Raw genomic sequence first — 115,343 nt, forward strand, 5'->3', positions numbered from 1 at the left:
AGTTCACCGATAGCACCGGCAACGTGCTTGAGGCCGAGCGCCACGGCGACCACTACCTGGTGGCGGCCACGACGAAGGCCCTGGGCGAGAGCGGGTTGACCTTCAAGCCGGGCGACCTGGCCCCCGAGGCGGACACGCCGGTGGCGACGTCAAGCGTCGACTTCGGTCACTACCGCCTGCAGTGGAACGCCGCCGGCCAGCTCACCAGCATTTACGACCGCGACAACACGCGCGAGGTGCTGGCAGCCGACGCCCGCGGCAACGTGCTGACCGTGTACGAGGATCGGCCGACCTCCTTTGACAACTGGAACATCGACGCCGACTACCCGGAAAAGGCGATCGTGCTTGAGGCCGACGCCATCACGGTGCACCCGGCCGGCGCGCTGTCGCAGCGGATCGACTTCCACTACACCTTCCAAAAGTCCACGGTTGAGCAAACGGTGATCTTGTACGCCGATTCACGGCGCATCGACTTCACCACCCACGCCGACTGGCACGAGCACCAGTTCCTGCTGCGCACCGCCTTTGACACCGCGATCCTGTCCGATCACGCGATGTTCGACGTGCAGTACGGCAACGTGGCGCGCTCGACGGCCGACAACACCTCGTGGGACACCGCGAAGTTCGAGACCGTCGGCCACAAGTGGGCCGACCTCGCCCAGCGCGACTACGGTGTGGCGCTGCTCAACGACGCCAAGTACGGCTACCGCGTCAAGGGCAGCCAGCTTTCCCTGTCGTTGATCAAGTCCGGTATCGAGCCAGATACCGAGGCCGACCAGGGCGCACACGACTTCACCTACAGCCTGCTGCCGCACCGCGGTGACTTCGTTGAGGGCCAGGTCGAAAAGACCGCCATGGCGCTGAACCACGGCCTGACGGTCACCGCCGGCGCCGCGCGCGAGAACGCGAAGTCGCTGTTTGACTTTGACGCCGCGCAGCCGGTGATGGTCGACGCGATCAAGCACAGCGAAGACGGCGATCAGGTGATCCTGCGCTTCCACGAGTACACCGGGGAGAACACGGTGGTCGCGGTGACGCCGGGCTTTGCCTTCAGCGCGGTCAGCCAGGTGCGCCTGGACGAGACCCAGCCGACCGCGCTTGCAGCAGCGGACGGCACGGTCAAGGTTGCGCTGCGGCCTTACCAGGTTGTGACGCTAGCATTCGCCAAGTAAAAAAAGGTTGCCGAAGACGCCGGGCCGGTTGGCGCGGCGTTTTTGGCGCAGGAGGACACGGTTTGACTGAAGCGACTTTGGCACAACAGGTGGCGGCAGAGCTTCTCGACTACGAGGCGCGGCTGGACCCCTCGAACTTCAACGTCGGCGTGATCACCGACATGCACTTCGATGAGGCGCCCGACCTGACCGCGTGGGGCGCGTACCCGCAAAGCCCGCGGGCCTTGGCCCACCTCGACTGGGTCGCGCCGCTGGGCAACCACGTCGACGCGATGATTGCGGGCGGGGACCAGACCAACGGCTTTGAGGCCGGCGTGGCCCAGACCACCGCTGCGTACACGCGGGTGATGACCCACTTTTTCGACCAGCCGACCACGGCGGACAAGTTCGCCATCATCGGCAACCATGACGACGGCAGCCCGCAGGCGTACGGGCGCGGCTACACCACGCCGGCGCTGGTCATGCCTCCCGCGGCGATTCAAGCGGCCAACCGCACGACGCGCTGCCGGTTCGGTGAGCAGCGCGACGCCGGCAGCCTGTACTGGGTCAAGGACTACCCGCAAAAGCGCATCCGCCTGATCGGGCTGGACACCGAGGACGTGGACTACGGGGTGGTGGATGCGCTTGGACACAGCCGCTACAACCGCTGGCTCTGGCACGTCTATCGCCAGCGTCAGCTGGACTGGCTGTGCAAGACGCTGGCCGGGGTGCCCGCCGGCTACCACGTGCTGGTGGTCGGGCACTGCCCGCTGTACTACGGCTGGGAGGACACAGGCGCCCACCAGCTCAACCATGACGTGGTGCGCGACATCCTGACGGCGTACGCGCTTGGTTCGGCCTTCAGCCGGACCGTGGCGGACGCGGACGTCGGTGTCGGGCTCGGCGTGCGGGTGGCCTGCGACTTTCGGGCGGCCGGCCCGCGGCCCTTGATCGGGTTCATCGCCGGCCACACCCACGAGGAGGCCATCGTGGACCTGGGCGCCTTCAAGGTGGCCCACCTGGAAAACGACGTCTGCACGGCGCCTTCGGACGTCGGCACGCTGCGCGAGCTGGCCGTCACCACGGTGTCGGTGGACACCGAAAACCGCCGCGTCGACCTGCTCGGCTTCGGCCGGGCCAGCGACCGGCAATTCACTTACTGAGGGGAAGACCATGGACTTTGAGACTGCTGCAACACTGGCGCAGGCCAGCATTGACCATTACTTCGGCGCGCCGGCGCCCCAGGCCTACAACAACGTCTATCCGCTGACGTCGGCGGCGCAAAACCAGACGTTCAACTACTGGTGGATTGCGCACTTGGTGGACGTGCAGTTGGACGCCTACCTGCGCACAGGCGCCCCTGCCGCCAGGGCGTTGGCCGAGGCCACCTACGCGCACAACAAGGCGCAAAACCACGGGACGCTTTTGCACGAGTTCTACGACGACCAGCTGTGGAACGCCCTGGCCGCCTTGCGCCTTTACCGGGCGACCGGGAAGCGCGAGTACCTGGAGGACGCGACGGCCGTGTGCCAAGACATCTTCGCCACCGCGTGGAACGACACCATGGGGGGCGGCTTCGCGTGGCGACGCGCGATGCCGGGCTACAAGAACACGCCGGCCAACGCGCCGGTGATGATCCTGGCGCTGCGCCTGTACCAGCTGACGCTTGATTCGGCGTACCTGACCTGGGCCCAGCGCGACTTGGCCTGGATGCAACAGGTGCTGGTGGACCCCGCGACGCAGTTCGTGACGGACGGCGTCAACCGGCTGGGCGACGGCCGGCCGGACGACGCCTGGCAGTTCTCCTACAACCAGGGCGTCTACATCGGCGCGCTGGTTGAGTTCCACGCCGTGTCGCACGACCCGCAGTACCTGGATTACGCCATCCAGTGCGCGCGCACGACCATCGCGCGGCTGGGGGCGAGCGGCACCATCCAAGACGGCGGCGACGGCGGCGACGAAGGCCTGTTCAAGGGGATTTTCTACCGCTACCTGGCCTTGCTGCTGAAGGTGCGCCCGGACCACGAACTCGCGTCATTCGTCGCGACCAGCTGCAGGCAGCTTTTGGCCGTCGCGGTCGGTGACGATGGCTTCATCTTGGCGCCGCGCGACTGGCGCCGGGCACCAAAACAACCGGTCAACTTGAGCGACCAGCTGAGCGCCGTGATGGCACTTGAGGCGGCCGCTTGCGTGACGGAATCATCGCGCGGCGTACGCGCACAGAAAAATACGAGGTGACAACGTGTTTACTTTGAGAAAGATTCAGCAACAGACGCGCCTGATCAAGGCCTTTTGGGAAAGCGAGCTGACGGATACCTACGCGCTCAGCATCACCCACGATCCGCGACCGACGCACACGACGCTGCCGACCGCCGGCGAGGCGACCCCGTTCACGCCGGGCCAGCAGTTTTCTGGCCGCGATCAGTACTACTGGGTCCAGTTCACGGCGGCGGTGCCGGCGCTTGAAGACGGGCAGCAGTACCAGCTCAACGTGCAGATCCTGAGCAACAACGACAATGGCAACTCGATTCCGGAGGGCCTGGTGTTCGCCGATGGCCTGCCGATTCAGGCGGTCGACGGCAACCACCGCGACATCATGCTGGACGACAGCTTCGCCGCCAAGGACGTGGCCATCGCCATCTGCTTTTGGACCGGGCTGGGGGGTGGCGGTGCCCTGTACAAGGCGCCGACTTACACCTACCACGCGCTTTGCGGCGGGGTGTTCGACAGCACCGGCTACAAGACCTGGCGCTACCTCGACGTGATGGCGCAGACGGTGGTCGAGTTCGATGAAGACGATCCGCTGCGTTACGCGTACCTGAACGTGATGGAGCAAGCCGTCAAGCTGTTCAACTTCGCCGGCCTGGACCACGCGGGCTTTGTTGAGGCGACCACGAAGGCGCTGGCTTTGATCCGCCAGTTCATTGCGGACCACCAGGGGCAAGACAAGCAGTTCAACATCGCGGCGATCGGCCACACCCACATCGACGTGGCCTGGCTGTGGCGCCTGCAGCACACGCGGGAGAAAACGGCCCGCTCATTTTCCACCGAGCTGAGCCTGATGAAGCAGTTTCCGGAGTACGTCTTCATGCACTCGACGCCTCAGGTCTACGACTTTGTGAAGCAGGACTACCCGGAACTGTACAAGCAGATCAAAGCACGCGTGGCGGAGGACCGCTGGGAGCCGGATGGCGCCACCTGGCTTGAGCCGGACATGAACATTCCGTCCGGGGAGTCGATCACGCGCCAGTTCCTGTACGGCAAGGACTTCTTTGAAAAGGAGTTCGGCGCCAAGCAGACGGTGCTGTGGCTGCCGGATGTCTTCGGCTACTCGGCCGCCTTGCCGCAGATCATGCTGGGCTTTGACGTGCAGAACTTCATGACCACAAAGATCTCGTGGAACGACACCAACCACATGCCGCACGACACCTTCGACTGGCAGGGCATCGACGGCAGCAAGGTGTTGACCTACTTCATCACGACGGTCGATCAAGACGACGATTACAAGCACGGCGACGGCTTTTTCGGCAGCTACAACGGGATGCTGACGCCGCACAGCGTGATGGGCAGCTACCACCGCTACCAGGACAAGCGGCAAAACGACGACTTGCTGCTGGCCATGGGCTACGGCGATGGCGGCGGCGGCCCAACGCGCGAGATGGTCGAAAACCAGACCATCATGAACGAGCTGCCGGGGCTGCCAAGTGTCCACCCGACGCGCGTCGACGACTTCTTCAAGCAGCTGCGCGAGAACTTCGCGGCCAGCGGCCACCCGGTTCCGGAATGGAACGGTGAGCTGTACTTCGAGTACCACCGCGGCACCTACACCTCCCAGGCGCGGGTCAAAAAGGAGAACCGCAAGCTCGAATTCGCGCTGCGGGCACTTGAGATTCGCGCGACCCAGGCCCAAGTGTTCAAAGGCGTCGCCTACCCGCAAAAGGCGCTGCGCGAGCTGTGGCAGATCGTGATGCGCAACCAGTTCCACGACATCCTGCCGGGCTCGTCGATCCAGGAAGTCTACACCGATAACGCCGCGGAGTACCAGACGGCCTTTAAGCAGATTGCGGCCCTCAACGCAAGCCTCGATGAGGTGCTGCGCGCGGCGCAGCCCGCGGCCCTGACGCTTCAAAACGACTTGGCCTGGGCCCGTTCGGCTCAGATCACCGTGGCCCAGCCGGCCGCCGGCCACTACGAAGACGCCGCCGGCAACGTGCTGGACAGCCTGCGCGACGGGGACAACCTGATCGTGCAGACGCCGGTTGTGCCCGCCCTGGGCGAGCTGACGGTGACCTTCGTGCCGGGCGTTGACGCCCCGACCGCGCCGGGAGCCCTCGGCAACCGCGTCGAGACGCCGCAGTACCGCGTGGCCTGGAACGACGCCGGCCAGCTGACCGAGATTTTCGACAAGGTCAACGCCCGCAGCGTGCTGGGTTCGGCCCTGGGCAACGTCTTGACGGTGTACGAAGACCGGCCGCTTGATTGGGACAACTGGAACATCGATGAGGACTACGTGGCAAAGGCGACCCCGCTGACCGCCGCCTCGGTTGCCGTCACCGCCCAGTCTGCCTTGCGGACCGTGGTCACCTTCACCTACCGGTACAAGGCCTCGACCATCAAGCAGAATCTGATCTTGGCCGCAGACAACCCGCGGCTGGACTTTGACACGCATGTCGATTGGCACGAGCACCACGAGCTTCTGCGCGTGGCCTTTGACACCACCATCCTGGCCAACGAGGCGACCTTCGACATCCAGTACGGGAACGTCAAGCGGGCGACCCACAAGAACACCTCTTGGGACCGCGCGAAGTTCGAGACCGTGGGCCACAAGTGGGGCGACCTGTCGCAGCCGGATTACGGGGTGGCGCTGCTCAACGAGTCGAAGTACGGCTACAGCATCGAGGGTGCGACGCTTTCGCTGTCTTTGATCAAGTCCGGCCAGTGGCCAGACCCCGACGCCGATCAAGGCGCGCACCACTTCACCTACAGCCTGCTGCCACACCGCGGGGACTTTGTCCAAGGCGACGTCGAAAAGCAGGCCAGCGAGCTGAACGTGCCGCTGCAACAGGTTGCGGGGCAAAGCGCCAGCACCCAGGCGCCGCTGTTCGCCTTTGCCGAAGCGCAGCTGCCGGTGGCCGTTGACGCGATCAAGCAAAGCGAGGACGGCAAGCGGGTGATCTTGCGGCTGCACGATTACAGCGGCGCCACCAGCACCGTGGCGTTCAAGCCGCAGTTCGCGCACCTTGGCGCGCACCTGGTGACCCTGGCCGAGGTTGAGCAGGCGCCGCTTGAGGCCACCGGCGAGTGGTTCAACGTGACGGTCAAGCCTTACCAGATCGTGACGGTGGCGTTCGCGTTGGCATAAGGCACCGCCTAAGGTAAAAAAACATGGACGTGCGACCGGCCAGCAATGCTGGCTGGTTGCGCCCAGCCCGGGTGTTGCGGCACGCGGGTTGGGCGCAACTAGGAAAGTGACGACCACAACAATCGGGAGGCAATCGGATGAACGACTGGGCATTGGGCATTCAGATTAACTGGCAGGCGCGACCGGTGGTGCGCGAACTCGAGCGCATCAGCTGGCAGCCGGATCAACTCGGGGCGGCGCTGACGGTCGCGGCGGGGACGCTGACGATCGAAGACGAACTCGGCCACGCGCTGTTTACCACCGCGTGGCCGCAGGATTCGGCGGCCACCACCGCCGGACCGGCTGCCGCTTCGCCCAACGCCTGGACGGACTTCACCGGCCTGGCGCTGCCAAGCGACCGGCGGCTGACCGCGACCGTGACGCTGACGACCACCGACGGGCAGACGTACCGCGACCGGGCGCCGTTTTTCACCGCCGCCGACTTCTCCGCGGCGCAGTGGGTCACCGGCGCGCCGGACGGGGATGCCGAGGTGCTGCTCAGCGCGGCGGTGACGGCGACCAAGCCGGTGGCCAGCGTCACGCTGTACGCCAGCGCCCGCGGGCTGTACGAGCTGTACGCCGGCGCGACCAAGGTGTCGGCCGATTTGCTGACGCCGGGGTGGACCAGCTACGACCACACGATTCAGTACCAGGCGTACGACCTGACCGCGCTTTTTGGCGCCGCCCCGCACCAGCTGCTCAGCGTGCGGCTGGCGCCCGGCTGGTACCGCGGCCGGCTGACCTGGGACCGCAAGCGGATGTACGGCGACCGGACGGCCTTCATCGCCCACGGCGTGATTCGCTACGTTGACGGCAGCGTCGCGCGCTTCGACACCGCCGAAGACTGGCTGACGGCGCCGGGCCCGATCCGCGCCAGCGACCTTTACGACGGCGAGCAGGTGGATCTTTCGCACGCCCAGGCCGCCTTTCTCAAGACCGGTGACCGCGCCGGCTGGCGGGCCGCGACGGTGCTTGAGCTGGCCAAAACGGTGCTGACGCCGCAGCAGGACGCGCCGTGCCAGGTGACGCAGCGCCTGGCGCCGGTGTCTGCGACCACCGACGCCGCCGGCCGCGTGGTGCTCGACTTCGGCCAGAACCTGGTCGGGCGGGTGCGCGTGGACCTGGCGCGCCTGTTGGGCGGCCAGCCGGTGACCCTGACGCTTCACCATTCCGAGGTCCTCGACGCCTTAGGCACCCCGTACTTCGGCAACCTGCGCACGGCCGCGCAGACCGTCACCATCCACAACGCCACGGCCGCCGCCGGCACGTACGCCGCCCACTTCAGCTTCCAGGGGTTCCGCTACGTCGAGGTGGTTGCCGACCGGCCGCTGGCGATCGATCCGGCCGCGTTTGTGGCCGAGGTGATCCACACGCCGATGACGCGCACCGGGACCTTCACCTGCGACGACCCGCTGCTCAACCGCCTATACGCCAACATCCTGTGGGGCCAGCGCGGCAACTTCGTCGATGTGCCGACCGACTGCCCGCAGCGCGACGAGCGGCTGGGGTGGACCGGCGACACGCAGGTCTTCATCAGCACCGGCCTGTACAACTACGACGGGTACGCCTTTTACCGCAAGTGGCTGCAGGACCTCTCGCACGACCAGCTGCCAGACGGCGGGGTGCCGGCGGTGATTCCCGACGTGGTGTCGCGCCTGGCGCCCGAGACCTCGTCCAGCGCGGCCTGGGGCGACGCGGCGGTGATCTGCCCCTGGACGTTGTACCAGTTCTACGGGGACTTGCGCATCCTGCGCGAGCAGTACGCCAGCATGAAGGCGTGGGTCGCGTTCAACAGCGCGGCCGGAAAGACCCCGTATTCGGGCAACCCCGGGTTCCACTACGGCGACTGGCTGGCGCTTGACGTCGACGGCAGCTGCTTTGGGGCGACGCCGCACGACTACATCGCCTGCTGCTTCCACCGCTACACGGCCGAACTGCTGCGCCGCACCGCGCTGCTTCTCGGCGAAACCGCCGACGCGGCGGCGTACGCGGCGCTGGTCGCCGGCTGCGACGACTTTTTCGCCGCCACCTACCTGAAAGACGACGACCTGAGCGTCGCGACGCAAACCGCGCAGGTGCTGGCGCTGAAAATGATGGGCCTGACGCCGGCGCAGCGCGCCGCCATCGCCGCACGGCTGAACCAGCTGGTGGTGAACAACAACACGCACCTCAACACGGGCTTCGTCGGCACGCCGTACCTGCTGGAGGTGCTGACGGCCAACGGCTACGCGGCCACCGCCGTCGGGCTTTTGATGCAAAAAACGTTCCCGTCCTGGCTCTACGCGGTGACCAAGGGCGCCACCACCATCTGGGAGCACTGGGACGGCCTGCGTCTGGACGGCACCATGTGGGCGGACAGCATGAACTCCTTCAACCACTACGCGTTCGGCGCGGTCGGCAACTGGATTTACCGCTACGTGCTCGGCATCGACCAGGCCCCGACCAGCGCAGGGTTTGAGGACGTGGTGATCGCCCCGTTGATCAAGGCGTCCAAGCGGCGCCACGTCAGCGGCAGCTACCAGTCGGTGCGCGGCAACATCGCGGTGGCGTGGGCCAACCAGGACGGGCGGGTGCAGATTCGCGTCCACGTGCCGGCCGAAACAAGCGGCACGCTGATCCTGCAAGACGCGGTGGCCGGCTCGTACGTCGGGCCCGGCACCTACGAACCCGAGGCGACGCGCTACCGCATTCCGCTGCACGGTGGTTCGACGCTAACCGCCAGCTACCGGCTGGTGTGAGGAGGCAGACATGACTTCAGACTTATTGCCCGGCAACGCCGACCGGTACGCGCCGAAGACCTTGCCGCCGGACCCGGCCTCACCGCTTTTCGGGACCACCATCGGTTTTTTGGGCTCGTCGATCACGATCGGCGCGGCGTCTTTGGGCGACTCGTTCGTCCAGTTCCTAGCGCAAAAGGACGGCGTGGTGCCGGTCGAGTCCGCCATCAGCGGCACCACCCTGGCCGGCACGGCGCCGGACACCTACGTCTCGCGGCTGGCCAGCGATTTTGCCGCCGTGCCGGCGCTTGACGCCTTTGTCCTGCAGCTGTCCACCAACGACAGCCGCCAGAACAAGGCGCTCGGCGCCATCGCGCCCGGGCCTGCCACGGCCGCCCCGGCTGGCGCGGCCAAGACCGCCTACGACGTTGAGACGACGACCGGCGCCATCGAACACGTGCTGGCGACGGTGGCTGCGCGCTGGGGCTGCCCGGTGCTGGTTTACACCTGCCTGCGCGACCCGAGCGACCGCGACTACGCGGCGCTGGTCGCGCGGCTCTACGCGCTGCAGGCCAAATGGCACTTCGCGATCCTCGACCTGTACGCCGACGCGGCACTTCACGCCGCCACGGCGGCTTTGCCCGAGGCGATGGCCGACGACGCGCACCCGACGCGCCTGGGCTACCGCGCGCTTTGGCTGCCGCGCTTTGAGGCGGCGCTTGCACCTTTAATTGGAGGAAAAAAATGACGACCATGACGCTGTCCGCCTTTGCGGACGAGATCAGCCCGGACCTTGGAACCCAGATCCGGGTGCTGCAGGAAAATGACATTCACCACTTGGAGCTGCGGGGAATCGCCGGCCAGTCGGTGAGCGACTTCACGCTTGAGCAGGCGCGCACCTACGCGCAGACGCTGGCCGCGGCCGGCATCGCGGTGTCCAGCATCGGCTCGCCGATCGGCAAGATCGGCATCATCGAGCCCTTCGCCCCGCACCTGGCTAAGCTTGAGCACACGCTGGCGCTGGCGCGGATTTTCGAGGCGCCTTACCTGCGCTGCTTCAGCTTCTACGTGCCGGCGGGGGAGGCGGCCGACTTTCGCCCGCAGGTGATGCAGCGCATGCGGGCGATGCTCGAGGTGGCCAAGGCCTACCCCGAGGTGACCATGCTGCACGAGAACGAAAAGGGGATCTACGGCGACCTGCCGGAGCGCTGCCTGGACCTGGTGACGACGCTGGACAGCCCGCAGCTGCGGCTGGCCTTCGACCCGGCCAACTTCGTGCAGTGCGGCGCAAGCGTCTACCCGGAGGCCTTCGACCTGCTGTCGCCTTACGTCGCGTACGTCCACATCAAGGACGCGCACGCGGCGGACGGCACGGTGACGCCGGCGGGCGAGGGCGACGGGCACGTCGCGGCGGTGCTTGCGGCGCTGCAGCGAAGCGGCTACGCGGGCTTTTTGAGCATCGAGCCGCACCTCAGCCCGTTCCCGGGGTTCCGGGCACTCGAGGCCAAAAGCGCGGTGCACAGCATCGCCGACGCCGCGGCGACTGACGGCACCGCGGCGTCGCGCGGCGACGGCGAGGTGCTGTTCAACCTCGCGGCGGCCGCGCTGCGGGGACTGTTGGCGCCGCTTGATCAGAGGTGGGACTAATGACAGCGTTGAACATCGGCATCATCGGCGTCGGCAACATTGGGTCGCTGCACGCCAGCTACCTGACGGCCGGCGAGATTCCGCACGCGAAGCTGGTCGCAATCGCCGACATCGACCCGGCGCGGCTGACGGCGGCGACCGCGCGCTTTGGCGCCTTGACCTGCTACGACTCGGCGGCCGCGCTGATCGCCGATCCGGCCATCGACGCCGTGATCATCGCGACGCCGCACTATTTTCACCCGCTGATCGCAGCAGAGGCGCTCGCGGCGGGCAAGCACGTGCTGTCGGAAAAACCGGCCGGCGTGTACACGCAGGCGGTGCAGCGGACGCTTGACGTGGCGGCGCAGCACCCGGAGCTGACCTACGCCTTGATGTACAACCAGCGGATGAACCCGGCCTACCAAAAGGCGCGGGCACTGGTGCAGGACGGAACGCTGGGCGAGCTGCGGCGCACCAACTGGATCATCACGGACTGGTACCGCTCGCAGAGCTACTACAACTCGGGCGGCTGGCGCGCGACGTGGGCCGGCGAGGGCGGCGGGGTGCTGCTCAACCAGGACCCGCACCAGCTGGACCTGTGGCAGTGGATCTGCGGGATGCCCAGCCGCGTGATGGGCTTCACGTATAACGGCAAGCGCCGCGACGTCGAGGTCGAAACCGAGGCGACGGCCTACGTCGAGTACGAGAACGGCGCGACCGGCGTGTTCGTCACCACGACGACCGAGACGCCGGGCACCAACCGCTTCGAGATCGTCGGCTCGCGCGGCAAGCTGGTGATTGAGGACCAGCGGCTCAGGCTTTGGCTCAACGCGCAGGACGAGGCCGACTTCAACCGCACCTACCAGGGCGGCTTCGGCCAGCCGGACTGTCGGGAGGTGCCGGTCGACACGGTGTTCGACGGCGACTCCGGTCACCAGAAAATTGTGAAGAATTTCGTTTCACACATTCTGGACGGCGCGCCGCTGATGTCGCCGGCGGCTGAGGGACTGCGCGGCCTGTCCATCAGCAACGCAATCTACCTGTCGTCTTGGGAGCACCGCTGGGTCGACCTGCCGATCGACGGCGCGGCGTTTCTGACCGCTTTGAACCAGCGGCGCGCCACGTCCAAATACGACGCGGCGGCCGGGTTCTCAGGCCAGGTGCTGGACACGAAGGGGAGCTACTGATGACACTGAGGTTTGGCATTATCGGCTGCGGCGCGATCGCCCACGCGCACGCCGCGGCCCAGGGCGCGGGGGCGTTTTACTCGGACTACCGCGAGCTCCTGGCCGGCAACGTGGACGTCGTCACCGTCGCGACGCCGCACTTCCTGCACGCGCCGATCAGCATCGCCGCGCTGCGGGCGGGCAAGGCCGTGCTGTGCGAGAAGCCGCTGGCGATGACGCCGGCGGAGGGGCGCACGGTGCTGGCGGAGGCGGCACAGCATCCGGGGCGCTTCGCCGTGATTTTTCAAAACCGCTTCGCGCCGTCTTTGGTCGCGGCGCGGCAGATGCTGCAAAGCGGCGAGCTCGGGGCGCTCCAGGGCGCCAAGGCGTCGTTGACCTGGCACCGCGACGCGGCCTACTACCAAGCCGCCGCGTGGAAGGGCAAGTGGGCGACGGAAGGCGGCGGGGTGCTGATCAACCAGGCAATCCACACGCTGGACGCGCTGTGCTGGCTGGAAGGCGCCCCGGTGCGGGTGCGCGGCAGCGTGATGACCAGCCTGCTGGCCGGTTCGATCGAGGTGGAAGACACCGCGATGGCCACGGCCATCCTGCCGAGCGGCGCACCGGCGGTGATTTTTGCCACCAACGACTACGCGCGCGACACGCCGCCGCGCCTGACGTTCGCGTGCACCAAGGGCGAGCTTGCGGTGACCGCCACGGGGCTTTGGCTGGACGGCGCCGTGCTGGAATCGCGCACGGCCAGGGTCGCGGCCGATCAGAAGGCGGCCTGGGGCGACGGGCACCAGCGGCTGTTTGCGGCGTTCGCCCACCGGCTGCGCGAAGTCCCCGACCCGCTGGATTGGTGCCTGGCCGATACCGACGCGCTGGCCAGCCTGACGCTTTTGGATGGCATCTACCAAAGCAGCCGGAAAATGGATTGGGTCTCTTTGACGAACTAGGAGGAATAAAATGTTAACGCTTACTGATAACGCGCTGCGCGTGATGCAGCTGACCGATCTGCACCTGGGCCAGACCCCGTTTGAGGCCTCGGACCTTCGCACGCTCGCGAACATGCGCGCCGCCATCGCGGCCGAAACGCCGGACCTGATCGTCCTCTCCGGGGATCTGATCTGGTCGGACGGCGTCGTCAACCCGGCCGCCGGGCTGCGGGCGCTGGTCGCCGCGCTCAACGAATTCGACATCCCCGTCGCCACGACGTATGGCAACCACGACAGCGAGGAAACGCTGGATCGGGCCGACCTGCGCGAGCTGACCGCCGGCCTCACGCACCACGTGGCCAAGGCGCACGCCTTCGTGTCGCCGCGCGGCAAGGAGAGCTACGCCATCGAGATTGGCGAATCCGGGCGCGTGTCGCGGGTGGCGTACGTGTTCGACACCGGCAACGTCGCGCCGGCGCCTCAGTCGGGCTACGACTGGGTGGAGCCTGAGACCATCGACTGGTACGTGCGCACGCAGGCGGCCTACCAGGCCGCGGGCGCGACGCAGGACGTCGCGTTCATGCACATTCCGGTGCCGGAGTACGCGCAGGCGGCAGAGCACATCGTGGCCGGCAAGTGGTGGGAGATGCACCCGCGGATCGCGGCCCCGGAGCTCAACACCGGGCTTTTCACCCGCTTTCTCACGCTCGGCAACCTGAGCCACGTCTTCTGCGGGCACGACCACGACAACAACTTCGACGGGGTCTACCTCGGCGTTCACCTGGTGTACGGCAACGTGTCGGGGTACAACTGCTACGGCGTGCTGCCGCGCGGCTACCGGATGATCACGCTGGCGGCGACCGGCGTGACGACCGAAGCGGTCCTGTACCCGGAGCCCAACGCATGAGCGCGATGCTGACCGAAGCCAACCGCTTCGTGGCCGCGGCCGCGGCGCCCAACCCCCAGTACCGACCGGCGCTGCACTTCGCGGCCCCGGTCGGGTGGCTGAACGATCCCAACGGCTTCGTGTTTTTCCGTGGGCAGTACCACCTGTTCTACCAGGCCAACCCGTTCGATTCCCAGTGGGGCACGGTGTACTGGGGGCACGCGGTCAGTGACGACCTGCTCCACTGGCGCGACCTGCCGCTGGCCCTGGCGCCGGATCAGCCCTACGACGTCGGCGGCTGCTTCTCCGGCACCGCCATCGTGGTCGGCGAGCGCCTTTACGTCATGTACACCGGCAACCTGCCGGGGCGCCAGGTGCAGTGTCTGGCCTACTCCGACGACGGGGTCACTTTCACCAAGGTGGCGCAAAATCCCGTCATCGACACGCCCCAGGTGCCGGCCGGCGTCAGCACCCAAGACTTCCGCGACCCCAAGGTGTTTCGCCGCGGCGACCACTACGGCGTGCTGATCGCCTCCGCGACGGCCGCCGGGCGCGGGGTGGTGCTTTTGTACGAGTCGCCCGACCTGATCCACTGGACGTACCGGTCCCGCTTCTTTGAGGCCGACGCGCGGCAGGGGCGGCTGTTTGAGTGCCCCGACTTCTTCACCCTGGATGGCCATGACGTACTGCTGGTCTCGACGCTGGGCACGGTGCAAGAACCTCACCGCTACCTGGGCCACAACGCGGTGATGGCGCTGGTCGGGCACGTGGACTGGGATGCGGGCCGGTTCGTGGCGGAAACGGAATCGGAGCTTGACGGCGGGTTTGATTTTTACGCGCCGGAAACCGCACCGGACGCAAGCGGCCGGCGCTTCCTGATCGGCTGGGCGCAGCTGCCCGGGCGCTCGATGCCGACCCACGAGCTGGGGCACGGCTGGGCGAGCTGCCTGACGGTGCCGCGGACGCTTTCCGTGGTGGCCGGGCACCTGCGCCAGGCGCCTGCCCCGGCGCTGGCCACCGCGCGCACGCCGCTTGAAGGCACCGGGACGCTGCCCGCCGGCACCGCCACCGCGCGCGTCGCCTGCCCCGCCGGCCAGCCGGCGTGGGTCGCGGTGACGGCCGAAGCCGACCGGCCCTTCAGCCTGACGCTTGCGTTCGGCCCGGGTGAGGCCGTGGTGCTGGCCTACGATCCCGTCGGCCTGTTGACGCTGGACCGCACGGCGGCCGGGGTGCCGATTGTGAGTGCCGACGAGCCGGCGGCCAACCGCCGCACGGTGCGCGTGCTGCCGACCGCAGGCGCGTTGTCGCTTCAGGTCCTGATCGACCGCGCGTGCCTCGAGGTGTACTTCGGCGCGGGCCAGGCGGCCGCGTTGACCTACTACCCGCACACCTTTGGCCCGGCCGCCGCGGTGCTTTCCAGCCCCGACCTGGGTGGGGCGCGGCTTGCGGTCAGCAGGCTTCAGTAGCACGGACGAACGGGGATGCGGCGCTTTCTGCCCGGTGGGCGGGAGGCGCCGCTTTGCGTCGCCGCCCCGCTAAGAGCGCCCCGCTGCACTCTGGTCGTCGAGTTCCGCGGGGCAGCGGCGACGCGTCCAGCTAGGGCAGACACTCGAAGCAAAGTGCGCTTCAAGCGTCCGCCCTACGCTAGCCGGTCGCCTAAGAGCGCCCCGCTGCACTCTGGTCGTCGAGTTCCGCGGGGCAACGCGGGTGCGGCTAGCTACGCACTAGCGTCGAGGCAAAGCCCGCCTCAACGCTAGCGCTAGGCTACCCGACCCGCTAAGTGCGCCCCGCTGCACTCTGGTCGTCGAGTTCCGCGGGGCAACGGCGACGCGTCCAGCTAGGGCAGACACTCGAAGCAAAGTGCGCTTCAAGCGTCCGCCCTACGCTAGCCGGTCGCCTAAGTGCGCCCCGCTGCACGCTGGTCGTCGAGCTCCGCGGGGCAACGCGGGTGCGGCTAGCTACGCACTAGCGTCGAGGCAAAGCCCGCCTCAACGCTAGCGCTAGGCTACCCGCCCCGCTAAGAGCGCCCCGCTGCACTCTGGTCGTCGAGTTCCGCGGGGCAACGCGGGTGCGGCTAGCTACGCACTAGCGTCGAGGCAAAGCCCGCCTCAACGCTAGCGCTAGGCTACCCGCCCCGCTAAGAGCGCCCCGCTGCACTCTGGGGGGTCAATGCGCTATGATTAAATGGTAAGCCACGTTAACGGGCGACCGCCCGGACATTGGAAAGGGGATCAGTTATGTACTCGAAGGAAAAAATCGCGCAGCAGCGCCGCACCCTGAACCGTTACGTTCGCGCCAATTTCCTGCCAATCACCGGCATGGGCATCTGGCACGACGACCGTGAGGACCACCGGGCACTGCCGCCCGCGAGCGCCGTTTTCACCCCGATTGCGCAAGGCGACACCTGGTCGGGGCGCGACGACTACTACTGGCTGCGCTTCACGCTGGCCGTGCCGGCGCTTGAGGAAGGCGAACACTACGTCGCGCACCTGGACCTGGACCGCAACGGCAACAACGGCGCCTTCGAGGGGCTGGTCCACCTGGACGGCCGCGTCGCGCAGGGCCTCGACCGCAACCACAAGGACGTGGTGCTCGACGCGGCCGTGTCCGGCCAAAACGTGGGCGTTGACATCTGCATGTGGACCGGCCACGAAGGCGGCGGCCTGCAGCGCACCCAGCACTACATCCTGCAGGAGGCGACCGCCGGCAAACTGATCGCGCCGATCCGCGACCTGGCGCGCTGGCTGGATGTGATCGACCAGACCAGCCGCGAGCTTGGCCCCGACGAGCCGCTGCTGTACGAGTACCAAAAGCTCCTGGACCGCGTGCTGCGCCGCTTCGTCTGGGGCAACCAGACGCTTGAGGAGATCACCGCCACGGCTTCGCTTGGGCTGGCCGACGTCCAGGCGTTCGTGGCCGCGCACGAAGGGCAGGACAAGCAGTTCAAAATCTCTGCGATCGGGCACGCCCACATCGACGTCGCCTGGCTCTGGCGCCTGCGCCACACGCGCGAGAAGACGGCGCGCACCTTCGCCACCGCGCTGGCGCTGATGAACGAGCACCCGGACTACCTGTTCATGCACTCGACGCCGGCGGTATGGCAGTTCGTCAAGGAGGACCACCCGGCGCTTTACGCCGAGATGAAGCGCCGCGTCGCCGAGGGCCGCTTCGAACCCGAGGGCGCGACCTGGGTGGAGCCGGACACCAACCTGCCGTCCGGCGAGGCGCTGACCCGCCAGTTCCTGTACGGCACACGCTTTTTCCAAAAGGAGTTCGGCGCCAAGCAGCACGTGCTGTGGCTGCCCGACGTGTTCGGCTACTCCTGGGCGCTGCCGCAGATCATGCGGGGCTTTGGCATCACCAACTTCATGACCACCAAGATCTCCTGGAACGAGACCAACCGCATGCCGCACGACACCTTCATGTGGAAGGACATCGACGGCTCGGAGGTGCTGACGCACTTCATCACCACCATCGGCCAGGAGTACGACTACAAGCAGACCGCGGACGGCTACTATTTTTACACCTACAACGGCCTCGTGACGCCGCACACGGTGCTCGGCTCCTACAGCGTGTACGCCGACAAGGCCCTGAACCACGACCTGCTGCTCGCGTACGGCTTCGGCGACGGCGGCGGCGGCCCGCAGCGCGAGATGATCGAAGACATCGCCATGATCAACCAGCTGCCCGGCCTGCCAACCGTCGAAAACACCCGCGTCGACGACTACTTCGCGCGGCTGAACCAGACGATTGCGGACTCCGACCAGCCAATCGCCGAGTGGAACGGCGAGCTGTACCTCGAGTTCCACCGCGGCACCTACACCTCCCACGCGCGGGTGAAAAAGCAAAACCGCCAGCTCGAGTTCGCGATGCGCGACCTGGAGGCCCGCTACGTGGCGGCCGGCGTCCGAGACGGCGTGGCCTACCCGGCGGCGGCCATTCAGGACCTCTGGGAGACGCTGTTGACCAACCAGTTCCACGACATTTTGCCGGGCAGCTCGATCCGCGAGGTATACGAAGACAACAAGGCCGAGTACGCGGGGATGTTCGCCCGCATCGCCGCGCTCAACGCCGCCCTGGACGACGCGGCCACGACGCCGACGCCGGACGCCTACACCGTGCGCAACCTGAACGCGTGGCGCCTGCAGGACCTCGTGACCGTGCCGGAAGCCCGCGACGGGCAGTTCACCGACGCGCGCGGTGAGGTGCTGACCGCCGAGAAGCACGGCGACCACTACCTGGTGGCGGCAGAGGCCCCGGCGTTTGGCGTTAGCGGCCTGACCTTCACCCCGCAGGCCGCGCCGGTCCGGACGGCCGGCACCACCTTCGGCGACACGGTCGAATCCGCCCACTACCGCCTGGCCTGGAACGCCGCCGGCCAGCTGACCGAGATCTACGACAAGGACCACGACCGCGAGCTCTTGGCCGCCGGCAAGCTCGGCAACGTGCTGACCGTCTACGAGGACCGGCCGCTGCAGTACGACGCCTGGAATATCGACGCCGACTACCCGGAAAAGGCAATCACCCTAGCCGCCGATGCGATCACCGTGCATGAGGCCGGGCCGCTGTCGCAGCAGGTCGACTTCCACTACACGTTCCGCGACTCCACGGTTGACCAGACGCTGATCCTGTACAGTCGCTCGCGCCGCATCGATTTTGTGACCCACCTCGACTGGCACGAGCACCAGTTCCTGCTGCGCACCGCCTTTGACACCAGCATCCTGGCCGACCACGCGACCTTTGACGTCCAGTACGGCAACGTCGCGCGCCCGACCAGTAACAACACCTCGTGGGACACCGCGAAGTTCGAGACGGTCGCGCACAAGTGGGCGGATCTTTCCCAGCGCGACTACGGCATCGCGCTGCTCAACGACGCCAAGTACGGCTACAGCGTCAAGGGCGCGCGCCTGTCCATGTCGCTTCTGAAGTCCGGCATCGAGCCGGATCCAGAGGCCGACCAGGGCGCCCACGACTTCACCTACAGCCTGCTGGGCCACCGCGGCGACTTCGTGGCGGGCCAGGTCGAGCCGCTCGCCATGGCGCTGAACCACGGCCTGACCGTCGTGCCGGGCGCAGTGAAAAACCCGGCCGCGCCGCTTTTCACCTTCGAAGCTTCCCAGCCGGTGGTGGTCGACGCCATCAAGCACAGCGAGGACGGCGACGCCGTGATCCTGCGCTTCCACGAGTACGCGGGGGAAAACGCGGTGATCACCGTCACGCCGCACTTCGCCTACCAATCCGCCGCCTTAGTGCGCCTTGACGAAAGCGACCCGCAGCCGCTTGACGCCGTTGCCGGCGCGCTCTCAATCACGGTCACCCCGTACCAGGTCGTGACCCTGGCGTTCACAAGATGACGGGGCCCGGGGTACTGCTGCTCGACTGCGGCGACACGCTGGTCGACGAGGGCAGCCAGGTCTTTGACGCCGGCGGCACCGTGCTGTCCGCGACGCCGCTGCCCCACGCGCTTGCGACGCTGACGGCGCTGCACCGCACCGGCTGGCGCCTCGGTCTGGTCGCGGACGGGCGCGTGCAGTCCTTCGCCAACCTGCTGGCCGTCACCGGCCTGGCCCCGCTGTTTGAGGCCCGCGTGATCTCCGAAACGGTGGGCGTGGAGAAGCCGGCCGCGGCGATGTTTGCCGCCGCGGTTGACGCCATGCACCTGACGCCTTTGGACCTGGCGCGCACCGCGATGGTCGGCAACAACCTGGCCCGCGACGTCCAGGGCGCCAACGCGTTTGGCATCGCCAGCATCTGGTACGACTGGTCGCCGCGCTACGGCCACACGCCAACCGGCCCGCTGCAGCGGCCGACCGCCACCATCACGGCGCTGGATCAGCTGCCGAAGACGCTTGCTTCGCTGTTCGATTAAAAAATGGTTACGCCGGCCGCCGCAGGCTTGCATGCGCTGCCAACCTTCGCCAGACTGGTGATAATCAGTCTGAATGATGGGAGGCGACGGCGATGACATGGCTTGCGGTGGTGGGATGCGCGCTGATTGGCGGCGGGCTGGTGCTTGCGGCGCTGCGTTTTCACCACCCCATGGCGCTTCTGGGCGGGGCCGCGATGGGCGTGCTCGGCGGGCTGATGTGCCTGCTGACGGTCGTGCTGTTCATCAAGCCGCCGGCCGCCACGGAGGTGCTGAACGCGGCGCAGGCGACGCGCTTCGTTCAGACGCTTGAGCGCAAGCTCCCGCGCGGCCGCGTCCGCTTCGCCGTCACCGCGCCCACCCAAAGCGGCGACACGGTCGGCTTTGCCGTCGGTGACAAGCTGGCCGTCAGCCTGCCCAAGAACGAGGCGACGATGAAGCTTGGCACCGGCGACCGGGTGGACGTCCGCGTGCGCCGGGTCGTCGAGGTCTCCGGCCACTGGCTGGTGGAGGCCAAGCTGCTGAGCACGGACTACCGCGCCAGCTTCGGCAGGTGACGGCACAGCAAAAACGGCGTCTCGCGTTGGCGAGGCGCCGTTTTCGTGTGCAGCGGGTGTTGCGGGGACGCGGCGTGCGCTGGCTGGCGGCGCAGATCGCCGGCCGACGGGAGCAAACCGGATCAGGCTTGGTCGCGTGCGGCGATGTCTGCAAGCGCTTCTTGCACCCCGTAATCCCAGACCGCCCATTCGTGGTCGCCGGGAACGCTTTCAAACTGGCAGTCGAAGCCGTGCTGCTGCGCAAGCGCCGCGTAGGCCTGGTTCTCCGGGTACAAGCTGTCCTCGGTCCCGCAGAGCATGCGGATGAACGGCCGGCGCGCGTCCTGCCAGTGGGTGGTGATGAACGGCACGTCCGACACGCTGCCCTGCAGCCGGTCGCGGCTGCCGAAGTTGGCGTCAAACAGCGGCCCGATGGTGGAATCGCCTTCGCGGTCCCAGCGGGTCAGGAGGTCCGGGACGCTGGACATCGCGTAGATGCCGGCGAACTGATCGGGGTTGTTCAGCCCGATCTTGAGCGCACCGTAGCCGCCCATCGACAGGCCGCCGACGAACGTCCGGGCGGGGGCGAGCGCCAGGTTGAACCAGGCCTTGCAGCGGGCCAAAAGCTCGCGGCTGACGAACTCGTAGTAGTGGATGCCGCTGGGCTGGTCGGCGTAGAAGCTGCGGTCCACGCGCGGCATAATCACCACGGTGTTGTGGTCGTCGGCGTACGCGGCCAGCCGCGAGCGCTGCAGCCACGAGTTCTCATCGTCCGAGTGCCCGTGCAACAGCAAAAGCACGCTGGCCGTGGCCGGATTGTCCGGCAGCACGACGTTGACGCGCGTCTGCATGCCCAGGCTTGCGGGCTGGAAGTTCAGGGTACAGATGGTCATGATGTCATCCCTCCAATGATGTGTCACTCTATTATACGCCGTAAACGCTTACGAAAGCTCCGACGACACAAAAACGCCGGCCCCGGGGAGGGGTCGGCGGACCGGCTGTCGGAATGACCGGATTTTCTTAGGGGAGAGCTTGGGGTGGTGCCTAGCCTTGCATTTTGGGGAGAGCGGGTGCCGCTCGGGAATCGGTTTGGGGGAGACGCTTGGGGGAGCGCCCAATCCGTGTCCGCGTGCACAGCACCTATGCTGAATCATACGCGCTTGCACGAAAAAGGATAGGGTCCGCGGCCACAACTTGGCTTGTGGCGATATGCCAGGGCGTACGGCACGCGATAGCCAACCGCGTCAGACGGGCCTTCCAAAATTCGCGCGGCCCGGGTACACCGCGCAAGTGGCCGAATTGGGGCGTGATTTACCCGGAAAATAATCAGTTGGTATACCGAGATGAGCCCGATCGAACCGCGGGGGCATTGACGTTGCGGCCAATTTGCGGCATGATACGGGTAACTTTACGCCGCGCTGTCGCGGCGCACCCGGAGGTAACCACCATGACTGTTCCTAAATTCTGTGCCAACTGCGGGGCCCCGCTGACCCCGAACGCCAAATTCTGTTCGCACTGCGGCGCCCGCGTGGCCGTTGCGCCGGCGGATCAGCCGGCACCCGCGCAGCCGACCCCGGTCGCGGCGCAGCCCGCACAACCGACGCAGCCGACCCCGGCCGCGGCGCAGCCCGCAGCCGCGCAGCCGACTCCGGCCGCGACGCAGCCCGCACAACCGACACAGCCGACCCCGGCCGCGGCACAGCCCGCACAACCGACGCAGCCGACCCCGGCCGCGGCGCAGCCCGCACAACCGACGCAGCCGACTCCGGCCGCGACGCGGCCCGCACCTGCAGCAACGAGCGTCCAGCCGGCCGCGCACGCCGCCCAGTTTTTCCAGGTCATTCGGCACCCGGAGGTCGGCGCGGTGGTGACCGTGCTGCTCGGGCTCGGCTGGTTCGTCGCCGGCAGCTCACTGCACAAGGTGGCGACCGGCGTCAGCACGATCATCAACACGATCGCCTTTGACGCCGGCGTCGCGACACCGGACATCGATCTGACCCGCATGACCGCGGGCCTGGCGCCTCTCGGGGTTTTGATGATGATTATCGCCGCCGCGCTGGCGGTGGTCGGCGTGCTGGCCTGGGTGCGGCCGCACTGGGTCGACGCCACCGGGCTGGCCGCGGCCAACGTGGGCGCCGGCGCGGTCGGGCTGGTGCTGTTCGGCGGCATCAAGGTCCAGCTGAGTCACACGACGCTGCCGAACTCGAGCTACACGATCGGGCAGCTGCTCAAGGCCGCGCAAAGCGGCACCGACTGGCTCCAGTCGGCCCTGGGCAGCGGGCTCAGCAAGTACACGACGCTGATGCAAAACGTGCTGGCGGACTTCCGGTTGGCCCAGTCGCTGCTTTTGATCGTCGCCCTGATCGGCGCGGCGTTCGGCGGCCTGCTGCTGTACGCGAAGGTGCAGGCAAGTCTCGCCGCGGCCTAGGCCGTGACACGCGGCAGACGCTCCGGCACGCCACGCGTTCGCTCACTCACGCACAGGTCTCAAGGTTTGGACAATCAGACACGAAAAAACTCAGCCCTCGTCAGGCTGAGTTTTTGTTTGCCCACGTCACTGCGCCCGCTGCCAGCGCAGCACCCGGCGCTCGACGGCGTTGAGCACCGCAAACAGCGCGAAGGCCACCGCCGCCAGCACCACGATGCCCGCGTACATCAGCGGGTAGTCGAGCCGGTTCCACTCGTCCATGATGAAGTAGCCGAGTCCGTAGTTGGTGCCGTAGACCTCGGTGAAAAACAGGGTGGCGATCGCCGTGCCCAGCGCGATGCGCAGCGCGGTCAGCACCCCGGCGAGGCTCGCCGGCCAGGTCGCGTGGCGAAACAGCGCCCACCGCGTCGCCCCGGCCACGCGCAGCTGCTTGTACAGGGATTCGGGCACCTGCCGCACGGCGTCGCGCACCGAGATGATGATCTGAAACACGGTGATCAGCGCGATCATGATGATTTTGGCCGCGTCGCCCAGGCCCGCCAGGAGCATCACCACCGGCAGCAGCGCGATTTTGGGCAGCGGGTAGGTCAGGTAGATCACCGGATCCAGCCACGCGCCGAACCGCGGCGCCCGCACGATCAGGATGCCCAGCGGCACGCCGATGACGGCGGCCCAGCCGAGGCTCCAGGCCAGGCGGTACAGGGAAAAGTAGAGGTGCCAGCCGATCTGGTGCGACCACAGCTGGGGCAGCGCCGCGTAGACCACGATAGGGTTGGGCAGCACCGGCTTGGCGACCAGCCACGCGGCGATCAGCCACAGCACGTGCAGGCCGACCAGCGCCCCCAGAGTCTTGCTCACTCTTGCCATGTCGTCGCCACCTCCCGGCCCAGCGCCGCCACTTCCTGGTAGTAGCGCGCCGACTCTCGCCGCGCGCCCAGCGGGACGCCGGCCAGCGGATTGGGCCGCACCGCGCCGCCGCCGTCGTGCAGGATCAACAGCGCGTCGCCCAGCGCCAGCGCCTCCTCCAGGTCGTGCGTGATCAACAGCGTGGTCACCGGCCGCGCCTGCCACTGCGCGATGAACAGGCGGTACGCCCGGGCCTTGACCACCGGATCGAGCGCGGAGAACGCCTCGTCCAGCATCAAGAGGTCCGGCGCCTGCGCGAAGGCGCGGGCGAGCGCCACGCGCTGCTTCTGCCCGCCGCTCAGGCTGTTGGGAAACCGCCCGGCGAGCTCGCCGATGCCAAGCGCCGCCATGACGGCCTGCACCGCCGCCTTTTGCGTTGCGTCGAGCTTGCGGTGCTGGCCGATGGTCAGGGGCAGCGCGACGTTTTGGCCGACGGTGTACCAGGGCAAAAGCCCGTAGTCCTGCGGCACGACGGCCAGGTGCTGGCGGTGCGGGTCGATCGCCGCGCCGTCGAGCCGGCAGTCACCGTCGGCCGCCAGCTGGCGGGTCAGCGCGTCGATCAAGGTCGTCTTGCCCGTGCCGCTGGGACCCAGCACCGCCAGGATCCCGCGGTCGGGCACGGTGAAGCTCAGGTCTTGGAGCACCGGGCGGCCGCCGCGCACGACGGTCAGCCCGGCGACGGTCAGCTTCATGGCAACGACACGCTGGCCGGATCCAGCGTTGTTGCCGTGACGCCCTCGGCCTTGGCGTAGGCGAAGGCGTCCTTGAGCACGGACGTCTGGACGGCGTGCGCGTCCGTGTAGTGCACCAGCTTAACGTTCTTGGCCAGCGGGGCCGGGTAGCCGATGTCCTTGGTCAAAATGTCCTGGAAGTCGGCGGCGGTACCGTCATTCAGGGTCTTGACCGCCTGGTTGTAGGCGGCGAGCACGCGCTTGGCCACGCCGGCGTTCTTGGCGAGGCTCGGCGCGATGGCCAGAATGGTGGTCTGGTAGTCGATCGGGTCGCTTTGCGCGATCACGCGGGCGCCCTTGCTCTTGGCGATCGCCATGAACGGGTCGGGCACGATCATCGCGTCGATCTTGCGGTCCAGGCACAGCTGGATGCGGGCCGGAATCTGGGCGACCTCGGAGAGCTTGACGTCTTTTTCACTCATGCCCACCTTTGCAAGCTCCTGATCAAGATAGAAGGTCGGGGTCTGGTGCGGCATCGTCGCGACCGTCTTGCCGCGCAGGTCGGCGACGGTCTTGATGTCCGGCTGGTTGGTCAGGATGCCGAAGGACCCGTTGAGCCCCGTGGCGATGCGCCAGTCGAGCTTGCCGTTCTCGTAGGCGGCCAGGGTCACGACGTCGGTCACGGTGCCGTCGAGCTGCCCGGCGGACACCGCGGCGTCGCGCTCCTTGGGCGACTTGAAGTTTTGCAGCGTCACGTTCAGGTTCTGGTCCTTGAAGTAGCCCTTCTCGGCCGCGACGTACAGCGGAATCGACTCCGGCGCGGACATCGTGCCGATGGTCAGGTCGACCGTTTTGGCCGTCGCCTTCTTGGCGGTCTTCGGCGCGCTTGAAGAGGACTCCTTCAGGCTGCTTTCCTTGGGCGCGCAGGCGACCAGAAGCGTTGCGACGAGCAGGGTCCCGAGCCCCAGCAGTGATTTCTTCATATTAAAAACTCCCCCTAAAGTGATTGCCACAGCGACCAGCCGGCCAGCACCAGCACCTCGGCGCCGACGGTGAACAGCAGGTTGTTGACGGCGGTTTTGAATGTGAGCCGGCGCACTTGCACGGCCATGAAGCGTTGGATGTTCTTGTGAATCAGCGGCCAAAGCAGCAGCACGAAAAGCGTCGGCCACGGCATCAGCCCGAGCGCCACGGCCGCAACGATGGCGAGGTAGGCGGCGACCGGCACCCAGCGGTAGATCGCCAGCGACCGGTCGTGGCCGAGGTACACCGCCAGCGTTGCCCGGTGGTTGGTGATGTCCTCCTCGATGTCGCCGATGTTGTTGGCGAACATGATGTTGGCCTCCAGGATGATGATCGGCGCGGCGACCAGCAGCATCTGGGCAATCACCTCGATGTTGCCGTGCAGGCTGAAGGTCCGCCAAGTCAGGTCGAGCCCGAGCGGCCGGTTCGGCACGTTGACGAAGTAGGCGATGAAAAAGGTTCCGAAGCCCTCGGTCATGCTGGAGACCACCTCGCCGATCGGCAGGCGCGAGATCGGCATCGGCCCGAACGTGTAGAAGATCGCGATGGCAATCGCCGTGGCGCCGATGAACAGCAGCACTAGGTTCGTGCGCACCACGAGAATCAGCCCGGCGACAACGGCGACGCCCAACAGCGTCAGCATCAGCGCCATGATGCGGCGCGGGTCCAGGTGCGCGGTGCCGATGATGTTGCCGTTTTGCCGGTAGTCCTCGTCCTTGGACTTGTGGTAGTCCTGCACATTGTTGAAGCCGGTGACGAAGCAGGCAATGCTCAGCTGACCCACAAAGTAGATCAGCGTGTTCACCCCGTTGAAGCCGCCCTGGTCGTGCCACGCGTACAGGACGCCGAGCGCGAAGGGCATCGCGGAGGCCAGCTTGACCGGCAGCCGGATCAGCTGCAGGAAAAGCGGCCAGGTCAGCTTGTGGTATGGTGTTGATTCCGTCATTCTCATCCTCCCAATTGCCAGCGAAGCGCTGCCAATATGATACTAGTCTACGTTAGCGCGCCGCTTTTGTACACGACCGCACAAAAAAATGAGAGGTTCACCCCCTCATTCTTACGCTTAGTTAATGCTAGAACCGAAACGCCGGGTCGTCGGCGACGGTGTCGCGGGTCAGCACCAGCGTGGTGGCGTCAACCGCCACAAAGTGGTTGGCGGCCAAAAGCGCCCGCGCCGCCGCGTTGGCCGCGGGCAGGTCGGCCGGCGTGGTCGCCTCGGGTTCGGTCGCCGTCTGGTCAGCGGTGGTGGCTGCCGCGTTAGTTGCCGCAGGTTCAGCCGCCGCGGTTTCCGGTGGCAGCACGCTTTGCGCCGCCGCGGTTTCCGGTGGCAGCACCACGCGCAGCCGTTTCAGCCCGAGCTCGAAGAAGGCGAAGCCCGCCACGCGCGGCAGCACTTCCGCCATCACCGCCGCCGGGGTGCGTTCCAGCACCTCAAAGCGCAGCTGGGCTTCGGTCTTTTCGGCGTCGAACTGCCACAGGCAGATGCTGCCGCAAAAGGCGCCGGTCGCGCGATCGCCGATGCCGTACAGAAGCGACCGGTCGCCCATCACCAGCTGCATGGACTGGTTGACGTAGCGCGCGGTGTCCTCGATGGTCGCATCGAGCGCGCGCCCGGACAGCGCGGCCTGCGTGGCGTCGGCGCGCAGGGCGTGGACGTCCTTGAGGCGAAACAGCGTCGGCCAGTCGAGCTGGTAGTGCGCCGACAGCAGCGGGTGGTATTTTTCAAAATGGGCCATGTCGCGCCTCCTAGAAGATGCCGTTGTCCTGCAGGTCGGTGATCGGATCGTTGAAGTTCTTGTGGTAGTAGGTTTCGTCCATCACCTTGTACTTGCCGTTGGCGAACTTGGCAATCAGGTTGCCGGGTGTCGCGATCTGCGCGTCGGAGTTGGGCACGTGCAGCTCGACGGACGGCAGTGGCGTCAGCGCGACGAACTTGGCATCGGCCCCGAAGAAGGCGTCGATGGTCGCGCGGTCGATGTCCTCGCGCACAGGCAGGAAGTACGACATCTTAGCGGTGGAAAACGCGGCGAACTCGCCGCCGGGAAACTTGGATTCAAAGGCAGGCATTGCCGGGACCTCTTTTCAATGGTTTCACTAAGTATATCACGTATAATGGAGAGGGTGGAGCAAGCCGGGCTTAGCGGGTTGAATAGCCTAGCCGCTGCGCTTGGGCCCGCACTTAGGCCCGAGCGCAGCGGCGTAGCTATTCACACCCGCGTTGGCTTGCGGAACCCGTTTATTGAAGGGTGGCGCAAGCCTAGTTTGGCGGGTTGTGGCCGCGGCCTCCGGGCCCCGGGCGGGTTGGGCTGTGCGGCCGGTCTCCGCCCGTTGGGCTCCGACCTAGATTTAGAGCCGGAGCCGCGTTGCGGCTACCCCGTCTCTAAATCTGCCGGGATGAGTGGCGCGAAAGCTCGCCAAGACCGCGAGGCTTTTGAGACGCTCATCCTTTCACGGCCCAACCCGCCCGGGGCCCTCCGGCCGCTACACAGCGGTATCACGCGACGGACCAACCTGCGAAAGGTAGGACATTTATTGCTGCCGTTTATTCGCGTGAGCGTATGCGATTGGACCGTCTGCCGCCGTATTTACTGTTCCAATTTCCCACGCATTTGTGAAAGAAGGCACCTCACATGGACTTATTCGAATCCGCCGGCCAGGCGCTTCAGCCGCTGGCCAGCCGCATGCGGCCGCAGACTTTGGCCGAGTTCGCCGGGCAGGCGCAGCTGGTCGGGCCCGACGCCGTTTTGACCAAGCTGATCACGCAAGACGAGATTCCCTCGCTGATCTTCTGGGGACCGCCGGGCGTGGGCAAAACCACGCTGGCGCAGATCATCGCGCGCCAGACCAAGGCCGCGTTCGTCAACTTCTCCGCCGTCACCAGCGGCATCAAGGAGATCAAGAAGGTGATGGAGGAGGCCGAGGCCAACCGCTTGCTGGGGCAGAAAACCATCGTCTTCGTCGACGAGATTCACCGCTTCAACAAGGCCCAGCAGGACGCCTTTTTGCCCTACGTCGAGCGCGGCTCCATCACGCTGATTGGGGCGACGACGGAGAACCCGTCGTTCGAGGTCAACGCGGCGCTGTTGTCGCGCACCCGGGTGTTCGTGATGAAGCCGCTGGCCACCGCCGACCTGGTCGGACTGCTGCAGCGTGCGCTGCGCGACCCGCGCGGCTACGGGCTGGAAAAAGTGGAGATTGCAGACGAGCTGCTGCAACAGATTGCGACCTTCGCCAACGGGGATGCGCGGATTGCGCTGAACACGCTGGAGATGGCGGTGACCGACGCCGGCGGCCAGTCGGGTGATGTGATTCACGTCACGAAGCAGGCGGTCGGGCAGCTGCTGTCCAAGAAGGCGTTGCTGTACGACAAGAACGGCGAGGAGCATTACAACCTGATCTCGGCCTTGCACAAGTCGATGCGCAACTCTGACGTCGACGCGGCGGTTTACTGGCTGGCGCGGATGCTTGAGGCCGGTGAGGACCCGCTGTACATCGCGCGGCGGCTGGTGCGGTTCGCCTCCGAGGACATCGGCATGGCCGACTCCCGTGCGCTTGAGATCTGCACCAGCGTTTTTCAGGCCTGTCAGTTCATCGGCATGCCGGAGTGCTCGGTCCACCTGACCCACGCGGTGGTGTACCTGAGCCTGGCGCCGAAGAGCAACGCCCTGTACACGGCCTATGAGGCGGCGAAAAAGGATGCGACGGAAACGCTTGCGGAGCCGGTGCCGCTCCAGATTCGCAACGCCGTCACCGACCTGATGGGAGAGGTCGGCTACGGCAAGGGTTATGAATACGCTCACGACACCAAGGACAAGCTGACCACGATGCAGACGATGCCGGACAACCTGGTCGGGCGCCGCTACTACCACCCGACTACGCAGGGCAGCGAGGCCAAAGTGGCGCAGCGGCTGGCACAGATTCAGGCGTGGCACCGGGAGCACGACGGCGAGTCGGAATAATGCTTTAGTCTTGAACATGAAAAAGTAGGACAGGCTACGCCGTTATTTGCGCCGTGCTTGTCCTACTTTTTGATTAGGGCGAATAGTTCCGCTCTGATCTCGTCGAGCTCCGTGCGGCAACGCGGGAGCGGATTGCTACGCACCAGCACTCGGGGCAAGGCCCGCCCCAAGCACTGGCGCTAGGCAATCCGACCCGCTAAGCCCGCCGCACTCTGCTCTGGTTCGTCGAGCTCCAGACCACAACGCGGAAGCGCCTAGCTAGAACAAGCCCTTGAAGCCAAGTACGCTTCAAGGGCTTGTCCTACGCTATGCGTTCCGCTAAATTCGCGGTCTTCCGCTCTGGTATCGTCGAGCTCCGCCGAGCATCGCCGGTGCGTCTAGCTCGGGTCGGACACTGGGCCAAGTTCGGGCCCAATGCCCAACCCTACGCTAGCCGACCGGCTAAACGCTCGGCTCCGCTCTGGGTTGTCGAGCTCCGTGCGGCAACGGCAACTCGTCCAGCTAAGGCCAGCACTCGGGGCAAGGAACGCCCCAAGCACTGGCCTTGCGCTAGACGATTGCCTAAATTCGCCGCACTCCGCTCTGGTTTCGTCGAGCTCCAGCCCGCAACGCGGAAGCGCCTAGCTAGAACAAGCCCTTGAAGCCAAGTGCGCTTCAAGGGCTCGTTCTACGCTATGCGTTCCGCTAAGTGCGCGGTCTTCCGCTCTGGTATCGTCGAGCTCCGCCGAGCATCGCCGGTGCGTCTAGCTCGGGTCGGACACTGGGCCAAGTTCGGGCCCAATGCCCAACCCTACGCTAGCCGACCGGCTAAACGCTCGGCTCCGCTCTGGATTCGTCGAGCTCCGTGCGGCAACGCCCACTCGTCCAGCTAAGGCCAGCACTCGGGGCAAAGAGCGCCCCAAGCACTGGCCTTACGCTGGACGGTGGGCTAAGCCCGCCGCCCTCCGCTGTGGGTTCGTCGAGCTCCAGCCCGCAACGCGGAATCGCCTAGCTAGAACAAGCCCTTGAAGCCAAGTGCGCTTCAAGGGCTTGTTCTACGCTATGCGTTCCGCTAAATTCGCGGTCTTCCGCTCTGGGTTACTTTTCCACTTCCTGCAACTTCTGGTTGTCGTCCAGCTGCGAGACACCCATCAGGTGCTTGCGCTGCAAGTACTGCATGACCAGCCACAGGAGGGCCAGGGAGCCGAGGATAACGCCGATCAGGACGACGACCGCCTGGGCGACCGTGCCCGAGGCGATGCCCGAGGTGATGGCCTGACGGAAGCCCATGATCGAGTAGCTCATCGGCAGAAACGGGTGGATGATGTTGTAGAAGCGGTTGGTGATCTCGAGCGGGAACGTCCCGCCGGCACCGCCCAGCTGCAGCATCAGGAGCACCATCGCGACGAAGCGGCCCGGGTTGTCCAGCCACATGGACAGGAACATGACCAGGTACATGGACGCGAGGGCGAAGAGTTCGGCGAAAAGGTAGAAGAGGCCGACGTGGTCGACGGTCAACCCGGCCGCGATGATGAGCGTGGCCTCGACCAGCGCCATGCCGGTGGCGACCAGGCCGCCGAGCACGATCTTGGAGGCGAACCACTGCGTTGCCGTGCCGTCCTTCTTGGAAACCTTGCGGATCGGGTAGGCGAAGTTGAAGACCAGGGCACCGACGTAAAGCGCCAGGGACAGCACGTAAGGCGCCAGGGCGTGGCCGTAGTTGTCGACCTTGCTGAAGTAGCCGTGGTGCAGCTTGGTCGGGGCGGCGAACATCTTCGCCGTCTTGTCGCTCAACTTGATGCCGTTGACCTGCTTGGCGCCGGCGCCAAGGCTGGTCGACAGGGTTTTGGCGCCGCCTTCGAGCTTACCGGTGCCGTCGGTCAGGTCCTTGGACTTGTCGTCAAGCTGCTTGGTGCCATCGGCCAGCTGCGTAACGCCGGTGGTCAGCTGCGGCAGCTGACCCTTCATCTGGTCGAGGCCGCCTGCAATCTGCTTGGCGCCGCTGGTGAGCTTGCCACCGTTGGCCGCGAGCTGCTGACCGCCGTTGTTGAGCTGGGAGACGCCGGACGTCAGGGCCGGGATCTGGCCGTTCATGGTGTTGAGGCCGCCCGCAAGCTGGCCTGCGCCGTTGTTGAGCTGGGAGACGCCGGCGGTGAGGGTCGGAATCTGGCCGTTCATGGTGTTGAGGCCGCCCGCGAGCTGGCCGGCACCGTTGTTGAGCTTGGTGACGCCGGCAGTCAGGTCAGGGATCTGACCGTTCATGGTGTTGAGGCCGCCTGCGAGCTGGCCTGCACCGTCGTTGAGCTTGGTGACGCCGGCGGTCAGGTCAGGGATCTGGCCGTTCATGGTGTTGAGGCCGCCCGCGACCTGGCTAGCGCCGTCGTTGAGCTTGTCAACGCCGGTAGTCAGGACCGGAATCTGGCCGTTCATCTGGTTGAGGCCGCCGGTCAGGGTGGCCGCGCCGAGCTTGAGCTTCAGGTTGTTGGCGGTGACCTGGGTCACGCCCTGGTCGAGCTGGTCGATGCCGTCCAGCAGGGCGGGCAGGCCCGCGGCGAGCTGCTGGATGCTGTCGTTGAGCTCGTCGGAGCCGTCGGTCAAAGCCGTGCCCTTGGTGGCCAAAAGTTTGGCGCCGTCCTGCAGCTGGGTGAGGCTTGAGGCGAGCTTGGTGATGTCGCCGTCGGTTGCCAGCTGGGTGTCAAGCGCAGCGGACAGGGTCTTGGCGCCGTTTTCCAGCTGGGTCAGGCCGCCCATCAGGGTTTTGGCGTCCGCGGAATCAGCCGCGGTGCCGGTCGCCTGCTCCTGGGTGGAGGCGAAATCCATGAAGTCCGTGTACATCTTGTCCACCGACTTCGCGGCGGTCGAGTCCTTGGCCACGCCGGCCGCGGAAAGCTGGGCCTTGGCGGTCGCGTAGTCGTTCACGACCTTGGTGGCCTTGCTCTTGGCCAGCGCCGTGGTGGCGGTGACCTGGGCCTTGATCGCGGTGACGCCGGCTGCCATCTTGTCGATGTTTTGCTGCAGCGTCTTCATGTTGCTCGGCAGCGTCTGGGCCGCCGCGTTGAGCTTGGTCAGGTTGTCCGACAGCGTGGTGACGCCGGCGACGTACTCACCGGTGCTGGCGTTCAGCGTCGTGCTCCCGTCCGTGAGCTTCTTGAGGCTTGCGGCGGCGAGGCTTGCCGTCTGCGCCTTCATGGCGGAGATGCCCTTGGCGACCTGGGAGACGCCGGCGGTGTAGTCGCCGATGCCGGTGTTCAGGGTCTTGGCGCCGTCCGCAAGCTTCTGGGTGCCGTCTGCAAGCGGGCCGACCTTGGACTTGAGCTCTTTGGTGCCGTCGGATAGATCGTTGGCGCCGTCCGCGAGCTTCTGGGTACCAGCCGCGAGCGGGCCAACCTTGGACTTGAGCTCCTTGGTGCCATCGGAAAGCTGGTTGGCGCCGTCCGCGAGCTTCTTGGTGCCGGCTGCGAGCGGGCCGACCTTGGACTTGAGCTCCTTGGTGCCATCGGAAAGCTGGTTGGCGCCGTCCGCGAGCTTCTTGGTGCCGCTCGCCAGTGGGCCGACCTTCGAGTTGAGCTCGGTGGTGCCGGCCTTGAGCTGGTTGGCGCCGTCCGCGAGCTTTTGGGTGCCTGCCGCCAGTGGGCCAACCTTGCCGGCCAGGGTGTTGATCCCGGCCGCCAGGGTGTCGGCGCCGGTCACGTACTGGTCCAGGCCAGCGTTCAGGGTGTTGGCCCCGTCGTCAAGCTTGGTGACGCCGCTGCTCAGCGGCTTGACCTTGACGCTCAGGGTCTGGACGCCGTCGTTGACCTTGGAGACGCCGACCACGTACTGGGAGACGCCGTCGTCCAGGGTCGCGAGACCGTCGGACAGCTGCGTGGCGCCCTTGGCCGCCTTGTGCATGCCCTTGCCGACCGTTTTGATCTGGTCGAAAACGGCGCTGGCGTAAGCGTTGGTGACGTTGGCGCGAATCTCTTTGTCCAGCGTGTCGACGCCGATGCCGGAGATCACCGAGCTCAGGTAGTTCAGCGAGTCGTTGGTCTGGTAGGTCAACTTCATCTTCTTGGGGTTTTCGTCCAGCACGGTCGCCGCGTTCTTCGAGAAGTTCGAAGGAATGGTGACGACGGTGTAGTACTTGTTATCCTTGAGCCCCTGCTGCGCCTGCTTGGCGGTGACGAAGTGCCAGCCGAGCTGCTTGTTCTTGCGTAGCTTGGCGACCGTCTGCTCGCCGACGTTCATCTTCGTGCCGTTGTAGGTGACGGCGCGGTCGTTGTTGACCACGGCGACGGGCAGGTCCTGCGTGTCGCCGTATGGGTCCCAGACCGACTTCAGGAAGAAGATGCTGTACAGGAACGGGATGATCATGATGACCATCACCGACAGCAGAATCAGCTTGTTGCGCTTGATGAACCCGAATTCATCTTTTATCAATACGTGTAGCCTCCTTATGCGATGACTTCATTGAGGTAGAGGTTGACCAGCTGGGCGTAGTTGCCGTTTTGGCCGTGGGGCATGAAGCCCATGATCTCGAGCACGGAAAACCCGAGGACGCTTGCGATCAGCGCCTGCTCGAAGGCCTGCGGGGACATGTGGCGCAGCTTGGTGTGCGTGATCAGCCGCCGCAAGAGGTCCAGCACCTTCGCCGTCGCGGCGACGAATGGGCTGTCCTGCGGGTAGCGGTGCACGTAGTAGAAAAGCTGCACCAGCGCGCCGTTTTGGTCGAAGAACTGGTGGGCCGTGGCGGTGTAGGCGGCAAGCGCCGAGCGCCCGGACAGGCCGGTCGCGGCCTCCAACAGCTGCGTGTAAAGGTCGGCCATGAAGGTCGCGCCGAGGTCCTCGATCATCGCGTCCACGTTGTCGTAGTAGTTGTACAGCGACTGCGAGCGAATGCCGAGCCGCTTGGCTAGGTGCTGAAAGGTCAGCGCCTGAAACCCTTCCTCGCGCACCAACTGCTGCGCCGCTTCGAGCACCTGCGCGTGATCAAGCCTGCGATGTGTCCCCATGTCTGCCCCTCCTTAGTGGTGTCACCCAATGAATTACAAGGTATAAATATAAAGGGATTCATCGAAGGTCACAACCTACAAAATGTAGATTATGCCCAAAAACGCACAAAAAAAGCCCCGGGTGCGCGGGGCAACCTCGTGGGTTCGCATCACGGGTACGTGGGGCAGACTGTTTGCTTGAGTGATATATTGGATCCCATTGTACGCGCAGCGTATGTTCAAACTGCACCGAAACGTGATATAATCCTGAGTGGAGGTGAGTTGAATGCAAACCAAAAGACAAGAGGCAAGGCTTAACATTAGGCTCGATGCCGAACTCAAGCAGGAGGCAACGGATATTGCGAATGATATGGGAATTGATCTTACCACCGTCATTAAGATGACGCTGACCCAGATGGTGAAAGATCACCGGCTGCCCTTCACACCAACAAGTCTGCCGATTGAGACCATTCAAGCGTTGAAGGAACTCGATCATGCAGAGAATTATCCAACCTATGCGACGGTTGATGAGATGAAGAAGGCTATCGATGCTTAGGCTCCAGCCGATGCCAAGGTTTGTTCGGGATTACAAAAGGTTGACGAGGAAACACTACGACATCAAACAACTGGATACGGTAATTTCAATGATTCAGACCGGTGGCCACGAGGAAGAATTACGCCGACGATATTTTGATCATCCTCTTGAGGGTAGCTGGGAGGGACATCGGGACCTTCATGTTGTTGGCGGTCGTCGCGGTGACTGGTTACTTCTCTATCAGATTGATATCGAAACGAATACGCTTCGGTTGGTACGATCAGGCTCACATCAAGATTTGTTCGGCATATAAAAAACACGTAAGCGTTCAGCGTTGAACGCTTGCGTGTTTTTTTCTTGGTAGATTCACTCGAGTTTACAGCCGGAAGTGCAGGTCCGGGTGCGTGTCGAGCACAACGACGCCAATCATGAGCAGCGCGGTGACGAACGCGGCGACGACGGCGTGCACCGCCAGCAGTGCCGCGAAGGCGAAGGCCGCCACCCCGAGGACGATCCAATCGAATGTGTTTAATGACATAAGACTCACTCCTTCAGAAGCGCGATGTCGGGCGGCCGAGCAGCGTGGCCGCTTGATTCCGCTTTCATTATACCACGTTTCGATTCGTTATTGTGAATGGTTGCGCAATTCAATGGGCGCGAGCCGCAAAGAGGCGCGAGGAGCGGCGAGCGGGTAAAATGGAGGCAGGGCGGCGATGCGACCCGCTTCCAACCGCGACCCGCAGCATAGAGGAGCACTTCTAGACGTCGGACCGGTGAAGTGGGGTGCCATCGCGCTTGACGCCATGGTTGAATCGACCAGTCCCACATGCAGAAGCGGCGGATCACAATGTAGGACGGAGGCTCTGGAGGGTGACGTTGGAGGCGTAGGGCCGAGGCGAGCCAGCGTGAAATTGCTGTTAGTTGGCGGTTTTTGCCAACTTACAGCAAGGGCGGGTCGCAAGACCGGGCTTTGGGCTTGCGGGAGCCCCACGCGTTCCGCAGCCTCGACCCGGAGCCGGAAACGGCACCCGCCAGGGCCGGAGTCCGCGTTTTACCGCCCTCTCTGCTTTTTAAGCAATTTTAAGCGAAACTAAGTGATTTTTCCGTTTTTCGTGGTATACTGGGGTCAACAACTTAGAAAAGGATGGTGTCGTTCATGACGACAGCTGTTGATTATTCTTCCAAGGACTACTTCGACAAGATGACGGCCTACTGGCGCGCGGTCAATTACGTGTCCGTCGGCCAGCTCTACCTTGCCGACAACCCGCTTTTGAAGCGGCCACTGGAGTCCGACGATGTGAAGTTCTACCCGATCGGCCACTGGGGCACGATTGCGGGCCAAAACTACATCTACACGCACCTCAACCGGGTCATCAACAAGTACAACCTGAACATGTTTTACATTGAAGGCCCCGGTCACGGCGGCCAGGTCATGATCTCCAACGCGTACCTGGACGGCACCTACACGGAGACCTACCCGAACATCACCCAGGACGAAAAGGGCATGAAGATCCTCTTCAAGCGCTTCTCCTTCCCGGGCGGCGCGGCGAGCCACGCCAACGCCCAGATTCCGGGCTCCATCCACGAAGGCGGCGAGCTGGGGTACGCCCTGAGCCACGCCACCGGCGCGATCCTCGACAACCCTGACGTGATCGTGGCGGCGGTCACCGGCGACGGCGAAACCGAAACCGGCCCGCTGGCGACCAGCTGGTTCTCCAACACCTTCATCAACCCGATCACCGACGGCGCGGTGCTGCCGATCGTCCACATGAACGGCTTCAAGATTTCCAACCCGACGATCCTGTCCCGCAAGTCCGACGCCGACCTGCGCAAGTACTTCGAGGGCATGGGCTGGGATCCGTACTTCGTCGAAGGCGACGACGCCGACAAGCTCAACCCGATCATGGCCGAGACCATGGACACCGTGATCGAGAAGATCAAGGCGATCCAAAAGCACGCACGCGAAACCGGCGACACCACGATGCCGCACTGGCCGGTGCTGATCGTCCGCACGCCAAAGGGCTGGACCGGCCCGAAGACCTGGGACGGCGAGCCGATCGAAGGCTCCTTCCGTGCCCACCAGATTCCGATTCCGGTCAAGCGCGACGACATGACCCACGCCGACTCCCTGGAGGGCTGGTTGAAGTCCTACAAGCCGGAGGAGCTCTTCGACGACAACGGCGTTTTGAAGCCTGAGCTGAAGGCCCTCACGCCTAAGGGCACGCACCGCATGGCGGCCAACCCGATCACCAACATGGGCTACAACACCAAGCCGCTGGTGCTGCCGGACTTCAAGGACTACGCGCTGGACAACACCAAGCGCGGCCAAAACGTGAAGCAGGACATGATCATCTGGTCCGACTACCTGCGCGACCTGATCAAGCTGAACCCGGACAACTTCCGCGTCTTCGGGCCTGACGAAACCATGAGCAACCGCCTGTACGGCCTGTTCGAGGCCACCGACCGCCAGTGGTTAGAACCAATCGACCAGAAGGGTTGCGACGAGAAGATGGCCCCGAGCGGCCGCATCATCGACTCGCAGCTGTCCGAGCACCAGGCGGAAGGCTTCAACGAAGGCTACACGCTGACCGGTCGCCACGGGCTTTTCACCTCCTACGAGGCGTTCCTGCGCGTCGTGGACTCCATGCTCACCCAGCACTTCAAGTGGATGCGTGAAGCCTCTGAGCAGCCGTGGCACAAGCCGTACCCATCCCTGAACGTGGTTTCCACCTCCACGTCCTTCCAGCAGGATCACAACGGCTACACCCACCAGGATCCGGGCATTTTGACCCACCTGGCGGAGAAAAAGGGCGAATTCATCCGCGAGTACCTGCCGGCCGATGCCAACTCCCTTTTGGCCGTATCGCCTAAGGTCTTCGAAAGCCAGAACACGATCAACCTGCTGATCACCTCCAAGCAGCCGCGGCCGCAGTTCTACTCCATCGAAGAGGCGCAGGTCCTGGCCAACAACGGCCTCAAGCGTATCGACTGGGCCTCTAACGACGACGGCGTCGAACCCGACGTGATCATCGCCGCGGCCGGCACCGAGCCGAACATGGAAAGCCTGGCCGCCATCGACCTGCTGCACGCCAACTTCCCAGACCTGAAGTTCCGCTTCATCAACGTGGTTGACCTTCTGAAGCTGCGCTCGCCTGAGCGCGACCCACGCGGTTTGACCGATGAGGAATTCGACCGCTACTTCACCACCGACAAGCCGGTGTTCTTCCAGTTCCACGGCTTCGAGGACCTGATCCGCGACATCTTCTTCGATCGCCACAACCGCAACGTCTTCGTTCACGGTTACCGCGAGGAAGGCGCGATCACCACGCCGTTCGACATGCGGGTGCTCAACGAGCTCGACCGCTTCCACCTGGCCAAGGACATCATCGCGCACGTCCCGGGTTACGCGGAAAAGGCCGGTGCCTTCATCCAGAAGATGGACGACACCCTGCAGTACCACCACGATTACATTCGCGAGCACGGCGAAGACATCCAGGAAGTCCTCGACTGGACCTGGACCGACATCAAGTAGTGCACATCTGCTCCGGACACGAAACGGCCGGGCACGCCAGAACAAGGCGTGCTCGGCTGTTTTGTACCCAGGGCGCAGCCGGACGATGGCTAGGGCGAAGCTTGTCACACTTAGGTCGGCGTCCGGCGGTTGTGAATTCTGTGAGGGGGGGTACAATGTTCCTGTAAACGATTGCATCAACATGGAGGAATAATGATGAAGAAGCGGTATGGGTGGCTGATGCTCCTGGCAGGGGTGCTGCTGGGGGGCCTGCTGGTGCTGGGCGGCCAGCGCGTGGTGCAGTCTCGAACCGACGCGGGCTTCGAGGTGGTGAGCGCGCCGACCAAGGCGAAGACCGTGATCTACAAGAGCAAGGACGGCGAGATGAGTTTTCCGAACAAGCGCCGGGCCTGGAGCGTGGTGGCGCGACAGCGCAAGGACGGCGCGTGGACCTACGCGCTGTACGAGCTGACCCCGGCGAACCAGTAGCGCTGGGCACGGCGACGGCATTGAAGGAGGCGGCAACTGCGGGCAGCGTGGTCGCCGCTTTTTCGTGTCGTCCGGGGCCGCACCGGGCCGATTCATTGCGCTAGATATTAGCAAGATGATATTCTGGGATTGTGACCTGTTACCGAGGCTCGAAGGGAGAGACTTATATGCCAACTCAGACCGAACAGACCCTGCAACAATTCCTGGCCGCCGCGGACGGCCCGTTCGTGACGCTGTACCTGCCGCTGACCACCCACGACGGAGACAAGCTGCGGCTGAAAATGCGCCACCTGACCGACCATGCCAAGCAGGTGATGGCCGAGACCTGGCCGGACGCCGACTGGGCCGCCTACGCCGATCAGCTCGGCGGGGACCTCGCCGACCCGGCGCAGCTGGCCCGCCTGGACGGGGAGGGCCTGTGCGTGATCGTCGACGCCGAGGCCCGCTACACCCGGACTTTGGCCTTCCCGGTTCAGGAGACGGCGATGGTGACCGCGCTGCCGCAGGTGCTGCCGCTGATTCTTGACGTGCGCCGCCAGTTCGAGTTCGACCTGCTGGTGCTGTCCACCGACCGCATCTCGCTGTACCGCAACGCCGGCGGCCACCTGACCGAAATCGAGCTGCCGGACAACGCGCCGGTGACACTCGAAGAGGCGCTTGGCACCGAGCTGCGCGGCGGCGGCATCAACAGCGTGTCGCGCGGCAGCGGCCACGTCGGCTACCACGGCCACAACGAGAAGGCCGCCGTGGCGGAGGTCGACCGCCGCCGCTACTACCAGGCCGTCGACAGCTACATCGCCGACCATTACTCCAAGCCATTTTCCCGTCGGCTGATCCCGGCCGGCTTGACCCAAAACCTCGCCGTGTTCCGCCAGATCAGCAAAAATCCGCACCTGAGCGGCTCGATGCAGCTGGAGCTCAACGCCGGCGACATGAGCCTGCAGGAGCTCGACGCGGCCTGCGATCCGCTGCGCGCGGAGCACCGCCTGCGCCGCCAGCAAAAAGTACTGGCGGAGATCGACTACGCCCGCGGCAGCGCCCGCTTCAAGGACGACCTGTCCGCCATCGTCGCCGCGGTCAACACCGGTGCCGTGGCGACTCTGGTGATTCGCCAGGGCGCGCGCATCAACGCGCGGCTGAACCCGGACTTCACCCTCGACCGCGAGTCCCCGCGGGCTCAGCACAACAACCTGCTCAACGACCTGGCCGACTACGCCCTGGCGCGCGGCGGCGAGGTGCGCGTGCTGCCGGAGGAAATGATGGAAGAACCCGTGTGCGCGGTGCTTAGGTACTAGAGGGCGGAGAAGCGCGCACTTAGCGGGTCGGCTAGCGTAGGACTGGGGCTTGAAGCGCACTTTGCTTCGAGCCCCAGTTCTAGCTAGACGAACCGGCGTTGCCTTGCGTAGCCCGTTTAGAGAGTGGAACGCGGCGGTCTTAGTGGGTCGAATAGCCTAGCGCTAGCGTTGAGGCGGGCTATGCCTCGGCGCTAGTGCGTAGCTATTCGCACCCGCGTTGCCGCGTGGAACTCGTTTCGATTAGAGAGTGGAGAAGCGCGCACTTAGCGGGTCGGCTGATGCCTGCTTTACGCCTAGAATTTGTCCGTGTTATACTGGATACAGCAAAAGACGACGCCCCGGGTAAGAGCGCCGTCCCGCGCAGACTGCCGCGTTAAGAGCGGTAGCACCCGTCATATTGCAAGCATTACGCCGCCTTCCAACTGTGCAAAGTTAATCGGGCGGCGTTTTTGCTTGCTCATCTCCGGAACTTTCGGAATTCGTGCCTCAGCTTGCGGGCTTCTTTGAGGAAGCCGGTTGCCGTCTTGCAACAACGTGTCGCCACGTAGAGCAAGCCGGCAAGCTCGCCGATGATCACGATGGCCCCTTGTAGTAACGAGGTCATGAGGTCGCGCTGTACTCCTTTCTACCAGATTCCGACAACCAACGGTCATTCCACCATTGGCATCACCCTCTTTCGATTGGGTACCACCGCTCATATCACTTTGTCTGCTGGTTGACAGTGTAACAGGCAGGGCGCTGTTTTGACTAGGCGGCGCGCACGAACCCTTGCGGCAGTAAGAATTGCCACGAAATTTTGGGTAACCGGCGGTTCTGCGCCGAGCGGTAGCACCCGTCATATTGCAAGCATTACGCCGCTATAAAACTCTGCAAAGTTATAACTGGGCGGCGTTTTTGCGTCTCATTTCCGGAACTTGCGGGTCGCGACTCCTGGTCGCGGCCCTTTTCGGCGTGAAATTAAAAATATTATCGGCCCGACTGTCAGATTTGGCGTCCCGAGACCGTATTATAGGGTGAGGAGCATGAAAGGGGTGAGGAGATGGAGGACGAGACATTAGTGGCCGCGCTGCGGCTGCACGACGACCAGGCGATGATGGCCCTGATTGAGACTTACGGCACGTTCGTCCGCCAGGTGGTGTGGCGCAACCTGCCGAGCGCTTACGAGCGCAGCTACACCAACGACATCGAGAACCGCACGTACTACAAGGTGTGGACCAAGATCGGCCAGTTCGACCCGGCCAAGGGCAGCTTCAAGAGCTGGCTTGCGGCCATCGCCCAGAACCAGGCGCGGGACTACCAGCGGGGGCTGGCGGCCAGCTTCCAGTTCCTGGACATCGACCAGGTGTACCTGGCGGAGCCCGCGGCCCCGGAACCGGAGGCCCAGTTGGACACCGACGCGCTGTTCGCCAACCTGTCCGACGTCGAGCGGGCGGTGTTCGAGCGCTTTTTCAACCAGGACCAGACGCCGGCGCAGATCGCCAAGGCGCTGCACATGCGGCGCAGCGCCGTCTACCAGCACCTGTCGCGCGGGCGCAAGAAGTTGCGCCAAGGAGGTGGCCTGAATGCCTATTCTGAGTAACCCGTTCGTCGAGGTCGTCAACGGCATGAACGGGATCAAAACCCGCCCGGTCGGCCTGACCGACTACCTGCAGCAGCGCTACAACGCGCGCAAGGCGTCCTTGTACATCACGATGCAGCAGGTGCTCGCCAAGGTCACCAAGATGCTTGAACCGGGCGAGCAAATCATCAACATGATGCCGATGACCAACGAGGAGAACTCCGCGATGGCGACCGACGGCGTCATGGGGATGTACGCGCCCAAGACCGACGACACCAAGCAGTACCTCAAGGCGCAAGACAGCCTGCGCGGCAACCGCCTGATGGTGTTCACCACCACGCGCATCCTGTTCTTCACCGTCATCGAGTTCCTGGACTCGGACACCGCCTACTTCTCCTACCCCTACGACCACATCAAAAAGCTCCAGCTGGCGGAGCGGTCGATGAACTACCTGACCCAAAAGCCGGTGAACACGCAGCTCAAGATGCCGGGGGCCGCGGGCAAAAAGTCCGGGGTGGGGCCCGCGAAAGCGGCGGGCCAAGCCGCCGCAGCGGATGCCGAGGCGGCGAAGCGCGAGCCGGAACAGGGGCCTGAATCCGAGAAAATCGAGCCAGGCGCGGGCGCGGGTGCGGCCACCCAGTCCGCCGACGCCTCGGCTGCCCCGACCCCGGACGCCCAGTCATCAGCGGCAGCACCAACCCAGGCCACTGCGGCCAAGCCCCGCCGGCGCGGCCTGGTCGACAGCATCGCCCAGGCGACCGGCGCGGCCGATGGTGGGCTGGTCAACGCCCAGAAGACCTGGCAGCGCGAGAACCGCATGTGGTACGTGCTGGATTTTCAGACCAGCGACGGCAACGTGTTCACCGAGAGCCTGACGAAGCTCAACGGTGAGCAGTTCAAGCGCAACCTCCTGACCATCCCGGGGATGCAGGACATCGAAGTGACCGAGCACGTGACCCGCAACAACCGCTTCGAGCACATCGCCAGCAACACCAGCCTCCAGGCGCGGGCGATGATCGGCTGCATGACCGTCCTGATCGTGCCGGTGACCATCTACCTGATCTGGATGTGCATCCAAACCATCCTAGGCAATGCGTGAGCCCTGAGCCGCCGCCCCCGCGACGGCTTTTTGCGTGGCACGGGTTCTCGACCCTGACCAAAAATATATCGAAAAACAATATATTTTCGTTGACGCTCGGTAACGGTCGGCGTACACTCATGGTGTTGAGAGATGGGTATGGGAGAAAGGGAGGCGTGAGATGACAATTTCAAGGCGCGTGATGCACGGCGTGGCCCGGTTCCTGCAGGTGGCGGCACTTGTGGTGCTTGTGGGCCTGGTGATCAGTATGGTGTGGGTGGTGCTCGGGTGGGTAACGCTCGCCAATGTCGAACACCTCGGTCGGGTCATCCACGACAGCACGCTGGCGCGGCCCTACGTCGAAGGCGCGGCGAAATCGGGTCTGGTGGCGACGATTGGGCAGCATTACCTGAACATCACCGGGGGGCCGGTGACGCCTGCGGTACGCGTGGCCATCAGCGCACTTCTGATTCTGGAGACGCTGCCCTACGCCGGCATCGTCTACCTGATGAGTCGGCTGTTCAGAAACATTGCCCAGAACCGCGTGTTCGTGCGAGGCAACGCCCGCATTTTCATCGCCTGCGGCTGCTTGAGTCTGGCCGCAGCGGTTGTCGGGATGGTGGTGTCGCCGGTCACGCAGGCGCTGTTCGAGAGGTTCAGCCAGACCAAGTTCTTCTGGTTCGGCACGGTTCACTTCCTGCCGGCGCTGTTTGAGGTGCTGGTGTGGTTCATCGTCGGCGGGGTGTTCACTTACGGCCTGCAGCTGCAGCAGGACGCCGACGGTCTGGTGTGAGGAGGAAAGAGATGACGAAACGAATTTCAGGCCGTGTCGTGCGCGCTGGCGCGTGTGTGCTCCTCGCGGCAATGGGCGTCGGCGTGCTGAACAGCCTCTTCTCGCTGGTGCTGGTGTGGCTGGGCCGTGTGCCGATCGACACCGTGGTGCACGGCGGGCGGGTGGTCGCGAATAGCACGCTGGCCCAGCCTTACGTCAATTACGCGGCGTCTGCCGACGGCCTGATGGGCCCGCGCGTGGCGGAATCGCTGCACATCACCGGCGCGGTGACGCCTGGGCTAAAAGTGCTGCTCCAAAGCGTGCTGACGGTCCAGCAGCTGCCGGCGATGGTGGTCATGGGGCTTTTGGGTGTGCTGTTTCACAACATCGCTGACGACCGCGTGTTCACTCGCGGCAACGCCAGACTGCTGATCACCAGCGGCTACCTGTGCCTGCTGATGATCGCCCTGCAGCTGTTGCCGCAGCTGGGCGTGGCGCTGTACCAGCAGTTTGCGGCGACGCGGGTTGGCGTGGGCCAGGCCCTCGTGCTTGCAACGCCGTTGATTGGGAGCGGTGTGCTGCTTTTGATGGGTTACGTGCTTGCGTACGGCCTGCAGCTGCGCCAGGAAACGGAGGGGTTGGTATGATTGTGTCGCGTCTGGATCGGCTGATGGCCGACCGTAAAATTCGCCTGAACGAGCTGGCGGCGCGCGTCGGCATCACCGAGGCCAACCTCAGCATCCTCAAGAACGACAAGGCCAAGGCGATGCGCTTCTCGACGCTTGAGGCCCTCTGCAAGGCGCTGGACTGCCAGCCCGGCGATCTGCTGGAGTACCAGCCGGACGACCAGGAGTAAGTAGCCCGTTCAAGCTGCAAAAATCGGCCCCGCCGCAACTGCGACGAGGCCGATTTTTTAGATATTAGTGTGTCTGCTTGTCCTCTTGGTCGGACTCGGCTTTCTTCTTCTTGCTGCGACGCGTGATCAGCCAGAAGCCGAGCAGCGCGAAGCCAACGCCGAATGTCAAGGGGACGGGACGGGGATTGCTGACCCCAGGGCCCGCTGGCGAGTACATGATCAGGTAAAACCCGATGGCCAGGAACAGCAACCCGGCGGAGCCGTAGCTCTGTTTTTTCACTTACTTCTCGACGCCAACTTGGAAGTAGAGGACAGACGCCCAGCGTTGCGCCTTGATCGTCGACTTGGCCAGCTTGGCCGCAGCCTCGAGGTCTTCCATGTTGGTTTCGAACAGCAGCTTCATGCCGGACTTCTTGACGAACTTGAACGTGACGCCGTTTTCGTTGTAAGCGTTGAGGGTTTCGATCATCTTGTCGGCGGAAATAGGTGCGTTAATAAAGATCATGAGATTTGGCTCCTTTGATTATTGGTGGGTACAACTCTATGATAAGCCTTTGCGTGGGGTAAGCGCAACCAGAGGGCGGAGAAGCGCGCACTTAGCGGGTCGGGTAGCCTAGCTAGGGCGGTTGGGCCCGAACTTAGGCCCAAGCGCCCTGGCGTAGCTAGCCGCGCCCGCGTTGCGCTTCGCAGCCCGTTTAGATAGAGGGCGGAGAAGCAGCACTTAGCGGATCGGGATGCCTAGCACCTTGAGCGCTGCCTGCTCACTCAGAGTTGCCCCGGGAACGAACAAACGGCACAACGCCAACGCGTTGTGCCGCTTGCTTTTAGACTAAGCTTAAGCTTCGGTGGATTCTTCCTGAACCTTGCTGGAAGCCAGAACGAATGGCATCCAGATGAAGAATGCGATTACCATGTTGAACAGCGCCAGCAGGGCAGCACGGAAGTCGAAGTTGGTCGCCATGAAGGCGTTCAAGATCGGAGGCGTGATCCACGGAACCGCGATCTGAACTGGGTTTACCCAGCCAGCGACGGTTACGAGGTAAGCGATGACGGTGTTGACAACAGGTGCCACGATGAACGGAATGAAGTAAACGGCGTTCAAAACGATTGGCAGACCGAACATAACAGGCTCGTTGATGTTGAACAGACCAGGGGCAAAGGCAAGCTTTGCGACGGTGCGCTCATCAGCACGCTTGGAGAAGATCAGGATGGCGATCAGCAGAACGATGGTACCACCTGAACCGCCGAACCATACGTAGGCATCGAAGGAACCACGAACCCACTGGAACGGAAGGGCCTGGTGGTTAGCCAAGGCCTGGATGTTCTGGATCTGGGAAGTGCCCCAGATGGATTCCAGAACAGGGCCAAGGACGTTAGGGCCGTGAATCCCGAAGAACCAGAATACTTGAACCAGCAGCGCAACCAGGAAGACCATCCAGCCGCTCTGACCAGCGTGCAGCAGAGGTGCCTGGATCGTGGCGGACAGCCAGTCCCCGAACACTTTGCCGGTAACGGAGGTGAAGAAGAAGTTGACGATGGAAACGAGGTAGAGGGCCGCGATCCCTGGGATCAGGGAAGTGAAGGCCTTAGAAACTGCAGGTGGAACGGTGTCTGGCATCTTGATGGAGATATCCTTCTTCATCAGGAAAATGTAAACAACCAGCGCCAAAGCACCGAAAATCATGGCAGTAAACAGACTTGCAGAACCAAGGTTACCAGTGGAGAACGCACCACCAACGGTGATGGAATTTGCACTGGCGGTAACACCGGCGCCGGTCAGGGTCTTGATTGCGCCAGCAGTAAGTTTGCCGTTAGCAATCGCAACCGAGGTGGTGCCGTTGATGCCCATGAAGAAGGCAGCCAGAGAAATCAAGGTCCCGGCAACACCATCGACATCGTACTGGGTGGACAGGTTGTAACCCCACATAGCCGCAAAGAAGATCGCGAAGATCGTCAGAGATGCGGTACCCACCGTGTTGTCGATCGTGATAATCGGCTGAACCGCCTTAACGAAGCCGTCCCAACCCCATTGAGTTGGGTAGGTTTGAAGAAGCGCGTTCAGCAATGTGGACAGAGAACCAGCCATGGTGATAGGCAGCGTTGCAATAAAGGCATCACGCAGCGCAACCAGCCACCGAATTGAGCCGATTTTCGCCGCAACAGGCACGACGTACTTTTCAAGCCAATTCATAATTGCTTGCATATATCTAACCTCCCTAAGATTTGAGCAAACCCTTGCGTGCCCACCGTCGAATTCATGACATGTCACGCATTGGTGGGGACATGTATGTACTAGTGGGCACAAACAATGATTCGATGAGCTGCATGCAGTCGCGGTGATCACGTCTGATCTGTGCGCCTGACTGGGCCAACCCCCCCGGATAGGACCAGTAGCAGTTCCCGATTTCGGCCGAAATCGATGTGACCCGCACGGCCACAATGCCAAGTGTAACCGGTTGCACCTAAAAAGTATAGGATTTAAGCGTACAAAAAAACAAAAAGTCATTCATAAAACAAATGGTATCATCAGGAACAAGTTCCGAAAGCGGCAGCGGTTTCCCCGCAAATGTTTCCGATTCCAAACCGCCCGATTGCCGCCGCCACGACGCGAAACCGTATTCATGCCGTGAAATATTTCAGCGATTGGTACACCAGGTTTACGCGTTCCGGTCGTCGGATGCGCTGAAACAAATTACTGGCGCCGAAGCCCTTGACAAGGCGGCGGCCGCTCGGGGGTCGCCGCAAAAACAGGCCCGACCGGCGAAGCGGATGTTTCTTCGGTCGGACCTGCGGGTGGTGAATCGGAATTGAAGCGTCGGGCTCCGCAAGGCAACGCGGGAGCGCACAGCTTGCGCCGGCGCTTGGGCCTAAATGCGGGCCCAAGTGCCAGCGCTACGCTATGCGTCCCGCTAAATGCGCGCCGCTTCGCCCTGGTCGTCGGGCTCCGCGGCGCAACGCGTGAGCGGCTAGCTACGCTCGGCAACTTGAAGCGCACTTTGCTTCGAGTTGCCGAGCTACGCTATGTGTCCCGCTAAATGCGCGCCGCTTCGCCCTGGCATCAAAAAAAGCGCCGGGTCTCCCCGACGCTTCCAGGCTATGCCTGATCCGGTGTTGCCTCCTGCACGCGGCTGGAGGCCATGACGAATGGCACCCAGATCGCGAAGGCGATGGCCATGTTGACGACGGCCAACACGGCGGCCCGCCAGTCGAAGTTCGTCGCCATCAAGGCGTTGAGGACTGGTGGGGTGATCCAAGGAACGGCAATCTGCACCGGGTTCACCCAGCCAGCCGCGGTCACGAAGTAGGCGATGGTCACGTTGACCACTGGCGCGACGAGGAACGGGATGAAGTAGATTGCGTTCAGCACGATCGGCAGCCCGAACATCACGGGTTCGTTGATGTTGAACAGGCCTGGCGCAAGCGCCAGTTTGGCCACCGCTTTTTCATCCGCCCGCTTGGAGAAAATCAGGAGGGCAATCAGAAGCACGATGGTCCCGCCGGAGCCGCCGAACCACACGTAGGCGTCGAAGGAGCCACGCACCCACTGGAACGGCAGCTCCTGGTGGTTGGCCAGCGCCTGGATGTTCTGGATCTGGGACGTGCCCCAGATGGATTCCAGCACCGGTGCCAGCACGTTCGGCCCGTGGATCCCGAAGAACCAGAAGACCTGAACCAGAAGCGTCACGAGGATCACCATGCCCGCGCCCTGGCCCGCGTGCAGCAGCGGCGCCTGGATGGTGGCGGACAGCCAGTCGCCGAACACGTGGCCGGTGACGCTGGTGAAAATGTGGTTGACGATGGACACGACGTACAGCGCCGCGATCCCCGGGATCAGGGAGGTGAACGCCTTGGCCACGGCCGGCGGCACGCTATCTGGCATCTTGATGGTGATGTCTTTTTTCATCAGCCAGATGTACACCACCGTCGCCAGCGCGCCGAACAGCATCGCGGTGAACAGGCTGGTGGAGCCGAGGTTCGAGGTGGAAAAGGCGGAGTTGATGGTCAGCGCCTTGTCGCCGACCGCCACACCGGCGTCGGTCAGGATCTTGCTGGCGGCCTTGGACAGGTTGTTGCCGAGCACCACGCTGGCGGTGCCGTTGATGCCCATGAAGAAGGCGGCCAGGGACACCAGGGCGCCGGCCACGCCGTCAACGTCGTACTGGACGGACAGGTGGTAGCCCCACATCGCGGCGAAGAAGACGCCGAAGATGGTCAAGGACGCGGTGCCGATGGTGGAATTCACCGCGATGAACGGCTGCACGGCATCGACGAAGCCGTTCCAACCCCACTGCGCGGGATATGTGCCTAAAATGGCGTTAAAAAGGGTGGCCAGGGAACCGGCCATGGTGATCGGCATGGTGGCGATGAAGGCGTCGCGCAGCGCAACCAGCCAGCGGATGGAGCCAATCTTCGCCGCGACGGGCACGACGTATTTTTCAAGCCAATTCATCAGAGCTTCCATATAGTGTTCCTCCTTACTTATGCGTGCAGAAAGCAACACGCAGCTGGGGCGAACCCCTGGGAGTGGTGCACAGTTGATGATCCTGGCCAGGATCGTGGCTTTCCTGCCACTCATTAAGCGTAACCGATTGCCCCCGGCCGTGACCAGCAATTAGGCAGAGGGGTTAATCATTTGCGTCGCGACGCGCGTTGACCGCTTGGCACCGCCAATATTTCCCGGGCAATATATTCCAATCCTTGGCGCTGAGCGGGCAGTCTCAGGATTCTGGGCTGATGCTGCACGCGGGTGATCAGCGCCAAACCTACGATGAGTGGGTGGCCAAGATGTAGTGGGCGGAGGGCCGGCGGGTGGTCAGGCCGTGAAAGGATTAGGTGATGAGTGACCGCGGTCTTGCGGGCACTCACCGCCTAATCCCGGCAAAATTCGAGACGACCAGGGGAGCCGCAGGCGACGGCTGGCTCGAATTTTAGGTTGGAGCCCGAACAGAGGGCGGAGAAGCGCGGGCTTAGTGGGACGGGTAGCCTAGCCCAAGCGTTGAGGCGGGCCCTGCCTCGGCGCTTGGGCGTAGCTAGCCGCTCCCGCGTTGCGCTTCGCAGCCCGTTTCGGGCGGAAACCGGCCGCACAGCCTGACCACCCGCCGGCCCGGAGCCCGCGGCCCGCACGACAAAAAACCCCTCCGGCACAATCCGGAGGGGCAAAGTCTGGTTAGAGTTGGTCTGCGGCCTGCGCGTCCGCCAGCTTGTGGGCCAGCAGCTCGAGCAGGTAGATGATCGGGACCTGGGTGGTGAGGTTCAGCTCGCCGTGGTGAATCTCTGGCATGTAGTAGGCCAGCACCAGGTCGGACATGTGGGCGAGCGTCGAGTCCGCGCGGTTGGTCAGCGCGATGACGAACACGCCGTTTTGCTGGGCGCGGGAGGCCAGCTCGATCACCTGCTGGGTCTCACCGGACACCGACAGGGCGACCATCACCGTGTCTTGGAGCACGGGGTTTTGCACCGGGAAGGGGTAGTCCGTGTCGGTGATCGCCAGGGCGAACTTGCCGACGTTGGACCAGTAGCGCGCGCCGTACTCGGCGAGCGCCTGGCCCTGGCCGACGCCGCACAAAAGGACCATCGGCGCGGGCTGGATGTGGCCGAGCGCCTGGTCGATCAGCTGCGTGAAGTCCGGCGAGTTGACGCTTTCGAAGAACTCGGCGACGGGAATGGAGATGTCGTAGCCGGTCTGCGGGTTGGCGGCGGCGAGCCGGGCGCGGTGCTGCTTGAGGGCGTAGCGCAGCTCGGAGTAGCCCTCGAAGCCCATCTTGTTGGCGAAGCGCAGAATCGTGGTGGTGCTGACGTGGGCTTTTTCCGCCAGCTCGCGAATGGTCATCTTCTCCACGACGGCTTGGTGCTGGTTGATATAGGTGTAAACGGCCGACTCGAGGCCGTTCAGGGTCCGCAACTTATCATACGGGAACACGCCTTCATCTCCTACCTGACGATTTTTCTCCCACTCATCATACCATAACGCCGGCGTGCGTTTGTGGGAAAAACGGCCGCTTCTGATTTGGCGGCCGTTGTGTCATAATGTATACGGCCCACTATCACGTTAATGGAGGAATCGGTCTGATGAAAATTGCAGTCGTCGGATGCACGCATGCCGGCACCGCGGCCGTGCACCAGATTCTGGCGGCACAGCCGGATGCCCAAGTCGATATCTTCGAGCGCCGCGCGGACATCAGTTTCCTGTCCTGCGGCATCGCGCTGTACCTCGAGGGCATGGTGCCCAAGCTTGAGTCGATGTTCTACGATTCCCCGGAAGGCCTGGCGCAGCTGGGGCCCAACGTCCACGTTCACCTGCAGCACGACGTCACCGCGCTCGACGCGCATTTTCACCGCTTCGAGGTCCAGAACATGGTGACCGGCGAGACCTTCACCCAGGACTACGACAAGCTGATCGTGACCACCGGCTCGTACCCGGTGGTGCCGCCGATTCAGGGCGTCAGCCTGCCGCGCATCCTGCTGTGCAAGAACGCGGACGACGCGCGGGCCATCAAGGAGACGGCTAAGGAGGCCGAGACCATCGCCATCGTCGGCGGCGGCTACATCGGCGTCGAGCTGGCCGAGGCGTACAGCCGCACCGGCCACCACGTGCTGTTCATCAACGGCGTGCACCGGCTGTTGAGCCATTACGTCGACGAGCCGATCGGCAAGCTGATCGAGGCCGAGCTCAACCAGCACGGCGTGGACACGCACCTCAACGAGGTCGCGCTGCAGTTCGACTCCGACGAGTCGCACGCCTACATCCGCACGGACAAAACGGAACACACGGCGGATTTTGCCGTTGTGTGCGTCGGCTTCCAGCCGATGACCGAGCTGGTCGAGGGCCAGATCGCCACCAACCCGGACGGCTCGATTCACGTCAACGATTACATGCAGACCTCGGATCCCGACATCTACGCCGCCGGGGACGCGGTCGCGGTGCACTTCAACCCCACGGGACGTGACGCCTACGCGCCGCTTGCGACCAACGCGGTGCGCCAGGGCAAGCTCGCCGGCATCAACGTGCTGGGCAACCGCGTCAAGTACATGGGCACCCAGTCGACCAGCGCGATGCGCGTCTACAACCACACGCTGGCCTGCACCGGCCTGACGCTGGACCACGCGCTGCGGGCCAAGCTGCCCGCCGCCGCGGTGACGCTCAAGGAGAACTACCGCCCCGAGTTCATGCCGAGCACCGCGCCGATCACCATGCGGCTGGTGTACAACACCGACAACCGCCGGATCCTCGGCGCGCAGCTGTACAGCAAGTACGACATCGTGCAGTCGGCCAACCTGCTGTCGGTGATGATCCAAAACAAGAACACCATCGATGACCTGGCTTACGTGGACATGCTTTTCAACCCGCACTACAATAAGCCTTGGAACTACCTGAACCTGCTGGGACAAGCCGCCGTTGAGCAGGCGGACCGAGCGCAATAGGAGGACTAATATGTGGAACCTGATCGGGGTCGCGGCCTGGGCGCTTGTGATCTGCTACCTGATTGCCATCGTGATGAACATTCGCCGGCGCCACCTGCGCATGCTGGTGCTGCACCGCAAGAACCGCGCCGGCGTGACGCTTCTGATTGACCTGATCGAGGTCGTCGTGCTGATTGCTGCGACCTACGGCATGGCCTGGGTGACCTGGCTGCGGCCAACCGACTACACCGACGCGGCGAGCGTCAAAATCGCGTACACGTACGGCAAGCTGGTGATCCAGCCCGACGCGACGCGCTCCTACTACGTGACGGTCAAAACGGGCACCGGTAAGGACGCCGTGCGCTACTACACCTACTGGACGGAGGGCGCCAAGACCGAGATCACCAGTCGCAACGCCGACATCGCCAGCGGCACCAACGCGCTGACGCTGAAGGCCTCCGCCTACCCGTGGGACACCGCGGAGCTGGCGACGCTCGACCGCACGTCCGAGAAGGCCTGGGTCGCCACCATGCGCGCGACCTACAAGCCGACCTTCCTGAACGGGCTGGGCATGCACGTCGGCCACCAGGCGCAGCGCTTCGACCTGATTCGTGTGCCAAACGAGACCGTGATCAAGGTCCTGCCGCTGGGCGAAGACGAATAGACCAAGTGTGATGAGGGCACGACGCTGCGGGCGGCGTGCCTTTTTGCTTGAATTTGATGTGTCGGCTGACACACGCCAGAAAGGGCTCAGATGCACGGCAGAATGCGCTGGATTTTCTGACGCGCACCGGCACACTTGACGTTGTCGTGCGGCGCATGCCTTTTTTGCGAAAAAATTCTAGCAATACAAGGATACTCACACACCGATACCCATTTGGAGCTTATATGGTGTACATAGGTAACCCAATGTGTTACCATATGGTTGATAAAGAGGTGAAAAGAATGACGGAAAAGGCAAAGGATACTCGGCTTAGCATTCGCATTGATCCAGCGTTAAAGACGGCGGGTCAAGACGTTGCGCAAGATATGGGCCTTGATTTGACGACTGCAGTCAAAATGTTCATCACCGCGATGGTGAAAGAGCACCGCTTGCCATTTGAGCCAACAAGTCTGCCGGCAGAAACAATTCAGGCGTTACGGGAATCGGCGCATCATCAAGACTACAAGGCGTACGATACGCCCGATGAAATGTGGGATGATCTGAATGTATAAGACGATCCCGCTGCCGTCGTTCAGACGTGACCTCAAGCGACTGACTCGTAAGCATTATCAGATGGCCTATTTGAAGGATGTCGTTAGTATCCTTGCTGAGGGCGATCAGCAGGAACTCTTGATGCAGCGTTACGCCGACCACCTACTTTCATCCGACAGCAGTTGGCGCGGCCACCGAGAGCTCCATGTTGCGAGGCGGTATAATGATGACTGGTTGTTAATCTATCGGCTTGATCGTGAAGAGGGCGTACTTGAGTTGGTTAGAACTGGCTCCCATCGACAACTTCTTGGTGTGTGAGGACCAGTGGAAGATAACGAAGCGGCTGGGCCATAAGTCGCACTTGGCCCAGAGTACAAGGCGGTCCCCGCGTGTTTCTCGAACTGAGGAAACACGCGGGGACCGCCTTGTGCGCGTTGATGCTGGCTTATGGCCGGCCCGCTTTGTTGTCAGCCGACCAGCACCGCGTGGTCGACGCCTAGAATGTAGTGGACAGCATCCGCCAGCTGCCGCTCGGAGAAGAAGCGGATGTCCTGATGCTCGCCCAGATTGTCGATCTCGATCACCGGCTCGAAGCCGCCGAATGCGCGCAGCTCGCGGCGCAGCCAGGCGTCCCACACGGCGGTGGTCAGCCCGTTGTTGTTGGCGAGGTTGCGCCGGATAATCACGTTCTTGTTCTCGAAGCGCCGCACCCGCAGCTTGGTGTGCTGCGCGGCGGCCAGGTCGTTGAGGTAGGCGAAATGATCCATGGCTGATCCCTCCCTTATCTTGCTCTAGTTCCATTATACAAACAAATGTTCGCTTACGCAAGTTTAGTGGGCGAAAAATTGGTCTGGGGGTAGTGGGCGGCTTGCCCTGTGCATAGTCGGGCTCCGCCGAGCGACGCGGGAGCGCCTAGCTTGCACCGGTACTTGGGGCCAAGTGCGCCCCAAGTACCAGCGCTACGCTATGCGTCCCGCTAAGCCCGCTCGGCTCCGCCCTGTGATAGTCGGGCTCCGCGGGGCGACGCCGGTTCGTCTAGCTAAGGCCGTCACTTGGGCCAAAGTGCGGCCCAAGCGCCAGCCTTACGCTAGCCGACCGGCTAAGTGCGCCCCCGCTCCGCCCTGTGATAGTCGGGCTCCGCAAGGCAACGGCCACTCGTCCAGCTAAGGCCCGCACTCGAGGCAAAGTGCGCCTCAAGCGCGGGCCTTACGCTGGCCGGTGGCCTAAGTGCGCCTTGCTCCGCCCTGTGCATAGTCGGGCTCCGCGGGGCAACGCAAACGCGGCCAGCTAGGACCGGACACTGACCCAAAGCCCGGGTCAATGCCCAGCCCTACGCTGGCCGGTTTGCTAAGAACGCCCCGCTCCGCCCTGTGCAAATAAACTGCTCTTTTTCCCCAAAGTTCGGTATACTAAAGGGGATACAAATCGAGGAGGTTCAAAAACCGTGAGTGAAAAAGATCAAGTAAGTGCGTTCTCTCAGGAGATCATCGCGTTCCAGCGTAAGAACAACCTGACCGATACTGAAATGGCGCTGAACAGTCACGTGTCCGTCGAGCACATCCACAACATTAAGGCGATGCGCGAGGCACCGGAACCGTCGATCGTGGCGAGTCTCCGCGATTACATGGAACACAAGCCGACAGGCAAATAGGACGACGAAAGGCGCGCGCTGCGGCGCCTTTTTTGCTGCCGCCAGAACTTCTTACAAAAAATAAGCCAAAACCCTTTAACTTATAAAAAGTAAGTGTTATGATGAATCTCGTTAACAACTTGGGAGGGATTCATTATGACAATTGTGAATGGCTATGAACAAAGCGATAACGAACGCGCGCTGAAGATTGTGAACCTGCCGGCACTCGAGCAGGAGGCGCAAAAGATTATCCCTAAGGGTGGCTTCGGCTACATCGTCGGCGGATCCGAGGACGACTGGACGCTGCGCGAGAACACCAAAGCGTTCACCCATGCCCAGATTGTGCCCAAGGCCCTGTCCAACATCGAGCAGCCGTCGACGGCCACCACGGTTTTTGGCCTCGACCTTAAGACGCCGATCATGATGGCGCCGGTCGCCGCCCAGGGCCTCGCCCACGCCAAGGGTGAGGTCGACACGGCGCAGGGCGTCGCCGCGGTCGGCGGCCTGATGAGCCAGAGCACGTACAGCTCCACCTCCATCGCCGCCACCGCCGCGGCCGGCAACGGCGCGCCGCAGTTCTTCCAGCTGTACATGAGCAAGGATTGGACGTTCAACTACGCGCTGTTGGACGAGGCGAAAAAGGCCGGCGTGAAGGCCATCATCCTGACCGTTGACGCCACCGTCGACGGCTATCGCGAGGCCGACATCGTCAACGACTTCCAGTTCCCGATTCCGATGGCCAACCTCCAGAAGTTCTCCGAAGGCGCCGGCAAGGGTCAGGGCATCGGTGAGATTTACGCCGCCGCCGCCCAGAAAATCGGCCCGGATGACGTGCGCCGCATCGCGGCACACACCGACCTGCCGGTGATCGTCAAGGGCATCGAGTCGCCGGAGGACGCCCTGCTGGCCATCGGCGCCGGTGCGGCCGGCATCTACGTCTCCAACCACGGCGGCCGCCAGCTCAACGGTGGCCCGGCCGCGTTCGACGTTCTGCCGGCGATCGCCAAGGCGGTCAACCACCGCGTGCCGATCATCTTCGACTCCGGCGTTCGCCGCGGCAGCCACGTCTTCAAGGCGCTGGCCGCAGGGGCCGACCTGGTCGCCATCGGCCGTCCCGCCGTCTACGGCCTGGCGCTCGGCGGCGCGAAGGGCGTCCAGAGCGTGTTCGAGGCGCTGAACCACGAGCTTGAGATCACCATGCAGCTGGCCGGCACCAAGACCATCGCGGACGTCCACCAGGCACCGCTCACACATTTTAATTACGCAGACTAAACACAGGGCGGAGCCCGACTAAACACAGGGCGGAGCTGGGCGCACTTAGCCGGTTGGCTAGCGTAAGGCTGGCGCTTGGGCCGCACTTTGGCCCGAGTGCCTGCCTTAGCTAGACGAGCCGGCGTTGCCCAGCGGAACCCGACTATGCACAGGGCGGAGCCCGACTAACAAATCCGACCGAAAAAGAATCGCAACTTGCGATTCTTTTTTGTATCAGGCCCGCGCAATCCCGCAACCGGCGCGTGAAAGCTTTTACAACCCGCGCGGGGCCTGTATAATGAGGGGAGAGGTGAACGCGATGAAAGTGTTGATTTTGTACGCATCAATCACAGGCAACGCCAAGGGAATGGCGCGGATTCTGGACCAGTTCTTTAAGCACGTCGGCGCGGAGACGACCGTCGGCACCATGCAGCAGACCGACGCGGCGACGCTGAACGATTACGACGCCGTGATCCTGTCGACCTACACGTGGTCCGGCGGCACCATCCCGGAGGAGTCCGAGGACTTCTTCGCGGACCTTGAGACCGTTGACTTCAGCCAGGGCCCGCTGGTGTTCGGCGTCGTCGGCACCGGCGACCCGTTCTACGGCGCCAACTACAACACCGCGCCGGACCTGTTCACGGCCGCCCTGCGCGCCAGCGGGGCCGTCCGCGGCGCGACGACGGTCAAGATTGAGCAAAACGCGACGGAAGGCGACATGCCGGCATTCGCCCAGTTCACCAAGTCCGTCGTGGCCAAAATCAAGGAAGTCCAGGCGGCCAAGTAAGCGGCCGGTCGGTGTGCCGTGACTGCGGCGCCGACACCCGCGGTGGTGCGGCCGGAATCTGAGACGATGCAGAAAGGGAGCGAGCAGTATGGATGAGATCATTTACTTTAACCCAGGCGATGCGGTGGCGCAGGATCACGATTTTGCGGCGGCGCGGCGCAGCGCGGAGATTTTCAAGGCCAAGTCGGTGAAGGACTTGGGGCTGGTGGTCGGCAAGGACGACGACGGCAAGTTCGCCGTGTTCTACGAGGGCGCGGCCCAGGAGCCGAACCCGGGCGCGGAGCCGGCCACGCGGTACACGATTCTGGCGCACCTGTAAGCGACTGACCTAGGGATACGACAAGACAAAACAGGGCTGCCGCCCATCATCGCAAACGCGGTGACGGGCGGCAGCCCTGTTTTGTGGTTCACGCTGGTTCCCAAATGTCTGGTTCACGGCCGAACCGAGCCGGGTGGTTCGTGTGGTGAATCGTTCGCGGCTCCGGCGCAAGGTTCACGCGGTGACCGTTGCGCGCTGCTCGAGGATCAGCTTGGCGATCGCCCGAGCGATGTTCTCGTTGCGCAGCAGCGGGCCGTGGGAGTAGCTGCCGAAGGTGTTCTTGTAGCGCATGCCCTCGACGCCGTCGTCCGGGTTGTTGCCGTAGCCCTGGACCATTTTGCCCAGCGGCTGCAGCTTGTCGGGGTCGTCGAAGTACGTGCGGCCGCTGTGGTTCTCGAAGGCGCGGACGGTGCCGAACTCGGTCTCGAACTCGGTGTCGCCGATCATGCGGGCGTCGGCCTTGAAAACGGTGTGGAGTGGCAGGATGTCCAGCCCCGGGATCTTGGTGCCGCCGGAGGTCATGTAGTAGCTGCCCAAAAGCTGGTAGCCGCCGCAGATGGCGAGCATCGGCTTGCCGGCCTCGATGTAGTCGGTCAACGTCTCCTTCAGGCGCGGCAGGTCCTTGGCCACGACCGTCTGCTCGTAGTCCTGGCCGCCGCCGAAGAACACGAAGTCGTACTGCGACGCGTCGAACGGCGCGTCCAGGCTGATGTTGTCGACCTCAACCGGGTGGCCCTCACGGTTGAGCCAGTAGCGCAGGATTTTGACGTCGCCGCTGTCGCCGTAAGTGTTCATCAGGTCTTCGTAGAGGTACGCGATGCGAATCGTGTCTGCCATGTGGGTCTTCCTTTCCGTGCGCTGAGTATGCCTGATTCTACCACAGAACCGGCGAAAAATCAGCCGGCGGGGATGCGGGCGGGCTTGGGAACGGGAGGGGGGCAGCGCAGAGATGCAGGTGGGGATGCGCGGCGGGCGGCCGCCCAGCTCAGGCCGCCTAGTTTCGACGGCTGCCTGATGCACGCCACGCGGCAACGCGGCCCGGCGCCTGCGGCCGGCGCGCGCCGACCGAGGCCACCGGGCCGCGGATCGTTCGATTCAGTTAGCGGGGCTCACTGCTCAAGCAGCTTGAGCAGCACCTTTTTCGTCTCGGCCTTGTGCTTGGACGTCATCGAGACGAACAGCACCTGCTTGTCCAGACCGTACTTCTTGAACAGCGGCAGCTGGCCGGCGACGACGCCGGTGGCCTTGCCCTTGCTGTTGAAAAGCAGCTTGGACTTGTACTTCTCGACCTGCGCCGCCGTCAGCGGCAGCACGTCGACGCTGCCCTGCTTCTGGTAGTTGCGGTAGATCTTAGGCTCCACCACGGCCAGGTCAATCTCGCTTGCCGCGATGCCGTCGACCAGCCGCTGCATCGCGGCGGCGCTTGCAGACACCGTGTCCCAGGAGACCGCCAGCGTCTGCTTACGCTTGTCGTAGGTGATCCATTTGTCCAGCTGCTTTTCGATGCCGGGCTGGGCCTTGTCGTTGGCGATATTGGCGAAAATGCTGACGTTGAAGGCCTGACTCTTGGCCGTCACCTGGGTGTAGATGAACGAGCCGACCAGCCCGAGCGCCACGAGGACGGCGACGGCGGCCTTCCAGTAGTAGTGGGCGAGGTACTTGGCCTTCTCCTGGTTGGAGATGTCAGAGTGCAGGACGTTTTTGAGCTGATTGTGAACTTCGTATTTAGGCATGGTGTGCTTCCAATCTGTCTGGATTTGTCTGCGTTCGGTGCTTGCCACCATGTTACCACGAAAGCCACCGCGCCGCGCGGGAAGGTGGGCGGTGTCGCATGTGAATCGGGGCGCCGCGGGGATGCCGGACGGCGGAGGCGTTCAGCACGGCACGGCCCCGACGTCGCACGGAAAAATGTGCGGCTCAGCTCTGCTCCAGCCGCAACACGTCCTGGGCCTCCTCGAAGTTGTTGGTGATCAGCCCGGTCACGTGCGGCAGGCGATTGATTCGGCGCATCTGCCACGGGTCGTCAATCGTCCAGAGGCGCTGCGGCACGGCGAGATCCGCGAAGTAGCGGTCGGGGTGCAGCACGTCGGTGAGCGCCGCCATTCGGCCCCACGCCGGCAGCGCCGCGCCCTCGGTGAGAAGGCACCGCTGCATTTGCGGGGCGAGGTCGTGGATGGTGACCAGACTGTCCGGGTTGAACGAGCAGTAGACGGTGCGATCTGCGACGCCGTACCGTTCGACCAGCCCCTGGATCTGCGCCTCGATGCCCTCGTAGCGGTACCGCGTGGTTTTGAACTCGATGTCCAAAAGTGCGTCGGCGTCGGCGACGGCCGCGAGGAATTCCTGGAACGTCGGAATCGGCTCGCCGTTGGCCAGGTGGAACGTGCGCAGCTGCGCGAGCGAGTAGTCCTTGATGGCGCCGTGCCCGTCGGTGGTGCGGTCGATCCACTCGTCGTGCATGATGACCAGCTCTCCATCGGCGGTGCGGTGGACGTCGGTCTCCACACCGTCGATGCCGTGCGCGACGGCGTACCGGAAGCCGGCGAGACTGTTTTCAGGGAAGCGTGCGGGGTAGCCGCGGTGACCGAAGATCTGAAGTGACATGGGAACCTCCTAATGTGGGTGAGGTGATTGGCTGCCAGAGTGGCGTGCGACCTCGGTGCGGTGGCCGGGTTGAGTCGGGGGTCGCAAGCGCGGGCGGAATGAGAAACCGCTGATGCCGTTATTATAGAAGATGCGCCGACTGAAGACGAGGACAATCGGGTGGCGGTTGGTTGATGCTAAAGGCGGGCTGTGGTCAGGCTTAGACTGCGATGAGGCAGTTATAACACTTTTTGCTATTTATTGGTTACAAATGAGTGGCGTGTGCGGCCGCTGCCACGCGTGTGAAGCCGACACATAATTTTTAATTTAATTTTCGAACCGAATATTTCGCCGATTAGCGGATGTATTTGATCGATAGCTGATTGAAAAACGGACTGAAATTGTCTGAAACCGGAAGAAAAAATTCAATTATAAAATTTGTTCCGACAAATACGTTCCTTATATTTTTTGATGATGTCCCGCTACAATTCTGATCGTGTGCCAGCAAATCAACGTTTTTACGACTAACTAGTTGAAATGGTACTAATTTAGGTGAACAAGTATGGTGGGGGATAACAGCAAAGTTGTGCCGCAATTTTGAATGTGTCCCTCGTTACTTTTACTAATTTTTTTGATGAGATGTCGGCGTTGTACGAATATAACGGCTGTGTTACATTAACATTGCTATAAAAAAGTCTTCGGGGGAACGACTTTTTGGGGATGCAAGTGACTGGCCTACGCAATAGCTGTGTGATCCTACACACCTACTTGATCATCCTCGAAAGCGTCATTCGACAGCGAATGCACGCTTTTTTGTTGTACCCAATTCTGACGAGAAGGAGGAATGCACATGAAATTGAAGAAGCTTCTGGCGAGTCTGGCCCTGCTAGTGATTACAATCGGCGCGATGCCGCTCAACCTAGTGTCTGCGGTTAATGACCTCACCGTGGGGAAGTTCACTCAGGGCGTCATGCGGTACCCAGGCGACGAGTCCGTGCCGGGGCTATACGGCATTATTCTGAGCGGTAATCAGACGATGAATGGTCCGGACACTGAGTCTAACGAGGCCATTTACGGCGATCTGATTGGCGCTAAGGGCGCCTCGGTTCAAGTGGCCGGTAATTATGGCCTTAGCGAAGGCCTAGCAGGGTTGGGAATTGATGATCGACAACGGATTGGTGTTTTACTCAATGGCACATTAGTCGGACACGAGGGCACCTCGTTTGCCTTTGGCCAAGGCCCTGGCCCGGGCTCGGATGTTCCCGGTTACATCGTGCCCAAGGACAGCAATCTGGACAGCCTGCTCAGCGCCAATATTCTTCGGATGATGAACGGGAATGCGACCCCCAATGTTCTGACAATGACGGACGACGAGATGGCAACAACGTTCGACAAGCTGATGAGGAGCGAACGTGCAACGGAGGATACTTTGGCCGAATTGGTTGCTAATCCACTGCCGTACAAGGACGGCAGTGTTGTGGTCGGGGGCCCCATTTATGCAACAGTTCAGGAATCTCAGATTTCTCTGGAGTCAGACGACGAGGAACCCGCCAAAGTTCTCGTGATTGATGTCCCAATCGAAACGTACAACGGTGAGCGAGTTGCAATGGTGCCGCCGGTCGCCGGGATGGACGACTTGATTAAGGACGAAACAATCACTCAGATTGTCTACACTTGCTCCGATCCGTCGGTGACAAAGGCGATTTTCTTCGGCGCCAACATGCACAATGGCGCACAACTTCCGCCGAAAGATCCTTTTATCAACGAAGCGGCCAAGAAGATTACGTACTATCTTCCCAATATGACCCAGGTCATCAACTTCGGGCCGCAGAAGCCAGCCAGCGAAGACGCCTCTCAAACGGTTCCTGACCTGAAGAAGGGGCCGAATGGCGTCATCGACGATAACAATCCGATCTCTAGTACGGGAGAGGATTCGTATAATCTGGATTTCTTTAAGCCTTATACGACACAGGCACAGATATACGGCAGCGTGATTGCGCCCCTGGCCTCGGTCATGGTTGGCAAGGGCGGCAACATCAATGGCTACGTGCGGGCCAAAAACCTTCACCTTCGTGACGGCGGTGAGGTTCACAACTTCTACAACAATCTGTTGACGCCGGTGGAGATGAACTTAAACAAGTTGGATCCTTTTGGCAAGGGACTGCCTGGCGCCATCTTTAAGCTTAAGGATGATAAGACGGGTGAGGTTAATGAAATCAACATGGCCAATGCGGCAAGTGTTGAGGGAATTAGTCTCGAGCACGGGCATAGCTACACCTTGACCGAGTCCCAGGCCCCGAATGGCTATAAGCCGATCGGCGCGCCCATTACAATCAGGGTCAATGCGGCCGGCAAGATTTTTGTCAACGGGAATCAGCTTAAGGAGAGCAATCCGAATGTGGCACCCAATGTTTCGGCCAGCTTAGTCGGTGACGAAAAGGCGACGCTTCAATTCGATATCACCGACGATAAGGACAACCCCCATTTCGCCTTTACGAAGGTTGATAACACGCTCGCAAATGACAGCCAAGCCCTAGAAGGCGCCGTCTTTGCACTGTACACAGATAAAGACGGGAAGCGTGACGCGAAGATCACCAAGGACATCACGTCCAATTCAGCCGGCCTAGTTGCCTTTGATGCTTACCAACAAGATTTGGTGGTAGGGGCAACCTACTGGATTCACGAGGAAACGGCGCCGGCAGGCTATCAGGCAATTGATGATATTGCAGTAACGGTCGCCGACGATGGCACCGGCAAGCTTGTTGTCACCGGGCTGGATGGTGAGCTCAAGGGCAAGCCCATCACCGTGGCGACCAAGATTAACGACCTGAAGGCGCCCGCCAACATTACGGTCACTAAGAAGGGATTGCAAGGAGCGGCCCTGAAAGGTGCGGAATTCACGCTCTACAGGTACGATTCCACCAAGCCTAACGACCGGGGCGAGCAAGTCGGTGAGCCAGTCTTAACGGATAGTGAAGGCAAAGTCGGCTTTGCCGACCTTGACTGGAGCCAAAAGTACGTCGTAGTTGAAACCAAGGCCCCCATTGGTTACAAGCTACCGACGGATGGCTCACAGCAGAAAACCATCGATTTTCAAGATGGCGGTAAGCTGACGCTCTCGGTAGCGGCGGCGTTCACCGACACGCTGAAGCCGATCACCATTCACCTGAACAAGGTGTCGAAGTGGTTGGGCGACCAGCTCGAAGGCGCGGAATTCACGCTGTTCGACAAGGACGGAAAGCAGATTGGTGATCCAATCACGACCGGGAAAGCCGGCGATGACACCTGGAACTTCGCGCTGACCGGACTGGAAGCGGGCCAGTCGTACACCTTGAAGGAGACCAAGGCCCCTGCAGGATACACGGTTGATCACAAGGCCTACACCGTGGTCGTGGCAGAAGATGGCAAGCGTGTCACCGTGACGCCAGTGGATGCCCAGGAGGACGAGAAGGAAGGCCAAACCGTCGACGTGGTACTGAAGGACGGTGAAGAGGAGAACCTCGGTGATGGGGTCGTCAAGATCACCAACACCCCGACCACGATCCTGCCGCACACCGGCGGCAGCGGGTCCGACCACTTCACCCTGGCGTTGGCGGTCACCCTGCTCGGCGCAGCCTTCGCGCTGGGCACCCTGACTTGGCTGAAGCGACGGGAGGTGCGCGATCATGAGTAAGTTCATCAAGCGATTGATTGGCGCGGCCCTCGGCGTGCTCATCCTGATCGGCATCGGCGCGGCCGCGCAGCCCGTTGAAGCGGCGGCCCCCAAGCGCGTCGATGTCGTGCTCCACAAGCTTTTGTTCCAAGATTCACTGCCCGAATCGCAGCTCAACGACGGGCACGCCCAGCCGGACTTCGGCCAGGCCAGCAAGCCGCTCAACGGCGTGACCTTCACGGCCTACGACGTGACCGGCGACTTCTGGCGGCTGGTGGACCAAGGCGCCAGCGTCGAGGACGCGCAGGACCAGGTTGCCGCCGCCGACTTCCAGGTCGCGGCCGGCGCCGAGCTTTCCAGCGTCGTCACGGCGGGGCAGGGACAGGCCGCTTTTGACCAGCTGCCGCTGCGCGAGGGTGGGCGCTACGCCGTCTACCTGTTCAAGGAAACCGCCGCGCCGGACGGCATCACCGCGAGCCAGAACCTCGTGGTGGTGATGCCCGGCAACCTGGAAGGCGGGGTCCAGTCGCGCATCGACCTGTTCCCGAAGAACCAGATGACGCACGGGTACGCCGAGATTGATAAAACGATTGAGAACAATCGCACCAACTTCGGTTACGGCGACCCGATTCCGTACCGCATCGCGGTCAAGGTGCCGGCCAACATCGGCGCCCTGACCAGCTTCAAGCTGACCGACACCGCCGACACCCGCCTCGAGCGGATCGGCGGGCTGACGGTGACCGTCGACGGCAAGGCTGCCGACGACCTGTACACCGTCACCAAGGCGGACAGCCACAGCTTCGCGCTCACCTTCGACGTCGCCAAGCTGACGCCGCTGGCCAACAAGACGATCACGGTCACCTACCAGATGCGCATCCGGCCCGGCACCGTGCCGGACGCGCCGCTGGTCAACCGCACCGTTTTGTACCCCGGCGACTTCGAGCCTGTCACCGACACCGCCGTGGTGATCACGGGCGGCAAGCGGTTCGTCAAGGTCGACGCCGAGCACCACGGCACCAAGCTCCAAGGCGCGGTCTTCGTGGTACGCAACACGGCCGGCGAGTACCTGGTGCAGGAGAAAACGGGCTGGACCTGGCGCCGCGTCGCCGGGGATGTCGTCAAGGCCTACCACCGCGCAGGCCTGCACACCCTGGTTTCGGCCAAGGACGGCCGCTTCGCCATCACCGGCTTGAAGGCCGGCGCCTACACGCTCATCGAGGTGAAGGCGCCGCGCGGATACACGCGCAACGCCAAGGCGATTCCGTTCGCCGTGGTCGCCGGCGAGTACACCCGTGGCCTGGCCGACCCGTACAACGTGATCAACGTGAAGACGCCGGTCACGCCACCGCACAAGCCGGGCGAACCGACCACCCCGGGGCAACCGGGCAAGCCGGGCTTACCGCCCCGCCTACCACTGACAGGCGGGCACTTACCACAGACCGGCGGCGAATGGGCCGCCTGGCTCTCAATTCTGGGTCTCATCCTGATCGGGCTTGTCGCCGCGGTCAGAGTAAAAACCAAAAAAGCATAGGGAAAATAGGGGAGAAATTACAATGACAAAATCATTTCTGAAAAAGGCGATGACCGTTGTCGGTGCCGCACTGCTGGCCCTACCGCTGGCACTGAACGCGAATATCGTGAGCGCTGCGGAAGGCGATACCGCAACGACGCCAACGCAAAATATTACGCTCACTAAGTATGCCTACACAAAGGGGGATACTCATCCTGACAACACTTCCGAAGACATCTTCAAGGGACCGGATGATCCTGATGCCAACAAGCGTCTCTCCGATGTTACGTTCAATGTATACAACGTGACCGATCAGTATTGGGCTGATCCTTCAGCCTTCAAGGATGATGAGGGCAATATCAAAGCTGATGATTTTGCAACTGATGGTCTGACCCCGGTTAAAATGACCACGGACGCTAATGGTCAGGCAACTCACGACTTTGATGTCTTCACCAAGGACAAGACGTCTGTCTACGTGTTCGAAGAAATCGAGGGCACAACCAACAAGGGGTACACGCTTCAGCCTAAGCTTGCAATCAGCCTTCCTCAAGGCGACAAGCAGGCAGACGACACATACCAGAACCTCTATGTGTTCCCAAAGAATACCTCTGAAGACACGCTTGATATTCAGTTCACCAAGATTGATGGCACGACTGAGAAGCCGTTGGCTGGTGCGAAGTTTGCAATCAAGAATGCTGATGGACTGTTTGCCACGTTCTACAAAGATGGTCAGCCGGTTGCAGAAGTAACTGAATGGAGTGCCGACCCGTCCGATGTTGTTTGGACTAAGGACCAACAGACCACATTTGTTTCTGATAGTGAGGGGATTGTCGGCTTCACTTCGTACCTTGAAAGCAAGCAGGGCGCGGACATCCATGGTATTGCTAAGGACGGCAAGTACACTGCCGTTGAAATTGAGGCGCCAAAGGGTTACGAACAGCCAGCCGCAGACGCTGCTGAGACTGTGGTTCCGGAAGACGATAACACTAAGACCGTCAAGAACACCCCAGAAGGCATCCTCCCACACACCGGTGGCGCCGGCATCGTGGCGTTCGTTGTCCTGGGTGCTGCGCTTCTGACCTTCGGCATCGTCGCTTACAACAAGCGCCGCGCCAGCTTCTAAGCGCCCGCGCGGACTGATAGAATAGAGGCGTCCTGGACGTCTCTATTTTTTATATGCGAGGTAATTATGGCCAAAAAGCAAAAGAAGCCGCTGGGCATCATCGACCTGATCATCATGGTGCTGGTGGTCGCGGGCATCGGCGTGCTGGCGTATCCCTTCGTCAGCGACGCCTACGTCTCCCACAAGAACCAGCAGGTGATCGATTCCTACCAGGTGCGCGAGACCAACAAGAATCAGGCCGCACTGAAGAAGGAGTACCGGCGCTACCAGGCGAAAAACCGCGAGCTGGCCGCGGCCAACACCGCGCCCGGCGTCAGCAGCTTCAACGCGGCGGTCAACGACCAGGGCACGGCCAACACCGACGCCAAGCGCAACCAAAAGAAGTTGGCCGGCGACACCATCGCCCAGCTGACGATCCCCAAAATCGGCGCGAGCCTGCCCGTGTTCGACCACACCACCGACTGGCTTCTGCAGTTCGGCGCCTGCCTGCTGGATGGCACCAGCTACCCGACCGGCGGCCCCGGCACCCACGCGGTAATCTCCGGCCATCGCGGCGTGCCCAACGCCGAGCTTTTCACCCGCCTGCCCGAACTCGGCAAGGGCGACAAGTTTTACATCAAAATCGGGAACAAAACGCTGGCGTATCAGGTGTTCAAACGTGAGGTGATCGAGCCGACCGACGTGTCCAAGCTGCGGATCGCGCCGGGCGAAGACCTCGTGACGCTGATGACCTGCACCCCGTACATGATCAACTCGCAGCGCCTGCTGATCACGGGCCGGCGGGTGCCGTACACCAAGGCGGACGCGGCGGCGGCCGAGCGCGCGACCTGGTGGAACAAGGCGAAGCTCTACGTCTGGGCCCTGGCGGCGCTGGCACTGCTGGGCCTGCTGGCGGCGATGCTGCGCGGCCTGGCAATCGGCCGCACCCGCTACGAGCTGCTGCTCCCGGCCGGCTTCGCCTCGGCGACAGTCAGCCGCGGCCGCCGCACCCGCGCCTTCACCCCAGGCGACGACGGCCTGATCCGCGCCGAGCTGCCGGGCAACCGCTACAAGGTCCAGGCGACCGGTGACGGTGCGGTCGTGCGGTACACGGCCTACATCGGGCGGTTGCGGGACAAGCGGTTCACGCTTCGAACCAAAGGGGAGCAGTCATAGCTGCACACTGAGGAGACTCCTGGTTAGCAGGAGTCTCCTTTTGAATGATTCATAGAATAGTGTGAGGACGCATTAACGCTTAATCCTGGTTGGCGAGAGGTAATCTGGACCGCAAGTGACCACTGCTGAAAGGCGTGGCGTGCGGATGGAGGATAAGGCGAGGGACACGGATAGGCAAAAAATGACGATGAACATCCGAGGAAAAACGTCTACGCTGCGTGGGATTTTTGCACAACAGAATCATAATATTCGAAATAATTTTCGTTTAAAAATATGCCCAGCAAGAAATCGTTCCCCTCTCCGCATGGCTTGCCAACGTTGCATATATGCAACTACACTGCTTTTGCGCCGAAGCTGCAACAATTAGCCGATGGTAATCGTCGGATGATCCGAGGCTTATTCACGTCAAAAAAGACAAACTTGTGCCTCGGTTTTCAAACTGGAGCTCCTTACTTTTAACAATTATTTTGATTAAATATCGGCATTGTACCAATTCTAATCGTGTGTTAACTTTAACTTGCTGTAAGAAAGTCTTCGGGGGAACGACTTTTTTGGGGATCCCCAGTTTACAATTCAAGTGCAACACCCTGACGACTAGACCAAAAAGGCCATGAAGACCTATTCTTGTTAGTACTAGCTAAACAAGAAAGCAGGAATCTTCATGACCCACTCTCAGACTAACACCCACAAGCATTACCAACAACTCAGTTTTAGCGACCGTGCTACAATTCAGGCCCTTCGGGCTGCTAGTGACACCGCGACCGTGATTGCACAGAAGCTTCATCGCAGTAAAGCGACAATCTCACGAGAAATCACGCGTGGATCTGTAACTCAGCTCGACTCGAAGCGTCACTCGCATCAAGTCTATCTTGCGGAAACTGCCCAAGCCATGCACGACCGTAAACGCGATAGAACCGGTCACTACGCCTTTCTTAAGACCGGCCGTGCGTTCTTCAAGGCTCTCGCCAGGGAGCTTACTCGTAAGCCGCGCGTACACAGCGTTGATAGCTTCGTACACTTCTATCGCGACCAGGGCAAGGCTTGCCCTTCAACGACAACTGTGTATCGCTACATCGACGCCGGGCTGCTTGAGTTAGACAACATGACACTTCCCAAGAAGCTCCGACGCCGCATCAAAGGCTATAAGAACGCCCACAAGCGCAAGAATAAGAAGATATACGGCGACTCAATCGAGTTGCGTCCTGCGGCCGTGAATGACCGCACAGGCGTGGGACATTGGGAAGGCGACTTGGTCAAAGGTATTCGCTTAGCTGATGAGCCAGCATTAATGACGCTCACAGAACGGTACAGCCGGACTGAGATCATCGTCAAGATTCCTGACTATCATGCGGGCACCTGCCTTAAAGCCTTGCAGGACACGATCGACGACTACGGGGCCAAGGAATTTGAGAGTATCACTTTTGACAATGGTTCCGAGTTTGCCAAGTTATCAGAGATTGTTGGAACCCAGATTTACTTCGCACATCCGTACTCGCCTTGGGAGCGTGGCACAAACGAGAACGCCAATGGACTGCTTAGGGAATTCTTCCCGAAAGGGAAGTCTCTCAGAGCAGTTACCCTGGTTGAAATTCAAGCAGTCCAATCCGCACTGAACCATCGTCCCAGACGTATTCTGAACTATCTTCGCCCATGCGATTACTACCGATGCATGGCGTAACAGCCTAGACCACTATCAAGAATTCGTTATCATCGTTGCACTTGACTTGAAAATTGAGGACTTTTTTGGGGATGTTAGTGACTGGCCTGTGCAATGCCGCACGTCTACTTGAGTGTACGTGTACACCTTTCTAAGCATTCTCGAGAAGCGTCATTCGGAAGCGAATGTCGCTTTTTTGTTACCCCGAGGCTGAGAGGGAGGCGTACGCGGAATCGGAAATCATAATCATAATAATTGTTTCAGCGCATCGTCTTTCAGGTGCCCACGAACTAGGCCGGTTGACGGCTCGGGCACTGCCCATGCGACGTCGAATCGCTTCCGCTTGAGAACCGATGCCACGGCAGACGTTCAAGGAACTTTCGCGTCGAACACTGTGAACCATCATCCTCCGCCGATCGTGCCGAAGCACGATGGCAAGCGCTGACTATGGACTCGCCCCCGCACCGTGCGCGAAGTCTGTAAGAAGGGCGCCGCTTTGTTGGCCCACTGCCGAGAGCATGATCTCGCGGCACGGGACCACAACCTCGAGAGCGGCACTCGGATGCGCAGAAGCTGTCAATCAACGTGTACTAATCCCCTTGGTTAGGCCGATTGTCCAACAATTGGCCGGCCATGGCAGCTTCAGTTATTACCCCAAGGTATTGGAACGCTGCTTCGGGTGGACTGTCCGCGGCACGCGGCTTGCTTTCAGCGAGGCAAGCACGCGAGCCCCAGGGCCAGAGCCCGAGGACGTTCAGTTCCTCAAGGTGGACGCAAGCTTCTATATTAGTAGCAGCGCGCCCATCTCAAAACTGGCGACCTGGTTCTTCAGTCATCGCCACAGCCTTTTGCTTCGCGGCTGCCCGCAATGCGTCGGCGCAGTCCCGAGAGAGGACAACGCTCCACGGAAACACTGTTTCCAGTTGGAAAAGGTACCACTGGGTGTTTTAGCCGGCGACGGTTGACACCCAATCCGTGCGGGAGGCTCCAGCCTCAGCACGATGCTCCATCTCATGTTTGACGAGAGAACGGCGTGCGGTCGCACAGAATCGTGCACGTGCACGTGAGTTTTCGACGACAGAATTTAGGGGGAACTTTTTAATGAAAGATCGTCGTGGTTTAAAACGATTATATAAGTCCAACAAGGGCTGGATGGTTGCTGGCGTAGTCGCTGCCGCATTGGCTGGCGGCGCATTCGTCGCACCTCAGACCTTTGGCGGGCAGGTCAACGTGGTTCAGGCTGCTACTTCCAGTGTGCCGGAGTATCAGTTCGTAGATATTGATACGCTGGAAGAGGCCCTTCAGAACGATGACGCAAGTGCGGGACTCTACTTCATCGAGCACTATTTGGGACTTACAGATCCTAGAGCGGCAGCTGAAGAATATGGGAACACGCATAAGGTTGTTCCTGGTCATGTCAAAGGCGACCTTAGTAAGAGCAATCTTGCTTTGCTGTCCTACCTCATCATCAACAAGGTGCAGCAGGGCGGACTAAAAGACCAGGCTTATTCAAAACTGTTCGATCAACTAGACGCCGCTTTTGAGGCAGTTGATGAAAGTTATGACGCTGGCTATGATGATGCAATGCAGGGCAAGGAACCTGCAGACGTTTCTGGCCTGCCAGAGCGTAACCGGAATGCCTACAATGAAGGCTACAAGAACGCAACTGATAAGCGTAATGCAGACATTGAAGCGGGGACAAACGCAGGCAAGGAAGACGGAGCGGCAGGTAAAGAATCGGCAGATCTGAGCGATAAGTCAAAGGACTACACTGACGCTTACAATGATGCCTACAAGGAAGCAAAGGCAGCTGCCGATAAGGAGAAAGCTCGTGCTAAGGCAGCGGCAGATGCTAAGGCAGCTATTGAAAAGCTGACTCCAGCAGTTCAGGCTGCGGCAGATAAGTCCAACGCTCGCAAGCAGGCAGCGGCAGATGCTAAGGCAGCTATTGAAAAGCTGACTCCAGCAGTTCAGGCTGCGGCAGATAAGTCCAACGCTCGCAAGCAGGCAGCGGCAGATGCTAAAGCAGCTATTGAAAAGCTGACTCCAGCAGTTAAGGCAGCGGCAGATAAGTCCAACGCCCGCAAGCAGGCAGCGGCAGATGCTAAAGCAGCTATTGAAAAGCTGACTCCAGCAGTTAAGGCAGCGGCAGATAAGTCCAACGCCCGCAAGCAGGCAGCGGCAGATGCTAAGGCCGCTATTGAAAAGCTGACTCCAGCAGTTAAGGCAGCGGCAGATAAGTCCAACGCTCGTAAGCAGGCAGCGGCAGATGCTAAGGCAGCTATTGACGAGCTGATCCCAGCAGTTAAGGCAGCGGCAGATAAGTCCAACGCCCGGAAGGCAGCTGAGGCCAAGACGATTGCTACCGTTGCGACCCCTGCAACAAAGGCTGCCGTAACGACGACTGTCGCTAAGACCACCAAGGCTGCCGCAGCAACCAAGGCACTCCCACAGACCGGTGACGACGTGAACGTTGCCGCCTCCGCAATGGGTGTTGTCGCAGTGCTCGGCGCACTGTTCGGCCTGGCTGGTACTTCTCTGAAGAAGCGCGCCTAAGCCACAATTGTTCCACCAAGGAAGTCTGCCTGCTGGCAGGCTTTTTTGGTTTCAGGAGATTTACATTGGCACCTGTAGTCTCAGTGGCCCGGGTGGTTTAGACGGGATGCGACAAATGATGAGTAAGTCAGATTCATGGGCCGATTCAATCGTTTCGGAAGGCCTGGGGGAGTGGATACACCAGGCGGCCGCGAATCAGTCGATGGGTGTGATGCGAAGGTGGAAGGCCACGCCGATGTAATCTGACTCAGGCGTGATATAAGCTCAAAATATTAGGATCATGAGGAAAAATTGAGCGAAAATTTTTTCAGAAACCGCCGCATTCCTATCATAAATAGGAAACAAATAGTCAAAATTATGACGCTAAATTTGTGAACGCAATTGCTGGGGCCGTTAAGCTTTCCTGTTGCATATATGCAAATAAACCGGCTCGATAGCATTGGTCTAACAACTGTACTCAGACAAATAATGGCTGTAACCAGCCATTTCGGGGCCTCCATCGGCATCGGCCTACCTTGATTTTCCAAACGAATTATTCTATTTAGAACAAATATTTTGATGAAGTCCCGATATTGTAAGAATTCGAATACTGTGTTAACTTTATGTTGCTGTAACAAAGTCTTCGGGGGAATGACTTTTGGGATGTAAGCAACTCGGCTGTGCATGGCCACACGTTTGTTTGCGTATCCATGTGCAACATCTGCCTCAGCCTCGAAGCGTCATTCAACAGCGAATGATCGCTTTTTTTGTTCTCCCGAATGTCGACGAAAGAGGAGGCATGCGCCAGAATCGGATGTAATAAGTGCAACAATAACTGTCTGTCAGACGCTCGCGGCCAGATTGCTTTCTGAGCCGGGGCATCGTCATTCGACTTTGAACCACTACCGCTTGAGGACTAACGCCTCGGCAGAGCCCAAGGGCCGTCCGGTCGAACTGTTGAATAATCATCCTCTGCCGCTCGTGCTGAAGCATGAGGCCAGCGCGTTGAGTACGGATCTGCGTCGGCACCGTACGTGATTCGTAAGAAGAAGTCTGTTTTGTCGCCACCCACTAGCGAATGCCCGCGGGGACAATGGCGGCAACCTCGAGAATGGATTTCGGATGCGCGTGAGTGCCTTTGACCACATCTATTCCCCTCGGCAAGGTTCTGGGAGCAACTCGCGCCTTGCCTTGGCCGCTTCAGCAAGAGAGATCGGCAGCAATCATTTTCATCGATGTGTGTGGTACCAGGATTGACGTGAAGTAGGAATGCCGGCTTGACTGGCGTGTTCATCTTCAGCGAGGTGAAGTACGTGAGTTACGCTGCAACTTCGGGGGCCTAAGACCCTGGAGCACGGCATTCCTATCATCGCTTGTCACGGCTACATACGTCTGGCGCGCGGTTCGGTACTTCTGTCCTAAGGCTGACATGCCGAGTGCTTTGGCAGTCGGGAAAACGCCGGGGAAAAAGAAAACTTTGTTACACAGACATTCTTTATCTGAGGAAGACAATGTCGGCAGAAAGACGTTGTGGTGGCAGACGTATGCCGCTCAGCGCCTAGTCCGCGCGGATTGCTCTGCAGCGGTGTAAGTAGTTGATATTCGGAAAGAGGGCTACATGCGTTCAGGGGAGTGAGTGAACGTGGCCTGAAGGCCGCAATGTGTAAGCTTTTGACGAAGGATTTTTAGGGAGGAACTTTTCAATGAAGAATCGTCAAGGATTCAAACGGTTATACAAGTCCAACAAAGGCTGGCTGGTAGCCGGTGTCGTAACTGCAGCTCTGATCGGTGGCGGCGTTGTTGCACCGCAGACTTTCAGCGGTCCAGTTAACGAAGTCCAAGCTAGTGTTTCGAGTGATCAGTTGGCCAACCCTGAAAGCACCAAGGCCGACCTTGAAACTCTGAAGGATGGCATTGAGGACGGCAATCAGGCCTTAATGACTGAATACGCCGAACGCTACCTTGGCATTACGGATATTAATGCCGCTGCTGAAGCCTACCACTTCCAGAACAACAATTCGTTTGTGAAGGACATTTACAATGTCAATCATGGCGCGATTGCACTGGCACTTACCGATCGCTGGCAGGAAGGCAACTCCTTCCCTACTCTGCAGGCCGTATTGTTAGAGCAGATTGGCAGCGATCTTCAGACAGCCGATAAGGCTATCCAGGACGCTAAAGACCAAGCAGCTAAGGACCAGGCTGAAGCTGATTAAAAGGCTAAGGACGCTGCAGACAAGGCTGCCGGCACCAAAGCAGGCTACCAGACGGGTGTCACTGGCGCAGAAGATCCAGATCTGACCGGCAAGTCTGACGCCTACAAGGCTGGCTTCGCCGATGGTAAGACCCAGGGTGAAGCGGGTCGAAAGGCTGTTCTTGATGCGAAGGCAGCGCAAAACAAACAGACGCTGAAGAATGCTGTCGATGAGGCAGCGGAGAAGGCAGCTGGTCGGAAGGCAGGCTACCAGACTGGTGTCACTGGCGCCGAAGATCCAGATTTGACTGGCAAGTCTGATGCCTACAAGGAAGGGTTCGCCGATGGTAAGACCCAGGGTGAAGCGGGCCGCAAGGCTGTACTTGACGCGAAGACAGCACAAAACCTGCAGAAATTACAGGATGCACTCGACAAGGCAGCAGAAGATGGTCAAGATATTGTAGACGGCAAGACGGCGGGTTACCAGACTGGTGTCACTGGCGCTGAAGATCCAGATTTGACCGGCAAGTCTGACGCCTACAAGGCTGGCTTCACCGATGGTAAGACCCAGGGTGAAGCGGGCCGCAAGGCAGTTCTTGACGCGAAGGCAGCACAAAACCTGCAGACGCTGAAGAACGCCATCAATGAGGCAGCGGAGAAGGCAGCTGGTCGGAAGTCCGGCTACCAGACTGGTGCCACTGGCGCAGCAGATCCAGATCTGACCGGCAAGTCCGACGCCTACAAGGATGGCTTCGCTGATGGCAAGACCCAGGGTGAAGCAGCCCGTAATGCGGTANGATCTGACCGGCAAGTCCGACGCCTACAAGGATGGCTTCGCTGATGGCAAGACCCAGGGTGAAGCAGCCCGCAACGCGGTTCTTGACGCAAAGGCAGCACAAAACCTGCAGACGCTGAAGAACGCCATCAATGATGCAGCGGACAAGGCAGCAGGTCGGAAGTCCGGTTACCAGACCGGTGCCACTGGCGCAGAGGATCCAGATCTGACTGGCAAGTCCGATGCCTACAAGGATGGCTTCGCCGATGGTAAGACCCAGGGTGAAGCAGCCCGCACGGCAGTTCTTGACGCGAAGGCAGCACAAAACCTGCAGACGCTGAAGAACGCCATCAATTCGGCCGCGGACACGGCAGCGGGTCGGAAGTCTGGTTACCAGACTGGTGTCACTGGCGCCGAAGATCCAGATCTGACTGGCAAGTCTGATGCCTACAAGGCAGGCTTCGACGATGGTAAGACCCAGGGTGAAGCAGCCCGCAAGGCGGTTCTTGATGCGAAGGCAGCACAAAACCTGCAGACGCTGAAGAACGCCATCAACGCGGCTGCGGACACGGCCGCGGGCCGGAAGTCCGGTTACCAGACTGGTGTCACTGGCGCGAAAGATCCAGATCTGACCGGCAAGTCCGACGCCTACAAGGCAGGCTTCGCCGATGGTAAGGCCCAGGGTGAAGCAGCCCGCAAGGCAATTCTCGAGGCGAAAGCAGCGCAAGATCTGCAGACGCAAAAGGACGCCAACAAGGGCAATAAGGACAACAACGGCAATAAGGGTAACAAGGCTAACAACGGCAACAAGGGCGCCAAGACGACCGCTACCGTTGCGACCCCTGCAACCAAGGCTGTCGTAACGACGACTGCCGCTAAGACCACCAAGGCTGCCGCAGCAACCAAGGCACTCCCACAGACCGGCGACGACGTGAACGTCACCGCCTCCGCTCTGGGTGTTGTCGCCGTTGTCGGCGCACTGTTCGGCCTGGCCGGCACTTCCCTGAAGAAGCGCGCCTAAGCCAACCAGTTCCAACAAGGAAGTCTACCTGTGAAGGTAGGCTTTTTTTGGCTCTGCGTCAACTGGTGTTGAAGAATAATTTGATATTTTCTGGGAGTTCCTCTTTGGAGGGGCTCTTTTGTTATTTATGCGATAATCTGGTAGATCCGCTCGAAGAAGTGAGCTTGGTCTCTGAATCCATAGCACGATCGCTTGAGCGCTTTGATCTTGCGATTAATCCCTTCAAGTGGACCGTTGGAACGCCAACTGTCCGCTGCCGCCAGAATTCCAGCCTGGTTCGATTTGAGCGTGCGGATTGCGGTGTCCATTTCGGTTCCGGTTGACTCGTAGTGTTCAAGTAACTGCCACAACCGCCGCGGATTGTGGCCCATCAAGGCATCGTGAAGCGCTTGGTAGGTTTCGCATACTGTGGCCAACCGAGGGTTGGCGGTGAACGCCACATCTAGGGCGCCCTGTTCCGTGATATGCTCGTTCAGCCCACGCATGTATTTGGTGTGTATCGCGTCCGGTGCGGCCTTGTGGAAGAGCCGCCACTGATGTTTAAGAATACGGTAGACTCGGCTCGTTTTGTCGTCGAGCTGCTTAAGCGTTGCGACGCGCACAGTGTCCACCGCGTGACCGAGCAACTGAACGATATGGAAGCGATCGATGATGAGCTGGGCATTGGGGAAAACTTGGTGGATAAAAGCTTGGTAGGAGGCGTTCATGTCCATTGTGATGGTCTGAACGGCGGCGCGTTCTGCCGTGGAGTAGTTGGCAAGAAAGAAGTCCTTGATAGTCTTATTCAGACGGTCGCCAAGAAGCTTCACCAATCGATGGGTATCGCCATCAATACAGATGAAGGACATCATATTCTGAGTTGATCGAAACTCGTCAAAACATAGGTTGGTCGGCAACTCCGGGCGACTGCGATGGTGGAGATGGGACTTGAGTTCTCGTCGAACTGTCGCTGCAGAGATACCCGTATTTTTGGCAATCACTGCTTCGGGGAGGGACTGCCTGGCAAGCTGTAGGACTGTTTGCTTGATTGAGTGGGCAATCGTGTCATTGTAGGCCACAAGCGGTGTCTCTGCGGAACAGGTACGATGGCAGGCCGAGCAGAGCCAGCGCTGTTTGGAAAGCTCAAGAAGCGTTGGAAGTTGACTGAGTGATTGAATGCGGATGTGTGTCGCCTTATGACCGTTAGGTCGCAACGCGTCTTCACCACAGTGAGGACAAGTATCGCGGTGGTAAGTGAGATCACACGCAATGACGTGGTACTGAAGGCGCCGCTTGCCCCGGCCTCGGTAGCCGTCGTAAACTGCGGTTACATGAATGTTCTCGTATGGCAATCCCAGGACAGAGAGCGTAGAATCAAGGTTGGACATCACTAATACCTCGCTTTGTTTTAGGTTTGGTCGCTTGGAGCGAAGAACGGGTGCTAGATGGTGCCCTTTTATTTTGCGCTGTTATTGAAAAAAGGTCTACACTCTCGGCGTTGGAATTCTCCAACACCAGAAAGTGTAGACCCCTTTTTTTGTCTCATCGTCATCTACCGATGGTCGGCCAGATCCGCGGTGGTGTTAAAAACCTTTTTGAATCCTGATTTCTGAATCAAATTCCCTGAACGTGTGAATTGAATTAGCACACGCTGAGAATATAGTTATGGAGCTTTCATTTTTCGTGTGATATTATATTGGCTATAGCCACGGGTGGAGGCAGTTTCTCGACTCGGCGTTCATATACGCATCGGCACAATCACGCAAATCTAGGGGGATACTTGAAATGAAGGATCGTCGAGGAGACAAGAAGTTGTACAAGTCACGCAAGGGCTGGGTGGTTGCCGGCGTCGCTGCCGCGACGTTGTTCACCGCTGGCCTGACCGCGCAGAACACGGTCGGGGCGGCTACGGACCAAGACCAAGTGTCGACTTAAGTGAACGATACAAAGAAGTATGAGGCGCCAGGTCAGTTGGCCGGTTACATTGATTCTGGTGACGTTGCTGCCGTTGAGTACGCGCGCGCAACGCCTAAGGACTGGAACAAGGTCAAGGATGATGTTCTTGACTTTTACACAAGCGCAATCAAGAGCGGCAACAAAGACGCGGCTCAATTCGCGTTAGATAACCTGCTTGACCTGCTTCCTGAACTCCAGACTGTAATTGATCAGGCGTTCCCTGATGGGTTGGACGACGATGCAGGTGAGACGACAGATCCGACAGATGAAACAAGTCCAACCGATGAATCGGAATCTACGGCAGACAAACTAGCAAAGCTCAAGGAAGCTGTTGACAAGGCCGCTGAAAAGGGCAACGAAATCATTGCGGCGCGTGAAGCCGAGGAAGAAGCCAAGGCAGCCGAAGCAGCGAAAAAGGAAGAAACTGCCAAGAAACTAGCGGAGCTGAAGGATGCCTTTGATAAGGCCGCGGAGAAGGGCAAGGAAGCCATTGCCGCGCGTGAAGCCGAGGAAGAAGCCAAGGCAGCCGAAGCAGCGAAAAAGGCAGAAACAACAAAGAAGCTGGCGGAGCTGAAGGACGCGGTTGATAAGGCCGCAGTGAAGGGCAATGAAATCATTGCCGCGCGTGAAGCCGAAGCAGCGAAAAAGGCAGAGACAGCAAAGAAGCTGGCGGAGCTGAAGGACGCGGTTGATAAGGCCGCAGTGAAGGGCAATGAAATCATTGCCGCGCGTGAAGCCGAAGCAGCGAAAAAGGTAGAGACGGCAAAGAAACTGGCAGAGCTGAAGGATGCCTTTGACAAGGCCGCGGAGAAGGGCAAGGAAGCCATTGCCGCGCGTGAAGCCGAAGCAGCGAAGAAGGCAGAGACGGCAAAGAAACTGGCAGAGCTGAAGGATGCCTTTGACAAGGCTGCCGAGAAGGGCAAGGAAGCCATTGCCGCGCGCGAAGCCGAAGCAGCGAAGAAGGAAGAAACAGCCAAGAAGCTGGCGGAGCTGAAGGATGCCTTTGACAAGGCCGCGGAGAAGGGCAAGGAAGCCATTGCCGCGCGTGAAGCCGAAGCAGCGAAAAAGGCAGAGACAGCCAAGAAGCTGGCGGAGCTGAAGGATGCCTTTGACAAGGCTGCGGAGAAAGGCAAGACCCTTAACGAGTTCAAGGCCCAGCTTGCCGAGCTGAAGGCCGCCATCGACGAGGCTGCGAAGAAGGGTCTCCCGGCCTACCAGCTGGATCAGCTCAAGGATGCCGTCAACGAGGCGGCGAAGAAGGGTCTTCCGGCCTACCGTGCATCCGAACTAATTGCCGGCCTGAAGCAGACTTCGGCTGATGACCTCAAGCGCAAGCAGGATGCCGAGCAGGGTTACCAAGACGGCTTCGAGACGGGCAAGACCGGCGCGAAGACGCCTGATCTGACCGGCAAGTCCGACGCCTACAAGGATGCCTTCTCCAAGGGTTACACGGATGGCGCCGCACGAATTGTCGGCGAGACGGAACCGACCACCAAGGACACTGATGCAACGGACAAGAGCGGCGCGAAGACGACCGCGACCGTTGCGACCCCTGCCACCAAGGCTGCCGTAACGACGACCGCCGCTAAGGCCACCAAGACGGCTGCTGCTACCAAGGCTGCCGCAGCAACCAAGACACTGCCACAGACCGGTGACGACGTGAACGTTGCCGCCTCCGCAATGGGGGTTGTCGCAGTGCTCGGCGCACTGTTCGGCCTGGCCGGCACTTCCCTGAAGAAGCAACGCGCTTAAGCAGCATTTTAGACTGAAAGAAGCCTACCTTTGAATGTGAAAAGGTAGGCTTCTTTGCGTTAAGGCGTTCGAATCTGAGAGTCTGGACACAAGGTTTTTGCGAGCTCAAGCGACTTACTGCAGAACCAGCGTGCCTCAGTCCAGCAGAATCTCGGTATGGACTAGGGTATCGATCTCTTCTAGGCGCGCGTCGACAATGAGGTCGGGTCTCATCTGCTCGTAAAAGGCGGTGAACTTCTCCAGATTGGTGAAGCCGTCCAGCTCCTCGCCTCTGCCATCCAGGCGGTGGTTCAGGTCAATCACTCGGTTGTCAGCGTCGTGTGGGTAATTATAGAGGACCCAGTTGCGTACGAAAGGTAGGACCTCGTTTTCGGGGCGCAAGAGATCGCGCAGCGCCCAGCCGGCGGTCCGGACCTGATAGGTCGGATCTTCGAATTCGGCGTGAACGCAGACGGGATTCTCCGGGGTGGTAACCAGGGTGAACACATCGTCATCGGCGAGCCGCTTCGCTTTCTCCGAAATACTGTTACCGATGAGCGGCCAGAACGCGCCCAGCTCGGTCTGAAGCTGCCGCTTGCTGACCTCGTGGTAGATTGTGCCGCGCCAGTACTTGGTCTCCAGCATGAAAATACCGCGGTGGCTAATCATGAGGTGATCGACTTGCCGGTTCGGGCGGTTGGGCGCATTGTCGAGGTAGAGGTCGCTGTAGATGCGGATGTTATCCTCTGGGTGTGCGGCCTGCAGCTTGTGCAGACAGCGGTAGGTCCGGTACTCGCCACGGTTGGTGTAGGGACGTGGGTCGTTAGGCATGATTATCCTCCGAGATGACGTCGTCTAAGCTATCCACCGACATCGCGAGGCCTTCCTCCTTCTTCTCACAGATGGTCAAGATGTAAGTCTGGTTGTCTAAGCTCTCGTGGACATAGAACGCGAGATCGTTGAGAAGACGGTAATCGCTGGAATGATTCTTGACAATGTCGCTCAGTTTCTTGCTGCCATGGAAGAAGGTCTTCATCTCCTGGGGCATGACGATTACGGAGTTCACCCATGGCCCCTCGAAGGACCCGATACTGGTGTTGGAGCTTGCGGTTCGGGTTGATGCTGCGTGATAATCGTCTGTCCCAACCGCCAGGGCTTTCTTGAGGTCTTCTCGAATTCTCCCGTGTTTGATCTGCAAGAGGGTGCGCTTCTGGCAAATTGGAAGCTTGAAGTCGGTGAACTGGGGGATATTGAGTACCGCCGGCGCTTTGCCGTGGTTGATGACCCTGAAGTCGTACCCGGCCAGGTCGCCGCCTTCGCCCAAGCGTGCGGTGACGACGAACTTCAGCGCGGGTTTGCTCTCCGCGTTGAACTGGCGCAGCTCGATATCCTTTTGCTGGTCGGCGATGGTCGTCTGCTGCTGCGCAATCTTGTTGGCCTTGTATGCGAAGTACACGGCGCCGCCGGCCGCGGCGAACGTGGCAATCATATTCCAGAAGTCAATCACAGTTGGGTCCATAGCACAATCCCTCCATCCTGAGTGTGGCAGTTTACGCAAGTAGTATACCGCGCCAACTAACGGCGAGGAAGACTTCGCCACCACGCCTGCACAGTGAAAATACGGCGTTGTTTCACATGAAACAGCGGCCCGCTTTCACCCCCGCCGCGGTTGTGACCCAGCCATTTTTACGTTAAACTAGACAGTGACGTGAAACCGCACCATGTTTCACAATGAGCGGGGCCAAAGGCGCGATGCCTGGGCGTTCGCACGGTCGCGACCGCGCCACTGCGCCCGCCGCAGCCACCCTCGAAGGGAGCCACAGAGATGGATGAGACACAATTCGCCAAGCTGCTGACGGCGGCCGAGCTGCCGCACGAGCCCGCGCAGCTGCGCCAGTTCGCGGCGTACTACGACTACCTGGTCGAAGAGAACGAGAAGCTGAACCTGACGGCGATCACCGACAAGGGCGAGGTCTACCTCAAGCACTTCTGGGACTCGCTGCTGTTGACCCAGGCCGCGCCCCAGGTGGCGACGCCGGGCCTGACCCTGTGCGACGTCGGCGCCGGCGCCGGCTTCCCGTCGCTGCCGGTCAAGATCCTGTACCCGGCGCTGGACGTGACGATCGTCGATTCGCTGCAGAAGCGCATCGCCTTCCTGGAGCGCCTGACCGGGCGGCTCGAGCTGACCCGCGTGCACCTTTTTCACGACCGGGCCGAGACCTTCGCCGGGAAAAAGTCGCCACAGCGCGAGGCCTTCGACCTGGTCACGGCCCGCGCGGTCGCACCGCTGAACGTCCTGGCCGAGCTGTGCCTGCCGCTGGTCAAGGTCGGCGGCCAGTTCGTCGCGATGAAGGGCAGCCGCGGGGACGACGAACTGGCGGCGGCCAAGGTCGCCATCGGCCAGCTCGGCGGCAAGGTCGCGTCGACGTACGAGCTGACGCTGCCGGAAACCGGCGACCCGCGGACGCTGGTGGTGATCGACAAGGTACGCCCGACCCCGCCGCGCTTCCCGCGCAAGCCGGGCACCCCGAGCAAGCAGCCGCTGGGCCAGCCGCGGCAGTAAGCCGTTATTTATATAGAAGCAAGGCGGCGCAAACGGTGAACCGGGCGAACTGAATTGTGTACCCGGCTCCGCGAAGTGTGTGACACGTTACGAAACGGACTCCAACGGACAACGCGGGAGCGGCTAGCTACGCTAAGTCACTCGGGCCAAAGAGCGGCCCAAGCGCCTTAGCTAGGCTATCCGTCCCGCTAAGTGCGCGGCACTACACTCTCTCTCACGAAAGTAGGTCATGATTGTGGCATTGTTTTTTAATAAGAAGAAACCGGCCGCACCGGCGGCCACGGTGGTTCAGGACATTCCGCTGAGCGCCATTGTGCCCAACCGCTTCCAGCCGCGCAAGGTGTTCTCGGCGGATGCCATCGCCGAGCTTGCGGCGACAATCAAGGATCACGGGCTCCTGCAGCCGATCGTGGTGCGGGAGTACGCGCCCGGGCACTACGAGATCATCGCCGGCGAGCGGCGGTTCCGCGCGATGCAGTCGTTGGCCTTCGAGAAGGCACCGGCGATTGTGCAGAAAATGACCGACGCGGAGTCCGCGTCGATGGCGCTGGTCGAAAACCTCCAGCGCGAGGGGCTGTCGCCGATCGAGGAGGCGCAGGCCTACGTCGAGCTGATGAAGCTCAACGACCTGACGCAGCAAGGCCTGGCGGCGCAGATGGGCAAAAGCCAGTCGTTCGTCGCCAACAAGCTGCGGCTCTTGAAGCTGTCGGAGCCGGTGCAGACCGCCATCCTGAACGGCGAGCTGTCCGAGCGCCACGGCCGCGAGCTGTTGCGCTGCGACGATTACCAGCAGCAGCTGCTCCTCCACGACATTTTGGCCAACGGGCTGACGGTCGCGGAGACGCACGCCGCCGTCGAGGCGCTCCTGAACCCCGAGCCGCTGGTGACGCCCGAGCCTGAGGTGATGCCGGAGCCGGCGACCGAGCCGGACGACAAGGCCGAGAAGCCGGCGCCCAAGAAGCGCAAGATGATCAAGTCCAAGGACACACGCATGGCGGTCAACACGCTGAAGAAGTCGGTGGCGATGATCAAGCAAAGCGGCGTCAAGGCCAAGGTCACCGAGGAAGAGACGGCGGACGGCTACCGCTTCATCGTGGAACTCCCGAAGGAAAAGAGGTAACGCAGTTGGTTAATGTGATCGCGGTCGCCAATCAAAAGGGCGGCGTGGGGAAAACGACAACGACCATCAACCTGGGCGCCTGCCTGGCCAACGCCGGCAAGAACGTCCTGATCGTCGATGCCGATGCGCAGGGCAACGCGACGTCCGGCCTCGGCGTGTCCAAGGCCGAAGTGACCAAGGACATCTACGACGTGCTGGTCAACGAGGACCCGATTCAAGAGGCCATCATCAAGACCAAACACGAGCGGCTGGCCATCGTGCCGGCCACCATCCAGCTGGCGGGTGCGGAGATCGAGCTGACCAACCAGATGGCCCGCGAGATGCGCCTGAAGCTGGGGCTCGACGCGGTGAAGGACGAGTACGACTACATCCTGATCGACTGCCCGCCGTCTCTGGGGCAGCTTTCGATCAACGCGTTCACCGCGGCCAACTCGATCCTGATCCCGGTCCAAAGCGAGTACTACGCGCTTGAAGGCTTGAGCCAGCTGCTCAACACGGTGCGCCTGGTGCAAAAGCACTTCAACCCATCGCTGAGCATCGAGGGCGTGCTTTTGACCATGTACGACCGGCGCACGAACCTGGGCGCCCAGGTCATCGCCGAGGTCAAGAAGTACTTCTCCGACAAGGTCTACGAGACCATCATTCCGCGCATCACCCGGCTGGCCGAGGCGCCGAGCTACGGCATGCCGATCGTGGATTACGACCCGCGGTCCAAGGGCGCGGAAGTGTACAACGCATTAGCACAGGAGGTGTTGAAGGCCCATGGCGAATAAAAACAACAAGGGATTGGGCCGCGGCATCGAGGCCATTTTCAAGGACTTCGAAAGCCCCGACGAGTCGGTGGCCGCGGTCACCGAGCTGCCGCTGGAGGACATCCGGCCCAACCCGTACCAGCCGCGCAAGACGTTCGCGGAAGGGGCGCTGAACGACCTGGCCGAGTCGATTCGGCAGACCGGCGTTTTTCAGCCGATCATCGTGCGCCAAAGCGTCGGCGGCTACGAGATCATCACCGGCGAGCGGCGCTTCCGCGCGTCGAAGCTTGCGGGCAAGACGACGATTCCGGCGATCATCCGCACCTTCGATGACCCGGCGATGATGGAGATCGCGGTGCTCGAGAACCTGCAGCGCGAGGACCTCACGCCACTCGAGGAGGCCCAGGCCTACGACACGCTGATCCGCCGTCTCGACCTGACGCAGGTCGAGGTGTCCAAGCGGCTGGGCAAGAGCCGCCCGTACATCGCCAACTACCTGCGCCTGCTGACGCTGCCGGAGCCGGTCAAAAAGCTTCTGAACGAGGAGAAGCTCTCGATGGGCCAGGCCCGCACGCTGCTCAGCCTGAAGGACAAGAAGCGCCTGGTGCCGCTGGCCAAGAAGGTCGTGGCCGACAACCTGACCGTCCGCCAGCTCGAGCACCTGATCACGCAGATGAACGCCGGCGACCCGAAGCCGAAACCCAAGGCCGCCCAGAAGTCGCCGTACCTGCGCGCCAGCGAGAACCAGCTCGGCGACCGGTTCGGCACTAAGGTCAGCATCGCCCAGACCACCAAGGGCCACGGCAAGATCGAGATCGACTTCCAGGACCCCCAGGACCTCAACCGCCTCCTGGCCCTGCTGGACGTGAACCTGGACTAAGGCTGCCGGGCGCCGGGCTCCGGCGCGGCCCGCGTGGGGCTTCCGGCTCCGGGCGCCGGGCTTCGGTTCGGCGGGGCGACTGCCTCCGGCTCCGGGCCGGGGCGGCGGAACGCGTGGGGCTCTCCTGAGCCCGAAGTGCGGTCTCAGGACCCGCCCTTGCACTAAGCCGGCCAAGACCGCCGGCTAAGTGCAATTTCACGCTGGCTCGCCCCGGCCCGGAGCCTCCAGAAGTGGCCCGGCCGAACCGAAGCCCTACACAGTGGGCGGACTAGCCGGGTGGCGACGCGTGAGGACGGGTCGTTGTGGTGCTGGCGGGGGAGTACGTTAATCCTGTGCGTCCTCGCTGAACCGCATGCACTCTCCGCCCTGCGTTGAGCGGAATGCCGGCGGGCCTGTCCGCCGCTTCGATTGACCCGGTAGACGCCCGGTGGCTATTGCGAATCACGGCCGTCTTGGTGCACAATGAGGAGATGGGAATATGGTCCGGCACCGCGTGTCGGGTCACCCGTCTGTGAGTTGTGAGCGGGATGCAGCGGGCGTAGGGGGCCGGGCGGGCCGGCAGTGAAAGGATTGGCCGCCCGCAAGACGCGCGCACTTGGCGCGGCTTGCGCGTGGCCAATCCCGGCAACCGGGAAGACCGCTAAGGGAGCCGCAGGCGACGGCGGGCTTCCCGGTTAGGTCGGAGCCCGGCGGGCGGAGACCGGCCGCACAGCCGGCCCGCCCGGTCCCCGGAGCCCGCGGCGGCCGCCCCAGCAAATATAGGAGGCTTCAATGATGTATAACCTACACGATCGGGTGCAGATGAAGAAGCCGCATGCCTGCGGGGTCAATGATTGGGAGATCATTCGCCTCGGCATGGACATCAAGATCAAGTGCACCGGCTGCGGCCACATTGTGATGATGTCGCGGCGCGATTTTGACCGGAAGATGAAGAAAGTGCTCGTCCAAGCAGACGACAATCAGTAACCAAGAAAGGGACACAATCATGGCTTTAACTGCAGGTATCGTCGGCTTGCCGAACGTCGGCAAGTCCACGTTGTTCAACGCGATCACGAAGGCGGGGGCCGAGATGGCCAACTACCCGTTCGCCACCATCGACCCCAACGTCGGGATGGTTGAGGTGCCGGACGACCGTCTGGCTCGCATCGACGAGCTGATTCCCGCCAAGAAAATCATCCACACGACCTTCGAGTTCACCGACATCGCCGGCATCGTGAAGGGCGCGTCCAAGGGTGAGGGGTTGGGCAACAAGTTCCTCGAAAACATCCGCCAGGTCGACGCGATCATCCACGTGGTGCGCGCCTTCGACGACTCGGAGATCACGAGCGTCACCGGCACGGTCGACCCGCTCGACGACATCGAGACCATCAACCTGGAGCTCGCGCTGGCGGACCTGGATTCCGTCACCAAGCGCTACGCCAAGGTGGAAAAGGTCGCGCGGACTAAGGACAAGGAAGCCGTGGCCGAGTTCGAGGTGCTGAAGAAGATCAAGCCAGTGCTCGAGGAAGGCGGCGCGGTGCGCAGCATCGACTTCACCGACGACGAGCAAAAAATCGTCAAGGGGCTGTTCCTTTTGACCACCAAGCCGGTGCTGTACGTCGCCAACATCGCCGAGGACGACATGGCGGACCCGGAGGCCTGCGAGTACGTGCGCATCATCGAGGAGCACGCCAAGTCCGAGGGTGCGGAGGCCATCGCGGTGTCCGCCCGCACGGAGGAGGAGATCGCCGAGCTGGACGACGCCGACAAGGCCGACTTCCTGGAGGCGGAGGGCGTCAGCGAGTCCGGCCTGGACAAGCTAATACGTGCGTCGTACCACCTGCTGGGGCTGGCGACGTTTTTCACCGCCGGCGGCAAGGAGACGCGCGCCTGGACCTTCAAGCAGGGGATGAAGGCGCCGCAGGTTGCCGGCATCATCCACTCCGACTTCGAGCGCGGCTTCATCCGCGCCGAGACCATCAGCTTCTCGGACCTCGACAAGTACGGGTCGCAGGCGGCGGTGCGTGAGGCCGGCCGGCTGCGCTCCGAAGGCAAGGAGTACGTGGTTCAGGACGGGGACATCATCGAATTCCGCTTCAACGTTTAGGGGGAACCATTTTGGCAGAAAAAGAACAACCGGTTGAGCAAACCGTGGACGTCGACGCGCTTTTGAGCCAGTTGACCAACAAGAACAACGATTACGTCTTCAAGCTGCGCCGCATCCTGACGGAGCACCAGTGGTCCGAGGAGAAGCAGCGCCGCACGCTGGCCAAGCTTTTGCCCGAGATGATTACGGCCCAGCGCGCCGGCAAGCCGGCCAACCAGGTCTTCGGGCCGGTGACGGAAAAGGCCGAGAGCCTGATCCACGCGCCGAAGGCCAAGCCGCGCGCCAACGTCTGGCTGAGCGGCCTGGACCTGAGCCTGCTGTTCGCCGCCATTTTCGGGGCGGTCTACGGCGTGATGGTGCTGTGGAAGCCAAACATCAAGGCGACCGGCAACGGCCTGCCGTCGCTTCTGGTGATGGGCACGGCGGCCGGGTTCATGTTCGCCTTTTACAACGACTGGACCCGCAAGCCCAAGGAGCAGCGCGGCAAGACCTGGCAGCTGCTCCTGGCCGGGATGGCGCTGGTGCTGATTGCGTCCTTCCTGTCCTCTGCGCTGTCTCTGATCAAGTCGCCACTGACCCAGCAGATGCCGTGGCCGGGTTACGCCGTCGTCGCGCTCCTGGGCTTCGGTGGCCACTGGTTCCTGAAGCGCAAGTACAACCTCCGAGGCTTCCTCGGTCAATAACGTTCCCGGGCCCGGCCGTGTGCCGGGCCCTTGGCGTATCTTGGGCTTGGCGTGGTTGGGGGTTGCGGTGGCGGCCGCGCGCTGCGGTGGTGCACCAAGGCGGCTGGGAAGGGAGGCGAGGCGACGGTGGCGAAGCGGGGACGGAATCGAGGATGTCGGTGCCGGTATGCGTTCGGGGAGCGTTGGGGGTACCTGTCGCCGGTGATGGCGAGGCACCTGTGGCCGGGGCCGGCCCCGGGTGCTTGGGTCCCGCTTATGGCTCGGCCCGCCGCACCGTCGAGAAGTGTCACAGAATCCGAACCGGATGACGATTTCGATGTCCTTACTGCCAATTTCCCCGAACATTAATTTTTCAATCGGCGGTTTTGGCGGGGATGGTTCGGGAATGAAAACAGTTAATGAGCGTTCTCTCATTTAGAAACGCCGCCGCGCCGGCGTTTGGCGGCTTTTTGCCAAAGGCCGTTGACCGGTCGGCCTGAACATGATATTGTAAACGACAACAAAATTGAAAGAGGGCTATCTACTTGAGCAATTGGGAGACGAAGTTTGCGCGCCGCGGGTTTACCTTTGATGATGTTCTGTTGATCCCTGCCGAAAGTCACGTTCTGCCTCAGGAAGTCGAGCTGGGCGTCCAGCTCGCGCCGAACCTGAAGCTGAACATTCCCATCCTGTCCGCCGGGATGGACACGGTCACCACGTCCGACATGGCGATCGCGATGGCGCGCCAGGGAGGCCTCGGTGTCATTCACAAGAACATGAGCATCGAGCAGCAGGCCGACGAGGTCCTGACCGTGAAGCGCTCCGAGAACGGCGTCATCCTCAACCCGTTCTTCCTGACCGCCAACGACCCGGTGTCTGAGGCCCACAAGCTGATGCAAAAGTACCGCATCAGCGGCGTGCCGATTGTGGATTCCAAGGACTCTCGCAAGCTGACCGGCATCATCACCAACCGCGACTTGCGCTACGTCGCCGACCACAGCATCGCCATCGGCAGCGTGATGACCAAGGACAACCTGGTCACCGCGCCGACCGGCACCAGCCTCGAGGAGGCCGAGGCGATCCTCCAAAAGCACAAGATCGAGAAGCTGCCTTTGGTGGACGCCGACTACCGCCTGTCCGGCCTGATCACGATCAAGGACATCGAAAAGGTCGTCGAGTTCCCGCAGGCCGCCAAGGATGCGCACGGTCGCCTGCTGGTCGCCGCCGCGGTCGGGGTCACCTCCGACACCTTCGAGCGCGCCCAGGCGCTACTTGACGCCGGTGCCGATGCCATCGTCATCGACACGGCGCACGGCCACTCCGCCGGCGTTTTGCGCAAAATCGCCGAGATCCGCGCCCACTTCCCGCACGCGACGCTGATTGCCGGGAACGTGGCCACCGCGGAAGGCGCGGCCGCCCTCTACGACGCCGGCGTCGACGTGGTCAAGGTCGGCATCGGCCCCGGCTCCATCTGCACCACCCGCATCGTCGCCGGTGTCGGCGTGCCGCAGCTGACCGCGGTTTACGACGCCGCGACCGAGGCGCGCCGCCGCGGCAAGGCAATCATCGCCGATGGCGGGATCAAGTACTCCGGCGACATCGTCAAGGCGCTGGCCGCCGGCGGCACCGCCGTCATGCTCGGCAGCATGCTGGCCGGCACCGACGAGGCGCCGGGCCGCTTCGAGATCTACCAGGGCCGCCGCTTCAAGACCTACCGCGGCATGGGCAGCCTGGGCGCGATGGAGCAGGCCCACGGCTCGTCCGACCGCTACTTCCAAAGCGGCGTGAACGAGGCCAAGAAGCTGGTTCCGGAAGGCATCGAGGGCCGCGTCGCCTACAAGGGGTCGCTGGCCGATGTCATCTACCAGCTGGATGGCGGCCTGCGCTCCGGCATGGGCTACGTCGGCGCCCCGAACATCCAGGCGCTGCAGGACAACGCCCAGTTCATCCAGATTTCCGGCGCGGGCCTGCGCGAAAGCCACCCGCACGACGTTCAGATCACCAAGGAAGCCCCGAACTACTCGGTGGAATAGACTTTGACTAGGCGTCTCGCGACCGGCGAGGCGCCTTTTGAGTGGCGCGGCCCGCCTCGTGTCGCAGCGGCACCTTTGTCGTGGCGTGGCCGCCTCGTGTCGCAGCGGCACCTTTGCCAGCGCTGCGGGGGCGCCGGTTTACGCCGGCGGCTCGCCCATGGTATACTGAAGCCAGCAAAAACGGCACCCCTGCCAGAGTGCCGCCTTGCAGACGACCGCGTACGAGCGGTGGCCCAAGTTATTGGAAGCTAAGAAGCCGCCGGAACTTTGCCGAAAGTTATGTGGGCGGCTTTTAGCTTGCTCATTTTCGGAATTCTCCGAGCGACTTCCTCAGCGCGGTGGCCGCGACGACCGCCTTGGTCAGGCGGTTGAGAACGCGTGTCACCACGACGCACAACAGCTCGACCTCCGCCAGGAAAGCGATGATCTGGGTAATCACCCATATCACGAGTTTGCAAGGTCCTCCTTTCCTTCTAAGTCTGACGTGCCGTGGCCTTATCGCCATTGGCATCACCCGCTTTCAGAAAATGGGACCACCGCTCGCATCACTTTGTCTGCCCGTGCATTGTACCAAGGACCGGCGAGTTTTGCCTAGGTGAGGGGTGTGAGAGGTTGGTGTGGTGCGGACTGGAATGAGAGTGGCGCGAACCACCGTCAACTAGCGGGCTCGCGCTTTTTTGTTGCCTCGGGTGGGGTTCAGGGACGACGGCTCGCCGTTGAGTTGCGTTCATTGCAAGCCCAGGCGCTTTGACACCTTAAGTTTTTCCAGTCGTTGGCAGGCGACCAAGCGCCGCGGCGCAAGGTTTGGTACAATGTAAGCGACGTTGATTACCCGGGCAAAGGGAGCGAAATTCAATGAAAATCCTGATTGTCGATGACGACAAAGAAATCGTGGAACTACTCAGCATTTACGTGAAGAACGAAGGCTACGAGCCGATCCTGGCCTACAGCGGCAAGGAGGCGATCACGCGCCTGGCGACCAATCCCGACATCGCGCTGATGATCCTCGACATCATGATGCCCAACATGTCGGGCATCGACGTGGTGCGGCAGGTGCGCAAGGACTCGCAGATTCCGATCATCATCGTGTCGGCCAAGACCGGCGACATGGACAAGATCCAGGGGCTGATCACCGGCGCGGACGATTACGTGACCAAGCCGTTCAACCCGCTGGAGGTGATGGCGCGGGTCAAAAGCCTGCTGCGCCGCAGCCAAAACAACGTGACCAACCCGGAGCCCGACGAGCTCGAGGTCGGGCCCTTGACCATCAAAAAGGACAGCCACGAGGTCACCACGCTGACCGGCAAGCAGATTCAGCTGACGGCGCTTGAGTTCGGCATCCTGTACCTGCTGGCGAGCCACCCCAACCGCGTTTTTTCCGCCGACGAGATCTTCGAGCGCGTCTGGCAGCAGGAGTCGATCGTGTCCGCCAAGACGGTCATGGTCCACGTCTCGCACCTGCGCGATAAGATCGAGGAGGCGACCGGCGGCGAAAAGGTGATCGAAACCGTCTGGGGCGTCGGCTACAAGGTCGAAGCGTAATGGGCGAGAAGGTTCGGCTGACCGGCAAGGAGAAGTCCGAGCTGTGGTTCGAGGGCCTGGTCACGCTGGTGCTGTTGCTGATGCTGAACTTCGCGATTTTCGTGCTGCTCAAGCAGATGATCGCCAGCAACCAGAACCTGCAGGACTCCATCTGGAGCGTCAAGCAGGTGCTGACCTTCGGCGCCAACCGCGCGCACCTCTGGAGCTGGCGCAACGTGTTCGGCATCGTGATGGCGCTGATCGACCTCGCCGTCATCTACTGGCGCCTGATCCGCCGCTACCGCCAGATGCAGATGCGCCACGTCATCCGCGAGCTGCACTACATCGCCGACGGCCACCTCGACCACCGCGTGCGCCTGGCCGTCAACACCGACCTGCAAAAGGTGATCAACAGCATCAACGCGCTGGTCGATTCGACCGTCAACTCGATGGCCGAGGAGCGCAAGATCGAGCAGAGCAAAGACGAGCTGATCACCAACGTCTCACACGACATCCGCACGCCGTTGACCTCGATCATCGGCTACCTCGGCCTGATCGAGGACAACCAGTACCGAAGCGAGGAGGAGCTGTTGAAGTACACGCACACCGCGTACCTCAAGGCCAAGCAGATGAAGGTCCTGGTCGAGGACCTCTTCGAGTACACGAAGGTCCGCCAGACCACGACGCCCCTGAACACCGTCCAGTTCAACATGCTGGCGATGCTCGAGCAGCTGGCCGCAAGCTTTGAGCTTGAGGCGGGCAAAAAGGGGATGACGTTCGAGGTCACGGGCGACCCCGACCCGCTGATGATGGAGGCGGACACGGAGAAGCTCGGCCGCGTCTTCAACAACCTGATCGTCAACGCGCTGAAGTACGGCAAGGGCGGCCAGCACATTTTCTTGAACGCCCAGAAGGTCGGCTCCGAGGTCGTGATCAAGGTCTCCAACGACGGCCAGCCGATCCCCAACGATGCGCTGAACCAGCTCTTCGACCGCTTCTACCGCGTCGAGGAGTCCCGCTCGCAGGAAACCGGCGGCACGGGCCTCGGCCTCGCCATCGCCCAGAGCATCATCGCCCTTCACGGCGGCTACATCTACGCCGACTCGACGGCGGCCCTGACAAGCTTCGTCATCCACCTGCCGCTCAAAGTCGGGGTGACGCTTAAAAGAGAGAGTGGAAAGTAATCGTGGTGATGGCCGCAGACTCCGGCGCCCGGGCAGGCGGGCTGTGCGGCCGGCTTCCGCCCGTTGGGCTCCAGCCTAAAATCTAAGCCCGCCGTCGCTGCGCGCCTGTGGCGGTCTTAGATTTTGCCGGGTGTGGCCACGCGAAAGCCTCGCCAAGTGCGCGAGTCTTCCGGGCGGCCACACCTTTCACTGCCCGCCTGCCCGGGCGCCTACGTCTGCTACATACGAGATTGACTGCCTCTGTACGCTGATTGCGAGTGATACTCGAATCACATGAACACAACCAGCTACTTAGGTTCTGCCACTCGTATCCGATGATGCCGCCGGAACCCTGTCGTCATCGTTGTGCGCCATGCAGCAGGCGGAGGGTCGGGGGTGGGCCGGGCCGCGAAAGGATTAGGCGACGCGTGACCGCGGGTTGTGCGGGCACGCGCCACCTAATCCCGGCAAAATTCAAGACCGCTGAGGGAGCCGCAGGCGACGGCGGGCTTGAATTTTAGGTCGGAGCCCGATTTCGGGCGGAGACCGGCCGCGCAGCTCGGCCCACCCCCGACCCGGAGCCTGCGACATCCAGCTCTAAGTACCAGAAGCAGCACATTGTTTGGCACCCATCGAAAGTTTAGGAGATTATGACATGAAGAAATTTTGGCGCGGCCTCATCGTAGTGGTCGCAACGCTTAGCGTGTGGGCCGGCGTGGCGCCGGTTGCAGGCGTGCAGGCGGCGACCGACACGAGCGCGGCCGTCAGCATCGATGCCTCCGCGGCCCTGGCCGTCGAGGCGAAGACCGGCAAGATCATGTACGCCAAGAACGCCGACAAGCAGCTGCCGATTGCGTCCATGACCAAGATGCTGTCGCTCTACCTCGTGCTCGACGCGATCAAGTCCGGCAAGCTGAGCTGGAACGACAAGGTGGCGCCGGATGCGGCGATCACCAAAATCTCGCAGGACACCGCGCTGTCGAACGTCCCGCTGCGCGTGGATGCGACCTACACCGTCAAGGAGCTCTACTCCGCCAGCTTCATCTACTCGGCCAACGCCGCGATGATGCTTCTGGGCAACGCGGTGGCCGGCAGCCAGAGCAAGTTCGTCGACCGGATGACCGCCCAGCTTGAGAAGTGGGGCATCAAGGACGCGCACATCGTCAACGCGACCGGCCTGCCGAACAGCGCGCTGACCGTCGACCGCTACCCGGGCAGCGCCGCCGACGACGAGAACAGCATGACCGCCAAGGACGTCGCCATCGTCGCCCGGCACCTGCTGGACGATTTTCCCGAGGTGCTTGAGACCACGACGGTGAAAACCGCGACGTTCCGCGCCGGCACCGGCGACGCCACCCGGATGGACAACTACGACTGGATGCTGCCGGGCCTGGTCGCGGCGCAAAAGGACCTGCCCGTCGACGGCCTCAAGACCGGCACGACGGACAAGGCGGGCGACTGCTTCACCGGCACCGTCGAGAAGAACGGCATGCGCATCATCACCGTCGTCCTGCACGCCAACGGCACCGCCAAGACGCGCCGCTTCGACCAGACCGCCAAGCTCATGCGTTACACGCTGAGCAACTGGAAGCAGATGAAGGTCACGACCGCCGGCCAGCCAATCAGCGGCCACGCCTCGGTCAAGGTCGACAAGGGCAAGCTCGCGACCGTTCCGCTGGCCGCGGCCAAAACCGTCACCATCTGGGTCCCGACCGGCACCACGACTAAGGACCTGGCCTACAACTACAAGACCAAGAAGCTCGTGACGAAAAACACGATCGAGGCACCGGTCAACAACGGCACCACGGTCGCGACGACCAACATTGCGGCCAAGGCCGACACCCTAGGCTATCTGAACGGCGACACGGGTGTGGCCGTCAGCGTCCACACCGCCAAGGCGGCGGAGAAGGCCAACTTCTTCGTCCTCCTGTTCCGCGGCATCGGTGAGTTCTTCCACAACCTGTTCTAGTCCGGCACAGCGGCCGGCGCTTCCTTCTCCATGATGGGGAAGGAAGCGCCGGCCGCTTTTTTGCGTGAGCTGAGTCAGAAGTTGCCTTGTTTGGGTAGTCTCTTGTAATCGTTGAATTCCTGTTTACTAGACGGGAATATTCCTTCGTGGTAAGATGGAGTGACTGATAATGGAAATTAGATTTAGCAGTCGAAAACTTGCGCGACAGTTACTTGATCAGAGTATGCGTGTTCGCGCGTTTGGGTGGGTTCGGGCGAGACGGCTCGCGATGCGTTTGGACGAGCTGACAGCCGCGGAGACCCTTCACGAAATCTCACGCTACCCACCGGTGCGTCTGCACATCCTGATTGGCGACCGTGCGGGACTTTGCGCCGTTGATGTGACAGCAAACTGGCGCCTGGTTTTTGCCGGCGCCAACGATTACGGCGTTAGAACGACCGATGATGCCGTCACGACCAAGGTGCTCCTGATTGCAGTCGAAGATTACCACTAGGAGGATATCATGCCGGAATACGATTTTGACCAAGGGGTTGCAATGCCCATTGTCGCAACCACTTCGGCCGCCGATGCCTTGAAGGAGCTGATGGCGTTTCATCACCTGACTCAGGCGGATTTTGCCCAGCATGCCGCGATTTCACAGAAACAGCTGTCGTTCATCCTTAATCGCAAGGCGTTCATGTCCCCACCGGTGGCGCGTCAGATTGAGGCGGCGACCGGGGTTAGTGCGCGGTGGTTACTGGAGTTGGACTTCAATTACCTCTATGCCCAGCGCGAAAACGCACCGCTTGAGGCTGCCGTTCAACCGTACGACTGGGCAAAACGGGAGTAACTTCGTCACACGCAACGGCTTTTGCTGATGGGCTCCGGTGCCGGGCTCACAGTCCGTACCGCCGCTCCACCCGTGCCAGCGCCCTAGTCGCCTCGGAAAGCGCCGTTCGGGCGGACGCGGCCTCGCGCTGTGCCGCCGCCAGCGCCTGGGCCTGGTTTTGGTCGGACGCCTCGGCGTCGTCGATTGCGGCGCGCATCGCGCCGGCGGCAAAGACGCTCATCGAGACACCGGTCCGCGCGAGGTAATCCTCGACCTGCGCCTGAGTCTCCGGGTCGAGGCGGATGGTGAATTCCTTTGATTTGGTCATGTGCGGTTGCCCCCTAACGTTAATTTAAGTATACAAGCTCGGGGCCGCACTCGTCAGGTGCGGCCCCGGTGCGTTATAGTGGCCATGGAGGTGGCAAAATGGAATTCTACGACATCACAGCGGCGGGCCTGGCGCAGCTTCACGCGGAGGTGGCGGCGCTTCAGAAGGAGCGGCCGCACCGAATCGCGGTGCTGCAGGCGGCCCGGGCGCTGGGCGACCTGTCCGAAAACGCGGATTACAGCGCGGCCAAGCGCGACCTGCGCCACCTGGAGAGCCGACTGCGCTACCTGGACCGGCTGATCCGCCACGCCCAGGTGGTCGAGACCCCGAGCGGCGATGAGGTCGCCATCGGCAAGGTGGTCACGGTCGCCTTCATGGACCCGGACGCCGACCTCGGCGCCGGCGCGGCCGGCGGCGGGGATGCGGGCACTGACGCCGCCGCGGGCACCGACGCAGACGAGCAAACCGACGCAGCCGCTCCCGATGCCGGGACAACGGCTGCCAGCGCCGTCAACGGCGTGCCCACGCCAACCGAAACCGCCGCCGCCGCCGCCCGCGTCGCCGCGGCCCTGGCCGCCACGGCGCCCGAGGACGTGGTGACCTACCGGCTGGTCGGGCGCCACGAGGCCAGCATGGCACCCGAGAACCTCGCCGTGGACTCGCCGCTGGGGCAGGCCATCCTGCACCGGCGCGTCGGCGACCGGGTGCTGGTGGCCGCGCCGGCCGGGACGTATCCGGTGGTCGTCACGCGGATCGCCGATTCCATGGTATAATGGAGCAACTAGACTAGCACGAAACGGGGAGACACAATGTCATTATCGTTGAACGCATGCATTTTGTTACTCAAGGAGCACCACCTGCTGAAAAGCAGCGCGGTTCAAAACTCGATCGGCGTTGAGATGACGGGGATCAACCTCGACTCGCGCAAGGTGTCGGGGCCGACCTTGTTCTTCTGCAAGGGCGCGCACTTCCGGCCGATCTACCTGTCGATGGCGCGCGACAACGGCGCGACGACCTACGTGGCCGAGAAGCCTTACGTCGAAGGCAATGGCATGAACGCGCTGATTGTGGTCAACGTCGAGAAGGCCATGGCGATTCTGGCGGCGGCGTTCTTTGATTTTCCCCAGGACGATCTGTTCGTGATCGCCTTCACGGGCACGAAGGGGAAGACCACCAGCGCCTACTTCACGCGCGGCATCCTCGAGCAGGCGCACCCCAAGCGCGTGGCGCTGTCCTCGACCATCGAGCGGGTGCTGGGCCCGAACCCCGACCAGCGGCAAAAATCGCACCTGACCACGCCGGAGTCGATCGACCTGTTCCGCGACATGCGCGAGGCGGTCGACAACGGCATGACCCACATGGTGATGGAGGTCTCAAGCCAGGCCTACCTGAAGAGCCGCGTGTTCGGCCTGACCTACGACGTCGGCGTGTTCCTGAACATCACGCCGGACCACATCGGCCCCAACGAGCACCCGAACTTCGCCTCCTACCTGCACAATAAGCTGCAGCTCTTGGTGAACTCGCGCAAGGTCGTGATCAACGCGGAGACCGAGCACTTCGCCGAGGTCTACGCCGCAGCGACCACGACGACCAACCCGGACAGCATTTTCCTGTACGCGGACTCCGAGTTCAAGCCGGAAGACCCAAAGCTTGACATCGATTTTCGCTTCGAGAACCTCGAGGCCGACACGAGCGAGAGCCGCTACAAGCTGGTGCCGGTGACGGACAAGGCGGCGGCCCTGAACCTCGGCAACACGTACGGGCTGCGGCTGATCGGCGACTTCAACGAGAGCAACGCGACGGCCGCCGCGATCGCGGCCGGGCTGGCCGGCGTCGACGCGACCAGCGCGGTGCCGGGCGTGGCCAACGTGATGATCCCCGGGCGCATGGAGTTCCGGCAGGTGCCGGACCACGGGACGGTCTTCATCGATTTTGCCCACAACTACGGCAGCCTCGCCGCGCTGTTCCACTTCATCAACAAGGAGTACCCCAAGGCGCCAATCAACCTGGTGCTCGGCGCGCCCGGCGACAAGGGCGTGTCGCGCCGCGCCGACTTCGCGCAGGTAATCAACGAGAGCGTGGCGACGGTGTACCTGACCACCGATGATCCCGGTTTCGAGGACCCGGCGGCCATCGTCGAGCAGATCGATGCCGGCATCGACCACGACCGCGTGACGGTGCACAAGGTGCTGGACCGCCGCACCGCGATCGAAATGGCGCTTGCGGCCAACACCGACGGCGCGGTGCTGGTGGTCGGCGGCAAGGGCGCCGACACCTACCAGAAGGTGCGCGGCGTCGACACGCCGTGGCCGTCCGACGTCGTGGTGGTCGACCAGAGCATCGCGGCGCTGTAAGGCACAGACGCGGAAAGAAATAATCGGGACGGCTTGCTGCTCACTTGACTGAGTTGGCGAATAAAGTAGGCGGATTGATTGCTGCAAAACTGCGGCAATCAATCCGCTTTTTGGGTGCGCAGAATGACCAGACTGACGTAATCTACTAATGTTGACGCTTGGGTAATTTGGCAGACGCCTCGCTTGACGGGAATTAACTTTCTTGCTATATTTAACCTCCCGGGCGGTGCGTGACTGGAGGAAGCAGATGTATCAGATTGATTTTTATGCTGATTCAGACGGCTTCAGCGAGATTCTGGCTTTTATTGCCCAGCTTGAGGCGAGCAATCAGGTATCCGATCGTGCGCTCTTAGGGAAAATACGGCATCACTTGGATCTACTGGCGCTGCTGGGGCCGAGGCTGCATGAACCGCACGTTAAATACATTCGCGGCTACACAAGACCGCTGTTCGAGCTGCGACCGGTACCCGAACGCATTTTCTTTGCGACGTGGATGATGGACCGCTACGTCTTGCTCACGCACTACACGAAGCGCCAGGCGCGAACGGATCGCCGGCTGATTCGTAAGGCCTTGGATAACTTGACCGACTGGCAATACCAACAAGGGGTGAACCGATGACAACCTGGCAAGACTACCGCGAGAAGATGACCGGCATTGCGCCCGCCGACCAGCTCGCAATCGACACCCTGTCGCAGCTCCAGGCGATGCGCATTCGCGCCGGTATCTCGCAAAAGGATTTCGCGGCGCGACTGGGAATGAAACAGCCCCAGCTGGCCAAGCTGGAGCGGCTCGACTCGCTGCCGACGCTGCGCACGCTGGAGCGTTACGCGCAGGGGCTGGGGATGACACTGAAGCTGAGCATCGACCCGCTCCCGCACTGAGCGCGTCACGAAGGCGCCGAAAACGACGCACCGCCCCAATCGCAAGCATGCGGTTGGGGCGGTGCGTCGTTTTTGCGTGGTCGGATCAGCGGCGAAAGAGCCGCTTGCTGAAGGCGTAGTTGAGGACGATCACGACGACCTGGTCGACCAGCTTCACCGGCATCGGCGCGGCGCGCAGCAGCGTCAGGCCGACGAAGAGGATTGCGGTGTCGACGCCGAGCGACGCGCCGCGCAGGGCGAAGAAGCCCAGCGCCTCGCGCAGGACGGCGGCCGGTTCGGTGGTCGCAGAGTTGAACACCACCGTCTTGTTGGCGACGAAGGCGAAGGCGACGCTCAGCCACCACGCGGCGAGGTTGGCCCAGAACCAGGCGACGCCGAGGTGCGTGAGGGTGAAAAACAGCGCGACGTTGAGGCCGGTGGTCAGGCCGCCGACCACCAGATAGCGCAGGACGGCGCCGAACCGGGCGGGTGAAAGGGTCACATGCTTATCCATTCGTTGTCCTCCTTGCAAGACAGGTGTACACCAGGCTGGCCGTGGGTTCAGCGAAGCCGTTGGTGATCAGCGGTGCCGCGGCGAGGCGCAGGCGCTGGGTGCGGACGACGTCGAGCGGTTGGGTGCGGCCGCTGGCGTTGGTCACGGTGATGCGGTAGCGCCCGGCGGCCAACCGTCGGCGCAGGCGGAACACGGCGCCCTCGCGGTGCAGCGGCCAGCTTCGGACGCTGGCCAGGCGGGTCAGCGCGACGGTGAGGCCGGTGCCCGGGTGCCCCTGGACGGAAAAGTAGTCGGCGGGGGCGTTCAGGGTCACGTCCTGGGTGGCGACGGTGCCGGGAATCAGCTGCGTGGCCTTGGCGCCGTACTGCTCGGACTGCTGGCTGCGCTGGGCGGCCAGGACCACCGGTGCGGTTTTAGCGCGGCCGGCGCCGGCGGCCAGCAGCGCGAGGCCGACCAGGGCGGCGACACCGGCGAGCGCGCCGGGCAGCCAGCGCGGCCGCGTGCGGTGGGCTTGGCGCCGTGGCGCGGTGGTCGGCGCGGGGCTGCAGGTCGCGCCACCGGGCTCAGTGACGGCGTCGGTGCCGCGCTGGCCGCCGCTTGCGCTGCCGCGACGGGTTTTCACCGGCATCTCGTCGGCCGTACGTCGCCGCACAGGCGCCGGCAGCGCCGCCCACGCGACCAGCGCCAGCGGCACCAGCACCTGGCCGTAGCGGCCCTCGACCTCCCACAGCAGGACGTGGAAGCCGAGGTAGCCCAGCGCGGTGATCACGGCCAGCGCCGCGACCACGTCGGTGCGGCGCGCGAGATCGGGCCGCCAGGTGAGCAGCCGCAGGCCAAGCGTCAGCCACAGCGCCAGGGTGGCGGCGGTGTAGCTCAGTCCAGTGGCCGCGCGAAAAAAGCCGGCGTGGTGCAGGTACCAGGCCGGCGCCGCCCGGAAGCCGCCGTTGTACCAGTCCTGGATGCTGGTCGGGTTCAGCAGCACGCCGAGCTTCACCAGCCACAGCCGAAGCAGGCCGGCGGGGCCGAGGCGCCGCACCCGCGCGAGAATCAGGGCGCCGGCGTGGCGGCTGCGCGCCGCCTTGGTCGGCAGCGCGATGGCGGCAGCGACGTCCGGGCCGGCGTAGGTGCCCCGGTGCGCGGCGTTGACGCCCATCGCCAGCCAGTTGGTCACCGGCATGGCGTACGCGTCGTTTGCGGTGTAGCCGCTGGCCCGCTGGATCGCGGTGGTGAGCGGCGGCGTCAGGGCGAAGCCCAGGCACACCAGCAGCATCGGCAGGCCGAGGTGGTGGCCCGGCAGGCGACCGCGCCGGCCTCCGCCTCCCGTGCGAAAATGGTGCGTGGTTCCGCTGCCGAAGTTACCCTCAGCCGTACTGCCGAAGGGGCGCGCGGTTTCGGCGCGCCCGGCTTCGCTGCCGACTCGGCACGCAGCCGTACTGCCGGAGCGGCCCGCATTTTCGGCACGGGCGCGGCCCGCGGCCGGCCCGCGCTGCCGCCGCCACAGCAGCCCGGCGAGAATCGCCAGCGCCGGCAGCAGCACGATCAGGTTGGGCTTGAGCAGCGCGCCGAGCAGCACGGCGAGAAGCAGCAGCGCTCCGGCGTACCGGCGGCCGCGGCCCGCCAGGTTTGGCCAGCGCCAGAACTGGCGCAGGATCACCAGCAGCACCAGCAGGGTCGGCAGGTCGGAGTAGGCGACCTGCAGGTAGTAGGTGTAGGCGAAGGGCGTCAGCGCGAGGAAGGCGAGGGTGCCGACAACGACGGTCGGGCGGCGGCCGAGCTGCCACGCGGTCAGTAGGCTCAGCGCGATGAAGCCGTCGAGCGTCAGCAGGCTTAGCAGGTGCACCGCCGCGCCGGCACCGAGCCCGAGCGCCGCGGTCAGCCGCAGCCACTGGGCCAACAGGAACGCCAGCGGCACGTTGTTGGCGTAGCGCCAGAAGTAGGTGGAGGCGAAACCGGGCAGCCCGGCGGCCATCCGGTCGGCCTGGGCCAGCACCCGAAACGGGTCGTGGTAGACGGTGTCTGGCATCGCGGCGAGCACCGCCAGCTGGCCGACCAGCATCGCGGCGAACACCAGCGCCACCACCCACGCCAGCCGCCGGGGCGACCATCCGGCCACCCAGGGGGCGAGCAGCCGTGCGGCGGCGACCACCAGCACGGCCAGTATCAGGCTCGCCGGACCGAGCGGCCTGACAAAGGTGCTGGCGGCGGCCAGGGCCAGGCACAGGACCAGCACAAGCGGCAGAAACGCGGGGCGAATTTTGACCATCGGCTAGTCCAGCACGGTCTGAACCGTGTACCGCGGCCGGCCCTTGACCTCGGTCATCAGCTTGCCGATGTACTCGCCGATGATGCCCAAGCTGATCATCTGAACGCCGCCGACGAACCACAGCGACACCATCAGAGACGACCAGCCGTGGACGGTCAGGCCGAGCAGCTTCATCACGACGGCGTAGGCCACCATGCCGATGGCCAGCAGGCAAGACAGGGTGCCGAGCAGCAGAATCAGCCGCACCGGCGCGATGGTCAGGCTGGTGATGCCGTCCCAGGCGAACGCGAGCATTTTGCGCAGCGGGTACTTGGACTCGCCGGCCAGCCGCGGTGTGCGCTTGTAGGTGACCTGCGCGGTGGGGTAGCCGAGCTTGGGGATCAGCCCGCGGATGAAAATGTTGCGCTCGGGGTAGGCCAAAAAGGTGGTGACGGCGCGGCGCGACATCAGGCGAAAATCGGCGTGGTCGGGCACCAAATCGACGCCGAGCGTCCGCAGCACCTTGTAGTAGCCCTCGGCGGTGGTGCGCTTGAACCAGCTGTCGGAGTCGCGGTTGTTGCGCACGCCGTACACAATGTCGGCGCCGTCCGCGTAGCGCTCGACCATCTCCGGAATCTTGTCCGGGTCGTCCTGCAGGTCCGCGTCGATGGTGACGATCGCGTCGGCGGTCGCGACCGCGGCCTGCATGCCGGCGATCAGTGCGGCCTGGTGCCCGAAATTGCGGGAAAACCGCAGCCCGCGCACCCGCGAGTTCTGGTGGTGCGCGGCCGAAACGATGGCCCAGGTGCGGTCGGTCGAGCCGTCGTCGACGATCAAGAGGTCGAGCCGGCCGGTCGCCGGGTTCTGGGCGGCGACGGTGTCCTCGATGGCCAAGAGGCGCTGGATGGTCGACGGCAGCACGGCCTCCTCGTTGTAGGCCGGGATGACGATGGTTAATTTTTGTGTGCTCATGCGCGAGACTTCCTTTCCATCAGGTGCTGCAGCCGACACTGCAGCGTGGCGGCGACGGCCGTCGCCGCGGCGCCGAAGCTTGCGGCCAGCGCCGCGCCGGCCAGGACGTCGGAGGCGAAGTGGTCGCGCAGGTAGACGCGGGATGCCGCGACCAGCCCGATCCAGACCAGCCCGCCGATCACGGCGAGCAGCTGGGCCTCCGGGTCGCAAAGCTGCGGCAGGGCGATGACCAGGATCAGGATCACCAGAAGCGTCGTGGCGAAGGTGTGGCCGCTGGGAAAACTGAAGCCGGTGTCGGCCACCAGCTGGTGCGGCGGCCGGGTGCGGGCGGTCACGCCCTTGACCAGCTCGGCGCAGGCCAGCCCGGCGACCTGGACGCCGGTGAACCACAGCGCGACGGCCGCATCGCGGCGGCGCCACAGCCACCAGCCGATGGCGGCGGCGACGATCAGGCAGGTGGCGGGGCTGCCGAGCGCCGCGACGACCGTGAACAGCGCCGTGTTCAGCGGCGTCACCGCGCGCGCCGCGGTGCGGGCGGCGGTCGCGTCCAGGACGTGCAGCCAGCCGGCGTGCGCGGTGACGCCAAGCGCCAGCAGGGTGAAGAGGCAAAGCGCCGCGGCGGCCAGCAGCGGCGCCGGTTGGCCGGCTGCCGGGCGCCGGCCGCGTGCTGCCGCAGGGTGATGAAGTTCTGTCATGATGAGGCCCCCTTATCAGATGAGTCCAGCATAGGCGCGGGCGGGCGGCGGCACCACGCACGGCATCTGAGGCCCGACTGAAGTTTTCTCAGGTGGGGCGCGGGTCGGCGCGCCGGGGCGGGCACGGCGCCTTAATATTTTTCAGAAAGCGCAAAAAACCGCCGCAAATTTTTTTTGCGGCGGTTCGGATCATGCCTTGGGCAGCGTCAGGAAGAAAATGGTGCCGCGCGGCTGGTTGTCGGCGACGGCCAGCGTCGCGTGGGTCAGCTTGGCCAGCTGGGCGGCGATCGCCAGCCCAAGCCCCGTGCCGGCAACGGTGCCGCGCACGTCGGCGCTGCGGTAGAAGCGCTCGAAGACGTGCGCCTTGTCCGCCGCGCTGATGCCGACGCCGCGGTCTTTCACCGCCACCACCGGCGCGCCGGCCGCGTCCAGCCGCAGCGTGACCGTGATCGGGGCGTCTTGGGGCGAGTACTTGGCCGCGTTGGTCAGCAGGTTGACCAGGATTTGGTCGAGCGCCTGCGCGTTGCCCTGGACGTGGAGGCCCGGGGTGATTTCGGTTGCAATCGGCTGGGCGATGGTGCCGGTCAGCTTCTGCACGGTGGCGGCGACCGCTTCGCTGAGGTCGAGGTCCGCAAGGTCAAGCGCCAGCCGGTCGGCGCGCGACAGCTGCAGCAGCTCGGCGATCAGCTGCTCCATCTGCCGGGATTCTTCGGTGATGTAGCCGACCGACTTGGCCACGATCTCCGGGTGCGCGACGCCGTGCCGCTCGATCAGCTGCGCGTGGCTGCGAATCGTCGCAATCGGCGTGCGCAGCTCGTGCGCGGCGTTCATCACGAAGAGTTTCTGCTGAGCCTGGCGCTCGGCAAGCTGGTGCAAGAGCGCGTTGAAGTTGCCGGCCAGCTCCGTCACCTCGGTCGGCCGCTTGGGCACCGGCAGCTGCAGGTCGCCGGGCTCCTGCGCCTTGGCAATCGCCTGCGTGGTCTGCGACAGCGCCGTCAGCGGGTCGGTCAGCCGCTTGGTCAGCCGCCGGATGTAAAACGGCGTGAGCACCAGCGTCAACACCAGCAGCACGACGGTCACCTGCACCACCAGCATCAGCACCGACAGCTGCGGCGCCATGTTCTGCCACAGCGTGTAGTAGATGCCCTTGGCGTGGACCATGCGGTGGTACAAGAAGCCGATTTTGGGCCGGTAGTACAGGTGGGCGATCAGCGGCACCTTGATCGGTTCGACTTCCAGCACATCGTCGGCGTTGGGCGACAGGTACTGGGTGACCTTGGCGTCCTTGCGCATGTTGTGGACATAGACATAGCTCTGGCTGGTGTCCAGGGTGCTGTTGCGCCGCCAGGTCTCCCAGTCGTCGTTGCCGTCGATGTCGGCCTGGCGCAGGCTCTCGCTGATGTGGGCGGTGGTGGTGCGCACCTGGGCCAAGAGCTGTTGGCCGACCGCCAGGATGATCGCCAGCCCTAGCGCGACCGTCACCACCGCGATCAGCTTGGTCAGGCTGCGCAGCATGATGGCGGCGCTGGACTGGCTGCGCAGCCGGCGCCTCATTGGGCCTCGACCTTGGCCGACAGCATGTACCCGACGCCGCGCACGGTGTGGATCAGCTTAGGGCCGGCCTGCGCGTGGTCGATTTTGTTCCGCAGGTTGCGCACGTAGACGTCCAAAATGTTGGGCTGGCCCTCAAAGTCCACGCCCCACACCGTGTCGAGCAGCTCCTCGCGCGAGCAGGGCTGATCCAGGTTGGCGGCCAGGGCGACCAGGAGCTCGTACTCGCGCTGGGTCAGGGGGATGATGGTGTCGCCGCGGGTCACGCGCTTGGTGGCGGTGGCGACGGTCAGGTCGCCGGCGGTGTACGTGGTGGTGACGTCGGCCGCGGGCCGCCCGTGCCGCAGCGCGAGCTCGATGCGGGCGAGCAGCTCCTCCATCTCGAAGGGCTTGGTGATGTAGTCGTCGGCGCCGCCGGTCAGCCCGGCCACCTTGTCGCCGATGTAGTCCCGCGCCGTCAGCATGATGATCGGAATCTGGCTGGTCTTGCGGATGCGCCGCAGCACGCCGAAGCCATCCAGCCGCGGCAGCATCCAGTCTAGGATGATCAAGTCGAGCCGCGCCGCGTTTTGCGCCCAGCGGTCCAGCGCCTCCAGCCCGTCCTTGGCCCAGATCACGGTCATGCCCTCAAGCTCGAACTCGGTGGTCAGCGAATCGGCCAGCCCGGCCTCGTCCTCCACCAGTAAAATTGTCGTCGTCATTGTGTCCCTCCCGTGTGCCGTTCACTGCCAACAGTGTGGCACGCCGCCGCCGTGGTGTAAAGCGCGGCGTCCTCCCTAGCGTAGCCTGGCCGCGGCAGCCCCGCCACGCAGGGAAACTGAGCGCAATCTGATGAAAACTCAGAATGCAAAAACCGGGGCCGCCGCGGTGGGGGTCCCGGTTGGAAATGTTGCGGACGGGCGCGGACGGGCTGCGGCGGTCGAACCGGTGCGCGGCGTCAGGGACGCGAAAGCGGTCAGTGCGCGGCTGTGCCACCGTCGCCGACTCGCGACGCCAGCCCGCGGCCGTGACGCCGCCGTCGGTTCGCTGCGCCTACTTCAGCTTCGCCAGCCCCTGCGCCAGGTCGTCCTGCAGGTCGCCCGGGTCCTCCAGCCCGACGGAAAAGCGCAGCAGCCCCGGGGTGATGCCGCAGGCCAGCTGCTTCGCCGGGCTCATCTCCGCGTGGCTCATTTTCGGCGGGTAGGAGAGGATCGACTCGGCGCCGCCCAGGCTGACGGAGAACTCGGGGATGGTCAGGCTCTCGGCCAGGATGCGGGCGTTTTGCTCGCTGCCGACGTCGAAGCTCAGCACCGCGCCGCCGTTGACCGCCTGGCGCGCCTGAATCGCGTGGCCGGGGTCTGTTTCAAGCCCCGGGTAGCAGACCCGCGTGACCTGCGGCTGCGCCTGAAGCCAGGTGGCCAGCCTGAGTGCCGCCTTGCTCGAGGCGGCCATGCGCACGCCCAGCGTCTTGATGCCGCGCAGCAAGAGGAAGGTGTCGGTGACGCCGAGCGTCGCGCCGAACGCGTTTTGGATGAAGTAGATGCGCGCGGCCAGGTCGTCGTCATTGGTGATCGCCGCGCCGGCCAAAATGTCGGAGTGGCCGGAGAGGAACTTCGTGGCCGAGTGCACCACGATGTCGGCGCCCAGCGCCAGCGGTTTTTGCAGCACCGGCGACATGAAGGTGTTGTCGGCGATGGTCAACAGCTGGTGGCGGTGGGCCAGGGCGGCGACGGCCTGGATGTCGGTGACCGCCAGCACCGGGTTGGACGGCGTCTCGATGTAAATCGCGCGGGTGTTGGGCCGAATCGCGGCCTCGACTGTGGCCAGGTCGGTCGGGTCGACGAAGGTGTGGGTGATGCCGAAGCGGTTGAGCACCTCCGTCAGGATGCGGAAGGTGCCGCCGTAAACGAACTTCGAGACCAGCAGGTGGTCGCCCTGGCTGAAGATTTCCAGCACGCTTGAGATCGCGGCCATGCCGGTGCTGAAAAGGAAGCCGTGGCGGCCGCCCTCGAGCGTCGCGACGGCGGCCTCGCCGACCTGGCGCGTGGGGTTGCCGGAGCGCGAGTAGTCGAACTCGCCGAAGTGGTCGAAGTCCTCCTGATAAAAGGTGGAGCTGAGGTGAATCGGCGTGTTGACCGCGCCGCTTGCGGGGTCCTTGACCGTCGTGGCCTTGATGATTTTGGTCCAATCGTGCATGATGTGCCTCCTGTGTGAATGGTTGCGGGTGTGAACGGTGCGGTCAACGCGGTCGCTCGGGGCCGGGTGCGCCGGTGCCGAGAGGGCGTGCGGGCGTCTGGTGGCCGGTCGGGGTCGTGACCTGGTGCGGGGCGCTTGCGGTGAGTGGCGCCGCGGGGCTAGGCCTTGGCGCCGGCGATGGCCTGCGTCAGGTCGGCCAAGAGGTCGCCTTGATCCTCCAGCCCGACGGAGACGCGGATCAGCTGCGGGGTGATGCCCAGCGCCAGGCGCTGCTTTTCCGGCATGTCGTGGTGGGTCTGCACCGCCGGCACGGTGACCAAAGTCTCGACGGAGCCGAGGCTTTCGGCGAACGAACAGACGTGAAGGCCGCGCAGGAAGGCGTCGACCGAGTAGCCGTCGGCGAGGTAGAAGCTGATCATGCCGCCGACGCCGGCGTACAGCAGCTTGGCAACGCCGGGCAGCGCCGCGAGCTTTTGCGCCAAAAACTGCGCGTTGGCCGTGTGCGCGCGCATCCGCACGCCGAGCGTCTTGAGCGACCGCAGCAACAGCCACGAGTCGAACGGCGCGAGCGTCTGGCCGGTGGTGGTCAGCTGCGCGGCGAGCTTGGCCCCGAGCGCCGGGTCCGCGACGACGACGGCGCCGGCCAGCAGGTCGTTGTGCCCGCCGAGGTACTTGGTCGCGGAGTGCACCACGAGGTCGGCGCCCAGCGTCAGCGGCTGCTGGTAGACGGGGGTCAAAAAGGTGTTGTCGACGGCAATCAGCACGTCCGGCCGTACCGCGTGCACGGCCTGGGCCACGGCCGCGATGTCGAGCACCTTCATCGTCGGGTTGGACGGCGACTCCAGCCAGATCAGCTTGGTGGCCGGCGTCAGCTGCGCGACCAGGTCGTTCACGTCCTGCCCGTTCCAGGTGGTGTAGGGGATGTTGTAGTTGTCGCGGCGGGTGTCGAAGTAGCGGAAGGTGCCGCCGTACAGGTCGTCGCTTGCGATGATTGCGTCGCCGCTGCGAGTGAAGGTGCTGAACACCAGGTCGATGGTGGCCATGCCGGAGCTGACGGCGAAGGCCTGCGTGCCGTGCTCGATGGCGGCCAGCTGCTGCTCGAGCAGGGCGCGGGTCGGCGTGGTCACGCGCGAGTAGTCGTAGCCGGTGGACTCGCCGAGGCCGGGGTGGCGAAAGGCGGTGGAGAAGTAAAGCGGCGGCACGATGGCGCCGGTGCTGGCGTCCTCGGTGCGGTTGGTGCCCTGAATCAATTGTGTGTCGAGATTGGTCATGTGTTTGCCTCCGGTTGGGTGTGATGGGTGATGAGGACTGTGGGGCGGGCGACGCGGGTGGTCGTCGGGCTCCGCGCGGCAACGCCGGTTCGTCTAGCTGAGGCCGGCTCTCGGGCCAAGGTGCGGCCCAAGCGCCAGCCTTACGCTAGCCGACCGGCTAAGTGCGCCGCGCTGCGCCCTGGTCGTCGGGCTCCGCGCGGCAACGCCGGTTCGTCTAGCTGAGGCCGGCTCTCGGGCCAAAGTGCGGCCCAAGCGCCAGCCTTACGCTAGCCGACCGGCTAAGTGCGCCGCGCTGCGCCTTGGTGCAAAAAAAGTCCCGCAGCATATCTGAATATGCTGCGGGACGCGTTGGCGCGGTACCACCCGGGTTCGACCGGGCGTCGCCGCCTGGCCCTCATCTCGTACGGCGCAAAGCGCGATACGATGGCGCGGTAACGGGCGTACCCGGTCCGCGCTTGCCTAGCTCACGTGGACGCGACTCCAAGACCATTTTCACCCCGGCCACTGACCGGCTTTCACCAACGTCGGCTCTCTGCACAGCTTGAGGGGTTACTTATCTTTTCCTTGTCGCTTGATTATCCGTATATTAATTCTTTTGTGAACGCACGTCAACGGATTTTTGGCAGACGCGGGCCAACTCTGTTACACTAAATAATGGTAAGTCGATAAGTTTTCTGATAAGGAGCGAACAAAATGGCACATTTAACGAAACTGACAGACACTTACACGCTGAACAACGGCGTCGAGATTCCGATCGTGGGCTTCGGCACCTGGCAGACCCCGGACGGTGACGTCGCGCGCGAAAGCGTTGCGGCCGCCATCAAGGCCGGCTACCGCCACATCGACACCGCCGCCGCGTACGGCAACGAGGAAAGCGTCGGCGCCGGCATCCGCGAGTCCGGCGTGGCCCGGTCCGACCTGTTCGTCACCACCAAGCTGTGGAACGGCGACCACGGCTACGATGCGACGCACAAGGCGATCGACGCCTCCTTGACGAAGCTCGGTCTGGATTACGTCGACCTGTACCTGATCCACTGGCCGAACCCGGTGGCGTTCCGCGACAGCTGGGAGGCAACCAACGCCGAGACCTGGCGCGCGATGGAGGAGATTCTGAAGGCCGGCAAGGCGCGGGCCATCGGAGTGTCCAACTTCCGCGCCAAGCACCTCGACGCGCTGGCCAAAACGGCGACGGTGATCCCGGCCGTCAACCAGATTTTCCTGAACCCGTCCGACCTGCAGCCGGAGGTCGTCGCCTACAACAAGGCCCACGGCATCCTGAGCGAGGCTTACAGCCCGCTTGGCACCGGCAAGATTTTCGACGTGCCGGCGCTGGCCAAGATCGCGGCGCGCTACCACAAGACGGTGGCGCAGGTCGTCCTGCGTTGGTCCTTGCAGCACGACTTCCTGCCGCTGCCGAAGTCCGTTCACGCGGACCGCATCGCCGAAAACGCGCAGCTGTTCGACTTCGAGCTGAGCTTCCACGACATGGAGCAGATCGACGCGCTGCACGGCGTGGCCGGCCTGGCGCTCGACCCGGACCTCGCGGCGTTCTAGCAGCCCGCCGCCCAAGCGGTTACGGGTATGACCTAGGCGCGGGATGGGCCCGCGACTGCGCAACGATTGGCGTGCTGGCGCGGTCGACCGCCGGTGCACAAACTTACCACCTTCATTAGATTGGTATATGTCAAGATAACCAGGAATAACGCTTAATTTCGGCGATTTGAAACGGTTGACGGATAATCGGTCTAGTGTTAAAATGCACTCAGATGATTATCTTAGCACGGGGAGGCAGCCACGGCCGTGGCTGCGCATCCTCCACCGCGCAGGCCTGAGGTTGCGGTTAGCACCGCGCCGTCAAGCTGCCCTTGCCAAGCCGCAGTGTTGTGCCACACGGCTTTTGAGCGCAAACGCTTTAGTTGCAACCCCGGTACTAAGTGAGGGGACACCAGGGAGACCAGCTCCACCCCGTCGGCTGTTTGCCGGCAACCGCCACTCCTAAGCGAGCCAGCAGCGCGGTTGCCGGGACCGGTGGGAGATCCACGACCACCACGGTAAGACGAAGCCGGAAACCTAGCCAGATCAGGCCAAAGCCACCGCACAGTGTGAGTGCGGTGGCTTCGGCGCGGCCGCCGCACCTCAGGGTTGCGGCGGCTTTTTTGCGTGGTCCGGCCCACAAAAATTCGGACTGGCCATCAATCGGCCAGTCCGAATCGCGAACGAATCTATTCTGCACTTGCGGGCCAGGCCGCGCGTGGGTCTCGTGACTTGCCGTCGCGGCGCGTGGCTACTTCTGGTCGACGGCGTGGCCGCCGAACTCGTTGCGCAGGGCGGCGACGACTTTGCCGGTCATGGTGTCGTCTTGCTCGGAGCGATAGCGCATCATCAGGGCACTTGAGATGGCCGGCGTCGGCACGTGCAGGCGCTGGGCCTCGGCGACCGTCCAGGCGCCCTCGCCGCTGGAGTGCATCACGCCCTTGATGTTGGCGAGGTCCCCGTCCTTTTGGAACGCGGACTCGGCGAGCTCCATCAGCCAGCCGCGGATCACGCTGCCGTGGTTCCACATTTTGGCGACGGCGGCGTTGTCGTAGTCGAACGGCCCGTTCTCAAGCACGTCGAAGCCCTCGCCGATGGCCTGCATCATGCCGTACTCGATGCCGTTGTGGACCATCTTGAGGTAGTGGCCGGAACCCGCGGGGCCGGTGTACAGGTAGCCGTCCGGCTGCGCGATGGCGGCAAAAATCGGCTCGATGCGCGGGAAGACGTCCGGGTCCCCGCCGATCATGAAGTTGCCGTCGTGGCGGGCGCCGGCCATGCCGCCGGAGGTGCCGGCGTCGAAGAAGTGGATGCCGTTCTCCTTGAGCAGGGCGGCGTGGCGCAACGAGTCCTGGTAAAAGGAGTTGCCGCCGTCGATCACGATGTCGTCTGGATCCAGCAGCTCGGACAGCACCGTGATGGTCGCGTCCGTCGGCTTGCCCGCCGGCACCATCACCCAGACGATGCGCGGGGTTGGAAGCGCCTGGCGCAGCGCCTCAAGGTCCGTGCAGACCGTCGCGCCGGTTGCGCCCGCGGCCTCGAGCGCCGAGTCGCTGAGGTCATTGGCGGCGACCTCAATGCCGTGGTCCTGCAGGTTCTGAATCAGGTTGAGGCCCATCTTGCCCAAGCCGATCATGCCGATTTTCATGTGAGAACTACCTCCTTGGTTGTTGCCCTAAGTGTATGAAATTTTTTTACAAAAATCAATCAGCTGCGATGTAAATATTTTTCTTAGCCGGCTTCTGGTATACTGAAAGGCGATCGGAGGGGTGAACATGCCAGACTTCAACGCGTTACTGCAGGCCAACCGCCCGCACCTCAGTCACAAGGAGCAGGCGCTCGGCGACTACCTGAGCCACCACGCGGCCGCGGCCAGCACGCAGTCGCTGACGGCCCTGGCCCAGGCATCCGGCGTCAGCACCGCCACGCTGTCGCGCTTCGCCAAGGCCCTGGGCTACGCCAACTTTCAGGCGCTTAGGGTCGCCCTGGCCCAGGCGCCGGCGCACCCGCCGCTGTTTGCCGAAATCGACGACGGTGACGCGCCGCTGGCTGTCGCCCACAAGCTGTTTGCGCTGAACCAGACGGCGCTGGCGGCGACGGTGGACCGGCTGGACGAGAAGACGCTGACCCGCGCGGTGGCGCTGATCGTCGGTGCCAAGACGCTCGGGCTGTTCGGCCTGGGCGCCTCCAACCTGGTGGCGCTCGACGGCTACCACAAGTTCCTGCGCACGCCGGTCAACGTCGCCTACACCACGGACTACCACATGCAGCTGATGGCGGCCACGCGCATGACCGCACAAGACGCGGCGATTGTGATTTCCCACACGGGCAAGGACCAAGACGCCCTGCGCCTCGCGCAGGTGCTGCAGGGCAACGGGACGCCCCTGATCGTGATCACCGGCAATGCGCGCTCACCGCTAGCGACCCTGGCCGACTGCCTGCTGGTCGCGGTGGCGGAGGAGACGGAGTACCGCGCCGAGGCGATGCACGCGCTGATCGCGCAGCTGTCGTTGATGGACACGCTGTTCGTGCTGGCGGCCAGCGCCACGGACGCGGACTCCGCGCAGGTGCTGGACGCGATTCGCCGCACCATCGCCGGCACGCGGCGGTGAGGCGGCAGTGAGGCGCGGCAACGCGCGAAAGGAAGCGAGCAACAACATGGATGTGATTGTGGGCGTGGACATCGGCACCACCAGCACCAAGGTCGTCGCCTTCGACAAGACCGGCGCGGTGGTCGCGCAGGCCGGCGGCGGCTACCCGCTCGACCGGACGGAACCCGGGGCGGCGACGCAGGATCCGCGGCTGATCCTGGCGGCGGTGCAAAACGGGCTGCGCCAGGTGGCCGCGCAGGTGGGGGCGACCAACATCGCCGCCGTCGGCTTTTCCGCGGCGATGCACAGCCTGATCCTGCTGGATGCGGACGGGCAGCCGCTGGCGCCGATGATGACCTGGGCGGACAACCGGGCGCAGCAGGTCGCGCAAGACGCCGCCAAGGATCCGGCCTTGGTCGCGCGGCTGCGTCAGACCGGGGTGCCGCTGCACCCGATGAGCCCGCTGTTCAAGCTGCGCTGGCTGCAGAAGGCGCGGCCCGACCTGATGGCCCGCGCCGTCCGCGTGGTGGGCATCAAGGCCTTCGTGCTGCACGCGCTGTGCGGCGCGTACGTGGTCGACCGGTCGCTGGCCAACGCCACCGGGCTGTACGACCCGGCCACCGGCGACTGGGCGGACGACCTGCTGGCGCTGGCCGGGGTCACCCGCGCCCAGCTCCCGGCGCTGTGCGAGCCCACGGCGCAGGTGGCGCCGCTTTTGGCGACCGTCGCCACGTCGCTCGGGCTTGACCCGGCGACGCCGCTCATTTCCGGGTCGTCGGACGGCCCGCTGAGCAACCTCGGCCTCGGCGCCATCGGCCCCGGGCAGGTGGCTGTGACCATCGGCACCTCGGGCGCGGTGCGCGTGGTGGCCGACCACCTGGTGCGCGATCCCCTGGGCCGGCTGTTCACCTACTACCTCGCCCCGCACCAGTGGGTGGTCGGCGGCCCCGTCAACAACGGCGGCAACGTGCTGCAGTGGCTGAACCGGACGCTGGCGCCCGCGCTCGACCTGCCGGCGCTGACCGTGCTAGCCGCGACCGCACAGCCGGTGCCCGGCGGCCTGCTTTTCCTGCCGTACCTGGCCGGGGAGCGGGCGCCGCTGTGGGACGCCGCCGCGACCGGCAGCTTCGTGGGCCTGAAGACGACCCACACGACGGCCGACCTGGTCCGCGCCGGCATGGAGGGTGTGATTTTCAACCTCGCCGCGGTGCTGGACCTGCTCGCGCCGCTGGCCGGCCCGCCGGCATCGCTTGCGGCCGCCGGTGGCTTCGCCAAGAGCCCGCTGTGGTGCCAGATGCTCGCGGACATCACCAACCACGCGGTGGTGGTGCCGGCAAGCGTCGAGAGCTCGGCGCTCGGCGCCGCCGTCCTGGCCGCCCAGGCGCTCGGCCGGCTGGCCCCGGAGACGACGCTGCCGAACGCGGCGGCGCACCGCTTCACGCCGAATCCCGAAGCGGTCGCCGTGTACGGCCCGCAGCGCGCGCGCTTCGCCGCGCTCACGGCCGCGCTTCAGGCCTGACGGTGTGGTAAACTAGTCACATCACAATTCATGGAGGTTCCTATGTACGACGCAAGCAAAAAGACCCACGTCAGCCCGACGGTGGCCAAGGTGTTCCCCAAGGCGGTGACCGATCAGCTCTTCGACGTCATTCAGCTGATGAACAAGGCGGATCAGCTGGTGACCGCGCCGGTCGCGGTCGCGTTTTCCGACGACTTCACCGATGACGAACTGTACGCGCTGCTGATCCAGGGCAACCTGGCCCCAGCGCAGGAGTTCCCGATCACCTATGACGGCGACAAGAGCGACTTTCTCGGCCACGGCTACATCCTGATCGTTAAGGACAACCCGAAGGCCATCTACATCGACTTCAGCAAGGCCAACGACCTGAGCGAGCTGAAGCAGGACTAGCCATGAGGCGCGTTCCCGAAAGGGGCGCGCCTTTTGTGTCCAGGGCGGCGCGGCGCGCACTTAGCGGGTCGGGTAGCCTAGCGCTAGCGTTGGGGCGGACTTGGCCCCGGCGGTAGTGCGTCGCTAGCCGCAGCCGCGTTGCGACGCAGAGCCCGACGACGACTAAGGCGGCGCGGCGCGCACTTAGCGGGTCGGGTAGCCTAGCGCTAGCGTTGGGGCGGTCTTGGCCCCGGCGGTAGTGCGTCGCTAGCCGCAGCCGCGTTGCGACGCAGAGCCTGACGACGACCAGGGCGGCGCGGCGCCAAAATTTTCCGCTTCTTCGGTCACATGAATTATTTCTTATGGACACCATTTATGCCATAATATAAGTAATTAATGTTAACGGTTTCGCAACGCCGAAGGAGGATGCCCATGGACAAAGACGCCCTGACCGCCGCCTTAATCGAGCAGATTCAGCGCCACGCCGCCAACGTTACGGTCGCAACTGCGGCCGATGCGCGCCGTGAGCTGACGCGCCTGTTCGACCTGCTCGAGTCACTTCAGGCCGTGAACTGGTTGCCGCCGGCAGCGGCGCCGACCACCGATGAGCCTGCGCCGGCCTTGGAATCTGCAACCGCGCCGGCACCCGGCGAACGGACTGCCATCACCGTGGCGGCGGCCCCTGCGCCGGCGGCCTGCGCCGACGAGATTCCGGCCCCTGCGGACGCGGAACCGTTGCTGACGCTGCCGGACCCGCTGGTGGCCGGCTGGCGCGACGAGCGCGCGCAGTACATCGGGCGCTTCCGACGCAGCCTGACCGGCGGCTACCTCGACCAGGCGGTGCGGGTGCCGGAGGGCTGCTACCGGCGGATGGTGCCGCAGCCGGAGAACGGTGACTGGGTGCGGGCCGTGCCGAGCGAGTACGCCGCGGACGGTGCGCCGACCCGCTACGACTTCACCTGGCTGAAGTCGGCGCCGCTTGCGACGCCGGTGCGCACCGCCGAGTTTTTACCCCTTCAGTACCGCGCCGACTTGCGCAGCCACGTGGTGGAGTTTTCCGACCCGGCCTACGAGCTGCCGGTGATCGCGACGGTGCGCGAGGAGGACATCGCCCGCTTCCGCCTGGCGAAGGGCGATTACGTCGACTGGAGCTACTACGTCGGCAAGGAGACGACGGGCGGCGTGGCTTGGAAGTACTCGGCCTACGACGCGGAGGCCAAGCGCCAGGCCCTGTACTTTCACAAGCGCGCCCAGGCCGCGGCCGCAAGCGCCAAGCCGAAGCCGCGGGTCGCGGACGCCCCAGCCCCGCGGCACCCACGGCCCAAGCAGGTGCTGCGGGAGAAAACGGTCCTGCTGGTGGCCGGCGACGACTCCAACGTGGCGCCGAAGTTCCGCGCGATGGTGATGGCGCGCGGCGGCGAGCTGCACCTTTTGGGCAACCGCGACAGCACGGCGGCGCTGCAGGCGCGGATCCGCCACGCCGACTTTGTGGTGATCTACACGCAGGAAAGCTCACACCAGCACATGTGGGACGCCAAGGCTTACGCCGACAAGCGCGGGGTGCCGAGCTACTTCGCCAAGACCTCAGACGTGAAGAACTTCCTGAACAGCTACCATCGCGCCGTCAACAAGCTGGCGCTCAAGATCGGCAGCGCGGTGCTGGCGCCGGACCCGGAGCGGCCGGCGTGATCACAGACAAGGCCACGTCCTGCACCAAGTTTTCGGTGCAGGCCGTGGCCTTTTGCGTGCGAGCGTGGCGTGTGACGGGTGACGATGGCGGCGCGCATTGGGAAGATGTGGGGGACACGCTTTGTCACGATTGGATGCCCGATCCTCCAGCGCCGCTTCACACACCAAAGGCGGCCCCGCCGCCCGTCGCTGTTCGGGTGGTGGGGCCGCCGGGCGTTGCCAGGGGGAGTGGCAAGCCGGTTTTAGTTGGAGGCGTTCCAGCGGTCGTACGCCGCCTGGTAGACGGACACGTACTTGTCGACGTTCATGCTCTTGATCGTCTTGACGAACTTGTCGAAGTCGGAGAGCGGG

At 62.9% G+C, this 115,343-nt stretch carries 101 protein-coding genes (2 of these 101 cut by a window edge); 67 read left to right on the forward strand and 34 right to left on the reverse strand.

Annotated features, from left to right (window positions below; genetic code table 11):
* The 14 genes from LE416_RS09755 to LE416_RS09820 all read left to right on the forward strand — a co-directional run.
* Positions 1-1,172, forward strand: partial view of an alpha-mannosidase gene (locus LE416_RS09755; RefSeq protein ID WP_225048280.1) — the 3' end only. 1,948 nt of this gene lie to the left of the window's left edge; only the last 1,172 of its 3,120 coding nucleotides appear in the window; its start codon lies off the left edge, out of view; it ends in the stop codon at positions 1,170-1,172.
* A gap of 62 nt (positions 1,173-1,234) precedes the next feature.
* Positions 1,235-2,314 carry a metallophosphoesterase family protein gene (locus LE416_RS09760; RefSeq protein WP_225048282.1) on the forward strand — a complete coding sequence of 360 codons (1,080 nt, stop codon included), beginning with the start codon at positions 1,235-1,237 and terminating at the stop codon, positions 2,312-2,314.
* 10 nt (positions 2,315-2,324) lie between these two features.
* The gene (locus LE416_RS09765) at positions 2,325-3,389 is read left to right on the forward strand and encodes a glycoside hydrolase family 76 protein (RefSeq protein WP_225048284.1); all 1,065 of its coding nucleotides are present in this window, start codon (positions 2,325-2,327) and stop codon (positions 3,387-3,389) included.
* Between the two features lie 4 nt (positions 3,390-3,393).
* Positions 3,394-6,513: an alpha-mannosidase gene (locus tag LE416_RS09770; protein WP_225048286.1), complete on the forward strand. Its 3,120-nt coding sequence runs from the start codon at positions 3,394-3,396 to the stop codon at positions 6,511-6,513.
* A 137-nt stretch (positions 6,514-6,650) separates the two neighbouring features.
* Complete coding sequence (locus LE416_RS09775) at positions 6,651-9,290, forward strand: family 78 glycoside hydrolase catalytic domain (protein WP_225048287.1); 2,640 nt, start codon at positions 6,651-6,653, stop codon at positions 9,288-9,290.
* Positions 9,291-9,300: 10 nt separating this feature from the next.
* Complete coding sequence (locus LE416_RS09780) at positions 9,301-10,017, forward strand: SGNH/GDSL hydrolase family protein (protein WP_225048289.1); 717 nt, start codon at positions 9,301-9,303, stop codon at positions 10,015-10,017.
* Positions 10,014-10,916, forward strand: a complete 903-nt coding sequence (locus LE416_RS09785; protein ID WP_225048291.1) for a sugar phosphate isomerase/epimerase family protein — start codon at positions 10,014-10,016, stop codon at positions 10,914-10,916. The genes LE416_RS09780 and LE416_RS09785 overlap by 4 nt, the downstream gene beginning before the upstream one ends.
* Positions 10,916-12,082: a Gfo/Idh/MocA family protein gene (locus LE416_RS09790; RefSeq protein ID WP_225048293.1), complete on the forward strand. Its 1,167-nt coding sequence runs from the start codon at positions 10,916-10,918 to the stop codon at positions 12,080-12,082. Before LE416_RS09785 ends, LE416_RS09790 begins: the two co-directional genes overlap by 1 nt.
* Positions 12,082-13,020, forward strand: coding sequence for a Gfo/Idh/MocA family protein (locus LE416_RS09795; RefSeq protein WP_225048295.1), 939 nt, complete (start codon positions 12,082-12,084; stop codon positions 13,018-13,020). The genes LE416_RS09790 and LE416_RS09795 overlap by 1 nt, the downstream gene beginning before the upstream one ends.
* Positions 13,021-13,030: 10 nt before the next feature.
* Positions 13,031-13,906, forward strand: coding sequence for a metallophosphoesterase family protein (locus LE416_RS09800; RefSeq protein ID WP_225048297.1), 876 nt, complete (start codon positions 13,031-13,033; stop codon positions 13,904-13,906).
* The gene (locus LE416_RS09805; RefSeq protein WP_225048299.1) at positions 13,903-15,351 is read left to right on the forward strand and encodes a glycoside hydrolase family 32 protein; all 1,449 of its coding nucleotides are present in this window, start codon (positions 13,903-13,905) and stop codon (positions 15,349-15,351) included. The genes LE416_RS09800 and LE416_RS09805 overlap by 4 nt, the downstream gene beginning before the upstream one ends.
* A gap of 771 nt (positions 15,352-16,122) precedes the next feature.
* Positions 16,123-19,239 (forward strand): alpha-mannosidase, encoded by a 3,117-nt coding sequence (locus tag LE416_RS09810; RefSeq protein WP_225048301.1) that lies wholly within the window; start codon positions 16,123-16,125, stop codon positions 19,237-19,239.
* Complete coding sequence (locus LE416_RS09815; protein WP_225048303.1) at positions 19,236-19,754, forward strand: HAD family hydrolase; 519 nt, start codon at positions 19,236-19,238, stop codon at positions 19,752-19,754. Before LE416_RS09810 ends, LE416_RS09815 begins: the two co-directional genes overlap by 4 nt.
* A gap of 92 nt (positions 19,755-19,846) precedes the next feature.
* Entirely contained in the window at positions 19,847-20,308 is a 462-nt protein-coding gene (locus tag LE416_RS09820; protein ID WP_225048305.1) for a hypothetical protein, read from the forward strand.
* A 122-nt stretch (positions 20,309-20,430) separates the two neighbouring features.
* On the opposite strand, the gene LE416_RS09825 is transcribed toward LE416_RS09820, so the two are convergent.
* Complete coding sequence (locus tag LE416_RS09825; protein ID WP_225048307.1) at positions 20,431-21,180, reverse strand: alpha/beta hydrolase; 750 nt, start codon at positions 21,178-21,180, stop codon at positions 20,431-20,433.
* Positions 21,181-21,734: 554 nt separating this feature from the next.
* On the opposite strand from LE416_RS09825, the gene LE416_RS09830 reads away from it, so the two are divergent.
* On the forward strand, positions 21,735-22,715 hold the full coding sequence (locus LE416_RS09830; protein WP_225048309.1) for a zinc ribbon domain-containing protein: 981 nt from the start codon (positions 21,735-21,737) through the stop codon (positions 22,713-22,715).
* 126 nt (positions 22,716-22,841) lie between these two features.
* Here LE416_RS09830 and LE416_RS09835 read toward each other — a convergent pair whose 3' ends face one another.
* The 6 genes from LE416_RS09835 to LE416_RS09860 form a co-directional block, all read right to left on the reverse strand.
* Positions 22,842-23,582 carry an ABC transporter permease gene (locus LE416_RS09835; protein ID WP_225048311.1) on the reverse strand — a complete coding sequence of 247 codons (741 nt, stop codon included), beginning with the start codon at positions 23,580-23,582 and terminating at the stop codon, positions 22,842-22,844.
* The gene (locus LE416_RS09840; RefSeq protein ID WP_225048313.1) at positions 23,570-24,313 is read right to left on the reverse strand and encodes an ABC transporter ATP-binding protein; all 744 of its coding nucleotides are present in this window, start codon (positions 24,311-24,313) and stop codon (positions 23,570-23,572) included. The genes LE416_RS09835 and LE416_RS09840 overlap by 13 nt, the downstream gene beginning before the upstream one ends.
* Positions 24,310-25,275, reverse strand: a complete 966-nt coding sequence (locus LE416_RS09845) for an ABC transporter substrate-binding protein (RefSeq protein ID WP_225048316.1) — start codon at positions 25,273-25,275, stop codon at positions 24,310-24,312. The genes LE416_RS09840 and LE416_RS09845 overlap by 4 nt, the downstream gene beginning before the upstream one ends.
* Positions 25,276-25,289: 14 nt before the next feature.
* Entirely contained in the window at positions 25,290-26,261 is a 972-nt protein-coding gene (locus tag LE416_RS09850) for a UbiA family prenyltransferase (protein WP_225048318.1), read from the reverse strand.
* A gap of 127 nt (positions 26,262-26,388) precedes the next feature.
* A complete protein-coding gene (locus LE416_RS09855) occupies positions 26,389-27,051 on the reverse strand; it encodes a GNAT family N-acetyltransferase (protein ID WP_225048320.1) in 663 nt (220 codons plus the stop codon).
* A 10-nt stretch (positions 27,052-27,061) separates the two neighbouring features.
* On the reverse strand, positions 27,062-27,382 hold the full coding sequence (locus LE416_RS09860; protein WP_225048322.1) for a hypothetical protein: 321 nt from the start codon (positions 27,380-27,382) through the stop codon (positions 27,062-27,064).
* 563 nt (positions 27,383-27,945) lie between these two features.
* On the opposite strand from LE416_RS09860, the gene LE416_RS09865 reads away from it, so the two are divergent.
* Positions 27,946-29,274, forward strand: a complete 1,329-nt coding sequence (locus LE416_RS09865; RefSeq protein ID WP_225048324.1) for a replication-associated recombination protein A — start codon at positions 27,946-27,948, stop codon at positions 29,272-29,274.
* A 1,077-nt stretch (positions 29,275-30,351) separates the two neighbouring features.
* On the opposite strand, the gene LE416_RS09870 is transcribed toward LE416_RS09865, so the two are convergent.
* Positions 30,352-33,672 carry a YhgE/Pip domain-containing protein gene (locus LE416_RS09870; protein WP_225048326.1) on the reverse strand — a complete coding sequence of 1,107 codons (3,321 nt, stop codon included), beginning with the start codon at positions 33,670-33,672 and terminating at the stop codon, positions 30,352-30,354.
* Between the two features lie 14 nt (positions 33,673-33,686).
* Positions 33,687-34,244, reverse strand: a complete 558-nt coding sequence (locus LE416_RS09875; protein ID WP_225048328.1) for a TetR/AcrR family transcriptional regulator — start codon at positions 34,242-34,244, stop codon at positions 33,687-33,689.
* Between the two features lie 265 nt (positions 34,245-34,509).
* Here LE416_RS09875 and LE416_RS09880 point away from each other — a divergent pair, with 265 nt between their 5' ends.
* Together LE416_RS09880 and LE416_RS09885 are read left to right on the forward strand one after the other, a co-directional pair.
* Positions 34,510-34,779, forward strand: a complete 270-nt coding sequence (locus LE416_RS09880) for a type II toxin-antitoxin system RelB/DinJ family antitoxin (RefSeq protein ID WP_225048330.1) — start codon at positions 34,510-34,512, stop codon at positions 34,777-34,779.
* A gap of 10 nt (positions 34,780-34,789) precedes the next feature.
* Complete coding sequence (locus LE416_RS09885; RefSeq protein WP_225048732.1) at positions 34,790-35,071, forward strand: type II toxin-antitoxin system YafQ family toxin; 282 nt, start codon at positions 34,790-34,792, stop codon at positions 35,069-35,071.
* A gap of 63 nt (positions 35,072-35,134) precedes the next feature.
* Here the strand turns inward: LE416_RS09885 and LE416_RS09890 are convergent, their stop codons facing one another.
* Entirely contained in the window at positions 35,135-35,296 is a 162-nt protein-coding gene (locus tag LE416_RS09890; protein WP_225048332.1) for a hypothetical protein, read from the reverse strand.
* Positions 35,297-35,914: 618 nt separating this feature from the next.
* Between LE416_RS09890 and LE416_RS09895 the strand changes: the two genes are divergently transcribed.
* The 8 genes from LE416_RS09895 (at position 35,915) to LE416_RS09930 (ending at position 44,317) form a co-directional block, all read left to right on the forward strand.
* Positions 35,915-38,290, forward strand: a complete 2,376-nt coding sequence (locus tag LE416_RS09895) for a phosphoketolase family protein (protein ID WP_225048333.1) — start codon at positions 35,915-35,917, stop codon at positions 38,288-38,290.
* A gap of 195 nt (positions 38,291-38,485) precedes the next feature.
* A complete protein-coding gene (locus LE416_RS09900; RefSeq protein WP_225048334.1) occupies positions 38,486-38,758 on the forward strand; it encodes a hypothetical protein in 273 nt (90 codons plus the stop codon).
* Between the two features lie 167 nt (positions 38,759-38,925).
* Complete coding sequence (locus LE416_RS09905; protein ID WP_225048335.1) at positions 38,926-40,053, forward strand: baeRF6 domain-containing protein; 1,128 nt, start codon at positions 38,926-38,928, stop codon at positions 40,051-40,053.
* Between the two features lie 1,039 nt (positions 40,054-41,092).
* Positions 41,093-41,632 carry a sigma-70 family RNA polymerase sigma factor gene (locus LE416_RS09910; protein ID WP_225048336.1) on the forward strand — a complete coding sequence of 180 codons (540 nt, stop codon included), beginning with the start codon at positions 41,093-41,095 and terminating at the stop codon, positions 41,630-41,632.
* Positions 41,616-42,710 carry a hypothetical protein gene (locus LE416_RS09915; protein ID WP_225048337.1) on the forward strand — a complete coding sequence of 365 codons (1,095 nt, stop codon included), beginning with the start codon at positions 41,616-41,618 and terminating at the stop codon, positions 42,708-42,710. The genes LE416_RS09910 and LE416_RS09915 overlap by 17 nt, the downstream gene beginning before the upstream one ends.
* A 160-nt stretch (positions 42,711-42,870) precedes the next feature.
* Positions 42,871-43,482 (forward strand): DUF2975 domain-containing protein, encoded by a 612-nt coding sequence (locus LE416_RS09920; protein WP_225048338.1) that lies wholly within the window; start codon positions 42,871-42,873, stop codon positions 43,480-43,482.
* Positions 43,483-43,493: 11 nt separating this feature from the next.
* Positions 43,494-44,108, forward strand: a complete 615-nt coding sequence (locus tag LE416_RS09925) for a DUF2975 domain-containing protein (RefSeq protein ID WP_225048339.1) — start codon at positions 43,494-43,496, stop codon at positions 44,106-44,108.
* The gene (locus LE416_RS09930) at positions 44,105-44,317 is read left to right on the forward strand and encodes a helix-turn-helix domain-containing protein (RefSeq protein WP_225048341.1); all 213 of its coding nucleotides are present in this window, start codon (positions 44,105-44,107) and stop codon (positions 44,315-44,317) included. The genes LE416_RS09925 and LE416_RS09930 overlap by 4 nt, the downstream gene beginning before the upstream one ends.
* A 64-nt stretch (positions 44,318-44,381) precedes the next feature.
* Here the strand turns inward: LE416_RS09930 and LE416_RS09935 are convergent, their stop codons facing one another.
* From LE416_RS09935 to LE416_RS09955, 5 genes are all read right to left on the reverse strand, one after another.
* Entirely contained in the window at positions 44,382-44,597 is a 216-nt protein-coding gene (locus LE416_RS09935; protein ID WP_225048343.1) for a hypothetical protein, read from the reverse strand.
* Positions 44,598-44,822 (reverse strand): hypothetical protein, encoded by a 225-nt coding sequence (locus tag LE416_RS09940; RefSeq protein WP_225048345.1) that lies wholly within the window; start codon positions 44,820-44,822, stop codon positions 44,598-44,600.
* A gap of 330 nt (positions 44,823-45,152) precedes the next feature.
* The gene (locus LE416_RS09945; RefSeq protein WP_225048347.1) at positions 45,153-46,520 is read right to left on the reverse strand and encodes a PTS sugar transporter subunit IIC; all 1,368 of its coding nucleotides are present in this window, start codon (positions 46,518-46,520) and stop codon (positions 45,153-45,155) included.
* Between the two features lie 891 nt (positions 46,521-47,411).
* Entirely contained in the window at positions 47,412-48,779 is a 1,368-nt protein-coding gene (locus tag LE416_RS09950; RefSeq protein ID WP_225048348.1) for a PTS sugar transporter subunit IIC, read from the reverse strand.
* Between the two features lie 705 nt (positions 48,780-49,484).
* The gene (locus tag LE416_RS09955) at positions 49,485-50,237 is read right to left on the reverse strand and encodes a MurR/RpiR family transcriptional regulator (RefSeq protein WP_225048349.1); all 753 of its coding nucleotides are present in this window, start codon (positions 50,235-50,237) and stop codon (positions 49,485-49,487) included.
* Between the two features lie 149 nt (positions 50,238-50,386).
* On the opposite strand from LE416_RS09955, the gene LE416_RS09960 reads away from it, so the two are divergent.
* The 4 genes from LE416_RS09960 to LE416_RS09975 all read left to right on the forward strand — a co-directional run bounded on the left by LE416_RS09960 (position 50,387) and on the right by LE416_RS09975 (position 53,231).
* Positions 50,387-51,739: an FAD-dependent oxidoreductase gene (locus LE416_RS09960; RefSeq protein WP_225048350.1), complete on the forward strand. Its 1,353-nt coding sequence runs from the start codon at positions 50,387-50,389 to the stop codon at positions 51,737-51,739.
* Positions 51,740-51,749: 10 nt separating this feature from the next.
* Positions 51,750-52,382 (forward strand): LVIS_2131 family protein, encoded by a 633-nt coding sequence (locus LE416_RS09965; RefSeq protein ID WP_225048351.1) that lies wholly within the window; start codon positions 51,750-51,752, stop codon positions 52,380-52,382.
* A 281-nt stretch (positions 52,383-52,663) separates the two neighbouring features.
* Positions 52,664-52,933 carry a type II toxin-antitoxin system RelB/DinJ family antitoxin gene (locus tag LE416_RS09970; protein WP_225048352.1) on the forward strand — a complete coding sequence of 90 codons (270 nt, stop codon included), beginning with the start codon at positions 52,664-52,666 and terminating at the stop codon, positions 52,931-52,933.
* The gene (locus LE416_RS09975) at positions 52,926-53,231 is read left to right on the forward strand and encodes a type II toxin-antitoxin system YafQ family toxin (protein WP_225048353.1); all 306 of its coding nucleotides are present in this window, start codon (positions 52,926-52,928) and stop codon (positions 53,229-53,231) included. Before LE416_RS09970 ends, LE416_RS09975 begins: the two co-directional genes overlap by 8 nt.
* Before the next feature lie 149 nt (positions 53,232-53,380).
* Here the strand turns inward: LE416_RS09975 and LE416_RS09980 are convergent, their stop codons facing one another.
* Entirely contained in the window at positions 53,381-53,680 is a 300-nt protein-coding gene (locus LE416_RS09980; protein WP_225048355.1) for a hypothetical protein, read from the reverse strand.
* Positions 53,681-54,357: 677 nt separating this feature from the next.
* Between LE416_RS09980 and LE416_RS13145 the strand changes: the two genes are divergently transcribed.
* The 4 genes from LE416_RS13145 (at position 54,358) to LE416_RS10000 (ending at position 56,900) form a co-directional block, all read left to right on the forward strand.
* Entirely contained in the window at positions 54,358-54,564 is a 207-nt protein-coding gene (locus LE416_RS13145) for an LBP_cg2779 family protein (RefSeq protein WP_225048357.1), read from the forward strand.
* A 135-nt stretch (positions 54,565-54,699) separates the two neighbouring features.
* On the forward strand, positions 54,700-55,815 hold the full coding sequence (locus LE416_RS09990) for a lactate oxidase (protein ID WP_225048358.1): 1,116 nt from the start codon (positions 54,700-54,702) through the stop codon (positions 55,813-55,815).
* A gap of 298 nt (positions 55,816-56,113) precedes the next feature.
* A complete protein-coding gene (locus tag LE416_RS09995; RefSeq protein ID WP_225048360.1) occupies positions 56,114-56,581 on the forward strand; it encodes a flavodoxin domain-containing protein in 468 nt (155 codons plus the stop codon).
* A gap of 88 nt (positions 56,582-56,669) precedes the next feature.
* The gene (locus tag LE416_RS10000) at positions 56,670-56,900 is read left to right on the forward strand and encodes a hypothetical protein (RefSeq protein WP_225048362.1); all 231 of its coding nucleotides are present in this window, start codon (positions 56,670-56,672) and stop codon (positions 56,898-56,900) included.
* 174 nt (positions 56,901-57,074) lie between these two features.
* Here the strand turns inward: LE416_RS10000 and LE416_RS10005 are convergent, their stop codons facing one another.
* The 3 genes from LE416_RS10005 to LE416_RS10015 form a co-directional block, all read right to left on the reverse strand.
* Complete coding sequence (locus tag LE416_RS10005; protein ID WP_225048364.1) at positions 57,075-57,737, reverse strand: type 1 glutamine amidotransferase; 663 nt, start codon at positions 57,735-57,737, stop codon at positions 57,075-57,077.
* A 272-nt stretch (positions 57,738-58,009) separates the two neighbouring features.
* Positions 58,010-58,633 (reverse strand): hypothetical protein, encoded by a 624-nt coding sequence (locus tag LE416_RS10010; RefSeq protein WP_225048366.1) that lies wholly within the window; start codon positions 58,631-58,633, stop codon positions 58,010-58,012.
* A 184-nt stretch (positions 58,634-58,817) separates the two neighbouring features.
* Positions 58,818-59,504 carry a glycerophosphodiester phosphodiesterase family protein gene (locus LE416_RS10015; protein WP_225048368.1) on the reverse strand — a complete coding sequence of 229 codons (687 nt, stop codon included), beginning with the start codon at positions 59,502-59,504 and terminating at the stop codon, positions 58,818-58,820.
* An 829-nt stretch (positions 59,505-60,333) separates the two neighbouring features.
* Here LE416_RS10015 and LE416_RS10020 point away from each other — a divergent pair.
* From LE416_RS10020 to LE416_RS13225, 9 genes are all read left to right on the forward strand, one after another.
* Complete coding sequence (locus LE416_RS10020; protein WP_225048369.1) at positions 60,334-63,156, forward strand: SpaA isopeptide-forming pilin-related protein; 2,823 nt, start codon at positions 60,334-60,336, stop codon at positions 63,154-63,156.
* Complete coding sequence (locus LE416_RS10025) at positions 63,149-64,666, forward strand: SpaH/EbpB family LPXTG-anchored major pilin (protein WP_225048372.1); 1,518 nt, start codon at positions 63,149-63,151, stop codon at positions 64,664-64,666. Before LE416_RS10020 ends, LE416_RS10025 begins: the two co-directional genes overlap by 8 nt.
* A 22-nt stretch (positions 64,667-64,688) precedes the next feature.
* Complete coding sequence (locus LE416_RS10030; protein ID WP_225048374.1) at positions 64,689-65,768, forward strand: SpaA isopeptide-forming pilin-related protein; 1,080 nt, start codon at positions 64,689-64,691, stop codon at positions 65,766-65,768.
* A 66-nt stretch (positions 65,769-65,834) separates the two neighbouring features.
* Positions 65,835-66,923: a class C sortase gene (locus LE416_RS10035; protein ID WP_225048375.1), complete on the forward strand. Its 1,089-nt coding sequence runs from the start codon at positions 65,835-65,837 to the stop codon at positions 66,921-66,923.
* Positions 66,924-67,584: 661 nt separating this feature from the next.
* On the forward strand, positions 67,585-68,601 hold the full coding sequence (locus LE416_RS10040) for an IS30 family transposase (protein ID WP_125766670.1): 1,017 nt from the start codon (positions 67,585-67,587) through the stop codon (positions 68,599-68,601).
* 1,080 nt (positions 68,602-69,681) lie between these two features.
* The gene (locus tag LE416_RS10045) at positions 69,682-71,136 is read left to right on the forward strand and encodes an LPXTG cell wall anchor domain-containing protein (protein ID WP_225048377.1); all 1,455 of its coding nucleotides are present in this window, start codon (positions 69,682-69,684) and stop codon (positions 71,134-71,136) included.
* Positions 71,137-72,818: 1,682 nt separating this feature from the next.
* Positions 72,819-73,331 carry a KxYKxGKxW signal peptide domain-containing protein gene (locus LE416_RS10050; RefSeq protein ID WP_225048379.1) on the forward strand — a complete coding sequence of 171 codons (513 nt, stop codon included), beginning with the start codon at positions 72,819-72,821 and terminating at the stop codon, positions 73,329-73,331.
* Between the two features lie 282 nt (positions 73,332-73,613).
* A partial coding sequence (locus LE416_RS10055) for a hypothetical protein (protein ID WP_225048381.1) occupies positions 73,614-74,105 on the forward strand: 492 nt, incomplete at its 3' end.
* Between the two features lie 709 nt (positions 74,106-74,814).
* Positions 74,815-75,105, forward strand: a complete 291-nt coding sequence (locus LE416_RS13225; RefSeq protein WP_225048734.1) for an LPXTG cell wall anchor domain-containing protein — start codon at positions 74,815-74,817, stop codon at positions 75,103-75,105.
* A 125-nt stretch (positions 75,106-75,230) separates the two neighbouring features.
* Here the strand turns inward: LE416_RS13225 and LE416_RS10065 are convergent, their stop codons facing one another.
* Positions 75,231-76,472, reverse strand: coding sequence for an ISL3 family transposase (locus LE416_RS10065; RefSeq protein WP_225046665.1), 1,242 nt, complete (start codon positions 76,470-76,472; stop codon positions 75,231-75,233).
* A gap of 397 nt (positions 76,473-76,869) precedes the next feature.
* Here LE416_RS10065 and LE416_RS10070 point away from each other — a divergent pair, with 397 nt between their 5' ends.
* On the forward strand, positions 76,870-77,019 hold the full coding sequence (locus LE416_RS10070; protein WP_225048383.1) for a KxYKxGKxW signal peptide domain-containing protein: 150 nt from the start codon (positions 76,870-76,872) through the stop codon (positions 77,017-77,019).
* On the forward strand, positions 77,020-78,792 hold the full coding sequence (locus tag LE416_RS10075; RefSeq protein ID WP_225048385.1) for an LPXTG cell wall anchor domain-containing protein: 1,773 nt from the start codon (positions 77,020-77,022) through the stop codon (positions 78,790-78,792).
* Between the two features lie 135 nt (positions 78,793-78,927).
* Here LE416_RS10075 and LE416_RS10080 read toward each other — a convergent pair whose 3' ends face one another.
* On the reverse strand, positions 78,928-79,602 hold the full coding sequence (locus tag LE416_RS10080) for a nuclease-related domain-containing protein (protein WP_225048387.1): 675 nt from the start codon (positions 79,600-79,602) through the stop codon (positions 78,928-78,930).
* A complete protein-coding gene (locus LE416_RS10085; RefSeq protein WP_225048390.1) occupies positions 79,595-80,290 on the reverse strand; it encodes a hypothetical protein in 696 nt (231 codons plus the stop codon). The genes LE416_RS10080 and LE416_RS10085 overlap by 8 nt, the downstream gene beginning before the upstream one ends.
* 306 nt (positions 80,291-80,596) lie before the next feature.
* On the opposite strand from LE416_RS10085, the gene rsmG reads away from it, so the two are divergent.
* The 8 genes from rsmG to guaB all read left to right on the forward strand — a co-directional run bounded on the left by rsmG (position 80,597) and on the right by guaB (position 88,867).
* Positions 80,597-81,334 carry a 16S rRNA (guanine(527)-N(7))-methyltransferase RsmG gene (gene rsmG / locus LE416_RS10090; protein WP_225048393.1) on the forward strand — a complete coding sequence of 246 codons (738 nt, stop codon included), beginning with the start codon at positions 80,597-80,599 and terminating at the stop codon, positions 81,332-81,334.
* Positions 81,335-81,563: 229 nt separating this feature from the next.
* On the forward strand, positions 81,564-82,454 hold the full coding sequence (gene noc, locus LE416_RS10095; protein WP_225048396.1) for a nucleoid occlusion protein: 891 nt from the start codon (positions 81,564-81,566) through the stop codon (positions 82,452-82,454).
* Positions 82,455-82,459: 5 nt separating this feature from the next.
* Positions 82,460-83,227, forward strand: coding sequence for a ParA family protein (locus tag LE416_RS10100; protein ID WP_225048398.1), 768 nt, complete (start codon positions 82,460-82,462; stop codon positions 83,225-83,227).
* Complete coding sequence (locus tag LE416_RS10105) at positions 83,217-84,086, forward strand: ParB/RepB/Spo0J family partition protein (protein ID WP_225048400.1); 870 nt, start codon at positions 83,217-83,219, stop codon at positions 84,084-84,086. The genes LE416_RS10100 and LE416_RS10105 overlap by 11 nt, the downstream gene beginning before the upstream one ends.
* Positions 84,087-84,860: 774 nt before the next feature.
* Entirely contained in the window at positions 84,861-85,052 is a 192-nt protein-coding gene (locus LE416_RS10110; RefSeq protein ID WP_225048736.1) for a DUF951 domain-containing protein, read from the forward strand.
* 19 nt (positions 85,053-85,071) lie between these two features.
* Entirely contained in the window at positions 85,072-86,172 is a 1,101-nt protein-coding gene (ychF, locus tag LE416_RS10115) for a redox-regulated ATPase YchF (protein WP_225048401.1), read from the forward strand.
* Positions 86,173-86,183: 11 nt separating this feature from the next.
* A complete protein-coding gene (locus LE416_RS10120; protein ID WP_225048402.1) occupies positions 86,184-86,855 on the forward strand; it encodes a DUF1129 domain-containing protein in 672 nt (223 codons plus the stop codon).
* Positions 86,856-87,379: 524 nt separating this feature from the next.
* Complete coding sequence (guaB, locus tag LE416_RS10125) at positions 87,380-88,867, forward strand: IMP dehydrogenase (protein ID WP_225048403.1); 1,488 nt, start codon at positions 87,380-87,382, stop codon at positions 88,865-88,867.
* A 301-nt stretch (positions 88,868-89,168) separates the two neighbouring features.
* Here the strand turns inward: guaB and LE416_RS10130 are convergent, their stop codons facing one another.
* On the reverse strand, positions 89,169-89,315 hold the full coding sequence (locus tag LE416_RS10130; protein WP_225048404.1) for a hypothetical protein: 147 nt from the start codon (positions 89,313-89,315) through the stop codon (positions 89,169-89,171).
* A gap of 407 nt (positions 89,316-89,722) precedes the next feature.
* Here LE416_RS10130 and croR point away from each other — a divergent pair, with 407 nt between their 5' ends.
* From croR to LE416_RS10155, 5 genes are all read left to right on the forward strand, one after another.
* Positions 89,723-90,409, forward strand: a complete 687-nt coding sequence (gene croR, locus LE416_RS10135; protein WP_225048406.1) for a response regulator transcription factor CroR — start codon at positions 89,723-89,725, stop codon at positions 90,407-90,409.
* Positions 90,409-91,572 (forward strand): sensor histidine kinase, encoded by a 1,164-nt coding sequence (locus LE416_RS10140; protein ID WP_225048408.1) that lies wholly within the window; start codon positions 90,409-90,411, stop codon positions 91,570-91,572. Before croR ends, LE416_RS10140 begins: the two co-directional genes overlap by 1 nt.
* A 634-nt stretch (positions 91,573-92,206) precedes the next feature.
* Positions 92,207-93,520, forward strand: coding sequence for a serine hydrolase (locus tag LE416_RS10145; RefSeq protein WP_225048410.1), 1,314 nt, complete (start codon positions 92,207-92,209; stop codon positions 93,518-93,520).
* 169 nt (positions 93,521-93,689) lie between these two features.
* Positions 93,690-94,013 carry a type II toxin-antitoxin system RelE/ParE family toxin gene (locus tag LE416_RS10150; RefSeq protein WP_225048412.1) on the forward strand — a complete coding sequence of 108 codons (324 nt, stop codon included), beginning with the start codon at positions 93,690-93,692 and terminating at the stop codon, positions 94,011-94,013.
* Between the two features lie 9 nt (positions 94,014-94,022).
* On the forward strand, positions 94,023-94,349 hold the full coding sequence (locus LE416_RS10155) for a helix-turn-helix transcriptional regulator (RefSeq protein WP_225048415.1): 327 nt from the start codon (positions 94,023-94,025) through the stop codon (positions 94,347-94,349).
* Between the two features lie 46 nt (positions 94,350-94,395).
* Here the strand turns inward: LE416_RS10155 and LE416_RS10160 are convergent, their stop codons facing one another.
* A complete protein-coding gene (locus LE416_RS10160) occupies positions 94,396-94,656 on the reverse strand; it encodes a hypothetical protein (protein ID WP_225048417.1) in 261 nt (86 codons plus the stop codon).
* Positions 94,657-94,754: 98 nt separating this feature from the next.
* Here LE416_RS10160 and greA point away from each other — a divergent pair, with 98 nt between their 5' ends.
* From greA to LE416_RS10185, 4 genes are all read left to right on the forward strand, one after another.
* Positions 94,755-95,429: a transcription elongation factor GreA gene (gene greA, locus LE416_RS13230; protein ID WP_274705067.1), complete on the forward strand. Its 675-nt coding sequence runs from the start codon at positions 94,755-94,757 to the stop codon at positions 95,427-95,429.
* 36 nt (positions 95,430-95,465) lie between these two features.
* A complete protein-coding gene (locus tag LE416_RS10175; RefSeq protein WP_225048419.1) occupies positions 95,466-97,010 on the forward strand; it encodes a UDP-N-acetylmuramoyl-L-alanyl-D-glutamate--2,6-diaminopimelate ligase in 1,545 nt (514 codons plus the stop codon).
* A gap of 247 nt (positions 97,011-97,257) precedes the next feature.
* Positions 97,258-97,629 (forward strand): type II toxin-antitoxin system RelE/ParE family toxin, encoded by a 372-nt coding sequence (locus LE416_RS10180; protein ID WP_225048421.1) that lies wholly within the window; start codon positions 97,258-97,260, stop codon positions 97,627-97,629.
* Positions 97,626-97,892: a helix-turn-helix domain-containing protein gene (locus LE416_RS10185; RefSeq protein WP_225048423.1), complete on the forward strand. Its 267-nt coding sequence runs from the start codon at positions 97,626-97,628 to the stop codon at positions 97,890-97,892. Before LE416_RS10180 ends, LE416_RS10185 begins: the two co-directional genes overlap by 4 nt.
* 85 nt (positions 97,893-97,977) lie before the next feature.
* On the opposite strand, the gene LE416_RS10190 is transcribed toward LE416_RS10185, so the two are convergent.
* The 8 genes from LE416_RS10190 to LE416_RS10225 all read right to left on the reverse strand — a co-directional run bounded on the left by LE416_RS10190 (position 97,978) and on the right by LE416_RS10225 (position 107,291).
* Complete coding sequence (locus LE416_RS10190; protein WP_225048424.1) at positions 97,978-98,385, reverse strand: GtrA family protein; 408 nt, start codon at positions 98,383-98,385, stop codon at positions 97,978-97,980.
* Complete coding sequence (locus tag LE416_RS10195) at positions 98,378-100,648, reverse strand: hypothetical protein (protein WP_225048425.1); 2,271 nt, start codon at positions 100,646-100,648, stop codon at positions 98,378-98,380. Before LE416_RS10195 ends, LE416_RS10190 begins: the two co-directional genes overlap by 8 nt.
* Positions 100,649-100,651: 3 nt before the next feature.
* A complete protein-coding gene (locus LE416_RS10200) occupies positions 100,652-101,599 on the reverse strand; it encodes a glycosyltransferase family 2 protein (RefSeq protein WP_225048426.1) in 948 nt (315 codons plus the stop codon).
* Entirely contained in the window at positions 101,596-102,294 is a 699-nt protein-coding gene (locus LE416_RS10205; protein ID WP_225048427.1) for a phosphatase PAP2 family protein, read from the reverse strand. Before LE416_RS10205 ends, LE416_RS10200 begins: the two co-directional genes overlap by 4 nt.
* Positions 102,295-102,483: 189 nt before the next feature.
* Positions 102,484-103,848, reverse strand: coding sequence for a HAMP domain-containing sensor histidine kinase (locus tag LE416_RS10210; RefSeq protein WP_225048428.1), 1,365 nt, complete (start codon positions 103,846-103,848; stop codon positions 102,484-102,486).
* The gene (locus LE416_RS10215) at positions 103,845-104,546 is read right to left on the reverse strand and encodes a response regulator transcription factor (RefSeq protein WP_225048430.1); all 702 of its coding nucleotides are present in this window, start codon (positions 104,544-104,546) and stop codon (positions 103,845-103,847) included. Before LE416_RS10215 ends, LE416_RS10210 begins: the two co-directional genes overlap by 4 nt.
* Positions 104,547-104,877: 331 nt before the next feature.
* The gene (locus LE416_RS10220) at positions 104,878-106,020 is read right to left on the reverse strand and encodes a trans-sulfuration enzyme family protein (protein ID WP_225048432.1); all 1,143 of its coding nucleotides are present in this window, start codon (positions 106,018-106,020) and stop codon (positions 104,878-104,880) included.
* Positions 106,021-106,178: 158 nt separating this feature from the next.
* Complete coding sequence (locus tag LE416_RS10225; protein WP_225048434.1) at positions 106,179-107,291, reverse strand: trans-sulfuration enzyme family protein; 1,113 nt, start codon at positions 107,289-107,291, stop codon at positions 106,179-106,181.
* Positions 107,292-107,984: 693 nt separating this feature from the next.
* Between LE416_RS10225 and LE416_RS10230 the strand changes: the two genes are divergently transcribed.
* The gene (locus LE416_RS10230; protein WP_225048436.1) at positions 107,985-108,845 is read left to right on the forward strand and encodes an aldo/keto reductase; all 861 of its coding nucleotides are present in this window, start codon (positions 107,985-107,987) and stop codon (positions 108,843-108,845) included.
* Positions 108,846-109,575: 730 nt separating this feature from the next.
* Here the strand turns inward: LE416_RS10230 and gnd are convergent.
* Positions 109,576-110,472 carry a phosphogluconate dehydrogenase (NAD(+)-dependent, decarboxylating) gene (gene gnd / locus LE416_RS10235; protein ID WP_225048439.1) on the reverse strand — a complete coding sequence of 299 codons (897 nt, stop codon included), beginning with the start codon at positions 110,470-110,472 and terminating at the stop codon, positions 109,576-109,578.
* A gap of 127 nt (positions 110,473-110,599) precedes the next feature.
* On the opposite strand from gnd, the gene LE416_RS10240 reads away from it, so the two are divergent.
* The 4 genes from LE416_RS10240 (at position 110,600) to LE416_RS10255 (ending at position 114,992) form a co-directional block, all read left to right on the forward strand.
* Positions 110,600-111,436: a MurR/RpiR family transcriptional regulator gene (locus LE416_RS10240; RefSeq protein ID WP_225048441.1), complete on the forward strand. Its 837-nt coding sequence runs from the start codon at positions 110,600-110,602 to the stop codon at positions 111,434-111,436.
* Positions 111,437-111,482: 46 nt separating this feature from the next.
* On the forward strand, positions 111,483-112,934 hold the full coding sequence (locus tag LE416_RS10245; protein ID WP_225048443.1) for a gluconokinase: 1,452 nt from the start codon (positions 111,483-111,485) through the stop codon (positions 112,932-112,934).
* A 42-nt stretch (positions 112,935-112,976) separates the two neighbouring features.
* Complete coding sequence (locus LE416_RS10250) at positions 112,977-113,324, forward strand: hypothetical protein (RefSeq protein WP_225048445.1); 348 nt, start codon at positions 112,977-112,979, stop codon at positions 113,322-113,324.
* Positions 113,325-113,735: 411 nt separating this feature from the next.
* Positions 113,736-114,992 (forward strand): DUF2325 domain-containing protein, encoded by a 1,257-nt coding sequence (locus LE416_RS10255; RefSeq protein ID WP_225048448.1) that lies wholly within the window; start codon positions 113,736-113,738, stop codon positions 114,990-114,992.
* Positions 114,993-115,234: 242 nt separating this feature from the next.
* Here LE416_RS10255 and LE416_RS10260 read toward each other — a convergent pair whose 3' ends face one another.
* On the reverse strand, positions 115,235-115,343 hold the 3' portion of the coding sequence (locus LE416_RS10260; protein ID WP_225048451.1) for an extracellular solute-binding protein. Its footprint extends 1,550 nt past the window's final position; only the last 109 of its 1,659 coding nucleotides appear in the window; the start codon falls outside the window, past its right edge; it ends in the stop codon at positions 115,235-115,237.

It is taken from the genome of Lacticaseibacillus kribbianus, from assembly GCF_020180945.1.
GTDB classification, from domain to species: domain Bacteria; phylum Bacillota; class Bacilli; order Lactobacillales; family Lactobacillaceae; genus Lacticaseibacillus; species Lacticaseibacillus kribbianus.

Bases quoted from the DNA above. Each gene is read 5' to 3' on its own strand.
- LE416_RS09765 (WP_225048284.1), top strand. From the start codon at position 2,325: ATGGACTTTGAGACTGCTGCAACACTGGCGCAGGCCAGCATTGACCAT.
- LE416_RS09775 (WP_225048287.1), top strand. From the start codon at position 6,651: ATGAACGACTGGGCATTGGGCATTCAGATTAACTGGCAGGCGCGACCG.
- LE416_RS09780 (WP_225048289.1), top strand. From the start codon at position 9,301: ATGACTTCAGACTTATTGCCCGGCAACGCCGACCGGTACGCGCCGAAG.
- LE416_RS09785 (WP_225048291.1), top strand. From the start codon at position 10,014: ATGACGACCATGACGCTGTCCGCCTTTGCGGACGAGATCAGCCCGGAC.
- LE416_RS09790 (WP_225048293.1), top strand. From the start codon at position 10,916: ATGACAGCGTTGAACATCGGCATCATCGGCGTCGGCAACATTGGGTCG.
- LE416_RS09795 (WP_225048295.1), top strand. From the start codon at position 12,082: ATGACACTGAGGTTTGGCATTATCGGCTGCGGCGCGATCGCCCACGCG.
- LE416_RS09800 (WP_225048297.1), top strand. From the start codon at position 13,031: ATGTTAACGCTTACTGATAACGCGCTGCGCGTGATGCAGCTGACCGAT.
- LE416_RS09805 (WP_225048299.1), top strand. From the start codon at position 13,903: ATGAGCGCGATGCTGACCGAAGCCAACCGCTTCGTGGCCGCGGCCGCG.
- LE416_RS09810 (WP_225048301.1), top strand. From the start codon at position 16,123: ATGTACTCGAAGGAAAAAATCGCGCAGCAGCGCCGCACCCTGAACCGT.
- LE416_RS09815 (WP_225048303.1), top strand. From the start codon at position 19,236: ATGACGGGGCCCGGGGTACTGCTGCTCGACTGCGGCGACACGCTGGTC.
- LE416_RS09820 (WP_225048305.1), top strand. From the start codon at position 19,847: ATGACATGGCTTGCGGTGGTGGGATGCGCGCTGATTGGCGGCGGGCTG.
- LE416_RS09825 (WP_225048307.1), bottom strand. From the start codon at position 21,180: ATGACCATCTGTACCCTGAACTTCCAGCCCGCAAGCCTGGGCATGCAG.
- LE416_RS09830 (WP_225048309.1), top strand. From the start codon at position 21,735: ATGACTGTTCCTAAATTCTGTGCCAACTGCGGGGCCCCGCTGACCCCG.
- LE416_RS09835 (WP_225048311.1), bottom strand. From the start codon at position 23,582: ATGGCAAGAGTGAGCAAGACTCTGGGGGCGCTGGTCGGCCTGCACGTG.
- LE416_RS09840 (WP_225048313.1), bottom strand. From the start codon at position 24,313: ATGAAGCTGACCGTCGCCGGGCTGACCGTCGTGCGCGGCGGCCGCCCG.
- LE416_RS09845 (WP_225048316.1), bottom strand. From the start codon at position 25,275: ATGAAGAAATCACTGCTGGGGCTCGGGACCCTGCTCGTCGCAACGCTT.
- LE416_RS09850 (WP_225048318.1), bottom strand. From the start codon at position 26,261: ATGACGGAATCAACACCATACCACAAGCTGACCTGGCCGCTTTTCCTG.
- LE416_RS09855 (WP_225048320.1), bottom strand. From the start codon at position 27,051: ATGGCCCATTTTGAAAAATACCACCCGCTGCTGTCGGCGCACTACCAG.
- LE416_RS09860 (WP_225048322.1), bottom strand. From the start codon at position 27,382: ATGCCTGCCTTTGAATCCAAGTTTCCCGGCGGCGAGTTCGCCGCGTTT.
- LE416_RS09865 (WP_225048324.1), top strand. From the start codon at position 27,946: ATGGACTTATTCGAATCCGCCGGCCAGGCGCTTCAGCCGCTGGCCAGC.
- LE416_RS09875 (WP_225048328.1), bottom strand. From the start codon at position 34,244: ATGGGGACACATCGCAGGCTTGATCACGCGCAGGTGCTCGAAGCGGCG.
- LE416_RS09880 (WP_225048330.1), top strand. From the start codon at position 34,510: ATGCAAACCAAAAGACAAGAGGCAAGGCTTAACATTAGGCTCGATGCC.
- LE416_RS09885 (WP_225048732.1), top strand. From the start codon at position 34,790: ATGCCAAGGTTTGTTCGGGATTACAAAAGGTTGACGAGGAAACACTAC.
- LE416_RS09890 (WP_225048332.1), bottom strand. From the start codon at position 35,296: ATGTCATTAAACACATTCGATTGGATCGTCCTCGGGGTGGCGGCCTTC.
- LE416_RS09895 (WP_225048333.1), top strand. From the start codon at position 35,915: ATGACGACAGCTGTTGATTATTCTTCCAAGGACTACTTCGACAAGATG.
- LE416_RS09900 (WP_225048334.1), top strand. From the start codon at position 38,486: ATGAAGAAGCGGTATGGGTGGCTGATGCTCCTGGCAGGGGTGCTGCTG.
- LE416_RS09905 (WP_225048335.1), top strand. From the start codon at position 38,926: ATGCCAACTCAGACCGAACAGACCCTGCAACAATTCCTGGCCGCCGCG.
- LE416_RS09910 (WP_225048336.1), top strand. From the start codon at position 41,093: ATGGAGGACGAGACATTAGTGGCCGCGCTGCGGCTGCACGACGACCAG.
- LE416_RS09915 (WP_225048337.1), top strand. From the start codon at position 41,616: ATGCCTATTCTGAGTAACCCGTTCGTCGAGGTCGTCAACGGCATGAAC.
- LE416_RS09920 (WP_225048338.1), top strand. From the start codon at position 42,871: ATGACAATTTCAAGGCGCGTGATGCACGGCGTGGCCCGGTTCCTGCAG.
- LE416_RS09925 (WP_225048339.1), top strand. From the start codon at position 43,494: ATGACGAAACGAATTTCAGGCCGTGTCGTGCGCGCTGGCGCGTGTGTG.
- LE416_RS09930 (WP_225048341.1), top strand. From the start codon at position 44,105: ATGATTGTGTCGCGTCTGGATCGGCTGATGGCCGACCGTAAAATTCGC.
- LE416_RS09940 (WP_225048345.1), bottom strand. From the start codon at position 44,822: ATGATCTTTATTAACGCACCTATTTCCGCCGACAAGATGATCGAAACC.
- LE416_RS09945 (WP_225048347.1), bottom strand. From the start codon at position 46,520: ATGCAAGCAATTATGAATTGGCTTGAAAAGTACGTCGTGCCTGTTGCG.
- LE416_RS09950 (WP_225048348.1), bottom strand. From the start codon at position 48,779: ATGGAAGCTCTGATGAATTGGCTTGAAAAATACGTCGTGCCCGTCGCG.
- LE416_RS09960 (WP_225048350.1), top strand. From the start codon at position 50,387: ATGAAAATTGCAGTCGTCGGATGCACGCATGCCGGCACCGCGGCCGTG.
- LE416_RS09965 (WP_225048351.1), top strand. From the start codon at position 51,750: ATGTGGAACCTGATCGGGGTCGCGGCCTGGGCGCTTGTGATCTGCTAC.
- LE416_RS09970 (WP_225048352.1), top strand. From the start codon at position 52,664: ATGACGGAAAAGGCAAAGGATACTCGGCTTAGCATTCGCATTGATCCA.
- LE416_RS09975 (WP_225048353.1), top strand. From the start codon at position 52,926: ATGTATAAGACGATCCCGCTGCCGTCGTTCAGACGTGACCTCAAGCGA.
- LE416_RS09980 (WP_225048355.1), bottom strand. From the start codon at position 53,680: ATGGATCATTTCGCCTACCTCAACGACCTGGCCGCCGCGCAGCACACC.
- LE416_RS09990 (WP_225048358.1), top strand. From the start codon at position 54,700: ATGACAATTGTGAATGGCTATGAACAAAGCGATAACGAACGCGCGCTG.
- LE416_RS09995 (WP_225048360.1), top strand. From the start codon at position 56,114: ATGAAAGTGTTGATTTTGTACGCATCAATCACAGGCAACGCCAAGGGA.
- LE416_RS10000 (WP_225048362.1), top strand. From the start codon at position 56,670: ATGGATGAGATCATTTACTTTAACCCAGGCGATGCGGTGGCGCAGGAT.
- LE416_RS10005 (WP_225048364.1), bottom strand. From the start codon at position 57,737: ATGGCAGACACGATTCGCATCGCGTACCTCTACGAAGACCTGATGAAC.
- LE416_RS10010 (WP_225048366.1), bottom strand. From the start codon at position 58,633: ATGCCTAAATACGAAGTTCACAATCAGCTCAAAAACGTCCTGCACTCT.
- LE416_RS10015 (WP_225048368.1), bottom strand. From the start codon at position 59,504: ATGTCACTTCAGATCTTCGGTCACCGCGGCTACCCCGCACGCTTCCCT.
- LE416_RS10020 (WP_225048369.1), top strand. From the start codon at position 60,334: ATGAAATTGAAGAAGCTTCTGGCGAGTCTGGCCCTGCTAGTGATTACA.
- LE416_RS10025 (WP_225048372.1), top strand. From the start codon at position 63,149: ATGAGTAAGTTCATCAAGCGATTGATTGGCGCGGCCCTCGGCGTGCTC.
- LE416_RS10030 (WP_225048374.1), top strand. From the start codon at position 64,689: ATGACAAAATCATTTCTGAAAAAGGCGATGACCGTTGTCGGTGCCGCA.
- LE416_RS10035 (WP_225048375.1), top strand. From the start codon at position 65,835: ATGGCCAAAAAGCAAAAGAAGCCGCTGGGCATCATCGACCTGATCATC.
- LE416_RS10040 (WP_125766670.1), top strand. From the start codon at position 67,585: ATGACCCACTCTCAGACTAACACCCACAAGCATTACCAACAACTCAGT.
- LE416_RS10045 (WP_225048377.1), top strand. From the start codon at position 69,682: ATGAAAGATCGTCGTGGTTTAAAACGATTATATAAGTCCAACAAGGGC.
- LE416_RS10050 (WP_225048379.1), top strand. From the start codon at position 72,819: ATGAAGAATCGTCAAGGATTCAAACGGTTATACAAGTCCAACAAAGGC.
- LE416_RS10065 (WP_225046665.1), bottom strand. From the start codon at position 76,472: ATGTCCAACCTTGATTCTACGCTCTCTGTCCTGGGATTGCCATACGAG.
- LE416_RS10070 (WP_225048383.1), top strand. From the start codon at position 76,870: ATGAAGGATCGTCGAGGAGACAAGAAGTTGTACAAGTCACGCAAGGGC.
- LE416_RS10080 (WP_225048387.1), bottom strand. From the start codon at position 79,602: ATGCCTAACGACCCACGTCCCTACACCAACCGTGGCGAGTACCGGACC.
- LE416_RS10085 (WP_225048390.1), bottom strand. From the start codon at position 80,290: ATGGACCCAACTGTGATTGACTTCTGGAATATGATTGCCACGTTCGCC.
- rsmG (WP_225048393.1), top strand. From the start codon at position 80,597: ATGGATGAGACACAATTCGCCAAGCTGCTGACGGCGGCCGAGCTGCCG.
- noc (WP_225048396.1), top strand. From the start codon at position 81,564: ATGATTGTGGCATTGTTTTTTAATAAGAAGAAACCGGCCGCACCGGCG.
- LE416_RS10105 (WP_225048400.1), top strand. From the start codon at position 83,217: ATGGCGAATAAAAACAACAAGGGATTGGGCCGCGGCATCGAGGCCATT.
- LE416_RS10110 (WP_225048736.1), top strand. From the start codon at position 84,861: ATGTATAACCTACACGATCGGGTGCAGATGAAGAAGCCGCATGCCTGC.
- ychF (WP_225048401.1), top strand. From the start codon at position 85,072: ATGGCTTTAACTGCAGGTATCGTCGGCTTGCCGAACGTCGGCAAGTCC.
- croR (WP_225048406.1), top strand. From the start codon at position 89,723: ATGAAAATCCTGATTGTCGATGACGACAAAGAAATCGTGGAACTACTC.
- LE416_RS10140 (WP_225048408.1), top strand. From the start codon at position 90,409: ATGGGCGAGAAGGTTCGGCTGACCGGCAAGGAGAAGTCCGAGCTGTGG.
- LE416_RS10145 (WP_225048410.1), top strand. From the start codon at position 92,207: ATGAAGAAATTTTGGCGCGGCCTCATCGTAGTGGTCGCAACGCTTAGC.
- LE416_RS10150 (WP_225048412.1), top strand. From the start codon at position 93,690: ATGGAAATTAGATTTAGCAGTCGAAAACTTGCGCGACAGTTACTTGAT.
- LE416_RS10155 (WP_225048415.1), top strand. From the start codon at position 94,023: ATGCCGGAATACGATTTTGACCAAGGGGTTGCAATGCCCATTGTCGCA.
- LE416_RS10160 (WP_225048417.1), bottom strand. From the start codon at position 94,656: ATGACCAAATCAAAGGAATTCACCATCCGCCTCGACCCGGAGACTCAG.
- greA (WP_274705067.1), top strand. From the start codon at position 94,755: ATGGAATTCTACGACATCACAGCGGCGGGCCTGGCGCAGCTTCACGCG.
- LE416_RS10175 (WP_225048419.1), top strand. From the start codon at position 95,466: ATGTCATTATCGTTGAACGCATGCATTTTGTTACTCAAGGAGCACCAC.
- LE416_RS10180 (WP_225048421.1), top strand. From the start codon at position 97,258: ATGTATCAGATTGATTTTTATGCTGATTCAGACGGCTTCAGCGAGATT.
- LE416_RS10185 (WP_225048423.1), top strand. From the start codon at position 97,626: ATGACAACCTGGCAAGACTACCGCGAGAAGATGACCGGCATTGCGCCC.
- LE416_RS10190 (WP_225048424.1), bottom strand. From the start codon at position 98,385: ATGGATAAGCATGTGACCCTTTCACCCGCCCGGTTCGGCGCCGTCCTG.
- LE416_RS10195 (WP_225048425.1), bottom strand. From the start codon at position 100,648: ATGGTCAAAATTCGCCCCGCGTTTCTGCCGCTTGTGCTGGTCCTGTGC.
- LE416_RS10200 (WP_225048426.1), bottom strand. From the start codon at position 101,599: ATGAGCACACAAAAATTAACCATCGTCATCCCGGCCTACAACGAGGAG.
- LE416_RS10205 (WP_225048427.1), bottom strand. From the start codon at position 102,294: ATGACAGAACTTCATCACCCTGCGGCAGCACGCGGCCGGCGCCCGGCA.
- LE416_RS10210 (WP_225048428.1), bottom strand. From the start codon at position 103,848: ATGAGGCGCCGGCTGCGCAGCCAGTCCAGCGCCGCCATCATGCTGCGC.
- LE416_RS10215 (WP_225048430.1), bottom strand. From the start codon at position 104,546: ATGACGACGACAATTTTACTGGTGGAGGACGAGGCCGGGCTGGCCGAT.
- LE416_RS10220 (WP_225048432.1), bottom strand. From the start codon at position 106,020: ATGCACGATTGGACCAAAATCATCAAGGCCACGACGGTCAAGGACCCC.
- LE416_RS10225 (WP_225048434.1), bottom strand. From the start codon at position 107,291: ATGACCAATCTCGACACACAATTGATTCAGGGCACCAACCGCACCGAG.
- LE416_RS10230 (WP_225048436.1), top strand. From the start codon at position 107,985: ATGGCACATTTAACGAAACTGACAGACACTTACACGCTGAACAACGGC.
- gnd (WP_225048439.1), bottom strand. From the start codon at position 110,472: ATGAAAATCGGCATGATCGGCTTGGGCAAGATGGGCCTCAACCTGATT.
- LE416_RS10240 (WP_225048441.1), top strand. From the start codon at position 110,600: ATGCCAGACTTCAACGCGTTACTGCAGGCCAACCGCCCGCACCTCAGT.
- LE416_RS10245 (WP_225048443.1), top strand. From the start codon at position 111,483: ATGGATGTGATTGTGGGCGTGGACATCGGCACCACCAGCACCAAGGTC.
- LE416_RS10250 (WP_225048445.1), top strand. From the start codon at position 112,977: ATGTACGACGCAAGCAAAAAGACCCACGTCAGCCCGACGGTGGCCAAG.
- LE416_RS10255 (WP_225048448.1), top strand. From the start codon at position 113,736: ATGGACAAAGACGCCCTGACCGCCGCCTTAATCGAGCAGATTCAGCGC.